General features: G+C 68.5%; 111 protein-coding genes, 4 tRNA genes and 1 pseudogene (2 of these 116 only partly in view). 30 read left to right on the plus strand and 86 right to left on the minus strand.

Annotated elements, in window-relative coordinates; all coding sequences use genetic code 11:
- On the plus strand, positions 1-138 hold the end of the coding sequence (trpE, locus tag J2X41_RS09130; RefSeq protein WP_310081312.1) for an anthranilate synthase component I. Its footprint begins 1,398 nt before the window's first position; only the last 138 of its 1,536 coding nucleotides appear in the window; the start codon falls outside the window, past its left edge; the stop codon is at positions 136-138.
- Between the two features lie 11 nt (positions 139-149).
- Here trpE and J2X41_RS09135 read toward each other — a convergent pair whose 3' ends face one another.
- The gene (locus tag J2X41_RS09135) at positions 150-365 is read right to left on the minus strand and encodes a hypothetical protein (RefSeq protein WP_310081314.1); all 216 of its coding nucleotides are present in this window, start codon (positions 363-365) and stop codon (positions 150-152) included.
- Positions 366-483: 118 nt separating this feature from the next.
- Here J2X41_RS09135 and J2X41_RS09140 point away from each other — a divergent pair, with 118 nt between their 5' ends.
- The 4 genes from J2X41_RS09140 (at position 484) to trpC (ending at position 4,692) form a co-directional block, all read left to right on the plus strand.
- Positions 484-2,175, plus strand: coding sequence for a tetratricopeptide repeat protein (locus J2X41_RS09140; protein WP_310081316.1), 1,692 nt, complete (start codon positions 484-486; stop codon positions 2,173-2,175).
- A gap of 106 nt (positions 2,176-2,281) precedes the next feature.
- Positions 2,282-2,878: an aminodeoxychorismate/anthranilate synthase component II gene (locus tag J2X41_RS09145; protein ID WP_310081318.1), complete on the plus strand. Its 597-nt coding sequence runs from the start codon at positions 2,282-2,284 to the stop codon at positions 2,876-2,878.
- 3 nt (positions 2,879-2,881) lie between these two features.
- A complete protein-coding gene (gene trpD / locus J2X41_RS09150; RefSeq protein WP_310081320.1) occupies positions 2,882-3,907 on the plus strand; it encodes an anthranilate phosphoribosyltransferase in 1,026 nt (341 codons plus the stop codon).
- Positions 3,904-4,692: an indole-3-glycerol phosphate synthase TrpC gene (gene trpC / locus J2X41_RS09155; protein WP_310081322.1), complete on the plus strand. Its 789-nt coding sequence runs from the start codon at positions 3,904-3,906 to the stop codon at positions 4,690-4,692. Before trpD ends, trpC begins: the two co-directional genes overlap by 4 nt.
- A gap of 53 nt (positions 4,693-4,745) precedes the next feature.
- On the opposite strand, the gene J2X41_RS09160 is transcribed toward trpC, so the two are convergent.
- Complete coding sequence (locus J2X41_RS09160) at positions 4,746-5,075, minus strand: hypothetical protein (protein WP_310081324.1); 330 nt, start codon at positions 5,073-5,075, stop codon at positions 4,746-4,748.
- Between the two features lie 282 nt (positions 5,076-5,357).
- Between J2X41_RS09160 and lexA the strand changes: the two genes are divergently transcribed.
- Complete coding sequence (lexA, locus tag J2X41_RS09165; protein WP_310081326.1) at positions 5,358-6,059, plus strand: transcriptional repressor LexA; 702 nt, start codon at positions 5,358-5,360, stop codon at positions 6,057-6,059.
- Between the two features lie 183 nt (positions 6,060-6,242).
- On the opposite strand, the gene J2X41_RS09170 is transcribed toward lexA, so the two are convergent.
- The 3 genes from J2X41_RS09170 to J2X41_RS09180 are packed head-to-tail and all read right to left on the minus strand — an operon-like array spanning position 6,243 to position 9,393.
- Positions 6,243-6,662 carry a GFA family protein gene (locus J2X41_RS09170; RefSeq protein WP_310081328.1) on the minus strand — a complete coding sequence of 140 codons (420 nt, stop codon included), beginning with the start codon at positions 6,660-6,662 and terminating at the stop codon, positions 6,243-6,245.
- Positions 6,663-6,700: 38 nt separating this feature from the next.
- On the minus strand, positions 6,701-7,348 hold the full coding sequence (locus tag J2X41_RS09175) for a glutathione S-transferase family protein (RefSeq protein ID WP_310081330.1): 648 nt from the start codon (positions 7,346-7,348) through the stop codon (positions 6,701-6,703).
- A 2-nt stretch (positions 7,349-7,350) separates the two neighbouring features.
- Positions 7,351-9,393, minus strand: a complete 2,043-nt coding sequence (locus J2X41_RS09180; RefSeq protein ID WP_310081331.1) for a ComEC/Rec2 family competence protein — start codon at positions 9,391-9,393, stop codon at positions 7,351-7,353.
- Positions 9,394-9,559: 166 nt separating this feature from the next.
- Between J2X41_RS09180 and gltX the strand changes: the two genes are divergently transcribed.
- Complete coding sequence (gltX, locus tag J2X41_RS09185) at positions 9,560-10,981, plus strand: glutamate--tRNA ligase (RefSeq protein ID WP_310081332.1); 1,422 nt, start codon at positions 9,560-9,562, stop codon at positions 10,979-10,981.
- A gap of 67 nt (positions 10,982-11,048) precedes the next feature.
- Positions 11,049-12,329, plus strand: coding sequence for a citrate synthase (gltA, locus tag J2X41_RS09190; protein WP_145684056.1), 1,281 nt, complete (start codon positions 11,049-11,051; stop codon positions 12,327-12,329).
- Positions 12,330-12,383: 54 nt separating this feature from the next.
- Here gltA and J2X41_RS09195 read toward each other — a convergent pair whose 3' ends face one another.
- From J2X41_RS09195 to J2X41_RS09280, 18 genes are all read right to left on the minus strand, one after another.
- A complete protein-coding gene (locus J2X41_RS09195; RefSeq protein WP_310081333.1) occupies positions 12,384-12,656 on the minus strand; it encodes an EscU/YscU/HrcU family type III secretion system export apparatus switch protein in 273 nt (90 codons plus the stop codon).
- Positions 12,653-14,311, minus strand: coding sequence for a flagellar hook-length control protein FliK (locus J2X41_RS09200; protein ID WP_310081335.1), 1,659 nt, complete (start codon positions 14,309-14,311; stop codon positions 12,653-12,655). The genes J2X41_RS09195 and J2X41_RS09200 overlap by 4 nt, the downstream gene beginning before the upstream one ends.
- Before the next feature lie 107 nt (positions 14,312-14,418).
- Positions 14,419-15,618 (minus strand): lipid-A-disaccharide synthase, encoded by a 1,200-nt coding sequence (gene lpxB, locus J2X41_RS09205; protein ID WP_310081336.1) that lies wholly within the window; start codon positions 15,616-15,618, stop codon positions 14,419-14,421.
- The gene (locus J2X41_RS09210) at positions 15,615-16,457 is read right to left on the minus strand and encodes a UDP-2,3-diacylglucosamine diphosphatase (protein WP_310081338.1); all 843 of its coding nucleotides are present in this window, start codon (positions 16,455-16,457) and stop codon (positions 15,615-15,617) included. Before J2X41_RS09210 ends, lpxB begins: the two co-directional genes overlap by 4 nt.
- Positions 16,458-16,459: 2 nt before the next feature.
- Entirely contained in the window at positions 16,460-17,254 is a 795-nt protein-coding gene (lpxA, locus tag J2X41_RS09215) for an acyl-ACP--UDP-N-acetylglucosamine O-acyltransferase (protein ID WP_310081340.1), read from the minus strand.
- The gene (gene fabZ / locus J2X41_RS09220) at positions 17,251-17,700 is read right to left on the minus strand and encodes a 3-hydroxyacyl-ACP dehydratase FabZ (protein WP_310081758.1); all 450 of its coding nucleotides are present in this window, start codon (positions 17,698-17,700) and stop codon (positions 17,251-17,253) included. Before fabZ ends, lpxA begins: the two co-directional genes overlap by 4 nt.
- Positions 17,701-17,738: 38 nt before the next feature.
- Positions 17,739-18,773: a UDP-3-O-(3-hydroxymyristoyl)glucosamine N-acyltransferase gene (gene lpxD, locus J2X41_RS09225; protein WP_310081342.1), complete on the minus strand. Its 1,035-nt coding sequence runs from the start codon at positions 18,771-18,773 to the stop codon at positions 17,739-17,741.
- Positions 18,774-18,819: 46 nt separating this feature from the next.
- Entirely contained in the window at positions 18,820-19,467 is a 648-nt protein-coding gene (locus J2X41_RS09230) for an OmpH family outer membrane protein (RefSeq protein ID WP_310081343.1), read from the minus strand.
- A gap of 5 nt (positions 19,468-19,472) precedes the next feature.
- Positions 19,473-21,833, minus strand: coding sequence for an outer membrane protein assembly factor BamA (gene bamA / locus J2X41_RS09235; RefSeq protein WP_310081344.1), 2,361 nt, complete (start codon positions 21,831-21,833; stop codon positions 19,473-19,475).
- Between the two features lie 28 nt (positions 21,834-21,861).
- The gene (locus tag J2X41_RS09240; RefSeq protein ID WP_310081345.1) at positions 21,862-23,046 is read right to left on the minus strand and encodes a M50 family metallopeptidase; all 1,185 of its coding nucleotides are present in this window, start codon (positions 23,044-23,046) and stop codon (positions 21,862-21,864) included.
- A 41-nt stretch (positions 23,047-23,087) separates the two neighbouring features.
- Complete coding sequence (locus J2X41_RS09245; RefSeq protein ID WP_310081347.1) at positions 23,088-24,287, minus strand: 1-deoxy-D-xylulose-5-phosphate reductoisomerase; 1,200 nt, start codon at positions 24,285-24,287, stop codon at positions 23,088-23,090.
- Entirely contained in the window at positions 24,284-25,132 is an 849-nt protein-coding gene (locus tag J2X41_RS09250) for a phosphatidate cytidylyltransferase (RefSeq protein ID WP_310081348.1), read from the minus strand. Before J2X41_RS09250 ends, J2X41_RS09245 begins: the two co-directional genes overlap by 4 nt.
- On the minus strand, positions 25,110-25,889 hold the full coding sequence (uppS, locus tag J2X41_RS09255; RefSeq protein WP_310081350.1) for a polyprenyl diphosphate synthase: 780 nt from the start codon (positions 25,887-25,889) through the stop codon (positions 25,110-25,112). The genes J2X41_RS09250 and uppS overlap by 23 nt, the downstream gene beginning before the upstream one ends.
- 44 nt (positions 25,890-25,933) lie before the next feature.
- Entirely contained in the window at positions 25,934-26,500 is a 567-nt protein-coding gene (frr, locus tag J2X41_RS09260) for a ribosome recycling factor (protein WP_310081352.1), read from the minus strand.
- Between the two features lie 25 nt (positions 26,501-26,525).
- Complete coding sequence (gene pyrH / locus J2X41_RS09265; RefSeq protein ID WP_310081354.1) at positions 26,526-27,263, minus strand: UMP kinase; 738 nt, start codon at positions 27,261-27,263, stop codon at positions 26,526-26,528.
- A gap of 209 nt (positions 27,264-27,472) precedes the next feature.
- Positions 27,473-28,411 (minus strand): translation elongation factor Ts, encoded by a 939-nt coding sequence (gene tsf / locus J2X41_RS09270; protein ID WP_310081356.1) that lies wholly within the window; start codon positions 28,409-28,411, stop codon positions 27,473-27,475.
- 162 nt (positions 28,412-28,573) lie between these two features.
- Positions 28,574-29,509, minus strand: a complete 936-nt coding sequence (gene rpsB / locus J2X41_RS09275; RefSeq protein WP_310081358.1) for a 30S ribosomal protein S2 — start codon at positions 29,507-29,509, stop codon at positions 28,574-28,576.
- Positions 29,510-29,714: 205 nt separating this feature from the next.
- Positions 29,715-30,236, minus strand: coding sequence for a GNAT family N-acetyltransferase (locus tag J2X41_RS09280; RefSeq protein WP_310081361.1), 522 nt, complete (start codon positions 30,234-30,236; stop codon positions 29,715-29,717).
- A 189-nt stretch (positions 30,237-30,425) separates the two neighbouring features.
- Between J2X41_RS09280 and J2X41_RS09285 the strand changes: the two genes are divergently transcribed.
- Positions 30,426-31,076: a haloacid dehalogenase-like hydrolase gene (locus J2X41_RS09285; protein WP_310081363.1), complete on the plus strand. Its 651-nt coding sequence runs from the start codon at positions 30,426-30,428 to the stop codon at positions 31,074-31,076.
- Positions 31,077-32,055: 979 nt separating this feature from the next.
- On the opposite strand, the pseudogene J2X41_RS09295 reads toward J2X41_RS09285, so the two are convergent.
- From J2X41_RS09295 to sidA, 5 genes and pseudogenes are all read right to left on the minus strand, one after another.
- Positions 32,056-32,562 (minus strand): annotated as a pseudogene (locus tag J2X41_RS09295) (transposase); the annotation flags it as partial.
- 220 nt (positions 32,563-32,782) lie between these two features.
- A complete protein-coding gene (locus J2X41_RS09300; RefSeq protein ID WP_310081365.1) occupies positions 32,783-33,133 on the minus strand; it encodes a GFA family protein in 351 nt (116 codons plus the stop codon).
- Positions 33,134-33,319: 186 nt separating this feature from the next.
- Complete coding sequence (locus tag J2X41_RS09305) at positions 33,320-33,634, minus strand: DUF5076 domain-containing protein (protein WP_310081367.1); 315 nt, start codon at positions 33,632-33,634, stop codon at positions 33,320-33,322.
- Positions 33,635-33,896: 262 nt separating this feature from the next.
- Entirely contained in the window at positions 33,897-37,331 is a 3,435-nt protein-coding gene (gene dnaE, locus J2X41_RS09310) for a DNA polymerase III subunit alpha (RefSeq protein ID WP_310081370.1), read from the minus strand.
- Between the two features lie 24 nt (positions 37,332-37,355).
- Positions 37,356-37,445, minus strand: coding sequence for a cell division inhibitor SidA (gene sidA / locus J2X41_RS09315; RefSeq protein ID WP_035018457.1), 90 nt, complete (start codon positions 37,443-37,445; stop codon positions 37,356-37,358).
- 167 nt (positions 37,446-37,612) lie between these two features.
- Here sidA and J2X41_RS09320 point away from each other — a divergent pair, with 167 nt between their 5' ends.
- Positions 37,613-38,572, plus strand: coding sequence for a nucleoside hydrolase (locus tag J2X41_RS09320; RefSeq protein WP_310081759.1), 960 nt, complete (start codon positions 37,613-37,615; stop codon positions 38,570-38,572).
- On the opposite strand, the gene J2X41_RS09325 is transcribed toward J2X41_RS09320, so the two are convergent.
- The 29 genes from J2X41_RS09325 to J2X41_RS09465 form a co-directional block, all read right to left on the minus strand.
- The gene (locus J2X41_RS09325) at positions 38,569-39,255 is read right to left on the minus strand and encodes an ABC transporter ATP-binding protein (RefSeq protein ID WP_310081372.1); all 687 of its coding nucleotides are present in this window, start codon (positions 39,253-39,255) and stop codon (positions 38,569-38,571) included. The two genes, J2X41_RS09320 and J2X41_RS09325, sit on opposite strands and share 4 nt — an antisense overlap.
- The gene (locus J2X41_RS09330; RefSeq protein WP_310081374.1) at positions 39,248-40,522 is read right to left on the minus strand and encodes a lipoprotein-releasing ABC transporter permease subunit; all 1,275 of its coding nucleotides are present in this window, start codon (positions 40,520-40,522) and stop codon (positions 39,248-39,250) included. The genes J2X41_RS09325 and J2X41_RS09330 overlap by 8 nt, the downstream gene beginning before the upstream one ends.
- Positions 40,522-41,847, minus strand: a complete 1,326-nt coding sequence (gene proS, locus J2X41_RS09335; RefSeq protein ID WP_310081376.1) for a proline--tRNA ligase — start codon at positions 41,845-41,847, stop codon at positions 40,522-40,524. The genes J2X41_RS09330 and proS overlap by 1 nt, the downstream gene beginning before the upstream one ends.
- A gap of 331 nt (positions 41,848-42,178) precedes the next feature.
- On the minus strand, positions 42,179-42,439 hold the full coding sequence (locus J2X41_RS09340) for a DUF1467 family protein (RefSeq protein WP_028037620.1): 261 nt from the start codon (positions 42,437-42,439) through the stop codon (positions 42,179-42,181).
- Positions 42,439-42,858 carry a methylmalonyl-CoA epimerase gene (mce, locus tag J2X41_RS09345; protein WP_310081378.1) on the minus strand — a complete coding sequence of 140 codons (420 nt, stop codon included), beginning with the start codon at positions 42,856-42,858 and terminating at the stop codon, positions 42,439-42,441. Before mce ends, J2X41_RS09340 begins: the two co-directional genes overlap by 1 nt.
- Positions 42,859-43,030: 172 nt before the next feature.
- Positions 43,031-43,732: a rhomboid family intramembrane serine protease gene (locus J2X41_RS09350; RefSeq protein ID WP_310081380.1), complete on the minus strand. Its 702-nt coding sequence runs from the start codon at positions 43,730-43,732 to the stop codon at positions 43,031-43,033.
- Between the two features lie 7 nt (positions 43,733-43,739).
- The gene (locus J2X41_RS09355) at positions 43,740-45,434 is read right to left on the minus strand and encodes a ribonuclease J (RefSeq protein ID WP_310081384.1); all 1,695 of its coding nucleotides are present in this window, start codon (positions 45,432-45,434) and stop codon (positions 43,740-43,742) included.
- Positions 45,434-46,219, minus strand: a complete 786-nt coding sequence (locus J2X41_RS09360) for a type III pantothenate kinase (RefSeq protein ID WP_310081760.1) — start codon at positions 46,217-46,219, stop codon at positions 45,434-45,436. Before J2X41_RS09360 ends, J2X41_RS09355 begins: the two co-directional genes overlap by 1 nt.
- Complete coding sequence (locus J2X41_RS09365; RefSeq protein ID WP_310081761.1) at positions 46,216-46,992, minus strand: biotin--[acetyl-CoA-carboxylase] ligase; 777 nt, start codon at positions 46,990-46,992, stop codon at positions 46,216-46,218. The genes J2X41_RS09360 and J2X41_RS09365 overlap by 4 nt, the downstream gene beginning before the upstream one ends.
- 1 nt (position 46,993) lies before the next feature.
- Positions 46,994-48,433, minus strand: coding sequence for an NADH-quinone oxidoreductase subunit NuoN (gene nuoN / locus J2X41_RS09370; RefSeq protein WP_310081386.1), 1,440 nt, complete (start codon positions 48,431-48,433; stop codon positions 46,994-46,996).
- 8 nt (positions 48,434-48,441) lie between these two features.
- Positions 48,442-49,926, minus strand: a complete 1,485-nt coding sequence (locus J2X41_RS09375) for an NADH-quinone oxidoreductase subunit M (protein WP_310081387.1) — start codon at positions 49,924-49,926, stop codon at positions 48,442-48,444.
- A 10-nt stretch (positions 49,927-49,936) separates the two neighbouring features.
- Entirely contained in the window at positions 49,937-52,015 is a 2,079-nt protein-coding gene (nuoL, locus tag J2X41_RS09380; protein WP_310081389.1) for an NADH-quinone oxidoreductase subunit L, read from the minus strand.
- Positions 52,016-52,020: 5 nt separating this feature from the next.
- The gene (gene nuoK / locus J2X41_RS09385; RefSeq protein WP_028037628.1) at positions 52,021-52,326 is read right to left on the minus strand and encodes an NADH-quinone oxidoreductase subunit NuoK; all 306 of its coding nucleotides are present in this window, start codon (positions 52,324-52,326) and stop codon (positions 52,021-52,023) included.
- The gene (locus J2X41_RS09390) at positions 52,323-52,940 is read right to left on the minus strand and encodes an NADH-quinone oxidoreductase subunit J (RefSeq protein WP_310081391.1); all 618 of its coding nucleotides are present in this window, start codon (positions 52,938-52,940) and stop codon (positions 52,323-52,325) included. Before J2X41_RS09390 ends, nuoK begins: the two co-directional genes overlap by 4 nt.
- 84 nt (positions 52,941-53,024) lie before the next feature.
- Entirely contained in the window at positions 53,025-53,516 is a 492-nt protein-coding gene (gene nuoI / locus J2X41_RS09395) for an NADH-quinone oxidoreductase subunit NuoI (protein WP_310081392.1), read from the minus strand.
- A gap of 10 nt (positions 53,517-53,526) precedes the next feature.
- Complete coding sequence (locus tag J2X41_RS09400) at positions 53,527-53,763, minus strand: hypothetical protein (protein ID WP_310081394.1); 237 nt, start codon at positions 53,761-53,763, stop codon at positions 53,527-53,529.
- Positions 53,760-54,014: a hypothetical protein gene (locus tag J2X41_RS09405; RefSeq protein ID WP_310081397.1), complete on the minus strand. Its 255-nt coding sequence runs from the start codon at positions 54,012-54,014 to the stop codon at positions 53,760-53,762. The genes J2X41_RS09400 and J2X41_RS09405 overlap by 4 nt, the downstream gene beginning before the upstream one ends.
- Complete coding sequence (gene nuoH, locus J2X41_RS09410) at positions 54,011-55,084, minus strand: NADH-quinone oxidoreductase subunit NuoH (protein WP_310081398.1); 1,074 nt, start codon at positions 55,082-55,084, stop codon at positions 54,011-54,013. The genes J2X41_RS09405 and nuoH overlap by 4 nt, the downstream gene beginning before the upstream one ends.
- Before the next feature lie 4 nt (positions 55,085-55,088).
- On the minus strand, positions 55,089-57,149 hold the full coding sequence (gene nuoG / locus J2X41_RS09415) for an NADH-quinone oxidoreductase subunit NuoG (protein ID WP_310081399.1): 2,061 nt from the start codon (positions 57,147-57,149) through the stop codon (positions 55,089-55,091).
- A 6-nt stretch (positions 57,150-57,155) separates the two neighbouring features.
- The gene (gene nuoF / locus J2X41_RS09420) at positions 57,156-58,475 is read right to left on the minus strand and encodes an NADH-quinone oxidoreductase subunit NuoF (RefSeq protein ID WP_310081400.1); all 1,320 of its coding nucleotides are present in this window, start codon (positions 58,473-58,475) and stop codon (positions 57,156-57,158) included.
- Between the two features lie 3 nt (positions 58,476-58,478).
- Positions 58,479-58,745, minus strand: coding sequence for a hypothetical protein (locus tag J2X41_RS09425; RefSeq protein WP_310081401.1), 267 nt, complete (start codon positions 58,743-58,745; stop codon positions 58,479-58,481).
- Positions 58,742-58,972, minus strand: coding sequence for a hypothetical protein (locus J2X41_RS09430; RefSeq protein ID WP_310081403.1), 231 nt, complete (start codon positions 58,970-58,972; stop codon positions 58,742-58,744). Before J2X41_RS09430 ends, J2X41_RS09425 begins: the two co-directional genes overlap by 4 nt.
- Positions 58,969-59,211 (minus strand): hypothetical protein, encoded by a 243-nt coding sequence (locus tag J2X41_RS09435; protein ID WP_310081404.1) that lies wholly within the window; start codon positions 59,209-59,211, stop codon positions 58,969-58,971. The genes J2X41_RS09430 and J2X41_RS09435 overlap by 4 nt, the downstream gene beginning before the upstream one ends.
- Positions 59,211-59,897: an NADH-quinone oxidoreductase subunit NuoE gene (gene nuoE, locus J2X41_RS09440; RefSeq protein WP_310081405.1), complete on the minus strand. Its 687-nt coding sequence runs from the start codon at positions 59,895-59,897 to the stop codon at positions 59,211-59,213. Before nuoE ends, J2X41_RS09435 begins: the two co-directional genes overlap by 1 nt.
- On the minus strand, positions 59,894-60,226 hold the full coding sequence (locus J2X41_RS09445; protein ID WP_310081763.1) for a nuclear transport factor 2 family protein: 333 nt from the start codon (positions 60,224-60,226) through the stop codon (positions 59,894-59,896). The genes nuoE and J2X41_RS09445 overlap by 4 nt, the downstream gene beginning before the upstream one ends.
- 11 nt (positions 60,227-60,237) lie before the next feature.
- Entirely contained in the window at positions 60,238-61,488 is a 1,251-nt protein-coding gene (locus tag J2X41_RS09450) for an NADH-quinone oxidoreductase subunit D (RefSeq protein WP_310081406.1), read from the minus strand.
- Positions 61,489-61,493: 5 nt separating this feature from the next.
- Positions 61,494-62,147: an NADH-quinone oxidoreductase subunit C gene (locus tag J2X41_RS09455; RefSeq protein ID WP_310081407.1), complete on the minus strand. Its 654-nt coding sequence runs from the start codon at positions 62,145-62,147 to the stop codon at positions 61,494-61,496.
- Positions 62,144-62,761: an NADH-quinone oxidoreductase subunit B family protein gene (locus J2X41_RS09460; protein ID WP_085953700.1), complete on the minus strand. Its 618-nt coding sequence runs from the start codon at positions 62,759-62,761 to the stop codon at positions 62,144-62,146. The genes J2X41_RS09455 and J2X41_RS09460 overlap by 4 nt, the downstream gene beginning before the upstream one ends.
- Complete coding sequence (locus tag J2X41_RS09465) at positions 62,731-63,108, minus strand: NADH-quinone oxidoreductase subunit A (protein WP_028037644.1); 378 nt, start codon at positions 63,106-63,108, stop codon at positions 62,731-62,733. The genes J2X41_RS09460 and J2X41_RS09465 overlap by 31 nt, the downstream gene beginning before the upstream one ends.
- A 198-nt stretch (positions 63,109-63,306) precedes the next feature.
- Between J2X41_RS09465 and J2X41_RS09470 the strand changes: the two genes are divergently transcribed.
- Together J2X41_RS09470 and J2X41_RS09475 are read left to right on the plus strand one after the other, a co-directional pair.
- Positions 63,307-63,383: transfer RNA gene (locus J2X41_RS09470), tRNA-Asp, on the plus strand.
- A gap of 78 nt (positions 63,384-63,461) precedes the next feature.
- A tRNA-Asp gene (locus J2X41_RS09475) sits at positions 63,462-63,538 on the plus strand.
- 54 nt (positions 63,539-63,592) lie between these two features.
- Here the strand turns inward: J2X41_RS09475 and J2X41_RS09480 are convergent.
- Positions 63,593-63,898, minus strand: a complete 306-nt coding sequence (locus J2X41_RS09480) for a UBP-type zinc finger domain-containing protein (RefSeq protein WP_310081408.1) — start codon at positions 63,896-63,898, stop codon at positions 63,593-63,595.
- Positions 63,899-64,026: 128 nt separating this feature from the next.
- On the opposite strand from J2X41_RS09480, the gene J2X41_RS09485 reads away from it, so the two are divergent.
- Positions 64,027-65,043: an LLM class flavin-dependent oxidoreductase gene (locus J2X41_RS09485; protein ID WP_310081409.1), complete on the plus strand. Its 1,017-nt coding sequence runs from the start codon at positions 64,027-64,029 to the stop codon at positions 65,041-65,043.
- Here the strand turns inward: J2X41_RS09485 and J2X41_RS09490 are convergent.
- From J2X41_RS09490 to J2X41_RS09500, 3 genes are read right to left on the minus strand one after another with little or no spacing between them, the layout of a single operon-like run.
- Complete coding sequence (locus J2X41_RS09490) at positions 65,040-66,272, minus strand: glycosyltransferase family 1 protein (RefSeq protein WP_310081410.1); 1,233 nt, start codon at positions 66,270-66,272, stop codon at positions 65,040-65,042. The two genes, J2X41_RS09485 and J2X41_RS09490, sit on opposite strands and share 4 nt — an antisense overlap.
- Positions 66,273-66,332: 60 nt before the next feature.
- Positions 66,333-66,500 carry a hypothetical protein gene (locus tag J2X41_RS09495; protein ID WP_310081411.1) on the minus strand — a complete coding sequence of 56 codons (168 nt, stop codon included), beginning with the start codon at positions 66,498-66,500 and terminating at the stop codon, positions 66,333-66,335.
- Between the two features lie 55 nt (positions 66,501-66,555).
- Positions 66,556-67,437 carry an SPFH domain-containing protein gene (locus J2X41_RS09500; protein ID WP_310081412.1) on the minus strand — a complete coding sequence of 294 codons (882 nt, stop codon included), beginning with the start codon at positions 67,435-67,437 and terminating at the stop codon, positions 66,556-66,558.
- A 105-nt stretch (positions 67,438-67,542) separates the two neighbouring features.
- Between J2X41_RS09500 and J2X41_RS09505 the strand changes: the two genes are divergently transcribed.
- Positions 67,543-68,796, plus strand: coding sequence for a nucleotide disphospho-sugar-binding domain-containing protein (locus J2X41_RS09505; protein ID WP_310081413.1), 1,254 nt, complete (start codon positions 67,543-67,545; stop codon positions 68,794-68,796).
- On the opposite strand, the gene J2X41_RS09510 is transcribed toward J2X41_RS09505, so the two are convergent.
- The 6 genes from J2X41_RS09510 to clpX all read right to left on the minus strand — a co-directional run bounded on the left by J2X41_RS09510 (position 68,793) and on the right by clpX (position 75,887).
- Positions 68,793-69,896 carry a winged helix DNA-binding domain-containing protein gene (locus J2X41_RS09510; RefSeq protein ID WP_310081414.1) on the minus strand — a complete coding sequence of 368 codons (1,104 nt, stop codon included), beginning with the start codon at positions 69,894-69,896 and terminating at the stop codon, positions 68,793-68,795. The two genes, J2X41_RS09505 and J2X41_RS09510, sit on opposite strands and share 4 nt — an antisense overlap.
- Entirely contained in the window at positions 69,893-71,092 is a 1,200-nt protein-coding gene (locus J2X41_RS09515) for an esterase-like activity of phytase family protein (RefSeq protein ID WP_310081416.1), read from the minus strand. Before J2X41_RS09515 ends, J2X41_RS09510 begins: the two co-directional genes overlap by 4 nt.
- Before the next feature lie 70 nt (positions 71,093-71,162).
- Positions 71,163-71,237, minus strand: a tRNA-Val gene (locus J2X41_RS09520).
- A gap of 160 nt (positions 71,238-71,397) precedes the next feature.
- Positions 71,398-71,676 carry an HU family DNA-binding protein gene (locus tag J2X41_RS09525; protein WP_028037652.1) on the minus strand — a complete coding sequence of 93 codons (279 nt, stop codon included), beginning with the start codon at positions 71,674-71,676 and terminating at the stop codon, positions 71,398-71,400.
- Between the two features lie 147 nt (positions 71,677-71,823).
- Positions 71,824-74,223 (minus strand): endopeptidase La, encoded by a 2,400-nt coding sequence (lon, locus tag J2X41_RS09530; RefSeq protein WP_310081417.1) that lies wholly within the window; start codon positions 74,221-74,223, stop codon positions 71,824-71,826.
- A gap of 401 nt (positions 74,224-74,624) precedes the next feature.
- Positions 74,625-75,887, minus strand: coding sequence for an ATP-dependent protease ATP-binding subunit ClpX (gene clpX / locus J2X41_RS09535; protein ID WP_028037654.1), 1,263 nt, complete (start codon positions 75,885-75,887; stop codon positions 74,625-74,627).
- A 375-nt stretch (positions 75,888-76,262) separates the two neighbouring features.
- Here clpX and J2X41_RS09540 point away from each other — a divergent pair, with 375 nt between their 5' ends.
- Positions 76,263-76,934 carry an HAD-IB family hydrolase gene (locus tag J2X41_RS09540; RefSeq protein WP_310081418.1) on the plus strand — a complete coding sequence of 224 codons (672 nt, stop codon included), beginning with the start codon at positions 76,263-76,265 and terminating at the stop codon, positions 76,932-76,934.
- A gap of 1 nt (position 76,935) precedes the next feature.
- Here the strand turns inward: J2X41_RS09540 and J2X41_RS09545 are convergent, their stop codons facing one another.
- From J2X41_RS09545 to J2X41_RS09560, 4 genes are all read right to left on the minus strand, one after another.
- Complete coding sequence (locus J2X41_RS09545) at positions 76,936-77,286, minus strand: hypothetical protein (RefSeq protein ID WP_310081419.1); 351 nt, start codon at positions 77,284-77,286, stop codon at positions 76,936-76,938.
- Between the two features lie 130 nt (positions 77,287-77,416).
- Positions 77,417-78,043: an ATP-dependent Clp protease proteolytic subunit gene (locus J2X41_RS09550; protein ID WP_028037656.1), complete on the minus strand. Its 627-nt coding sequence runs from the start codon at positions 78,041-78,043 to the stop codon at positions 77,417-77,419.
- Positions 78,044-78,222: 179 nt separating this feature from the next.
- Positions 78,223-79,581: a trigger factor gene (gene tig / locus J2X41_RS09555; RefSeq protein ID WP_310081765.1), complete on the minus strand. Its 1,359-nt coding sequence runs from the start codon at positions 79,579-79,581 to the stop codon at positions 78,223-78,225.
- Positions 79,582-79,818: 237 nt separating this feature from the next.
- A tRNA-Leu gene (locus tag J2X41_RS09560) sits at positions 79,819-79,903 on the minus strand.
- A gap of 306 nt (positions 79,904-80,209) precedes the next feature.
- On the opposite strand from J2X41_RS09560, the gene J2X41_RS09565 reads away from it, so the two are divergent.
- Complete coding sequence (locus J2X41_RS09565; RefSeq protein WP_310081420.1) at positions 80,210-80,386, plus strand: hypothetical protein; 177 nt, start codon at positions 80,210-80,212, stop codon at positions 80,384-80,386.
- Here the strand turns inward: J2X41_RS09565 and J2X41_RS09570 are convergent.
- On the minus strand, positions 80,383-81,837 hold the full coding sequence (locus J2X41_RS09570) for an NAD(P)H-hydrate dehydratase (protein WP_310081422.1): 1,455 nt from the start codon (positions 81,835-81,837) through the stop codon (positions 80,383-80,385). The two genes, J2X41_RS09565 and J2X41_RS09570, sit on opposite strands and share 4 nt — an antisense overlap.
- Positions 81,838-81,851: 14 nt before the next feature.
- On the minus strand, positions 81,852-82,421 hold the full coding sequence (locus tag J2X41_RS09575; protein ID WP_310081424.1) for a histidine phosphatase family protein: 570 nt from the start codon (positions 82,419-82,421) through the stop codon (positions 81,852-81,854).
- Between J2X41_RS09575 and J2X41_RS09580 the strand changes: the two genes are divergently transcribed.
- The 3 genes from J2X41_RS09580 to glnA all read left to right on the plus strand — a co-directional run bounded on the left by J2X41_RS09580 (position 82,411) and on the right by glnA (position 84,712).
- Positions 82,411-82,764 (plus strand): hypothetical protein, encoded by a 354-nt coding sequence (locus J2X41_RS09580; protein ID WP_310081426.1) that lies wholly within the window; start codon positions 82,411-82,413, stop codon positions 82,762-82,764. The genes J2X41_RS09575 and J2X41_RS09580 overlap by 11 nt on opposite strands.
- 160 nt (positions 82,765-82,924) lie before the next feature.
- The gene (locus J2X41_RS09585; protein ID WP_310081428.1) at positions 82,925-83,263 is read left to right on the plus strand and encodes a P-II family nitrogen regulator; all 339 of its coding nucleotides are present in this window, start codon (positions 82,925-82,927) and stop codon (positions 83,261-83,263) included.
- A gap of 39 nt (positions 83,264-83,302) precedes the next feature.
- Complete coding sequence (gene glnA, locus J2X41_RS09590) at positions 83,303-84,712, plus strand: type I glutamate--ammonia ligase (RefSeq protein WP_310081429.1); 1,410 nt, start codon at positions 83,303-83,305, stop codon at positions 84,710-84,712.
- 228 nt (positions 84,713-84,940) lie between these two features.
- Here glnA and J2X41_RS09595 read toward each other — a convergent pair whose 3' ends face one another.
- The 4 genes from J2X41_RS09595 to J2X41_RS09610 form a co-directional block, all read right to left on the minus strand.
- Positions 84,941-86,062, minus strand: a complete 1,122-nt coding sequence (locus tag J2X41_RS09595; protein WP_310081430.1) for a hypothetical protein — start codon at positions 86,060-86,062, stop codon at positions 84,941-84,943.
- 161 nt (positions 86,063-86,223) lie between these two features.
- A complete protein-coding gene (locus J2X41_RS09600; RefSeq protein WP_310081431.1) occupies positions 86,224-86,631 on the minus strand; it encodes a putative quinol monooxygenase in 408 nt (135 codons plus the stop codon).
- Between the two features lie 60 nt (positions 86,632-86,691).
- Positions 86,692-87,048: a Kazal-type serine protease inhibitor domain-containing protein gene (locus tag J2X41_RS09605; RefSeq protein ID WP_310081432.1), complete on the minus strand. Its 357-nt coding sequence runs from the start codon at positions 87,046-87,048 to the stop codon at positions 86,692-86,694.
- A gap of 100 nt (positions 87,049-87,148) precedes the next feature.
- Positions 87,149-87,787 (minus strand): DUF6624 domain-containing protein, encoded by a 639-nt coding sequence (locus J2X41_RS09610; protein WP_310081433.1) that lies wholly within the window; start codon positions 87,785-87,787, stop codon positions 87,149-87,151.
- A 139-nt stretch (positions 87,788-87,926) separates the two neighbouring features.
- Here J2X41_RS09610 and parE point away from each other — a divergent pair, with 139 nt between their 5' ends.
- The 3 genes from parE to J2X41_RS09625 all read left to right on the plus strand — a co-directional run bounded on the left by parE (position 87,927) and on the right by J2X41_RS09625 (position 93,283).
- Entirely contained in the window at positions 87,927-90,029 is a 2,103-nt protein-coding gene (gene parE / locus J2X41_RS09615; RefSeq protein ID WP_310081435.1) for a DNA topoisomerase IV subunit B, read from the plus strand.
- A 322-nt stretch (positions 90,030-90,351) separates the two neighbouring features.
- Complete coding sequence (locus J2X41_RS09620) at positions 90,352-90,678, plus strand: UrcA family protein (protein ID WP_310081438.1); 327 nt, start codon at positions 90,352-90,354, stop codon at positions 90,676-90,678.
- Positions 90,679-91,006: 328 nt separating this feature from the next.
- Positions 91,007-93,283, plus strand: coding sequence for a DEAD/DEAH box helicase (locus J2X41_RS09625; protein WP_310081441.1), 2,277 nt, complete (start codon positions 91,007-91,009; stop codon positions 93,281-93,283).
- A gap of 156 nt (positions 93,284-93,439) precedes the next feature.
- Here the strand turns inward: J2X41_RS09625 and J2X41_RS09630 are convergent, their stop codons facing one another.
- A complete protein-coding gene (locus J2X41_RS09630) occupies positions 93,440-94,618 on the minus strand; it encodes an NAD(P)/FAD-dependent oxidoreductase (RefSeq protein WP_310081767.1) in 1,179 nt (392 codons plus the stop codon).
- Between the two features lie 65 nt (positions 94,619-94,683).
- Here J2X41_RS09630 and J2X41_RS09635 point away from each other — a divergent pair, with 65 nt between their 5' ends.
- The 4 genes from J2X41_RS09635 to J2X41_RS09650 all read left to right on the plus strand — a co-directional run bounded on the left by J2X41_RS09635 (position 94,684) and on the right by J2X41_RS09650 (position 97,967).
- Positions 94,684-94,965 (plus strand): hypothetical protein, encoded by a 282-nt coding sequence (locus tag J2X41_RS09635; protein ID WP_310081443.1) that lies wholly within the window; start codon positions 94,684-94,686, stop codon positions 94,963-94,965.
- Complete coding sequence (locus J2X41_RS09640) at positions 94,962-95,129, plus strand: hypothetical protein (RefSeq protein WP_310081445.1); 168 nt, start codon at positions 94,962-94,964, stop codon at positions 95,127-95,129. Before J2X41_RS09635 ends, J2X41_RS09640 begins: the two co-directional genes overlap by 4 nt.
- A 109-nt stretch (positions 95,130-95,238) precedes the next feature.
- On the plus strand, positions 95,239-96,591 hold the full coding sequence (locus J2X41_RS09645) for an Hsp70 family protein (protein ID WP_310081447.1): 1,353 nt from the start codon (positions 95,239-95,241) through the stop codon (positions 96,589-96,591).
- A 155-nt stretch (positions 96,592-96,746) separates the two neighbouring features.
- Positions 96,747-97,967 carry a glycosyltransferase gene (locus J2X41_RS09650; RefSeq protein WP_310081449.1) on the plus strand — a complete coding sequence of 407 codons (1,221 nt, stop codon included), beginning with the start codon at positions 96,747-96,749 and terminating at the stop codon, positions 97,965-97,967.
- Here J2X41_RS09650 and J2X41_RS09655 read toward each other — a convergent pair.
- The 3 genes from J2X41_RS09655 to ppdK form a co-directional block, all read right to left on the minus strand.
- Entirely contained in the window at positions 97,870-98,766 is an 897-nt protein-coding gene (locus tag J2X41_RS09655; RefSeq protein WP_404979922.1) for a hypothetical protein, read from the minus strand. The genes J2X41_RS09650 and J2X41_RS09655 overlap by 98 nt on opposite strands.
- A gap of 12 nt (positions 98,767-98,778) precedes the next feature.
- Positions 98,779-99,255, minus strand: a complete 477-nt coding sequence (locus J2X41_RS09660; RefSeq protein ID WP_310081453.1) for a heme-binding protein — start codon at positions 99,253-99,255, stop codon at positions 98,779-98,781.
- A gap of 168 nt (positions 99,256-99,423) precedes the next feature.
- Positions 99,424-102,111, minus strand: a complete 2,688-nt coding sequence (gene ppdK, locus J2X41_RS09665; RefSeq protein WP_310081454.1) for a pyruvate, phosphate dikinase — start codon at positions 102,109-102,111, stop codon at positions 99,424-99,426.
- A 283-nt stretch (positions 102,112-102,394) separates the two neighbouring features.
- Here ppdK and J2X41_RS09670 point away from each other — a divergent pair, with 283 nt between their 5' ends.
- Together J2X41_RS09670 and J2X41_RS09675 are read left to right on the plus strand one after the other, a co-directional pair.
- On the plus strand, positions 102,395-102,604 hold the full coding sequence (locus tag J2X41_RS09670) for a hypothetical protein (protein ID WP_310081456.1): 210 nt from the start codon (positions 102,395-102,397) through the stop codon (positions 102,602-102,604).
- A 64-nt stretch (positions 102,605-102,668) separates the two neighbouring features.
- Entirely contained in the window at positions 102,669-104,336 is a 1,668-nt protein-coding gene (locus J2X41_RS09675) for an ATP-binding protein (RefSeq protein WP_310081457.1), read from the plus strand.
- 4 nt (positions 104,337-104,340) lie between these two features.
- On the opposite strand, the gene glyS is transcribed toward J2X41_RS09675, so the two are convergent.
- The 5 genes from glyS to J2X41_RS09700 form a co-directional block, all read right to left on the minus strand.
- Positions 104,341-106,518, minus strand: coding sequence for a glycine--tRNA ligase subunit beta (gene glyS / locus J2X41_RS09680; RefSeq protein ID WP_310081459.1), 2,178 nt, complete (start codon positions 106,516-106,518; stop codon positions 104,341-104,343).
- Positions 106,518-107,036 carry a DUF2314 domain-containing protein gene (locus J2X41_RS09685; protein ID WP_310081460.1) on the minus strand — a complete coding sequence of 173 codons (519 nt, stop codon included), beginning with the start codon at positions 107,034-107,036 and terminating at the stop codon, positions 106,518-106,520. The genes glyS and J2X41_RS09685 overlap by 1 nt, the downstream gene beginning before the upstream one ends.
- Positions 107,036-107,935: a glycine--tRNA ligase subunit alpha gene (locus tag J2X41_RS09690; RefSeq protein WP_310081769.1), complete on the minus strand. Its 900-nt coding sequence runs from the start codon at positions 107,933-107,935 to the stop codon at positions 107,036-107,038. The genes J2X41_RS09685 and J2X41_RS09690 overlap by 1 nt, the downstream gene beginning before the upstream one ends.
- 84 nt (positions 107,936-108,019) lie before the next feature.
- The gene (locus tag J2X41_RS09695; RefSeq protein ID WP_310081462.1) at positions 108,020-108,430 is read right to left on the minus strand and encodes a hypothetical protein; all 411 of its coding nucleotides are present in this window, start codon (positions 108,428-108,430) and stop codon (positions 108,020-108,022) included.
- A gap of 97 nt (positions 108,431-108,527) precedes the next feature.
- Positions 108,528-108,878, minus strand: coding sequence for a DMT family protein (locus J2X41_RS09700; protein WP_310081464.1), 351 nt, complete (start codon positions 108,876-108,878; stop codon positions 108,528-108,530).
- Between the two features lie 320 nt (positions 108,879-109,198).
- Here J2X41_RS09700 and J2X41_RS09705 point away from each other — a divergent pair, with 320 nt between their 5' ends.
- A complete protein-coding gene (locus J2X41_RS09705; protein WP_007665036.1) occupies positions 109,199-109,537 on the plus strand; it encodes a P-II family nitrogen regulator in 339 nt (112 codons plus the stop codon).
- Between the two features lie 27 nt (positions 109,538-109,564).
- On the plus strand, positions 109,565-110,277 hold the start of the coding sequence (locus J2X41_RS09710; RefSeq protein WP_310081466.1) for an ammonium transporter. It continues 811 nt past the right edge of the window; the window shows 713 of its 1,524 coding nt (coding positions 1-713); its start codon is at positions 109,565-109,567; its stop codon lies beyond the right edge, outside the window.

Here is a 110,277-nt window from a genome sequence, read left to right on the forward strand (position 1 = left end):
GTCAAGGACGGCGTGATGTACGTCCAGGCCGGCGGCGGCGTGGTGGCCGACAGCGACCCGGACGCCGAATACGACGAGACCCTGCACAAGTCGCGGGCCCTGAAGCGCGCGGCCGAAGAGGCCTGGCGCTTTTCCTAGCCAGTTGGGGTCTAGCGGGCCTCGTCGCCCAGGCGGTCGGACGGCAGGTGCTGGACGACCGCCGGCGGGGCCATGACCATCACGGCGGCGAAGGTCACGGCGCTGAGCGCCGCGAAGGCGGCCGCGGCCAGGACTGGGCCCATCTTCTGCCGCCGCATCGGCTTGCGCAGCAGGGCCCGGGCATAGGCCAGGGCGGCGGTGTCGAGCGCGGAATCAGCGGGATGCATGACGCCAGCATGACCGTCGCCAGCCACGCGGCAAGGCCACAAATTGCCGCAACCTCTGGATGCTTTGTCGCGACTCTGGATTAAGGTTCCCGAAGAACCCTCGCCATTCGGAGTCACCGTGCAGGATCTGATCAACGCCCGCTTCCAGGAGGGTCTCGCCCACCACCAGGCGGAGCGTTTCCTCGAGGCTCAGGACGCCTATGGCGAGGTGTTGACCGCCGATCCCGGCCACGTCGAGGCCTGGCGGCTGATGAGCCTGCTGGCCGACAAGTTCGATCGCCCCGACTTGGCCCGCGCCTGGGCCGACAAGGCGCGCGCGCTCGAGCCGAGCGAGATCCACCATCTGTTCGGCGAGGCCGTGGCCCTGCAGCAGATCGGCCGCCCGGCCGAGGCCGAGGTCCGCTATCGCCAGGTCCTCGCCCTGGCCCCCCAGGCGCTCGAAGCCAACAACAATCTGGGCCTCGTCCTCACCAGGCTGAACCGCAACGCCGAGGCCGTCGTCTTCTTTCGGCGGGCCGTGGAGCTGTCGCCGGGGGCGCCGACCTTTCACAACAATCTGGGCATCGCCTTGACCGACCTGGACCGGCACGCCGAGGCCGAGGCCTGCTTCCGCGCCGCGGCGAATCTGGATCCGCACCATGTCGGCGCGCGTCACAATCTGGGCAAGTCGCTGCACGCCCTGGGCCGGCTGGACGAGGCGGGCCAGGTCCTGCAGGAGGCCTTGCGGCTCAAGCCGGACGATCCCAGCATCCTGAACGACATGGGCGTTCTGCTGCACCGGCTTGGCCGGGTCGCCGACGCCGAGATGGTCTACCGCGCCGGCCTGGCCCTGGCGCCCGAGAACGCCAGCCTGCACTACAATCTGGGCTCGATCCTGTTGAAGACCGGCCAGCACCAGGAAGGCTGGGCGCAATATCACTGGCGCTGGAAGACCGACGACCGACCCGACAGCCGCGTCTTCACCCAGCCGGAATGGGACGGATCCCCCCTGGCCGGCGGCAGACTGCTGATCGTCGCCGAACAGGGCCTGGGCGACACCCTGCAGTTTTGCCGCCTGGCGCCTTTGGCGGTCGCCCGCCTGGCGCCCGATGCGCGGCTGACGATAGAGGTTCAGCGGCCGCTGGTCTCGCTGCTGCGCGACCAGTGGCCCGGGATCGAGGTCATCGCCCAGGGCGATCCCCTGCCCGCCTTCGACGCCTATCTGCCGCTGCTCAGCCTGGCCGGCGTGCTGGAGCAGGACCACCGGACCATCGACGGCGCGCCCTATCTGCGGCCCGATCCGGACCGCGTGGCCGCCTGGGTCCAGCGCCTGGCGCCTTTGAAGGGTCTGAAGGTCGGTCTGGTCTGGGCCGGCGGGCGACGTCCCGGGCAGCCTGACGTCGACGCCGTCGACAAGCGCCGCTCCGTTCGCCTGGCGCAGTTGGCGCTCCTGGCCTCCGTGCCGGACGTGGCCTTCGTGTCCCTGCAGAAGGACGAACCGAGCCAGGAAGCGCGTACTCCGCCGCCAGGGATGACGATCACCGACTTCACCAACGACCTGACCGACTTCGTCGAGACCGCCGCCGTCGTGGCCAATCTGGACCTCGTGATCAGCGTCGACACCGCCGTCGCCCACCTGGCCGGAGCCATCGGCGCGCCGGTGTGGCTGCTGAACCGCTTCGACACCTGCTGGCGATGGGAACTGGAGCGTGAGGACACCCCCTGGTACGACCAGCTTCGGCAATTTCGCCAGCCCACGGCCGGCGATTGGGACAGCGTCGTCGAGGCGCTGACGGCGGCGTTGGCTGAGCGGGTCCAGGCCGGAGCCTGACCCTGGGGCCTTGCAACCCGAGCTGAACTGAACGATGTACCCCTGCGTCCACGACCGCGCAGGGTCCGCAGCGTTCGGGCGGTCCATTCAAGAGCTTGGCGGCGTCATGATCCTGGTCATCGATAACTACGACAGCTTCACCTACAACCTCGTCCACTATTTGAACGAGCTGGGGGCCGACACCGTCGTGCATCGCAACGACGACCTGTCGGTGCAGGAGGCCCTGGGCCTTCACCCGCAGGCCGTGCTGCTGTCGCCGGGCCCCAAGGCCCCCGACCAGGCCGGCATCTGCCTGCCGCTGCTGCGCGGCGCGCCGGACGACCTGGCCATTCTCGGCGTCTGCCTGGGCCACCAGGCCATCGGCCAGGCCTATGGCGGCGACGTGATCCGCGCCAAGGAAGTGATGCACGGCAAGACCAGCAAGATCTTCCACAACGACCAGGGCGTGTTCAAGGGCCTGCCCAACCCGTTCATCGCCACCCGCTACCACAGCCTGGCGGTCGACAAGGCCACCCTGCCCGACGACCTGGAGATCACCGCCTGGACCGAGGACGGCGAGATCATGGGCGTGCAGCACAAGACCCGGCCGGTCTACGGCGTGCAGTTCCACCCCGAGTCGATCGCCACCGAGGGCGGCCACCAGCTGCTGGCCAACTTCCTGGACCTGGCCAAGGTCCAGCGCGACGCGGCGATCTGGGTCTAGGCGATGTCGGACGCCTTCAAGCCCCTGCTGGCCAAGCTGGCCGACGGCCAGACCCTGGACGAGGACGACGCCGAGACCTTCTTCGCCGCCTGCCTGCGCGGCGAGCCGACGCCCGCCCAGGTGGCCGCGGCGGTCACCGCCATGCGCCTGCGCGGCGAGACTGTGGGCGAGATCACCGCCTGCGCCCGCGCCATGCGCCGCGCCGCCATCCACCTGAACCATCCCTATGAGGTGATCGACGTCTGCGGCACCGGCGGCGACGGCCTGCACACCCTGAACATCTCGACCGCCGTGGGCTTCGTGGCGGCCGGCGGCGGGCTGAAGGTCGCCAAGCACGGCAACCGGGCGATCACCAGCAAGTCCGGCACCGCCGACGTCCTGGCGGCCCTGGGGGTCAATATCGACGCCTCGCTCGCCCAGCAGCGCCACGCCCTGGACACGGCGGGCATCTGCTTCCTGTTCGCCCAGTCGCACCACGGGGCGATGAAGCACGTCTCGCCGATCCGCCAGCAGCTGGGTTTCCGCACCATCTTCAACCTGCTGGGCCCGCTGACCAACCCCGCCGGGGCCAAGCGCCAGGTCGTGGGCGTTTCGGCCCACCGCTTCGTCGAGCCGGTGGCCAAGGCCCTGGGCGCGCTGGGCGCCGAGCGCGCCTGGTCGGTGCACGGGGCCGGCATGGACGAGCTGACCACCACCGGCGAGACCGAGGTCGCCGAATGGCGCGACGGGGCCCTGCGCCTGTTCACCATCACGCCCGAGGCCGTGGGCCTGCCGCGCGCCGCCCTGGCCGACATCACCGGCGGCGACCCGGCCTTCAACGCCGCCGCCCTGACCGCCCTGCTGGATGGCCAAAAGGGCGCCTATCGCGACATCGTCATGCTCAACGCCGCCGCCGCCTTCCTGGTGGCCGACAAGGTCGAGACCCTGCGCGAGGGCGTCGAACTGGCCGGCGCGGTGCTCGACGACGGCCGGGCCAAGGCGGCCCTGGCCGGCCTGGTCGCCGCCACCAATTCAGAAATCGCAGCATGACCGACATTCTCGCCAAGATCGCCGCCTACAAGCGCGAGGACGTCGCCGACCGCAAGCGCCGGCGCTCGTTCGCCCAGCTCGACGCCGCCGCCAAGGCCGCCAGCAGCCCGCGCGGCTTCAAGGCGGCGCTGGAGGCCGGCCACGCGCCGGGCAAGCTGTCGCTGATCGCCGAGATCAAGAAGGCCTCGCCGTCCAAGGGTCTTATCCGCGCCGACTTCGACCCGCCGGCCCTGGCCCGCGCCTATGCCGAGGGCGGGGCGTCCTGTCTTTCCGTGCTGACCGACGGCCCCAGCTTCCAGGGCGCCGACGGCTACCTGATCGACGCCCGCGCCGCCGTCGCCCTGCCCTGCATCCGCAAGGACTTCCTCGTCGATCCCTGGCAGGTGGCCGAAAGCCGCGCCCTGGGCGCCGACGCCATCCTGGTGATCCTGGCGATGATCGACGACGCCGTCGCCGCCGACCTGATGAGCGAGGCCGCGCGCCTTGGCATGGACGCCCTGGTCGAGGTGCATGACGAGGCCGAGATGGAGCGGGCCGGCAAGCTGGGCTCGACCCTGGTGGGGATCAACAACCGGGACCTGAAAAGCTTCGTGGTCGACCTGGCCGTCACCGAGCGGCTGGCCGCCCAGGCGCCCAAGGACGCCTTGCTGGTCACCGAAAGCGGCCTGTTCGTCACCGCCGACGCGGTGCGCATGGAAGCGGCGGGAGCCAAGGCCATGCTGGTCGGCGAAAGCCTGATGCGGCAGGCGAACGTGGCGGCGGCGACGCGAGCATTGCTGGGCTAGCCCTTTCGAAACCGGCGCCCGACATCGCTCGGCCACGGGGCCGGCGCGTGGTTTCAGGCGCCGGTGGCGTCCACGACGATGGCGACCGTCTTGCCTCGCGACAGCGGATCCCATCCCGCCGCGATGGCGGAGGCGATGGCGTTCTTCACCAGTTTCGGATCGATCTGCGAAGCCTTCAGCAGCGGCGCGCCGTATCGGGGTTGCGGGCCCGGCGGAAACTCCACCACCGCCTCGCGCTGCCCCTCCTGGTGGCGCACGGCGATCGCCATGCCGTGGCGCACCGGCGCGTCGCTGGACCACCCGGGCTGGCGATGAAGCCGCCAGACATAGGGCTCTCCATCGACTTCGATCTCTAGTTCAGCGCTCTGCTTGGTTCGTGCCATGCCAGGGTGTTAGCCCGGTCAGCGCGCCCAGGCCACCCCATCCCGGCGCCGTCCGCCCCCGCCGACGCGAATCCCTTCCTGCGCGTCGAACGCGCCCGGGGCGGCCGCCGATTCGAGGAAGTCGCGGAAACCGGCCGACGCGCCCCTGCTCCGACACTTGTATTTCCTCGGAAATTCGCCCGGCCCACCGGCGAACACCGTTAACTTGACATCAACAAAGAACACCTAGAGAACATTCACAGAGGTTTGCGGTTTGTTCCGCGACAACTGGCGAGGCCGGACATGCTCACGCGCAAGCAGCACGAGCTGCTGATGTTCATCCACGAGCGGATCAAGGAGAGCGGCGTCTCCCCCTCCTTCGACGAGATGAAGGAGGCGCTGGACCTGGCGTCCAAGTCGGGCATCCACCGGCTGATCACGGCGCTGGAGGAGCGCGGCTTCATTCGCCGCCTGGCTCACAGGGCTCGGGCGCTGGAGGTGGTCAAGCTGCCGCAGCAGGCCACCGCGGCCGCGCCGCCCAAGGGCCGCGGCGCGTTCAAGCCGCAGGTGCTGGAAGGCGGCGGCCAGGCTTCGGCGGCCCCCGCGCCGATCGCCGCCGACAACACCCGCGAGCTGCCGATCCTGGGCCGCATCGCCGCCGGTACGCCCATCGACGCCATCCAGCACGAGCGTGAGCGCCTGCCGGTGCCCGAGACCATGCTGGGGACCGGCGAGCACTATGTGCTCGAGGTCCAGGGCGACTCGATGATCGAGGCCGGCATCCTGGACGGCGACTATGTGATCATCCGCAAGGGCGACACGGCCAACAGCGGCGAGATCGTCGTGGCCCTGGTCGGCGAGGAAGCCACCCTCAAGCGCCTGCGCAAGAAGGGCGGCTCGATCGCCCTGGAAGCCGCCAACCCCAAGTACGAGACCCGCATTTTCGGTCCCGACCAGGTCGAGGTGCAGGGCAAGCTGGTGGGGCTGATCCGGCGGTATCACTAAACGCGTTGTCATCCCGGCCTCGGGTCGCGCAAGCGGCCCGCCTGACGGCGGGCGGGCGGAGCGCTTGTCCGGGACCCAGGTGAACCGCAACGCATCGGCCCAGTCCCCTGGATCCCGGACAGCCTCTGCGAGGCTTCCGGGATGACAACCACGGGGGTGTTATAGACGAACAGGCCACCACCCTCAGGTCGGCATCCCCGCCGGCCGGTTCTCTGCGTACTGCGGCACGTTCAGGGGCGGCAGCCAGGGCTCGCGACGCTTGACCCAGACCTCGTATTGCGGCGTGAACTGGCCGATCTCGTCCAGCCCGCCCAGGTGGATCTCGATCTCGCCGTCGCCCTCGCCTTCAGCCGTCCAGAACAGCGGCGAGCCGCAGGTCGGGCAGCCGTGGATCAGGCCGTGCTCGGCCCCGCTCCAGATCGCCGGCGAACCCTCGATCCGCATCTGGCCGGTCCGGAACGCCGCGAAGGCGTTGAACGGCGCGCCATGGCGCTTGCGGCAGGTCAGGCAGTGGCACAGCCCCACCCGCAGCGGTCCGCCGGTCGCCACATAGCGCACCGCCCCGCACGCGCACCCGCCTTCCCGCTCCATGATCGTCTCCATCGCTCGTCCCACCCTAAACGCCCGAGGCGCCGCTCGGCTCAAAAGGCCAGCCGCCCTTCCAGTTCGGCGAACGGGACCATGACGTGCTCGCGATAGGCCGGGCGGACCCTCAACCGGTCGTACCAGGCCGCCAGACGCGGCAAGGCCGGGCGATCGATCTCCAGTTCGAAGTAACGATAGAGATGCGCCCCGATGGCGATGTCGGCCAGGGACAGGTCTTCGCCGACGATGAACGGACGATCGACCAGCTGCGCATCGACCAAGGTCAGATAGCGGACGGTCTGGTCCAGGGCTCGCGCCACGGCGCCTTCGTCGCGCCGGGCCTTCGGCGTGCGGTAGCCGCCCCAGAACACCCCGCCCAGGAAGGCAGGCTGCAGCGCCGTCTGCGCCCAGTCCATCCAGCCGTCGACCGCCGCCCGGACCGCCGGGTCAGCGGGCCAGAAACGGTCCGCGCCATGAACCGCCGCCAGGTAGCGCAGGATGGCGTGCGATTCCCAGACAACGGTCGCCCCGTCCGCGATCACCGGGACCTTGCCGTGCGGGTTCATCGCCCGGAACGCCGGATCGTCCAGGCCGCCGACGTCGCCGCCGGCCGGAATGTGCTGGTGCGGCAGGCCCAGCTCGCCGACCAGCCACAACACCTTCTGGACATTGGCCGAGCTGCGCCGGCCCCACACCGTCAACATGACTACCGTCCCGGAACGCCGGTCCAGGGCCGGACGCCCCGCAGCGGCTGGGCCCAGACGATCCACCATTCACCGCCGCGCCGATAGAGCTCGGCCGCGCCGTTGGCCGCGAAGTCGTCGGCGTCGAGCACGATGCGGTCGCGGCAGGCCGGCGGGATGGCCGGCGCGGCGCCCCGCAGCACCACGATTTCGGCGTCGGCGCACATCGCCGCCAGCCCCTCGGCGTCCGGCGCGGCCTTGCTCCACGACAGGGCCAGGGCCACGGGCGCGCCGACGGCGGGGGCGCAGGATCGCCGGTCGCAGGCGTAGAGCGGGCTGGGCGCGATGCTGTCCGGCAGGGCCAGGCCGCGGCGGCGGCTCCACAGCTCGGCCCCGAACCGGCGGGCGTCGGGACGCAGCAGCACCGCCTCGCGGCCCTGGCGCACGGCCGCCGTGGTCCCGTCCGGGGCGATCCAGGCGTCGGGCGGCGTCGCGCGCGGCCACAGGGCCACGGCGAGGGCCAGGGGCGCGCCCAGCCAGCGCAGGCGGCCGCGCCACAGGCACAGCAGCATCAGCCCGACGAAGGCCAGGGCCAGGGTGAAGGGCGGACCGCTGGCGACCACCCGCTGGGCGCCGCCGGCGCTGGCGAAGCCGTCGGCGATCGCCATCATGGCCGCGATGCCCCAGCCGGCCACCGCCAGGAACGGTCCGCCTAGGCCGAAGGGCTCGAGCGTCGCGCCCAGGGCCAGGAACGGCATGATCACGAACGACGACAGCGGCGCCACCATGAGGTTGGCCGGCAGGCCCCAGACCGCGACGCGGTTGAAGTGCTGCATGGCGAACGGCCCGGTCGCCATGCCGGCCACGAAGCTGGCGCCGACGCTGACCGCCAGCCAGCTCAGCCCGCCCTGGACGCCGCGGATCCACCAGGGTGCGGAGATCTCGCGCACCGGACGCGGCCAGGCCTCGGCCAGGGCCACCAGGGCGGCGGTGGCGGCGAACGACATCTGGAAGCCCGGCGCGCCGGCCGATTCCGGCTGGACCAGCAGGATGATCAGGGCGGCCACCGCCAGCCCATGCAGGGTGATGGCCTGGCGGTCGAACAGGATGGCGGCGAAGGCCACGGTGGCGGTGATCGCCGCCCGCAGGGCCGGCGGCGGCGCGCCCGAAATGACCAGATAGGTGGCGACGGCCGCCAGGCCCGCCACAGCCGCGACCTTCTTGCCCGGAACCCGCAGCGCCGCCCACGGCCAGGCGGCGATCAGCAGCCGCACTAGGCCGAACGCGAAGCCGCCGACGATGGCCATGTGCAGGCCCGAGATCGACAGGATGTGCGCCAGGCCCGAGGCGCGCATGGCGTCGGTCTGGTCCTGGGTGATCCAGGCCTCGTGGCCGGTGACCATGGCCGCGGCGATGCCGCCGCGCGCCATGCCCATGTCGTCGACGATGCGGCTGGCCAGCCGCCAGCGGAAGGCGTTGACCGCCATCGCCGCCCGCAGCCGCCAGGGCGGCGGGTCGAGGGCGGCGGGCCGCGACGCGCCGATCGCGAAGCCCACCCCGCCCACGCCGTGGAACCAGGCGTCGCGGGCGAAGTCGTAGGCTCCCGGCGCGGCGGGCGGCGGCGGCGGTCCCAGCATGGCCCGCAGGCGGACCGCCTGGCCGGGCGCGGGGATGTCCTCGGCCTCGACGGTCACCCGCACCCGCTTGGGCGTGTCCTCCGGCGCCAGGCGGCTGATCGAGACCGGCGCGATCATCAGGCGCGGCCCGCCCGCGCCGGGGCTGACCACGTCGACCACGAAGCCGTCGATCGTCATCACCGCCCGCTCGCCCGCCAGGATCGGCGCGGCGACGGCGTGCGAGCGCACCTTGCCGGCCAGCGCCCCGGCCGCCAGGAAGGTGGCCAGCACCAGGAAGACCGACAATCCCGTCGCCGACCGCCGCCCGATCAGCGCCCCCAGGATCGCCAATCCCGCCGCCAGTCCGGCCAGCAAAACCCAGGACGGTTCGGCCCTCAGTTCCAGGTAGCCGGCCGCGCCGAGGCCGAACGCCACGGGCGACCACAGCATCCAACGCTCGCGATTGGCGTCGATCTCGCCGATCAGCGAAGCTGTTACCGCTCCCAGGCTAGGACGCGCGCGAAGACGCGTGCTAAGACGCGCCGCCCAGCCACCGGATATGTCCGGTGACGTCCTCGCCACGTCCGTGGCCTCCAGTTCGTCAGCCTTGATCCCGATGACCCATTCCCCCTCGCCCGCTTCGGGCGTCGTCACCCGCTTCGCCCCGTCGCCGACCGGCTTCCTGCACATTGGCGGCGCGCGCACGGCGCTGTTCAACTGGTTATATGCACGCCATACGGGTGGGAAGTTCCTTGTTCGCGTCGAGGACACCGATCGTGAGCGTTCGACCGAGGCGGCCGTCGCCGCGATCTTCGAAGGCCTGGACTGGCTGGGCCTGAAGTCCGACGACGAGGTGGTCTTCCAGTACAGCCGCGCCGACCGCCACCGCGCCGTGGTCGAGGAGATGCTGGCCGCCGGCCGCGCCTATCGCTGCTGGATGACCGTCGAGGAGCTGGCCGCGGCCCGCGAGGCCGCCCGGGCCGGCGGGCCGGCCCTGCGCTCGCCCTGGCGCGACGCCCCGCCGCCCAACGACCCCAGCCTGCCCCACGTCATCCGCTTCAAGGGCCCGACCGAGGGGACGACCCTGGTCGACGACCTGGTCAAGGGTCCGGTGACCTTCAACAACGCCGACCTGGACGACCTGGTCCTGCTGCGCGCCGATGGGGCCCCGACCTACAACCTGGCCGTGGTGGTCGACGACCACGACATGGGCGTCACCCACGTGATCCGCGGCGACGACCACCTGAACAACGCCGCCCGCCAGACCCTGATCTACCAGGCCAATGGCTGGACCCTGCCCGCCTTCGGCCACATCCCGCTGATCCACGGCCCCGACGGCGCCAAGCTCAGCAAGCGCCATGGCGCCCAGGCCGTCGGCGAGTTCGCCGACATGGGCTACATCCCCGAGGGCATGCGCAACTACCTGGCGCGCCTGGGCTGGGGCCATGGCGACGACGAGGTGTTCAGCGACGAGCAGGCGATCGCCTGGTTCGACGTCAAGGACGTGGTCAAGGCCCCCGCCCGCCTGGACTGGGCCAAGCTGAACTTCATCAACGGCCAGCACCTGCGCGTGGCCGAGGACGGCCGCCTGGCCGACCTGACCCTGAAGGCCCTGCAGGCCCAGGCCGCGCCCCTGCCCGCCGACGCCGCTCAGCGCCTGCTGGCGGTCGTGCCGCAGGTCAAGGAAGGCGCCAAGACCATCCTGGAGTTGGCCGAGCACTGCGCGTTCGCGCTGAAGGTGCGTCCGCTGGCCCTGGAAGAAAAGACCATCAAGCAACTGACCGACGAGACCGTCGAGCGGCTGGCCCGCCTGCGCGTCCAACTGGGGGCGGCGCCAGTCTGGGGCGTGTCGGAGCTGGAAACCCTGTTGAAATCCTTCGCGGAATCCGAGGGCGTGGGCTTTGGCAAGTTCGGCCCCTCGCTGCGCGGCGTCCTCACGGGCGGCGCCCAGGCGCCCGACCTGAACAAGATCATGGCCGCCCTGGGTCGCGAGGAGTCTCTAGGGCGCCTTGACGACGCCCTGGCGTCGCGCGCATGAGGCGCTATAACGCAACCGCGAAATCGAAAACTGGACTGATCGTTCCACCATTGAAGGGGTCTCTCGCATGACCGACAAAGCCACGCTGACGATCGGCGACAAGAACTACGACCTGCCGATCCTCAAGGGCAGCACGGGTCCGGACGTCCTCGACGTGCGCAAACTGTATGGCGACTCCGACCACTTCACCTTCGATCCGGGCTTCACCTCGACGGCGTCGTGCGAAAGCAAGATCACCTATATCGACGGCGACGCCGGCATTTTGCTGCACCGCGGCTATCCGATCGACCAGCTGGCCGAGAAGTCCTCGTTCCTGGAAGTCTGCCATCTGCTGCTGAACGGCGAGCTGCCGACGGCCGAGGAATTCACCAAGTTCGAACGCAACATCACCTACCACACGATGCTGCACGCCCAGTTCGACAGCTTCTTCCAGGGCTTCCGCCGCGACGCCCACCCGATGGCGGTGATGACCGGCGCGGTCGGCGCCCTGTCGGCCTTCTACGCCGACAGCCTGAACGTCGACGACCCCAAGCAGCGCGAGATCAGCGCCCACCGCCTGATCGCCAAGATGCCGACCATCGCCGCGCGCGCCTTCCAATACTCGCAGGGCCGTCCGTTCGTGACGCCGCGCAACGAGCTGAGCTACTCGGAAAACTTCCTGCGCATGTGCTTCTCGGTGCCGGCCGAGGACTGGGTTCCCAACCCCGTCCTGACCCGGGCCATGGACCGCATCTTCATCCTGCACGCCGACCACGAGCAGAACGCCTCGACCTCGACCGTCCGCCTGGCCGGTTCGTCGGGCGCCCACCCGTTCGCCTGCATCGCCGCCGGCATCGCCTGCCTCTGGGGTCCGTCGCACGGCGGCGCCAACCAGGAAGCGCTGGAGATGCTGGAAGAGATCGGCTCGGTCGAGAACATCCCCGCCTTCGTGCAGGGCGTGAAGGACAAGAAGTACAAGCTGATGGGCTTCGGCCACCGCGTGTACAAGAACTTCGACCCGCGCGCCAAGGTCATGCAGAAGACCTGCTACGAGGTCCTGGAGCAGCTGGGCATCAACGACCCGCTGCTGCACGTGGCCATGGAGCTGGAGAAGGTCGCCCTCAGCGACCAGTACTTCATCGACCGCAAGCTGTACCCGAACATCGACTTCTATTCGGGCATCACCCTGCGCGCCATGGGCTTCCCGACCAACATGTTCACCGTGCTGTTCGCCCTGGCCCGCACCGTCGGCTGGATCAGCCAGTGGAAGGAAATGTTCGAGGATCCCTCGCGCAAGATCGGCCGCCCGCGCCAGCTCTACACCGGCGCCACGCAACGCGACTACGTGCCGGTCGACAAGCGCGGCTAGGCGCTTCGACATTGCTGACCTGGAAAAGGCCTCGCGAAAGCGGGGCCTTTTTCTTTACCGCCCCTCGGCGCTGCGCAGGATGAAGCCCAGGATCTCGGCGACGGCGACGTAGAGCGCCTCGGGGATCTCCTCGTCGAGCTCGATGGTCGACAGGGCCTGGGCGAGAGCCGGGTTCTCCTCGATCGGCACGCCGTGCTCGCGGGCGGTCTCGATGATCTTGTCGCCGACCCAGCCGCGGCCGGAGGCGACCACGCGCGGGGCGTTGGGCTCTTCATAGTGCAAGGCCACGGCGATGCGTGGGCCGACGGAGCGGATGGCGCCGGTCACGTGGCTTGATCCAGGAACTGGCCCGGCGCGGCAGCGGGCGCGCGCGGCTGGCCAGCGTGGAAGGCGATCTCGGGCTCCAGGGCCGCCTCGCGCAGGGCGCTCCCCAGGCGCTCCTCGCCCGTGCGCAGGCGGGCCATGGCGGCTGGGCGCTCGGCCCACAGCGAAACGCGGGCCCGGTCGCCGGTCAGGGCGACCTGGGCGTGGACGGGGCCCATCGGCTCGACGTCCAGCGAGAAGCGGGCGCGCCAGGTGCGGCCCAGGACAGGGGCGCCCTCCCCGCCCGAGCCGCCGCCGTCGCGGCTGATCTCGAACTGGGCGGCCGCCGGACCCTGCGGGGTCATGAACGGCATGTCGAACACCCAGCGCTGCCCGTGCTCCTCGGCCGGGCGGCCGACGGCGGGGGGATCCGGCAGCGACGCGATCTGCAGCAGCTCGGTGCGCGCCAGGGCCGCCCCGGTCTCGGCCAGCAGGCGCTGGGCGACGGCGTGCGGTCCGGCGCCGGCGGGCAGGCCCGGTTGAGCGGCGGCCTGGGCGTGGGTCGGGGCGCCGGCATAGGGCGGCGGGGTCTGGGACGGCGGGCCGGACCCGACCTCGGGTCCGCCATAGGCCATCGCCGCCGCCGACGCGGCGCGGGCTAGCGGCGCGGCTGGCAGGTCGTCGGCCAGGATAGCCCCGAAAGCCGGCAAGGCCGGGGCCTGCGGGACGACCGGCCGGGCGACCTGCGACGGCGCGTTGACATTGGGCCAGCCACCGGGCGGTCGGGTGACCGCCGGCGGCGCGCCGTCGGCTCGGGGCAAGACCGGAGCTTCCGGGACGGGCGGCATCGACCTGGAAGCCGAACTCGCAGGCGAAGCCGTCGTCGCGGCCAGCGCCTGGGGCGTGCCGCGGTCGGCTTGCTGGGCCGAGGCGGCCGCAGCGAGGGCGGACGCGCCCGGCGTCGCAGCAGACGTCGCGCCGCCGGACGTCGGCGTCGCCGCCGCGCCAGCCTGTGCGGCCATCGGCGGCAGGGCGTCGGCCCAGGACCGGACCACTTCGCGGAACACCAGCAGCGCCGCCTTCATGTCGCTATTGGGCGTGGGGGTCGGCACCACTCTGGGCGGGTCGGTCAGGGTGCCGGTCCGCGGACGCGCCGACGGGCCGTCCGGGGCGGCGGTCGCCAGCCGCGCCTCCAGGAACAGGCCGGACCGCTGCAGGGCCTGGCGGATCTCCGGACCGCTGACCTGGCCGTCCAGGCGGGTGCTCAAGGCCATGACCTGGTCGATGGCCGCCTTGACCTGGCGGGGGGTGTCGGGCTCGGCGGCGGCCTGGGCCATGTCGGCCATCAGGGGCGCCAGGCCGGCCTGGCGGGCGGCGGCGCGGCCGGCGGCGGCGGCCACGGCCCGGGCGGGGGTCTCGACCAGGGCCTCCGGACCACCGGCGATGGCGCGGGCGTCGGCGGCCTTGGCGCGGCCAAGCTCGCCCTCGCCCACGGCGTCCTTGGCCAGATGGGCCAGGTCGCCCTGCGACTGGGACTGGGATTGGTCGATCATCGCGCCCAGGGTCTCGACCGTCTGGATCACAGCGATCCGGGCGAGCGCCTCGGCCGCCTGGTCGGCCCGGCTGACGGGGGCGGACGGCGTCAAGGACGACAAGGGGGTGACCGAAAAGATCGTCACGCCGGGGCTCCAGCCGGCGACGGGACGGTCGCCAGGCCCCCACCCTAGGCGAGAGCCGTGAAGCGGATCTTAAAGGCTTGCTTAACGTCTCGGCGCAGGCGCGGCGGCTAGACGATCCGCCCGCGCGCCCTCAGGAAGTCCAGCAGCGCCGAAGCGGCCGCTTCGGAGGGGTCGGGCATGCCGCGCCCCATCTTGTCCAGGGCGGCGTTCTGGGCGGCGACCTGGGCGGTGCGCAGGGCCGGGTCGTCCAGCCGCCGGGCGACCTCGGCGGCCAGGGACTGGCCGGTGCAGGCGTCCTGCAGCAGTTCGGGCGCGACCGTGTCGTCGGCGGCGATGTTGAACAGGGTCACCCAGCGCGGCTTGAACATCGATTTGAGCAGGGCGTAGGTGATCTTGCCGGTGACGTAGCCGACCACCATCGGGCAGCCGGCCAGGGCCAGCTCGGTGGTCACTGTGCCGCTGCAGGCCAGGGCGACCGTGCCGGCGACCATGGCGTCGTCCTTCAGCGCCTCGTCCTCGACGACATGGGCGCGGAACGGCCAGGCCGCGACCCGGGCCTTGACCGACTCCGCCACCGTCGAGGCGGCGGGCACGACGACGTGCAGGTCCGGCCGCTGGGCCTTGAGGCGGCGCACCGCGTCCTCGAACGGCGGCATGACCCGCTGGATCTCCGACGGCCGGCTGCCGGGCAGCACCAGCAGGATCGGCTCGCCGGGACGCGCGCCGATCGCGGCGCGCAGTCTGGCCGGGTCGGCGCGGCTGAAGTCGTGGGCCAGGGCCGAATTGCCGACGAAGACGTTGGCCAAGCCGGCGGCGTCGAAATACGGCTTGTCCATCGGCTGGATCGACAGCAACAGGTCCACCGCCCCGGCCAAATCCTTGGCGCGGCTTGCGTGATAGGCCCAGACCTGGGGGGCGACATACTTGACCAGCGGCAGGCCTGGGTCCTGTTTGCGCAGCGCCTTGGCCAGGCGGATGTTGAAGCCCCAGCTGTCGATCAGCACCGCCACGTCGGGCGTCTCGCGGGCCGCCAGGGCCAGGGTGTCCTTCAGCCGGGCCATGGCGCGCGGATAGGCCTTCAGGCTCTCGACGATGCCCAGGATCGACAGCTGGGCGATGTCGAATGGGCTCTGGATTCCCTCGGCCGCCATCTTGGCGCCGCCGACGCCGACGAAGCGCACCTTGTCGGCGCCGAGGCGCCGGCGCAGCACGCGGGCCAGCTTGGCGCCCAGGGCGTCGCCCGAGGCCTCGGCCGCCACCAGCATCACGGTCAGCGGCCCTGGTGTCGGCGGACCGCTGGGGCTCATGCGTCGGCCCGTGGTTCGACCCCGTACACGAACAGGCCCAGGTCGTCGGCGCAGGCGATCACCTGCTCGCGGTCGACGATCAGCAGGCGGCCGGCCTCGCCGACCACGCCGGCCAGACCGGCGCGGGCCGCGCGCTGGATGGTGGCCACGCCGATGGTGGGCAGGTCGACCCGGGTCTCCTGGATCGGCTTGGGGGCCTTGGCCAGCACGCCGCGCGGCGCCTCGGCGTTGCCGCGGATGGCGTGCGGCAGGTCGGCGACCCGGCGCAGCATGGCGTCAGTGCCCTCCTGGGCCTCGACCGCCAGGACCAGGCCGTTGCAGACCACCGCCCCCTGCCCCACGTCCAGCGCGCCGATGGCCCGCGCCACGTCCAGGGCCCGGTCCATGTCGGCGATATGGGCGTCCTTGGGGGCGTGCTTGCCCAGGGCGCCGCGCGGCAGGGTCATCTCGCCCCGCACCTCGTGGGCGCCCTCGATGGCGAAGCCTTCCTTCTCGAACTCGGCCAGCAGGCGGCGCAGCAGGGCGTCGTCGCCCTTGCGGGCGGCGCTGACCAGGGCCGGGATCACGGTCAGGCCGCGCAGGTCCGGCTTGATGGCCGAGAAATCCGGGCGCTCGACGACACCGGCGAAGCACACGGCCTCGCAGCCCTCGGCCCGCAGCGCCTTGAACACCTTGCCGAACTCGCCCAGCCCGACCTCGACGCCCGGATAGCGGGCCAGGACCGGCAGGGCGAACGACTTCAGCCGCATCACGGCGAACGGCCGGCCGGCCGCCTCGCAGTGCTGGGCCAGTTCCACCGGCAGGGAGCCGCCTCCCGCGATCAGACCAAGCTTGCGCATGGCTAGACCTCGCGCTCGGGCAGGCACAACGGCCTGTTGGCGTCGGCGCGGATGAAGTCGACGATCTCCATCACCTCGGGCGTCGCGGCGTGGGTCTCGGCCACGTCGTCCAGGCGCTCCTGGAAGGTGCCTTCGTCGGCGAACAGCAGGCGGTAGGCGGCGCGCAGGGCGTTGATGGCCTCGCGGCTGAAGCCCCGCCGCTTGAGGCCGACCAGGTTCAGGCCCTCCAGGTGGGCGTGGTTGCCCCACACCGAGCCGTACGGAATGATGTCCTTGGTCACCACCCCGCCGCCGCCGACGAACGAGTAGCGGCCGATGCGGGTGAACTGGTGGACGGCGCACAGGCCGCCCATGAACACGAAATCGCCGATCACCACGTGGCCGCCCAGGGTGGCGTTGTTGGCGAAGGTCACGCGGTCGCCGACCACGCAGTCGTGCGCCACGTGGGCGCCGACCATGTAGAGGCTGTCGGAGCCGACCGTGGTCACCCCGCCGCCGCCGACCGTGCCGGCGTGCATGGTGACATGCTCGCGGATGATGTTGCGCTCGCCGATCACCAGGCGGGTGTCCTCGCCCTTGTGGGCCAGGTGCTGCGGCGCGCCGCCCAGCACGGCGAAGGGATGGACGGCCGTGCCCGCGCCGACCTGGGTCGCGCCCTCGATCACCACGTGCGAGACCAGCCGCACGCCGTCGCCCAGCTGGACCTGGGGGCCCACGGTGCAGAAGGCGCCGATCTCGACGTCCTGGCCCAGCTTGGCGCCGGGCGAGACGATGGCGGTCGGGTGGATCTGGCTCATGCCTTGGGGGTCTCCACCACCATGGCCGCGAACTCGGCCTCGGCCGCAACCTTGTCGCCGACCTTGGCCACGCCCTTGAACTTGAAGATGCTGGAGCGAGCGCGGACCACCTCGACCTCCATGCGGATCACGTCGCCGGGCCGCACGGGATTGCGGAAGCGGGCGTTGTCGACCGACATGAAGAAGATGGTCTTGCCCTCGGTGTCGACCTCGAGCGACTTGCTCATCAGCACCGCGCCGGTCTGGGCCAGGGCCTCGATGATCAGCACGCCGGGCATCACCGGATTGCCCGGGAAGTGGCCCTGGAAGAACGGCTCGTTGATGGTCACGCACTTGATGCCGACGATCGACTGGTGCGGGCGATAGGCCTCGGCCCTGTCGACCAGCAGGAACGGGTAACGGTGCGGGATCCGCGCGAGGATCTCGGCGATGTCGATGGCGGCCATAGCCTCGCTGGCCTGGGGCTCTTCGGTCTTGGATTGGCTCATTCTAGCCCCTTGGTTCCCCGGCCGCCCGCCTTGCGCGACAGCCATGCGGTCTCGCGGAGCCACCGCTTCAGCGGTCGCGCCGGAAACCCAGTCCATGTTTCGCCGGCCGGCACGTCCTTGAAGACCGACGCCGAGGCGCCGATCTGGGCGCCCGCGCCGACCGTCAGGTGATCGGCCACGCCGGCCTTTCCGCCGAACGCGACCCCGTCGCCGACCACGGTGCTGCCGGAAATACCCGTGAAGGCGGCGGCGACGCAGTTACGACCCAGCCGGACGTTGTGGGCGACATGGACGAGATTGTCGATCTTGGTGTTCTCGCCGATGGTCGTATCGCCGAACGCGCCGCGGTCCACGCAGCTGTTGGCGCCGATCGTCACCCCGTCCTGCAGGATGACCCGGCCCAGCTGGGGCAGGTCGACGACGCCGCTGGGCCCGCCGGCCGCGCCGAATCCGGCTTCGCCGATCACCGCTCCGGCATGGATCGACACCCGGTCGCCGACCAGGGCGAAGCCGATCACGGCGTTGGCCCCGATCCGGCAGTCGCGGCCCACGGCCACGCCGGGTCCGATCGTCGCGCCCGGCGCCAGATAGGTCCCCCGGCCGATTCGCGCGCCCTGGCCGACGACCACGCCGGGAGACAGGGTCACGCCCTCCTCCAGGTGGCTGTCGGGATGGACGTGCTGCGCGCCGTCGTGGCGGCGGGGGGCGTGCAGCCGCCGCGCCGCCGCGGCCCAGGCGGCCTGCGGGTGGCTTGTCAGCAACAGGATGCGGGCGGCTTGCCCCTGCGCCTGGATTTGGGCGGCGTGTTCCGGACGCAGGAAGCAGGCCGCGCCCTCCAGGCCCGCCAGGTCGGCCAGGCGCCGAGGATCGGACAGAAAGGTGATGGCGCCCGCGCCGGCGCTCTCGAGCGGCGCGGCGTGCGAGATCAGGTGACGGCCGTCGGCCGGATCGGCCAGCCGAGCACCGCTCAGGCTGGCCAGTTCCGCGAGAGTCGCCGGACCCAGGTCTTCGAAAAAGCGCGGGTCCGGCATCGGTCCTCTCGGGAGCGGTCCGGGCACGACGCCCGAACCGACTCGACTACTTCTTGGGAGTCGTCGGCTGCAGAGCTTGAGCCCCCGGAGCCGCTTGGTCCAGACGTTCGCGATCGAAGGTCAGGGTCTTGATGCGGGCGTCGACGGCGGCGACGACCGCGTCGGTGATGTCCATGGCCGGGTTGCCCAGCAGCACCGACTCCCGCTCGATCAGGATCGAGCAGGTCTTGGCCTGGTAGGCCTGGCGGATGGCCGGGTCCAGTTCCTGATAGACGCGGGCCAGTTGCTTCTGCTCGGTGGCCTCGACTTCGCGCTGGCGCAGCTGGCCCTTACGCTGGAACGCGTTGCCGCGCACCTGCAGGGCGGCGCCCTGCTGTTCGAGCGCGCTTTGATCCAGGGTGGCTCGCTTGGCCTCGAACGCCTTGGCGTCGGTTTCCAGGCTGGTCCGCTCGGCGGTCAGTTCGGCGTTGACCTGCGAGATGATGGTCTTCAGGCGGGCGTCGACCGCCTTGCCCACCAGCGAGCGGGCGACGGCGCCCTGGCTCGAGAAGATGCAGACGCCGGCGATCGGCGCGCCGTGGGTGATCGGCGGCGCGGCCGGGGCCGTCGGAGGCGTGGCCTGGGCGAAGGCGCCCGACGCCGTGGCGAGAGCGGCCAGACCCGAAACGGTCGCGGCGAGGAACTTGGAGGTCATGCTTATTAAAACCTTGTGGAGGTGGAGAACCGGAAGGTCTCGGTCCTGTCGTAGTCATCTTTAGCGAGAATATGGCTGAAATCGAACGTGATGGGCCCCATGGGGGATTTCCAGTCGATGCTCAACCCCGCCGAAGCCCGCAGGCCCAGGTCGTCCTTGATGTTCTTGTTGATCTCGCCGCCCGCCGTCAGGCGGTCGACGTCGTCCAGCTGGCCGGCGGTACCGAAGTCGCTGAACAGGCGGGCCTTGATCCCGTACTGCTCGGGCAGGAAGGTCGGGACCGTCAGCTCGAACGTGCCGATGGCATATAGCTTGGCGCCCAGGGCGCTGCTCTGCGTCGTCGTGTCGCGCGGGCCGATACCCGCGATCTCGAAGCCGCGGAACGAGCTGCCGCCCTTGTAGAAGCGGTCGTTGATGCGGATGTTGTCGCCGCCCCAGCCTTCGATATAGCCCGCCGAACCGGTGGCGCTGAAGATGAAGTCCTTGTTGAAGCCCCAGTACCAGCCGGCGTCGGTCTCGGTCTTCAGATACTTGGTGTCGCCGCCGAAGCCGGCCAGATCCTGGCTCAGGTCGGCGAACCAGCCGCGCGTCGGCTGGATCGGGTCGTTGCGCTTGTCGAGCCGCAGGTTGTAGCCGAACAGCGAGGTTATGTACGAACCGCGCTGCAGGCAGAGGATGTCGGACACCGACCCGCTGGCGCAGAGATTGTCCGCGACGCTCACCTTGTCCTGGCGGAGCTGGTAGCGCAGGCCCATCGAGGCGTTCTGCGTCAGCGGGAAGCCCAGGCGCAGCGTGCCGCCGGTCGATTCCGTGTCGTAGGCGGCGTAGTCGCTGAGGTCGTAGCGATAGGAGTACAGGTCCAGGCCCGCGCGCAGGTCGCGGCCCAGGAAGCGCGGCTCGGTGAAGCCGAAGTCGATCTGCTGGCGCAGCGAGCCGACCGAGACGCGGGCCCGCAGATTCTGGCCGCGGCCGCGGAAGTTGCGCTCGGTGATGCCGACGTCCAGCACCAGCTTGTCGACCGAGCTGTAGCCGGCGCTGAACGACAGTTCGCCGGTCGGCTGCTCCTCGGTCTTGACCCGCAGGGTGGTGCGGTCCGGCTGGGCGCTCGGCACTTCCTCGATATCGACGTCCTTGAAGAAGCCCAGGGCCCGGACGCGGTTCTTCGAGCGGTCGACCAGCACGCGGTTGTAGGCGTCGCCCTCGGCCACTTCCAGTTCGCGGCGCACCACATAGTCCAGCGTGCGGGTGTTGCCGACGATGTCGATCCTGTCGACATAGACGCGCGGGCCTTCCCGCACCGAGAACACCACGTCCACGGTATTGGTCTCGTGGTTGGGCACGTAGCGCGGACGCACGTCCACGAAGGCGAAGCCGGCCGCGCCCGCCGCGAAGGTCAGGGCGTCGGTGGCCTGCTCGATCTTCTCGTCTTCGTACAGCTGACCGGCGCGGATCGGCAGGATCTGGGCCAGCAGGTTGCCGTCCAGCTTCTTCAGCTCGGTCTCGACGGTGACCTTGCCGAACTTGTACTTGGGGCCTTCATCGATCGTGTAGGTGACCGCGAAGCCGTTCTTGTCGGTGGCCAGTTCGGCGACCGAGGCCACGACGCGGAAGTCGAAATAGCCGCGGTTGCGGTAGAACTTGCGCAGCTGCTCGCGGTCGTACTCGATCCGGTCGGGATCGTAGTTGTCGTTACTGGTCAGGAACTTGTACCAGTGCGACTCCTTGGTGACGATGACGTCCTTCAGGTCGTTGTCCGAGTATTCGACGTTGCCCAGGAAGTTGACGCCCAGCACGCCACTCTTGGGACCTTCGTTGATCTCGAACACCAGGTCGACGCGCTTCTGCGGCAACTCGACCACCTTGGGCGTCACGGTCGCGGAGATGCGGCCCGAGCGGCGATAGAGCTCGATGATGCGCTGGACGTCGGCCTGGACCTTGGCGCGGGTGAAGATGCCGCGCGGACGGATCTGGACCTCGTCCTTCAGCTTGTCTTCCTTGAGCGCCGAGTTCCCCTCGAAGACCACCTGGTTGATGATCGGGTTCTCGACGACCTTGACGATCAGGTCGCCGCCCTGCAGCTCGATCTTCACGTCGGCGAACAGGTCGGTGCGGGCCAGGGTCTTCAGCGCCAGGTCGAGACGCTGGGGGTCGACCGTCTCGCCCGGCTGAATCGGCAGGTAGGACAGCACGGTCCCTTGCTCGATCCGCTCGTTGCCCTGCACCACGATGCGCTGCACCACGCCCGTGGCCTGGGCCTGGGCGAGGGCCGCCTGCGGCGCGGTCAGCGCCGTGGAACCGAGAAGAAGCGCAACGCCGGTGGCGAACGCGGCGCTATGGGCGCGAATTTTGTTCATGGGACCAATCATGGACGGACGGCCAGCTCACGAGAACAGGTCACGAGAACAGGCCGCCAATGAATTTGAACACGTCGTAGCGATGGAGATCGTTCCAGGCCGCGAACAGCATGAAACCAAGGATCAAGGCAAGCCCCGCTCTGAAGCCGGCCGCCTGGAACTCGGCCTTCAGCGGTCGCTTGGCGATCGCCTCGTAGGCGTACATCAGCAAATGGCCGCCATCGAGCACCGGTATGGGCAGCAGGTTCATGAAGCCGATGCTGACCGACAGGGTGGCGACCATGATCATCTGGCCGACGAAGAAGCGCAGCAGCAGCGTCTGGATGTCGGGCGCGTCGACCGTCGTGGCCGAGGCCATCGCGCCGACCGCGTGGCCGATGCCGATCACGCCGCTGATCTGGTCGGCCGAGATCTGGCCCGTGACCAGACGGCCAAGATAGAAGCCGATGGTGCTGATCTGGTCCCAGACCTGCACGGTGGCGTCGGGAATGGCGCGCCAGATCGTCGAACGGTAATGGTAGGGCTTGCTGACATTGCCCACGCCCAGCCGGCCGATCTTCATGCGGCCGTTGATCTTGTCCACCACCTCGACCTGGACCGGCGTGGCCACCAGATGCACGGTCTGGCCTCCACGCTCGACCGTGAAGTCGATGGGCAGGCGCGCCCGCAGGATGACGTAGCCGCTGAGCTCCTCGAAGGTCTTGATCCGGCGACCGTCGACCTTGGTGACCAGATCGCCCGGCTTGAACCCGGCCGCCGCCGCCGGGCCGTCGGCCGGAACGGTGTCGATTCTCGCCGGATGGCGATATTCGCCCAACGTCACAGCGAAGACGGCGAACACGGCGATCGCCAGCAGGAAATTGGCCACGGGACCGGCGACGGCGATGATCGCGCGCTGCCAGACGGGCTTGAAATGATAGTAGCGCGAAACGGCCGCCTCGCCTTCCCGGCTGGCGATCTCGCGCTTGAGGACGGCCAGGTCGCTGCCGTCGGGCACGCTTGCGGCGTTGTCGTCGCCTGAGAATCGCACATAGCCGCCCAGCGGGATCGCGGCGATCCGCCACTCGACGCCGGTCTTGTCGCGCCAGGCCACGATCTTGGGGCCAAAGCCGATCGAGAAGCAGTCGATCGCCACGCCACAGGCTCGCGCGGCCCAGAAATGGCCGAGTTCGTGCACTGTCACGACGACGGACAGCACGAACACGAACGCAAGAAGGCCCGTCAAAAACCCAATCATAAGGTGGCGCCCAACTCCCCGGTCAGTCTCTAGATACGGTTTTGGCCGACAACCTCGGCCGCAATGCGGCGAGCCGAAGCGTCGGTCATCATCGCGCTGTCGAGGGCGTCGCCGTGGCTGTCGGCGAGCTCGCCCAGGCCGTTCATGCGCTCAAGTGTCCCCGCCACCGCGCGGGCAATATCCAGAAAGCCGATCTGCCGGTCAAGGAAGGCCGCGACGGCCACCTCGTTGGCGGCGTTCATCGCGGCCGGCGCGCCCCCGCCCAGGCGCAGGGCCTCGCGGGCGATGGCGATCGACGGGAAGCGGTCCAGGTCCGGCGCCTCGAAGGTCAGCTGGCCGTAGGCGGCCAGGTCCAGGGGCTTGGCGGGCCAGGACAGGCGCTGGGGCCAGGAGAAGGCGCAGGAGATCGGGCTGCGCATGTCCGGCGGACCCAGCTGGGCCAGCGTCGAGCCGTCGGCGTATTCGACGAGGCTGTGGATCACGGACTGCGGGTGGATCACCACGTCGATGCGCTCTTGCGGGGTCTCGAACAGGTAGGACGCCTCGATCATCTCGAGACCCTTGTTCATCATCGTCGCGGAATCGACCGAAATCTTGGCGCCCATCGACCAGTTGGGATGGGCCACCGCCTGCTCCGGCGTGGCCTTGGCCATGGCGGCCTTGTCCCAAGTGCGGAAGGGGCCGCCCGAGGCCGTCAGGATCAGGCGCGATACCTGGTCGATACAGTCGCGCTGCAGCACCTGGAAGATCGCCGAATGCTCGGAATCGACGGGAATCACCGAGCCGCCGGCCTCGCGGGCGATGGCCAGCAAGGCCGGTCCGGCGCAGACCAGGCTTTCCTTGTTGGCCAGGGCGATGACCGCGCCCGTGCGGGCCGCGGCCAGGGTCGGGGCCAGCCCCGCCGCCCCGACGATGGCCGACATCACCCAGTCCGCGCCCATGGCGGCGGCCTCGGAGACCGCGGCGGCGCCGGCGGCGGCCCGCACGCCGGACCCGGCCAAGCGCTCGCGCAGCTGGGGCAGGCAGGTCTCGTCGTCGATGACCGCCACCTGGGGCCGCCAGCGCAGGGCCTGCTGCGCCAGCTTCTCGATGTTGCGGCCGGCGGTCAGGGCCAGGATCTCGACGTGGACGTCGGCCTGTTCGAACAGGTCCAGCGTCGAAACGCCGATGGACCCCGTCGACCCCAGCACCACGACCTTGCGGGCCTCGCCCGGGCGGGTGTGGGTCAAGGCAGCCACCCCCACTGGTCGAGCAGGCGCGCGCCGGCGACCACGATCGCCGCGAACATCAGGCCGTCGACGCGGTCCAGCATGCCGCCGTGGCCAGGGATCAGGTCGCCCGAATCCTTCACGCCGAACCGGCGCTTGAGGATGGATTCCCAGAGATCGCCGGTCATGGTGGCCAGGCCGCCCAGCAAGCCGATCGCCGCCGCCACGGGCCAGGCCAGGTGCAGGTCCGGCAAGGCGGGCAGCGCCCGGGACAGGGCGACGATGCCGACCGCGCCCAGCGAGGCGGCGACCAGTCCGCCGAAGAAGCCCGACCAGGTCTTGTTGGGCGAAAAGCGCGGCCACAGCTTGGGGCCCTTCAGCAGGCTGCCCGTCACGAAGGCGAAGATGTCGGCGAACCAGGTGACGGTGAACATCAGCAGGGTCCAGGACAGGCCCGCCTCCATCCGGCGCAGCCAGATCATCGCGATCACCGCCGGCGCGATATAGATCACGCCATAGGCCGCGTCGGCCCGCCGCTCGACCGCCCCCCGCGCCATCGACGCCGCGGCCAGGGCGCCAACCACGACGACCGGCCAGGTGATGTAGTAATGGCCGCGGAAAGCGACGATCACCGAGATCGCCACGGCCGCGCCGATCGCCAGGGCCACGCCCAGCACGGCCCGCCGGGCGCTCATCTCGGCCCACTCGCGGGCGAGCAGCGCGACGCCCACCAGGATCAGGCCCAGGTACCAGACATCGCCGAACCAGACGGCGGCCACGACCGTAGGCACCAGCACCGTGGCCGAGGCGACACGGATCCGCAGGTTGCTCCAGTTGAAACGCTTAGCCGGCGACGGCGACGTCATCGACGGCGATACCTCCATAGCGACGGTCGCGGCTGCGGTATTCCGTCAACGCGGCGGCCAGGTGTTCGGGCCCATAGTCCGGCCAAAGAACGTCCTGATACACGAGTTCGGCGTAGGCGCATTCCCAAAGCAGGAAATTGGAGATCCGCTGTTCGCCGCTGGTGCGCACGATGACGTCCGGCGCCGGCGCCCCAGCCGTCGACAGGCGCTGCTCGAACAGCGCCTCGTCCAGATCGGCCGCCCGGGCCTCGCCCCGTTCCACGGCCTCGGCGAAGGCGCGCGCGGCGTCGGCGATGTCGGCCCGGCCGCCATAGTTGAACGCCACCTGCAGCAGGAAGGCGTCGTTGTGGGCGGTGCGGCGCTCGGCGCGCTCGATGACATCCAGCACGTCGGGGGCCAGGCCCGTCCGGCGGCCGATGATCCGCACCTTCACGCCCTCGCGGGCCAGGCGCTCGAGGTCGGACTCCAGATAGGCCTTCAGCAGGCCCATCAGTTCCGACACCTCCTGCGGCGGACGGCTCCAGTTCTCGGTGGAAAAGCCGAACACCGTCATCACGCCCACGCCCAGGGGCGCGGCGCCCTCGACGGTCCGCTTCAGGGCGTTGACGCCAGCCCGATGGCCCAGGACGCGCGGCAGGTTGCGCCGCTTCGCCCAACGGCCGTTGCCGTCCATGATGATGGCCACATGCAGGGATTGGCCCGACTTGGCGCCCCCGGCGCGCGTCGAGACATCCTGCAGGCCGGTCGTCGGCGCCATGCGCTTCAGCCTTCCCTCATCTCCCCCCACAACGCAGGTCGATGCTAAACCTGCATGATCTCTTGTTCTTTGGTTTTCAAGGCCTCGTCGACCCGCTTGATGGCCTCGTCGGTCATCTTTTGGACCTCGGTTTCCATCTTTTTCAGCTCGTCTTCGCTGATGACGGAAGCCTTCTCGGCCTTCTTGAGGTCGTCGTTGGCGTCGCGACGGATGTTGCGGACCGCGACCTTTTGCTGCTCGGCGTACTTGCCGGCGATCTTCACCAGGTCCTTGCGGCGCTCCTCGGTCAGCGGCGGGATCGGGATGCGCAGGTTCTGGCCTTCCACGACCGGGTTCAGGCCCAGGCCCGAATTGCGGATCGCCTTCTCGACCGAGACGACGACGCCCTTGTCCCAGACGTTGACGTTGATCTGGCGCGGCTCGGGCACGCTGATCGAGGCCACCGCGTTCAGCGGGGTCGGCGAGCCGTAGGCCTCGACCATCACCTGGTCCAGCAGGCTGGCGGAGGCGCGGCCCGTGCGCAGGGAGGCGAACTCCTCCTTCAGGGCGACGACGGACTTGTCCATGCGGTCCTTGTAGCGGGACAGGACGGGTTTTTCGGCGGTGGCCATGGCTTGGGCTCTCTTCGCTGGGAAATTAAGCGGCGCGGTCGCCGGAAACGACGGTGTACGTTCCCTGGCCCTTCAGGACGTTCAGCAGGTTGCCGCGTCCCTTGATGGAGAAGACCACGATCGGGATGTTGTTGTCGCGCATCAGCGCCACGGCCGAGGCGTCCATGACCCGCAGGTCCTTGGCCAGCACGTCCATGTAGGTGAGCGTGTCGTAGCGCTTGGCGGCCAGATCCTTCTTGGGATCGGCGCTATAGATGCCGTCGACGCTGGTGCCCTTGAACAGGGCGTCGCACTGCATTTCGGCGGCGCGCAGGGCCGCGGCGGTGTCGGTGGTGAAGAACGGGTTGCCGGTGCCGGCGGCGAAGATCACCACCCTGCCCTTCTCCAGGTGCCGCTGGGCGCGGCGGCGGATATAGGGCTCGCAGACCGTGGCCATCGGGATGGCCGACTGCACGCGGGTGGACACGCCGATACGCTCCAGGGCGTCCTGCATGGCCAGGGCGTTCATGACCGTGGCCAGCATGCCCATGTAGTCGGCGCTGGAGCGTTCCATGCCCTTGGCCGCGCCGGCCATGCCGCGGAAGATGTTGCCGCCGCCGATCACCAGGCACAGCTCGACGCCGGACTGGACGATCTCGCGGATGTCCTCGGCCACCGATTCGACGGTCTTGGTGTCGATGCCGTAGGGCGTGTCGCCCATCAACACCTCGCCCGAAACCTTCAGAAGCACGCGGCGATAGGGTCTGTGCTGCGGTTCGGACATGCGGAGGCTCTTCCTGAGTCGTCGGGACGCAACATAGTGCGCGTTCCGGAAAAGTGGGATCGGTTTTCCGGGCTCAAACCGGCCAGATCGCGTGCAGGTGCGCGACCGGGGCGCAAAAAAGGCGCGGCGCGCGCTCGATGCGCGCCGCGCCTTTCATAGGCGGTCCCGTTCGCCGCCCCGCCAGAAGAGCGATGGGCGGCGAAAGAGGCTTAGGCTTGGCCGGCCATGGCGGCGACTTCGGCGGCGAAATCGCCTTCCGGAGCCTTTTCCACGCCTTCACCCAGGGCCAGGCGAACGAAGCCCTTCACGGTGAGCGGCGAGCCCAGTTCCTTGCCGGCTTCGGCGACCAGCTGCTCGACGGTCTGGTCCGGGTTCATGACGAAGGCCTGCTTCAGCAGCACGACTTCTTCCAGGAACTTGCGGATGCGGCCTTCGACCATCTTCTCGACCACGGCCGGGGGCTTGCCCGACTCCAGCGCCTGCGCGGTGAAGATCTGGCGCTCCTTCTCGATGGCGGCCTGGTCCAGGTCGTCCGGCGACAGCGACAGCGGGGCGGTGGCGGCCACGTGCATGGCGATCTTGCGGCCCAGCTCCAGGATCTTGGCCTGGTCGCCGGCGCCTTCGATGGCCACCAGCACGCCGATGCGGCCCAGGTCCGGGGCGGTCGCGTTGTGGATGTAGGACGACACCGCGCCTTGGGCGACGGTGAACTTGGCCGCGCGGCGCAGGACCATGTTCTCGCCGATGGTGGCGATCAGGTTGGTCAGCGTATCGGCCACGACGTCGCCGTCGGCGGTCTTGGCCGCGTTGATGGCGTCCACGCCGTCGTTGTCCAGGCCGACGGCCGCGATCTTGCGGACGGCGTTCTGGAACAGGTCGTTACGGCCCAGGAAGTCGGTCTCGGCGTTCACTTCCACAGCGGCGGCGGTCATGCCGGCGCCGTCGTTGCGGACGGCGATGCCGACCAGGCCTTCAGCGGCGACGCGGTCGGCCTTCTTGGCGGCCTTGGACAGGCCCTTCTCGCGCAGCCAGTCGATGGACGCGTCGATGTCGCCGTTGTTCTCGACCAGGGCCTTCTTGCAGTCCATCATGCCGACGCCGGACTTTTCGCGCAGCTCTTTCACCAGCGCAGCGGTCACTTCAGCCATGAGTTCCTCCATTAAACGTCAGAGCGCTTCCAACCGCGACCAAGACCGGTTCGGCGGGAGAAACGCGTGAAACAAAATTACGACCGGGCTTGATAGCCCGGTCGCATGTCAGGTTCACGAAGACCGGATCGAGACCGAAATCCCGATCCGGCGATCGGAAAATCAGCTCGCGGCCGGCTCTTCGGCGACGGCTTCGATCGCTTCGGCGGTCGCTTCTTGAGCGGCTTCCGGAGCGGCTTCGACGGCGGCCGGAGCAGCGGCGGCTTCGAACGCCGCTTCCTGCTCGGCCACTTCGGCGGCGGCGACTTCCGGAGCGGCGGCTTCAGCCACCGGTTCCGGGGTCAGTTCGCGCGCCAGGGTCGGCTCGATCGGGGCCACCGAAGCGCCCAGGTCGACGCCCGAGGCGGCTTGGCCGGCGGCCAGGCCGTCCAGCACCGCGTCGGCGATCAGGTCGCAGTACAGCTGCAGGGCGCGGGCGGCGTCGTCATTGCCCGGGATCGGATAGGTGATGCCGTCCGGATCGCAGTTGGTGTCGAGGATGGCGACGACCGGGATGTTCAGCTTGCGGGCTTCCAGGATCGCGATCGCTTCCTTGTTGGTGTCGATCACGAACATGATGTCGGGGATGCCGCCCATGTCCTTGATGCCGCCCAGCGACAGTTCCAGCTTGTCGCGCTCGCGGGTCAGCTGCAGCAGTTCCTTCTTGGAACGGCCCGAGCCGTCGCCGCCCAGCACGCCTTCGAGTTCGCGCAGGCGCGCGATCGAGCCCGAGACGGTGCGCCAGTTGGTCAGGGTGCCGCCCAGCCAGCGGTGGTTGACATAGTACTGGGCGCAGCGCTTGGCGGCCGTGGCGACCGGGTCGCTGGCCTGACGCTTGGTGCCGACGAACAGCACGCGGCCGCCGGCGGCGGCGACTTCACGCACCTTCACCAGGGCCTGGTGCAGGAGCGGGATCGACTGCGACAGGTCGATGATGTGGATGTTCGAACGCGAACCAAAGATGTAGCGGTCCATCTTCGGGTTCCAGCGGTGCGTCTGGTGGCCGAAGTGGGCGCCAGCTTCCAAGAGCTGACGCATGGAGAATTCGGGAAGCGCCATGATAGGTCTCCTTCTTCCGGTTGAACCTCCGTGGACACCCCCGCTCCGACGATTCGGACCGGGACCGGAACGGTAACGACGGGATGTCTCCCCGGCGTCGCCGCACGTCCACGTGTGGAATGGCGCGGCAGATAGGCGCGAACGGACCAAAAAGCAAGCCCTTAGACGCCTGAACCTTGCCCGTCGGGCCGCCGGTCCGGCAAGCTCATGCCGCCGTCGCGTCTCCCATCGGCCGGTTCAGGCGGTAGAGCGCGCAAGGTTCTCCCGCATGGACCACCTCGCGCTCGAACGCGAACCTCGCCCGCTCCAGCACCCGGCGCGAGGCGCCATGGTCGATCATGACCACTCCGACCAGGGACGGCAGGGCCAGTCGTTCCAGGGCGTGCTCGACCAGCCTCTCCGTGATCTCGCCGGCATATCCCTGACCCCAGGCGCCGCGCGCCAGGGCGTAGGCGATCTCGATCTCCGGAACGCGTTCCACCGTCAACGGCCGGATCCCGGCGCGGCCCACGAAGGCGCCGTCGGGCTTGCGCCAGATCCACGGTCCGAAGCCATGGCGATCCCAATGGGCCAGATTGGCCGCCAGATAGGCGCCTGTCGCCTCCGCGGACCGGATGCCGCCCAGATAGCGCGAGACGTCCGGATCCAGATGCAGGGCGACCAGGTCGGGCAGATCCCGCTGGTCCAGGCGCTCGGCGATCAAGCGGGCGGTCACGAGACGGTCCATCGGGCGGCATCTTCTTCGCATGGCGCCTTTGATCGGCGCAGGGATCGGCGCAGGCCCACAAATGAACCCGATCCGTCCACAGGCGAACCGCAATCGTCATGCGTTTCTGACACAGAGATCGTGTCTGATGGGCGGGTCCGTCGGCTGGGTGGGAGCCGCTTGGCCGGCCGTGACGGGTAGAGGTGGCTCATGCTCGCGGTGTTCGATCTGGACGGCACGCTGCTGGACGGCGATTCCACGGCGCTGTGGCTGTGGGACCGGGCTTGCCGCTCGGTTCCCCGCCTGCTGGCCACGCTGCTGGTCGCGCCGGTCGCCGTCCCGATGGTGATCGCGCCGCGCACCCGGCAGGCCGGAGCCTCGATCCTGCTGTGGATCGCCACGGTCGGACTGGACGAGCGGGCGCTGCGGGACTCGTGCGCCGATTTCGCCGCCCGTTTCCACACCAACGCCCTGCCCCTTCGCTGGCGCGGCCAGGGGGTCGAGACCCTCGACGCCCACCTCGCCGGCGGCGACGAGGTCGTCGTCGTCACCGCCGCCCCGACTCTCCTGGCCCAGGCCCTGATCGCCCCCCTGGGCCGGCCGATCATCGTGCTGGGCACCTCGCTCAAGCGCCGGGCCGGCGGCTGGGTCGCCGACGTCCATTGCCGCCATCAGCGCAAGTGCCAGGCCCTGGCCGAGGCGGGCCATGGTCCGCGCTGGGCCTATGCCTATACCGACAGCCTCGACGATTTGCCGCTGCTGCGCGGGGCCGACGCGCCGATGATCGTCGGCCGCGGCAAGGCCGCCAAGCGCCGCCTCGGCCGCGCCGGCCTGGCCAACGGCCGCGCCAGCGCCTGGTAGGAGGCTCCCTGCCCGCGCCTGGCGCCTGGTTCCGATCACATCCGAGAAGCCCCATCCGAGTGGTCTACAGCGCCGACCTGGCGGCTCCCGAAGCCCCTGCTCCGCCGACAAGGCGTTTCGGATCGCCAACGTCTCGGCTGGGTTTGCGAGCCTGGTGGTTCGGCGCGGGCGCGAGAGTGCAAGCCAGGCGGCGGCGGCGATCGGCGACCAAGACGCGCGTCGGGCGCGCGGCTTGGCCGAAACCGGTTTCGAGGCCGGGTGGCCGACCCCACGGATCGCAGCTCTGCGCACGGCCCGAAGGCCTGCGGTCATGATCGACAGCTGGACACAGGGTTGGTCGCACGCGGCACGCTTTGTTCCCAGCGCCAAGGCCTTCGAGATCCGCGCCCTATCCATCCGCGGTCAGCCAGAGCAAGTCGCGCGATACAGGACCGCGCGACTTGCTCTAGACTTTTGTTTTCGCATCGCTTTTGCGGAAAACCGGCGCCCACTTTTCCGCGCGGTGCTTTAGTGGAGACGCAGCCAGCGAGAAGACCCGTCTCAAGCAGGCTCTGGACGAGGCCGTCGCCGACAGCCGCCGACGGGACCGCGTTGTCGTCCAGGACGGCCCCGGATCGAGGTCGGGCTCCAGGCGAAGCCGCGGGGTCCACGGACCCGCGCGGCCCTGCTGCAGACCATCCCCGACGTGGGTTCTGGTGTCGTGCGCCTCTGCTGACCGATCCGCCGCCCGGGGCGCCTGGATCGCAACGCCTTCGCCTACCTGAGGCCTGGGCTCCACCTGGACCAGAGCGGGGTGCGGGCTGGGCACGCAGCGATCGGCGGCGGCCAGCTCCGGGTCGCGCCGCCCCTCCATGGATCGCGCGGGCCTGGTCAGCCGATCCGCTCCATCCTGACCGCCGGACATCGCGGCGACGCGCTCAAAGTCGGCGTCTTGATCGAGGGACTGTCCACCCGGCTCGTCATGGCCGACACCGCCTATGACGGCGTCCTTGTCGGCGACGGTTTGGCGCAAAGGTTCGGTGTCGTGCGCGGTGTCGGCCATGACGCGGGCGGCTCGCGATCAAGGCGGCCGCCCGTGGCGCGTCGCCCTTCGATCCTGGGCCGGAATGAAGCGCACCGATTTGGCCCAGGCCGCGTACGGCCACGTGGACCTTGGTGCTCGGCCCCCGCAAGAGCCTCCAGGCCTGGTCTTCAGCTCCCCTTTTGGGCTCCGCTGGCGCGCAGTGGGCGCGGACGATGGTGGAGTCGACGATTGGGGACTCGAAGTCCGGATCATCGGACATCGCCTCGGAAATCCGCCGCCATACGCCCTTCTGGCTCCCTGCGGCTGAACCAGTGGAAGGCGCCGTTCCAGTCGCCGAACGCCTCGGAAGGTCGCGCCAGGGCGAGCCGGTGCGCACGATCCTAGGGCGTCCTCCACGAACGTCCCGTTGTCACGACCCGTCGAGCCTTTCCGATCAAGGCGACCAATGATCAGCCCCGCCATCCGTCACCAACGGGCGTGGCCCAACTCCAAACGATCCATCACGCTCAAGACCGCCTCCTCAAAGGCGGTCCTGAATCTTGATCCACGCTCGGCGGAACTCCTTGGGAGTCCACGGCGCCTAGAGCATCGCGCGGAAAAGTGGACGCCGGTTTTCCGCCGAAGCGATGTGAAAACAAAAGTCTAGAGCAAGCGGCGCGATCCCTATATCGCGCCACTTGCTCTAGCGCGATTTGCCGTCGAACCGGTGCGGTTCCAGGGCGAAGACGTCCACCTCGTCCAGGCAGCGGACGTTGATCGCCGCCATCTCGGTCCCGTCCGGCCCGACGCCGCGGCCGAAGGACTGGACGCCGCAGGTCCGGCAGAACAGGTGCGCGATCTTGTGGGTGTTGAAGCGGTACTCGGTCAGGGCGTCCTGGCCCTGCTTCAGCTCGAACGCCGAGGCCGGCGCGAAGGCCAGCACCGATCCCAGCTTGCCGCATCGCGAGCAGTTGCAGGTGATCAGGTTGTCCAGTGCGACCTCGACCGCGTAGCGCACCGCGCCGCACTGGCAGCCGCCTTCATGTCTGGCCATGGGTTTTCTCCTTCTCTCAGATTCAATCGACCGGCGCGCCGTTGGCGGCCGACCGCCGACACGACCGTCGACGCGGCGGCTTGCGAGACGCCAGCGCCGGCGACCAAGGTCACCGGAAGTCGCCCCGCGGGCCCGAAGCATCGGCTCGCCACCGGCCATCGGGCTGAGGAACCGCGTTGCGCGACATCAAACCGCCTCGCGCCCACGCCCGCCTGTCCGTTCGGACGAGGGTTCGGCCGCTTCATCGTTGAAGCGCTCGACCAGCGCGTCCAGCAGGTCCGCGCGGGATCCCAGGCCTTCGGCGCTCAGCGCATCGGCGACGTGTCCGGCCAGGTCGGCCAGAATGATCCCCCAGGCGGCCGTTTCCCGGTCGATCCCGTCCGCCGCATAGAGACCCACTCTCAGAGAGCAATGCAGCCCTTGTTCGGCGATCCACACGCGGGCCAGTTCCAGCGCGTTCGCATCGCGAACCGCCGCCGGCGGAATTCCAAGCGCGTCCATCCTGCCTCCAAGCCCAAGCGGCCCAAGATCAAGTCACCGGACGGTCGTGAGGGTCGATGCCGACGCGCCCTCACGCTCCAAAATCTACACGCCGGTCGCCGACGACGGACGGCGCGCCCTCGCCGAAGCACTTCCGAGCCGAGCGGCCCTCGTTCGCGCGAAGAACGTCCAGTGACAAAAACCCGGAGGTCCGCCCTGACGCCGTCAGGATGGAAAAATGCTCCGGCCTTGTCCGCGCGCCTGCCGGCGCGCGCCTTCCCCGTCATACATCCTCCAGCAGCGCCACGCCGGGCGCGGTCTTCAGGGCTCCGCGCAGGGCGGCGTCCAAGGTATAGCGGCCCGGCAGCTTCATCTCGATCTCGCGGCCGCCGCCCAGGGCGGCGATCAGGCTGATCTCGCCGCCGCGCGGCGAGGCGGCCGGCTCGAGCCGCTTCCTCAAGGCCTCGATTTCGGTGGCCGAGGGCGACAGGTGCAGGCGCAGGCCCGCCACCATGTTCTCGATGGCCTTCTCGATCGGCTCGGCGTCGTCCCCGAAGAACCGCACCTCGCCGTCGCGGGCCTTGGCGCGGACCTTGATCGACACCGCCTTGCCCGGCTCCAGCACCTCGCGGCACTTGCGCAGGGCCTCGGGCGGGAACAACACCTCGTATTCGCCGCTGGGATCCGACAGCGAGACGAAGGCGAAGCGCTCGCCGCTCTGCGAGGCGCGCTCCTGGCGGCGGCGGACCACGCCGCACATGCGAAAGGCCTCCATGCCGGCTTCGGCGCGCGGGATGACCTCGGTCAGCATGGCCGTGCGGCGGCGGCGCAGCACCCCGACCATGTCGTCCAGCGGGTGGCCGGTCAGGTAGAAGCCGACGGCGGCCAGCTCCTCGTCCAGCAGGTCGACCTGGCTCCAGGGTTCGGTCTTCTTCAGGCGCGGCCGGCCGGCCGCCGGGTCGCCGCCGAACAGGGCGTGCTGGCCGCCCTGGCGATCGGCGGCGATGCTCTGGCCGTGGGCGATCAGCACGTCGGCCGAGGCGAAGATCTGGGCGCGGTTCTTGTGGATGGAGTCGAAGGCCCCGGCCCGGGCCAGGTTCTCGATCGCCCGCTTGTTGACCAGCTTGGGATCGACCCGCTCGACGAAGTCGAAGATGTCGCGGAACGGCCCGCCCTCCTCGCGGATGGCCACCAGGTGCTTCATGGCCTCCAGCCCGACGTTGCGCACCGCGCCCAGGGCGTACAGCACCTCGCCGTTCTCGACCTCGAAGTCGGCGCCCGAGCGGTTGACGTCCGGCGGCCGCACGGTGATGTCGAAGCGCCGGGCGTCCTGGTGGAAGACCGCCAGCTTGTCGGTGTTCGAAAGATCCAGGCTCATCGACGCGGCCAGGAACTCGACCGGCGTATTGGCCTTCAGCCAGGCCGTCTGGTAGGCGATCAGGGCGTAGGCGGCGGCGTGCGACTTGTTGAAGCCGTAGCCGGCGAACTTGGCCACCAGTTCGAAGATCGAGCCGGACTGCTCCTCGGGGACGTTCTTTTCCTTGGCCCCGGCGACGAAACGGATCTTCTGGAGATCCATTTCCTCCTTCTTCTTCTTGCCCATGGCCCGGCGCAGGAGGTCGGCTTCGCCCAGGCTGTAGCCGGCCAGGATCTGGGCGATCTGCATCACCTGTTCCTGGTAGACGATGACGCCGTAGGTCTCCTTCAGCACCACCTCCAGCGAGGGATGCAGGTTGTCGACGGGCTTTCGGCCGAACTTGCAGTCGACGAAGGTGTCGATGTTGTCCATCGGCCCTGGGCGGTACAGCGAGATCAGCGCGGTGATCTCCTCGATCGAGCCGCAGCGCATCTTGCGCAGGGTGTCGCGCATGCCCTGGCTTTCCAGCTGGAACACGCCGACCGTCTGGCCGGAGGCGAGCAGCTCGTAGGTCTTGGTGTCGTCGAAGGGCAGCTTGCCCAGATCGATGATCTCGCCGCGCTTCTTCAGGTGCTTGACCGCCCGGTCCAGGACCGTGAGGGTCTTCAGGCCCAGAAAGTCGAACTTCACCAGGCCGGCGCTTTCGACCCACTTCATGTTGAATTGGGTGGCCGGCAGGTCCGAGCGCGGGTCCTTGTAGAGCGGCGTCAGCTGGGTCAGGGGCCGGTCGCCGATCACCACGCCTGCGGCGTGGGTCGAGGCGTTGCGGAACAGGCCCTCCAGCTGCAGGGCCACGTCCAGGCAGGCCTTGACGTTGCCGTCCTCGTCGCGGGCCTGCTTGAGGCGCGGCTCGATGTCGATGGCCTGGGCCAGGGTCACCGGCGCGGCCGGGTTGTTGGGCACCATCTTGCAGAGCCGGTCGACCAGGCCCAGCGGCAGCTGCATCACCCGGCCGACGTCGCGCAGCACGGCGCGGGCCTGCAGCGAGCCGAAGGTGATGATCTGGGCCACGCGGTCGCGGCCGTACTTCTCCTGCACGTAGGAGATCACCTCTTCGCGGCGCTCCTGACAGAAGTCGATGTCGAAGTCGGGCATCGACACCCGCTCCGGATTGAGGAAGCGCTCGAACAGCAGGCCGAAGCGCAGCGGGTCCAGGTCGGTGATGGTCAGCACCCAGGCGACCAGCGACCCGGCGCCCGAACCCCGGCCCGGGCCGACGGGAATGCCGTGCTCCTTGGCCCACTTGATGAAGTCCGACACGATCAGGAAGTAGCCGGGGAAGCCCATCTTGATGATGATCGACAGCTCGAAATCCAGCCGGTCCCAGTAGACCTGCTCGTCGACGGCCAGCTTGTCCAAGGCGGCCAGGCGCATCTTCAGGCCTTCCTTGGCCTGGTGGGTCAGTTCCTCGGGTTCGCTGCGGCCGTCGCCGGTGGGGAAGCTGGGCAGGATCGGGTCGCGCTTGTGGACCATGAAGGCGCAGCGGCGGGCGATGTCGAGGGTGTTGTCGCAGGCTTCCGGCAGGTCGGCGAACAGCTTGCGCATGTCCTCGGCCGGCTTGAACCAGTGCTCGGGCGTCACGCGCCGCCGCTCGTCCTGGCCGACGAAGGCGCCGTCGGAAATGCACAGCAGGGCGTCGTGGGCGTCGTACAGGCTGGGCTTGGCGTAGTAGACGTCGTTGGTGGCGACCAGCGGCGCGTCGTGCTCATAGGCCCAATGGACCAGGCCCGGCTCGGCGGCGGCCTGGCGCGGCAGGCCGTGGCGCTGCAGCTCGACATAGAAGCGGTCGGCGAACACCCGCTGCATTTCCGCCAGGGCGGCCTCGCCCTCGGCGGTCTTGCCGGCGGCCAGCAGGGCGTCGACCGGACCGTCCGTGCCGCCCGACAGCAGGATCAGCCCCTCGGCGTGCTGGACCACCTTGGCCCAGGGCACGACTGGCTCGGCCATCTCGCCGCTTTCCAGATAGGCCAGGGACGACAGTTCCGAGAGGTTCAGATAACCCCGCTCGTTCTGGACCAGCAAGGTGATGGTCGGGGTGCGGGCCCAGCGCTCGGTCGGCCCCGCCCCGATCCCGGACACCGCCAGGGCGCAGCCGATGATCGGCTGGACCCCGTAGTCCTTGGAATAGACGGAATATTCCAGCGCCCCGAACAGGTTGTTGCGGTCCACCAGCCCCGCCGCCGGCATGCCGGCGGCGGCGGCCATGCCGGGGATCTTGTCGGCCTTGATGGCGCCTTCCAGCAGCGAATAGGCCGAGCGCACGCGAAGGTGGACGAAACCCTGACCTTCATTGCCCGACATCACCGCACCTCATGCTTCCGCGACTCAGGCCACCAATTGGGCGACCTGGCACATCATCCAGACGAAGCTCGCGACAGATACAAGCGCCAAAGACTCACGCGCGATACGGACCATGGGAACCCTCCTGCGGTCGTTGCTTGTTTGTTCTATATTCCACTTTTGTTCTCGCCCGCAAGAGACCCTTGTTCGATTGCGCGCTTTTTTGTCGCGCGGCCCGCGCGGATGGGTCGCGGCGGCGGTTTCCGATGGATTTGCGGCGCGGATCGGCGCAGATCGCCGCCATGCGCCTGATCATCGACACCGACACCGCCGGGGACGACGTGTTCTCCCTGATGCTGGCCCTGCGCCGTCCGGACGTGAGCGTCGAGGCCATCACCATCGCCCATGGCAATGTCGGCTTCGAGCAACACGCCGAGAACGCCCTGGCCACGCTGGAGATCTGCGGCCGGGCCAGCGAAGTCCCGGTCTATCTGGGCGCCCAGCGGCCGTTCACCCGCGCGCCGTTGGACGCGGCCTATGTGTTCGGGGCCGACGGCATGAGCGACAGCGGCTTTGCGAAGGCCGTCCAGCGCCCCTCCCCCGGCCATGCCGCCGACGAGATCGTGCGGCGGGTGATGGACGCGCCCGGCGAGATCACCCTGATCGCCCAGGCCGCCCTGACCAACATCGCCCTGGCCTATCTGCGCGAGCCGCGCATCGCCCAAGCCGTCAAGCATCTGTGGATCATGGGCGGGACCGACAACGGGGTCGGCAACGTCACCCCGGCGGCCGAATACAACCTCTATGTCGATCCGGAAGCGGCCAAGATCGTGATCAACGCCGGCTTTCCGACGAGCATCGTCACCTGGACGCAGACGCTACGGGACGGCCTGCTGACCGTGGAGCAGCTGGCGGCGCTGGACGCCCTGGGCACACCGCGCGCGGCGTTCTTCACCAAGGTCAACCGCACCTCCCTGGCCTTCGCCCAGCAGACGCAAGGCCTGGACGGCAGCCTGCACCCCGACGCCCTGACCTGCGCCGTGGCCCTCGACGAGACCCTGATCCTGGAGTCCGACATGGCCGTGGTCGATGTCGAGACGATCGGCGAGCTGACGCGCGGCTATCTGAGCGTCTCCCACCCGATCCTGCCGGACATCGAACTGGCCGACCCAGCCCTGAAGCGCCGGCCGCCCAACGCCCGGATAATCCGGAAGATCGACACGGCGGGGTTCTACGCCGCCATGCGGGCCGCGCTGCTTTAGAAGCTCTGCGCCACCAGGTGCCCATCCTTGAGAGCAAAGACTCGGTCCATGTAACGGGCCAGTTCCATGTTGTGGGTGGCGATCAGGGCCGCCACGCCCCGCTGCCGGGCCTGCTCGTAGAGCGCCTGGAACACCCCCGCCGAATTGGCCGGGTCGAGGTTGCCGGTCGGCTCGTCGGCCAACAGCAGCTTGGGCTTGTTGGCCAGGGCCCGGGCGATGGCCACCCGCTGCTGCTCGCCGCCCGACATCTGGCCCGGCTGGTGGTCGAGGCGCGCGGCCAGCCCCAGCTGGTTCAGCATCTCGGTCGCCGAGGCCCGCGCCTCGGCCTTGCTGCGGCCGGCGATCATCGACGGCATGGCGACATTGTCCAGCGCGCTGAATTCGGGCAGCAGGTGGTGGAACTGGTAGATGAAGCCGACGGTCGACAGCCGCACCTTGGTGCGCTGGCGCTCGGACAGCTTGGAGCAATCGCGGCCGTCCAGGGCGATCAGGCCGGCGTTCGGCTTTTCCAGCAGGCCGGCCGCGTGCAGCAGCGACGACTTGCCCGAACCGGACGGACCGATCAGCCCGACCACCTCGCCCGGATAGACGTCCAGGTCGACGCCGCGCAGCACGTTCAGGGCGCCGGCCTCGGTGACATAGGTGCGCTCGACGCCGCGCAGAGCCAGGACGGGGCTACTCATAGCGAAGGGCCTCGACCGGATCGAGCCGCGAGGCGCGGATGGCGGGCGGCAGGGTGGCCAGGATGCTCATGGCCGTCGAAATGCCGACGATGCCGGCCACCTCGGCCCAGTCGATCTTGGCCGGGATGTGGGCCAGGAAGTAGATGTCGGCGCTGAACACCGCCGTGCCCGTCACCCACTCCACGAAGTTCTGGATGGCGGTGATGTTGGCGCAGAACAGCACGCCCAGCAGCAGGCCCGCCAGGGTGCCCGATAGGCCGATCGACGCGCCGGCCATCACGAAGATTCGCAGGATCGCGCTCTGGCTGGCGCCCATGGTCCGCAGGATGGCGATGTCGCGGCCCTTGTTCTTCACCAGCATGACCAGGGCCGAAATGATGTTCAGGGTGGCGATGGCGACGATGAAGAACAGGATCAGCCGCATCACCTTGCGTTCGACCTGCAGGGCGTTGAAGTAGCTGGCGTTCTTGTCCATCCAGTCCTGGACGAAGGCGCCGGGGCCGCTGGCCTGCTGGATGATCGGCTTGATCGCCTTGGCCTTGTCCGGATCGGCGATCTTGATCTCGACATAGTCGATCGCGGTGTCGCGGCTGAAGAACAGCTGGGCCTGGGGCAGCGCCATGTAGACGAAGCTCTCGTCGAACTGGCTCATGCCGACGCTGAAGATGCCGCCGACCGTGTAGTCCTTCTCGCTGGTCGAGGTCCCAAAGGCCGTGGCTGGACCGGAAGGCGAGATCAGGGTGATGGCGTCGCCCACCGACAGGCCGAGGTTGCGGGCCATGCGGTCGCCGATCAGCACGATGTCGCCGCCGTCCTCGCCCTCGCCGAAGCCGGCCAGCGAGCCGCGCTTGATGTTGGACGAGATCATCTTCATGCCGCGCAGGTCGGCCGGCGTGACGCCGCGCACGATGGCGCCGGACACCTGGCTGGGGCCGATGACCATGGCCTGGGCCTCGACCATCGGCGCGGCCTGGGTGACGCCGCGCACGGCCTTGATGCGGGTGATGACGCCGTCCCTGTCGGGTCCGTTCAGCAGCGGGCCCTGGGCGTAGACGTGGCCGTTGAAGCCCAGCAGCCGGCCCAGCAGCTCGGCGCGGAAGCCGTTCATCACGCTCATCACGGTGATCAGGGCGAACACCGCCAGCATCACCGCGGCGAAAGAGATGATGGCGATCAGCGCCACGCCGCCGTTCTTGCGCTTGTTGCGCAGATAGCGCCAGGCGACGGTGCGCTCCCAGGTTCCGAACGGACCCGCGCCCAGGGCCATCAGGCGGCCTTGGCGCTGAGTTGGGCCAGGACCGAGTCCAGCGAGGCGCTGTGGCGCTCGCCGGTCCTGCGGTTCTTCAGCTCGACCACGCCCTCGGCGATCCCCTTGGGGCCGACGATCAGCTGCCAGGGCACGCCGATCAGGTCCATGGTGGCGAACTTGGCGCCGCCGCGGGCGTCGGTGTCGTCATAGAGCGGGTCGCGGCCGGCGGCCTTCAGCGCCTGGTAGGCGGTTTCGCAGGCCTCGTCGCAGGCGGCGTCGCCCTGGCGCATGTTGATGATCCCGACGCCGAACGGGGCGACCGATTCCGGCCAGATGATGCCGCCATCGTCATGGCTGGCCTCGATGATCGCGCCCAGCAGCCGCGAGACGCCGACGCCGTAGCTGCCCATCTGCACCGGCACGTCCTTGCCGTCCGGCCCGGTGACCAGGGCCTTCATCGGCTCGGAATACTTGGTCCCGAACGAGAAGATGTGGCCCACCTCGATGCCGCGGGCCGACAGGCGGTCGCCTTCGGGGATGGCGTCGAAGGCCGCCTCGTCGTGCATTTCCTCGGTGGCGGCGTAGAGCGCCGTACGCTGGTTCACCAGCGGCTGCAGGTCGCCGTACCAGTCGACATCCGGGCCAGGCGCGGCCATCTCGACCAGGTCCTTGTGGCAGAAGACGGCGCTTTCGCCGGTGTCGGCCAGGACGATGAATTCGTGGGAAAGGTCGCCGCCGATCGGGCCGGTGTCGGCGCGCATCGGCACGGCCTTCAGGCCCATGCGCGAGAACAGGTTCAGATAGGCGACGAACATGCGGTTATAGGCCTTGCGCGCGCCCTCGGCGTCGAGGTCGAAGCTGTAGGCGTCCTTCATCAGGAACTCGCGGCCGCGCATCACGCCGAAGCGCGGGCGTCGCTCGTCGCGGAACTTCCATTGCACGTGGTAGAGGTTCTTGGGCAGGTCCTTGTAGCTCTTCACCGAGCCGCGGAAGATCTCGGTGATCATTTCCTCGTTGGTGGGCCCGTACAGCAGCTCGCGCTCGTGGCGGTCGACGATGCGCAGCATTTCGGGGCCGTAGGCGTCGTAGCGACCGGACTCGCGCCACAGGTCGGCCAACTGCAGGGTCGGCATCAACAGCTCGATGGCCCCGGCCCTGTCCATCTCCTCGCGGACGATCTGCTCGACCTTGTTGAGCACCTTCAAGCCCAGCGGCAGCCAGGCGTAGATGCCCGCCGCCTCCTGGCGGATCATGCCTGCGCGCAGCATCAGCTGGTGCGAGACGATCTGGGCGTCGGAGGGAGCTTCTTTCAGAACGGGCAGGAAATAGCGCGACAGGCGCATGGACGAGACGTCTCCGGGGAATTCGAGGCGTTGAGATAGCCGCTTGGGCCTCAGCTTGGCAACGCGCGCGGCGAAAAGATGACGCCGGGGGCTCCGGAAACGAAAAGAAGGCCGCGCGGTTCACGCGCGGCCTATCAAGTCATCGTCGGGGAAGACGCCACAGAGCAAGGTCGGAAAAGCCGGCCTCGTGAGTCTGAGACTAACCTCCGAACAGTTGTTCGGGGCGCCCGATTGCGTCTGGCCTGACCACTTGGCGAACTTCGCCCATGAAATGGGCGAACGCCGGCAAAACCATCGTCGCCCGCCCAAGGCTTGGGCGCCATTCCTGGGATTAATAGGTGGCGGGCAGGGCCGGCAGGTCGATCAGGTGGAAATGGATGGTCAGCAGCAGTCCGGCCATCACCAGGGCTGAGACCCAGGTGGTGGTGAAGAACTTGCGCTTGAGGTTCGGATTGACCGGCGCGCCCGGGTCCGCGCCAGGCGGCGGCTCAATCCCCATCTCCTTGAAGGTGCGGTTGCCCAGGGGCAGCACGGCGAACAGCGTGGTCCACCAGATGGTCAGATAGACGGCGATGCAGGTGACGGGACCCATCAGTGATGCGCCTCCTTGGGCGTTTCCATGAGTTCGACCAGCATGCCGCCCATGTCCTTGGGGTGAACGAAGATGATCAGCGTGCCGTGGGCGCCGATGCGCGGCTCGCCCAGCACGGTGGCGCCCTTGGCGACCAGGCTGTCGCGGGCATCAAAGATGTTCTCGACCTCGAAGCAGATGTGGTGCTGGCCGCCCTTTGGGTTCTTGGCCAGGAAGCCGTGAATCGGCGAAGCCTCGCCATAGGGCTCGATCAGCTCGATCTGGCTGTTGGGCAGGTTGACAAAACAGACCCAGACGCCCTGTTCCGGCATGGCCCACTTGTCGGTGTGCGAGGTCGCGCCCAGCAGGTCTCGGTACATCTTCACCGACTCGTCGATGGAGGGCGTGGCCACGCCGACGTGGTTGAGCTTGCCGATCATCCGTTCAGGTCCTGCGGGGCCGGAGGCGCGAGCGCGCGCCTCTCGTCGTTTTTCGAGGATATAGACGACTTCCTGGACCCGCGGCGAGGCGTTTCAGCGGCGGGGCGCCTCGCCCCGCGATCAATCCGCTCGGGCGGGCCGGGCAAGCCACCAATATCGCGCGGGGAACATCTCATCGCGCGGGGAACATCTCGACCAGGAACAGCCCGGCGACGAAGCCGCCGACGTGGCACTCCCAGGCGATCATCAGTCCGCCCTGCCCCGACGCCATGCCAAGGCCGAAGCCGATGGCGACCAGCACCAGGTTCATGATGACGAAGGACCAGGTCTGCTTGCCCACCTGGCTGGAGAGGATCGGCGTCAGGCCGCCGTCCGGCGTCAGCCGCGCCACCGCGCCCCACAGGCCGCAGATGGCGCCCGAGGCCCCGACAGCCGAGATCTCGCCGTTCCAGTGCAGGACGAGGAACAGCAGTCCCCCCGCCAGGCCGCAGATCAGGAAGAAGGCCCAGAACAGCAGGCCGCCCTTCAGGTCCCGGCCCAGGCGCACGGCGATGGCCGGGCCCAGGCTGACCAGGGCGCTGGTGTTCATCACGATGTGCAGCAGCCCCGCATGCAGGAAGATGTGGGTCAGCGGGGTCCACCAGAAGCCCTGCCGGAAGTACGGCGGGTAGAGGCTGCCCAGGGCGAGCATGGTCTCGTCCCAGCCCTGCATCTTGCCCAGCAGCTGAACGCCGGAGACGATCCACAGGACCGCGGTGAGCGCGCCCAGCGCCCAGGCCTCGCCGGCCATCAGACGCAGGGTCTGGCGCCAGCGGGGCTCGGGCTCGGGAGCGATCGGCCGCGTCGCCTCGGCGGGCGGGCTGGTCTCGTCCATCGTGCGGTCAGATCCGCAGGACCGTGGTCTCGACCACGGGCTTGCGCTCCCAGATGCGGAAGGCCGCCTTCTTCACCGCCTTGGACAGGGCGCTTTCGATGGCCTCGTCGATCTCGCACTGGTCGCCGCTCAGGCGCTTGAAGGCGGTCTCGGCCTCCTCCGCCAGGTCGTCCAAGGCGTCGTCGAGCGGATATTCGGCGTCGCCCGCCAGGCCCAGGCCGCGGACCTGCGGACCCGAGACGATCTTGTTGCGGCCGTCCAGCACGACGGAAACAGCCAGCATGCCGTTGAACGCCGCGTGGCGCCGCTCGCGCAGGGCCTCGCCGTTCTCGGGCGTCACCACCCCGCCGTCGACATAGAGACGCCCCGACGGGACCTCGTCGATGATCTGCGGATGGCCGGGGGCCAGCAGCACCATGTCGCCGTTGCGCGGGCTGACCGCGTGCGGCACCTGCAGGTCCTTGGCGAAGGCGGCGTGCTCGATCAGGTGGCGACGCTCGCCATGGGTCGGCACGGCGATGGTCGGCCGGGCCCATTGGTACATCTGCTTGAGCTCGTCGCGGCAGGGGTGGCCGCTGACGTGGATGCCGGGGGTGTCGCGCTCGGTGTGCAGCCGCACGCCGCGGTCGGCCAGCTTGTTCTGCAGGTTGCGGATCGGGATCTCGTTGCCCGGGATCACGCGCGAGCTAAAGATCACGTGGTCGCCCTGCGAGAGCTTGACGTGCGGATGGGTGCCTTCGGCGATCCGGGCCAGAGCGGCGCGCGCCTCGCCCTGACTGCCGGTGCACAGGAACAGCACCTCGTTCTCGGGCAGGTACTTGGCCTGGTCGTCGGTGATGAAGGGCTCCAGGCCCTCCAGCAGGCCGACGTGGCGGGCGGCGGCGCTCATCCGGTGCATCGAGCGCCCGGCCAGGCAGACCTTGCGGCCGGCGGCCTGGGCGGCGCGGATCACCGTGTCCATCCGGGCCACGTTCGAGGCGAAGCAGGCCACGGCGATCTTGCCGGTCAGGCCCTTGATCAGCCGGTTCATCGCCACGCGGACGTCGGCTTCGGAACCGGCCTCGCCGTCGACGAAGACGTTGGTGCTGTCGCAGACCATGGCCAGCACGCCCTCGTCGCCGAGGCGCTTGATGGCCTCGATGTCGGTGGGGCCGCCCAGCTGGGGATCGGGATCGATCTTCCAGTCGCCGGTGTGCAGGATCGTGCCCAGCGGCGTCTTGATCGCCAGGCCGTTCGGCTCCGGGATCGAGTGGGTCAGGGTGATCATTTCCAGGTGGAAGGGACCCAGGTCGAAGCTGCCGCTGAGCGGGATCTCGGTGATCGGCACCTCGTCCAGCAGCCGGGCGTCGCGCAGCTTCTCGCGCAGCAGGAAGGCGGTGAAGGGCGTGGCGTAGACCGGCGCCTTGAGGCGCGGCCACAGCCAGTGCACGGCGCCCAGGTGGTCTTCGTGGGCGTGGGTCAGGACGATGCCGATGATGTCGTCGGCATAGGCCTCGATGAATTCGGGGTCGGGCAGGATGATCTCGACGCCGGGCGTGGTCTGGTCGCCGAAGGTCACGCCCAGGTCGACGACGATCCACTTGCGGTCGTTAGCCGGGCCGTAGCCGTACAGGTTGAAGTTCATGCCGATCTCGTTCGACCCGCCGAGCGGCAGGAAGACGAGTTCGTCCTTGGGGGAAGGCTTGTCGGTATATTTGGTCATTACGTCTCTAGATGGGTGTTGCGGCGATGAATTTCGAGGAGACCGCGGATGGTCAGATCTGAATCGAAGTGGTCGATGCTGTCGGTGGCGCCCTCGAACAGCGAGGCGACGCCGCCGGTGGCGACCACGGTCATGGGTTCGGCCCGTTCGGCCTTGATGCGGGCCACCAGGCCCTCGATCAGGGAAATATAGCCCCAGAACACGCCCGACTGCATGGCGCTGACCGTGTCGGTCCCGACCACGCGGTTGCCGGCCGGCCGCTGGATGGCGATGCGCGGCAGCTTGGCCGCGGCCTCGTGCAGGGCCTGCATGGACAGATTAATGCCGGGGGCGATGATGCCGCCCTCGAACGCCCCGTCGGCCCCGACGATGTCGAAGGTGGTGGCCGTGCCGCTGTCGATGACGATCAGCGGACCCGGATAGACCATGTGCGCGCCCACGGCGTTGACCAGGCGGTCGGCCCCGGCCTCGGACGGCTTGTCGATCCGCACGTCGACGCCCAGCCTGGCGTTCTCGCCGATCACCAGCGGCTCGACGTTGAAATAGCGGCGCGACAGGTTGCGCAGGTTGAAGATCGATTGCGGCACGACGCTGGAGATGATCACCGAGTCGATGGCCCGGAAGCCCAGGCCCTGCATCGACAGCAGTTGCGACAGCCAGACCACGTATTCGTCGGCCGTGCGCGTGCTCTCGGTGGCCGCGCGCCACTGGGCGATCCAGGTCGCACCGTCGTGGATGGCGAACATGGTGTTGGTGTTGCCCTGTTCGATGGCCAGCAGCATCAGAAGGCCCCTCCGAAAAAGACGTCGCCGGCGGTGACCCGCCGCAACTGACCGTCGGCCAGACGAAGACGCAGCGCGCCATCGCCGTCCAGTCCTTCGGCGATCCCCTCCAGGGTTTCGGTCCCGAGCCGGGCGACGCAGGGCTCGCCCAGGCCGTGGGCGCGGGCGGTCCAGGCGTCGGCGATGGCCGGGAAGCCCAGGCGCAGCCAGACGTCCTGCCAGCGCGTGAAGGCGGCGGCCAGGACCTCGATGGCCTCGACCGGCGACGGCGGCGGGGCGTCCCGGTAGGTCGTCAGGGCGGTGGCCGGGCGTTCGCTGTCGATCGGCTTGCGGGCCAGGTTCACCCCCACCCCGACGGCGATCCACAGGCCGCCGGTCGGCCGGGTTCCGGACTCGACGAGGATGCCGCTGACCTTCAGCCCGCCCAGCAGCGGGTCATTGGGCCATTTGAGGCTGACCAGGCTGGCGGGCGCGTAGGCGCCCAGCAGGTCGGCCACGGCCAGAGCGGCGACGAACGACACCTGGGCCGCCTCGGCCGGCGGCTTGTCGGTGGAGAACAGCAGGGTGGCGGCCAGGTTGCCGGCCCCGGTCTCCCAGGCCCGGCCGCGCCGGCCGCGGCCGGCGGTCTGGCGCAGGCCGACGATCCACATCGGCCCCGCCTCCCCCGCTTCCGCGCGGCGACGGGCCTCTGCGTTGGTCGAGTCGATCTCGTCCAGGACGACGACGGGCGTCCCCTTGGCGGTCGAGCCTCTAGGCGTCGGGCCGGGGCCCGTCACCTCACGCGTGGCCAAAGGCCGCCGCGGCGGCCCTGGCGGCCGGGTCGAGCCAGATCAGCGCGACCAGCACGACCGGGAACGAGAAGGCGGCGGCCACGAAGCCGACGGCGCGGGCGATCGGCTGCGGCCTGTCCACCGCGCCGGCCGGGGCGTCGAACCACATCGTCTTGATCAGGCGCAGGTAATAGAAGGCCGCGACCACGCTGCCGACCAGGCCCAGCACCGCCGCCCATTGCAGCAGCACGTCGCCCGAGCCCATGGCCGCGCCGAAGACGTAGAACTTGGCCCAGAAGCCCGAGAACGGCGGCATGCCCAGGGCCGACAGGGAGAACGCGGTCATGGCCACGGCGACTCCCGGACGGTGCTTCACCAGCCCCGCCATGTCCTCGATGGTCTCCATGGGCTTGCCGTCGCGCGACAACGCTTGAAGACAAGCAAAGAAGCCGGTGACGTCGACCATGTACAGGGTCATGAACAGCAGCATCGAATGCAGGCCGGTCTCGCCGCCGGTCGCCACGCCCAGCAGGGCGTAGCCGACATTGGCGATCGAGCTGTAGGCCCACAGGCGCTTGAGGTTGCTCTGAGCCAGGCCCGCGAAGGCGCCGACGAAGACCGAGGCCAAGGCGGTGATGATCAGGATCTGGCGCCACTGGGCCACCGAATCCGGGAAGGCGTCGCCCAGCACGCGGGCGAACATCATCATGGCGGCCAGCTTGGGCGCGGCGGCGAAGAAGCCGACCACCGGGGTCGGGGCGCCTTCGTAGACGTCGGGCGTCCACATGTGGAACGGCGCGGCCGAGACCTTGAACGCCAGGCCGCACAGCAGGAACACCAGGCCGAACAGCAGGCCCGTGCCGTGCGTTCCGTGGGCCGCGGCGGCGATGTCCTCAAAGCGGGTCGAACCGGCGAAGCCGTAGATCAGCGAAGCGCCGTACAGCAGCAGGCCCGACGACAGCGCGCCCAGCACGAAGTACTTCAGGCCGGCTTCCGACGACTTGGCGTCGTCGCGGCGGAAGGCGGCCAGCACGTACAGGGCCAGCGACTGCAGCTCGACGCCGACATAGAGGCTGATCAGGTCGCCGGCCGAGGCGGTGACGCCCATGCCCAGCGCCGACAGGATCACCAGCACGGCGTATTCGAACTTCTGGTCGCCGCGGACGGCCAGCCAGCGGTCGCCCAGCACGATGGCCACGGCGCTGAAGCCGTAGATCGCGACCTTGGCGTAGGTCGCGGCGGCGTCGGCGGCGTAGACGCCGTTGAAGGCGTGTCCGTGCGGCCCGACCACGGCGGCCACGGCCGCGCCCAGCAGGGCCAGGACGGCCGCGCCGGTGAACAGCGGGGTGACCTTGCCGTGGAACGCGCCCCAGACCAGCAGAACCAGGGCCGAGGCCCCGAGGATCACTTCGGGGAGAACGAGGGAGAAGTTGGCGGCGAACGTCATGGGGTCCCTCACCCGCCCACGGCGGCGCGCCAGGCGCCGACGAGCCCGTCGACGGACGACGCGGTCAGGTTGAAGATGAGATTGGGATAAACGCCGAGCACCAGGGTGCCGATGATCAGCGGGGCGAAGATCAGGATTTCGCGGGCGTCCAGGTCGGTGATGGTCTTGAGCTCGGGATTGACGATCTCGCCGAACATCACGCGGCGGTACAGGTTCAGCGCATAGACCGCCGACAGGATCACGCCCGTGGTCGCCACCAGCGCCGTCCAGGTCGAGGCCTTGTAGACCCCGGTCATGGTCAGGATCTCGCCGACGAAGCCCGAGGTGCCCGGCAGGCCGACATTGCCCATGGTGAACAGCATGAACACCGCCGCGTACCAGGGCATGCGGTTGGTGAGGCCGCCGTAGAAGGCGATCTCGCGGGTGTGCATGCGGTCATAGACCACGCCGACGCAGAGGAAGAGCGCGCCCGAGATCAGGCCGTGGCTCAGCATCTGGAAGATCGCGCCCTGCTCGCCCTGCACGTTGCCCGAGAAGATGCCCATGGTCACGAAGCCCATGTGGGCCACCGAAGAATAGGCGATCAGCTTCTTGATGTCGGTCTGACGGAAGGCGACCAGCGAGGTGTAGACGATGGCGATGGCCGACATCGCGAACACCAGGGGCTGGAACAGCTCCGAGGCGTTGGGGAACATCGGCAGGGAAAAGCGCAGGAAGCCGTAGCCGCCCATCTTCAGCAGGATGCCCGCCAGGATCACCGAACCGGCGGTCGGGGCCTCGACGTGGGCGTCGGGCAGCCAGGTATGGACCGGCCACATCGGCATCTTGACCGCGAAGCTGGCGAAGAAGGCCAGCCACAGCCAGGTCTGCAGCCACGGGGCGAACTTGAAGGTCATCAGCACCGGGATCGACGAGGTGTGGGCGATGGCGATCATCGACAGGATGGCCGCCAGCATCAGCACCGAGCCAAGCAGGGTGTAGAGGAAGAACTTGTAGGCCGCATAGACCCGGCGCTTGCCGCCCCAGATGCCGATGATCAGGAACATCGGGACCAGGCCGCCCTCGAAGAAGAGGTAGAACAGGATCAGGTCCAGGGCGCAGAACACCCCGACCACCAGGGTCTCCAGGACCAGGAAGCAGATCAGGTACTCGACCACGCGTTTGTCGACCGACTTCCAGCCGGCGATGATGCAGATCGGCAGCAGGAAGGTGGTCAGCAGGACGAACAGGATCGAGATCCCGTCCACGCCCATCCGATAGTGCAGGCCCGCGAACCAGTTGAGGTCTTCCACGAACTGGAAGCCCGGGTTCTTGGCGTCGAACTGGGCGACCAGCACGACCGACAGGGCAAAGGTGACCAGGGTGGTCGCCAGGGCGATCCACTTGGCCAGGGTGTCCGTCTTGGCGTTGTCGCCGTGCAAGGCGCGCGCGCCCAGCAGCAGGACCACGCCGACAAGCGGAGCGAAGGTGGTGAGGCTAAGCAGGCCGGTCATCGATCCGTCCTCAACGGAATGCGTAAAGGGCGAACGTCAGCAGGCCGGCGACGCCGAGCAGCATGACGAAGGCATAGTGGTACAGATAGCCGGACTGCAGCTTGCCGGTCCGGCGGCCGACTTCGTAGCTGACGGCGCTGACGCCGTCCGGGCCGAGGCCGTCGATCAGCTTCTGGTCGCCGCCCTTCCAGAACAGGTCACCGAGGAACTTGGCCGCGCGCACGAAGGTCGCCTGGTACAGCTCGTCGAAGAACCACTTGTTGTAGAAGAACACGTACAGCGGGCCGTTGCGGGCCGCCAGGGCGGCGCCCAGCCGCTCGTTGCCCTTGATCAGATAGACCCAGACGGCGATCGCCAGGCCCAGGATCGAGGCGACCAGCGGGCTCCACTTCACCCACTCGGGGACCTCATGGGCCTCGTGCAGCACGTGGTTGGTCGGGGCGTTGTAGATCGCGCCGCGCCAGAACTCGGCCTGGTCGTGGCCGACAAAGTAGTCGGTGAACACGAAGCCGGCGAAGATCGCGCCGATCGACAGCACGATCAGCGGGAACAGCATCACCCAGGGGCTCTCGTGCGGCTTGTGGTCGTGACCGTGATCGTCATGGCCGTGGCCGTCGTCAGGCAACGGCTCGTCATGGGTCTCGATCTGGGCCGACGAGGCGTGATCGTCATGCCCGTGGTCGGCGGCGTGGTGATCGTCATGACCCCAGCGGGCCTGGCCGTTGAAGGTGAAGAAGGCCACGCGCCAGGAGTAGAACGAGGTCAGGCCCGCCACCAGCACGCCAATCGCCCAGGCGAACGTCGCCACGCCGTTGTGACCACCAGCGGCGAAGGCCGCCTCGATGATGGTGTCCTTCGAGTAGAAGCCGGCGAAGCCCAGATGCAGCGGCGGGAAGCCGAGGCCCGTGATGGCGATGGTGCCGACGGTCATGGCGCCGAAGGTCACCGGCAGAAGCTTCCACAGGGCCCCGTACTTCCGCATGTCCTGCTCGTGGTGCATGCCGTTGATCACCGAGCCCGCGCCCAGGAACAGCAGCGCCTTGAAGAAGGCGTGGGTGAACAGGTGGAACATCGCCGCCTGGTAGGCGCCGACGCCGGCCGCGAAGAACATGTAGCCCAGCTGCGAACAGGTCGAATAGGCGATGACCCGCTTGATGTCGTTCTGGGTCAGACCGACCGTGGCCGCGAACAGGGCCGTGATCGCGCCGATCACCGTGACGATGTTCTTGGCGACGGGCGCGTACTCGAACATCGGCGACAGCAGGCACAGCATGTAGACGCCGGCGGTGACCATGGTCGCCGCGTGGATCAGGGCCGAGACCGGGGTCGGGCCTTCCATGGCGTCCGGCAGCCAGGTGTGCAGGAAGAACTGCGCCGACTTGCCCATCGCGCCGATGAACAGCAGGAAGCAGGCGATATCGACCAGCGGGAAGGTGTGGCCGGCAAATTGCCAAGTGCGCGCGGCGCCCGAGGCGATCTGCGGGAAGATCTCGTGGAACTGGACCGAGCCGAACGCCCAGAACGTGGTCATGATGCCCAGGGCGAAACCGAAGTCCCCCACCCGGTTGACGACGAAGGCCTTGATGGCGGCGGCGCTGGCGGTCGGCTTCTTGAACCAGAAGCCGATCAGCAGGTACGAGGCCAGGCCCACCCCTTCCCAGCCGAAGAACAGCTGCATGAAGTCGGCGGCGGTGACCAGGGCCAGCATGGCGAAGGTGAACAGCGACAGATAGGCGAAGAACCGCGGCTTGTCCGGGTCGTGCGCCATGTAGCCCCAGCTATAGACGTGCACGAGGGCTGAGACCGTGGTGACCACGATCAGCATCACCGCCGACAGGGCGTCGATGCGGATCGACCAGTTGGAAACGAAGTTCCCGACGTGGATGAAGGGCAGCAGGTCGACCGTGAAGGCCTCCATATGCCCCCAGGTCCACTGGCTGAACGTGTACCAGCCCAGGGCGCAGCTGAGGATCAGCGCGCCCGTGGTGACGGCCTGCGAGGCGACATCGCCGATGCGGCGGCCGAACAGGCCGGCGATGATCGCGGCGAGCAGCGGCGCGAGGACGAGGATGGTGACGAGAGTCTGCACTGCGATCAGCCCTTCATCACGCTGGCGTCGTCGACGGCGATGTCGCCGCGGTTACGGAAGAACGTCACCAGGATGGCCAGGCCCACGGCGGCTTCGGCCGCGGCGACGGTCAGCACGAACATGGCGAAGATCTGCCCCGTCACGTCGTGCAGATAGACCGAGAAGGCCACCAGGTTGATGTTCACCGCCAGCAGGATCAGCTCGATCGACATCAGGATGACGATGATGTTCTTGCGATTCACGAAGATGCCGAAGACGCCGATCGTGAACAGGATGGCGGCGACGACGAGATAGTGAGACAGGCCGATCATTCGCTGATCCCCTCGCCCGGCTTGATCTGCACGATTTCCATTCCGGTCTTTGGCGTGCGGGCGATCTGCCTACCGATGTCCTGGCGCTTGACGCCCGGCTTGTGGCGCAGGGTCAGGACGATGGCGCCGATCATGGCCACCAGCAGCACCAGGCCCGCCAGTTGGAAGAAGAAGATGTAGTCGGTGTAGAGCACCCGGCCGATCGCCTCGGTGTTGGGCACGCCGCCCGGCGAGGCGTTGGGCAAGGCGTTCAGGCCCGCCTTGCCGTTGGTGGCCACCGTCGCGGCGACGAAGATCATCTCCAGCGTCAGGATGCCGCCGACCAGCCCGCCGATCGGCAGGTACTGGGCGAAGCCCTGCCGCAGCTCGGCGAAATCGACGTCCAGCATCATCACGACGAACAGGAACAGCACCGCGACCGCGCCGACATAGACGACGATCAGCAGCATCGCCAGGAACTCCGCGCCCATCAGGACGAAGAGGCCGGCGGCCGAGAAGAAGGCGGTGATCAGGAAGAGCACCGAGTGCACGGGGTTCTTGGCCGAGACGACGAGAAGACCCGCCACCACGGTCGCTACCGCGAGCAAATAGAAAGCTATCGCCGGCAAGGCCATCGGCCCAGGTGCTCCCTCAAAAACCACAAAACAACGACGGGTCGAAGGACCGGTCGCCTAACCCTCGGAATCGCGCCCCGTCCTTTAGCGGTAGGGCGCGTCCAACTCCAGATTCTTCGCGATCAGCCGCTCCCAACGGTCGCCGTTGTCGAGCAGCTTTTCCTTGTCGTAATAGAGCTCTTCGCGCGTCTCGACGGCGAACTCGATGTTCGGCCCCTCGACGATGGCGTCCACCGGGCAGGCCTCCTGGCACAGGCCGCAATAGATGCACTTGACCATGTCGATGTCGTAGCGGGTCGTGCGGCGGCTGCCGTCGTCGCGCGGCTCGGCCTCGATGGTGATGGCCTGGGCCGGGCAGATGGCCTCGCACAGCTTGCAGGCGATGCAGCGCTCCTCGCCCGACGGATAGCGGCGCAAGGCGTGCTCGCCCCGGAAGCGCGGCGACTGCGGATTGCGCTCGTTCGGATAGATCACGGTCTTCTTCGGCGCGAGCATGTACTTCATGCCCAGGCCGAAGGCGCCCGCGAAGTCGAGCAACGCCACGCCCTTGATCGCCTGTGTGATGCGCTGGAACACCAGAGCTCTCCTAACACTTCTCTTTTGGGAAAGGACGCACGTCCCTGCCCGCTTCGATCTGTTCCCGGCGGATGGACTGCCGGATGATGCATTCCTTGGCCTTGGCGTCCGCCTGTTGGCGCGCTTCGACCTGTTCGTCCAGGGAACGCGCCCGCGGCGGCGGAAGGCCGCGCGGATGTTCCCATGCGGCGCATCCGGAAAGGGCGATCGTCGCGATCAATCCGGTCCAGCGCGCCGTCCGTGTCATTTTCCGCCCCTTGGAATGACGCAGGTGTAGTTCGAAAGCTGGGTGGGGTCGCCCCCGTCCTGCTTGGCTTCGATCTTGCCGCCGTCGGCGGCGCATCTCTCGCTGTCGCGGCGCAGCTGGTCGTAGCCGGCCGTGCCGCGCCCCAGCGAATAGGACGCCTTGGCCGGGGCGGCGCCGTCGGTCGCGCAGCCGGCCAGGACCAGCGCGAAGCCGACGCCCGTCAGGGCCAGATATGTCCGTCCGCCGATCACGCCTGCAGCCCGAAGACGCGCCAGGCCGAGACCAGCATCACCAGCACCAGCGACATCGGCAGGAACACCTTCCAGCCCAGGCGCATCAGTTGGTCGTAGCGGTAGCGGGGCACGATGGCCTTGGCCATGGCGATCATGAAGAACCAGAAGACGATCTTGGCGAAGAACACCAGGGCCAGCAGCAGGTTGGCCCAGAAGGTCGGCCAGGCGCTCAGGAAGCCCGTCGGGAAGCCCGGGTTCCAGCCGCCGAAGAACAGGACGCTGATCATCGCGCACATCAGCACGATGTTGGAATATTCGGCGACCATGAACAGCAGGTACGGGGTCGAGCTGTATTCGACCTGGTAGCCGGCCACGAGTTCGGATTCGGCTTCGGGCAGGTCGAAGGGCGGGCGGTTGGTCTCGGCCAGGGCCGAGATGAAGAACATGCCCATGGCGATGATCATCACCGGCGCCAGGATGATGTTCTTCAGGCCGTGGCCGCCGAACACGTTCCAGTTCCAGATCCAGCCCTTCTGCTGCTCGACGATCGAGCTGAGGTTCATGGTGCCGGCCAGCAGGATCACCGTGATGATGATCAGGCCGATCGACACTTCGTACGACACCATCTGCGCCGCCGAACGAAGGGCTCCAAGGAACGGGTACTTCGAGTTGGAAGCCCAGCCGCCCATGATGATGCCGTAGACGCCCAGCGAACTCATCGCCAGCAGATACAGGATGCCGACATTGAGGTTGGAAACCACCCAGCCCGGCGCGAACGGCACCACGGCCCAACCGACGAAGGCCAGGACCAGGCTCAGCAGCGGGGCCAGCAGGAAGATCACCTTGTCGGCGCCGGCCGGGATGATGATCTCCTTCAGCACGAACTTGAAGAAGTCGGCGAAGGACTGCAGCAAGCCGAACGGGCCCACCACGTTGGGACCCTTGCGCATCTGCACGCCGGCCCAGATCTTGCGGTCGGCCAGCAGCAGGAAGGCCAGGCTCAGCAGCACCCAGATCACGACCAGCAGAATCCCGCCGGTGGTCAGCAGGGTCCAGGTGACGGCCGGGTTGGAGAAGAATTCGCTCACCGGCCTACTCCGCCGCGATCTTGGCGGCGCCGGAAGCCGTGGCCGCGCATTCGGCCATGGTCACGCTGGCGCGCGCGATGGGGTTGGTCAGGTGGAAGGCCTTGACGGGGCTCTCGAACGGCGCGTCCGAAAGCTCGCCGGCGCCGCCCAGGCCCGACAGGTCGAACGACGTGGCCACCGAGCCGGGAGCGTAGTCGATCTGGCCGAAGGTCGGATGCTCGGCGAACAGCTTGGCGCGCAACTGGTCCAGGCTGTCATAGGGCAGCTTGGCGCCCAGGTGCTCGGACAGGGCCCGCAGGATCGACCAGTCTTCCTTGGCCTCGCCCTTGGGGAACACCGCGCGTTCGCCCATCTGGACGCGGCCTTCGGTGTTCACATAGAGGCCGTTCTTTTCGGTATAGGCCGCGCCGGGCAGGATGACGTCGGCCTTGTGGGCGCCGGCGTCGCCGTGGGTGCCCAGATAGACCTTGAAGGCGTCCGAGGCGGCGGTCTCGCACTCGTCGGCGCCCAGCAGGAACAGCACGTCCAGCGCGCCCGGCTTCAGCATCTCCGCCGTCGACAGGCCGCCCTCGCCCGGGACGAAGCCCAGGTCCAGGCCGGCCACGCGGGCGGCGGCGGTGTGCAGCACGTTCCAGCCGTTCCAGCCGTCACGCACCACGCCGAAGGTCTTGGCGACGGCGGCGGCGGCCTTCAGCACGGCGGCGCCGTCGGCGCGGCTGAGCGCGCCCTGGCCGACAATGATCGCCGGACGCTGGGCGTTCTTCAGGGCGGCGACGAAGTCGTTCTTGGCCTTGGCCAGGCCCGACAGGGTCTTGGTCCCCGCGCCCAGATAGTCGTAGTCGAAGGTCAGGTCGGCCTGCTGGCCGATCACGCCGAAGCGGGTCTTGCCGGCGATCCACTGCTTGCGGAACCGGGTGTTCAGGACCGGGGCCTCAAGGCGCGGATTGGCGCCGACGAACAGCACCACGTCGGCGTTCTCGACGCCGGCGATCGTCGAGTTGAACAGCCAGCTTTCGCGCGGTCCGTGGCCCAGGGCCGAGCCGTCCTGGCGGGCGTCGAGGTTCTTGACGCCCAGGGCGGTGAACAGGTCCTTGGTGGCCTTCAGGCTCTCGGCGTCCTGCAGGTCGCCGGCGATCACGCCGATACGGTCCGGCGCGGCGGCCTTGATCTTGGCGGCGACGGCGGCGAAGGCCTGGGCCCACGAGGCCGCCTGCAGCTTGCCACCGACGCGGACGTACGGACGGTCCAGACGCTGGCGCTGCAGGCCGTCGACGGCGTAGCGGGTCTTGTCGGAGATCCACTCTTCGTTGACGTCCTCGTTGACGCGCGGCAGCACGCGCAGCACCGCATTGCCACGGGCGTCGACGCGGATGGCCGAGCCCAGAGCGTCCATGACGTCGACGCTCTCGGTCTTCTTCAGCTCCCAGGGCCGCGCCTCGAAGGCGTAGGGCTTGGAGGTCAGGGCGCCGACCGGGCACAGGTCGATGACGTTGGCGCTGAGCTCCGACGTCACCGCCGCACCCAGATAGGTCGTGATTTCAACGTCTTCGCCGCGCGAGATCAGGCCGATCTCGGGCGAACCGGCGACTTCGGTGATGAAACGGACACAGCGCGTGCACTGGATGCAGCGCGTCATCACGGTCTTGATGAGCGGGCCCATGGCCTTTTCTTCGACCGCGCGCTTGTTCTCTTCGTAGCGGCTGTCGTCGCGGCCATAGCCCATGGCCTGGTCCTGCAGGTCGCACTCGCCGCCCTGGTCGCAGATCGGGCAATCCAGCGGGTGGTTGATGAGCAGGAACTCCATCACCCCTTCGCGGGCCTTCTTGACCATCGGGGTCTTGGTGAAGATCTCCTGGCCCTCGGCGGCCGGCAGGGCGCACGACGCCTGCGGCTTGGGCGGGCCGGGCTTCACCTCGACCAGGCACATGCGGCAGTTGCCGGCGATGCTCAGCCGCTCGTGATAGCAGAAGCGCGGGATCTCTTCCCCGGCCAGTTCCGCCACCTGCAGAACCGTCATGCCGGGCTCGAACTCGACCTCGACGCCATTGACCTTGGCGATTGCCATAATCGTCTACTCCGCCGCGATCAGCTTGGCGCCCTGCACGTGCAGGCGACCGCTACGATAGGATGCGATCCGCTCCTCCACCTCGTGGCGGAAATGGCGGAACAGGCCCTGGATCGGCCAGGCGGCCGCGTCGCCCAGGGCGCAGATGGTGTGACCCTCGACCTGGGTCGTGACGTCCAGCAGGGTGTCGATCTCCTTCGGATCGGCCTCGCCGGTGGCCATGCGCTCCATGACCCGCCACATCCAGCCGGTGCCTTCGCGGCACGGCGTGCACTGGCCGCAGCTCTCGTGCTTGTAGAAGTAGCTCAGGCGGGCGATGGCACGGACCAGGTCGGTGGACTTGTCCATGACGATCACGGCCGCGGTGCCCAGGCCCGACTTCAGGTTCCGAAGGGCGTCGAAGTCCATCGGCAGGTCTTCGCACTGCTCGGCCGGGATCATCGGCACGGACGAGCCGCCCGGGATCACGGCCTTCAGGTTGCCCCAGCCGCCGCGGATGCCGCCGCAGTGGTCCTCCATCAGCTGACGGAAGGGGATGCTCATGGCTTCTTCGACGTTGCAGGGCAGATTCACGTGGCCGCTGACGCAGAACAGCTTGGTGCCGGCGTTGTTGGGGCGGCCGAAGCCCGCGAACCAGGCCGCGCCGCGGCGCAGGATCGTGCCGGCGACGGCGATGCTCTCGACGTTGTTGACCGTGGTCGGCATGCCGTAGAGGCCCGCGCCGGCCGGGAACGGCGGCTTCAGGCGCGGCTGGCCCTTCTTGCCTTCCAGGCTTTCCAGCAGGGCCGTCTCTTCGCCGCAGATATAGGCGCCGGCCCCGTGGTGGACGTAGATGTCGAAGTCCCAGCCGTGGACGTTGTCCTTGCCGATCAGCTTGGCCTCGTAGGCCTGCTTGATGGCGGCTTCCAGCACTTCGCGCTCGCGGACGTATTCGCCGCGGATATAGATGTAGCAGGCGTTGGCCAGCATGGCGCGCGAGGCGATCAGGCAGCCTTCGATCAGGAGGTGCGGGTCATGCCGCATGATCTCCCGGTCCTTGCAGGTGCCCGGCTCGGACTCGTCGGCGTTGACGACCAGGTAGTGCGGACGGCCGTCCTTCACTTCCTTGGGCATGAACGACCACTTCAGGCCGGTGCCGAAGCCCGCCCCGCCCCGACCGCGCAGGCCGGAGTTCTTCATGTTGTCGATGATCCAGTCGCGCCCGGCGTCCAGGATGTCCTTGGTGCCATTCCAGCAGCCGCGCTTCTTCGCACCCTCGAGGCCCCAATCGTGGAGACCGTAGAGGTTCGTGAAGATGCGGTCCTTGTCTTCGAGGATACCGACCATGACTCAGCTTTGCGGATCGAATGGATGGGCGCGCACATAGCGCGTCCGACGAATGATGACATAGGCGAAAAGCGACCAGGCGGCGCCTATCACCAGGAAAGCGACCGGAACGGCCCAGGCGGGCGCCCCCTGGCCCATCCGGCCCCAGATCAGAAGCAGGGCCCCGATCAGCGAGCCGACCAGGCCGGCGATGCGCTCGTTGCGGTAAAGACCCCGGACGGTCTTCACATAGGCCACGCGCTTGGCCAGGCGTTGGGGATCGTCGGTCACGACGCCTTGCCCTCCCCGTCCTGCTTGGCGGCCTTCATCCAGCCCAGGATGAACCAGATCTGCGCGCCCAGGCCGACCGCGATCGCACCGATGAACACCGGCGCCAGCCAGCCGATGTCGGCCACGACGTAGCCGATGACCGCCGCGCCGGCCAGCACGAAGCAGACCACGTCGATGGCGAACATCGTGGTCAGGCGCTTCTTCTGGATGGCGTCGGCGTGGTTCATTCGACGATCTTCGGGTTGGACTTGGCGGCGGCGTTGGCGGCCTTGATCCGTGCGGTGTAACGCAGGATCACAAACAGCATGGGCAAGCCGCCCGACAGGATGAGCAGGATGAACGGCAGTTCCTGATTGAACGTCAGGTACGTCCATACAGCCGCGCCCACGCACGCCCAGTTGAAGACGAGCGCGAGCTGGAAGGCTCTCGTCTTCACAAGGTTCGGCTGGGGCGAAAGCTGGTTCATCAGGCCGCCGGCTCCGTCTTCGGGGCCTTCTTCGGCTTTTCGGGCAGGTTCGGGATCTTGATCTTCTTGGCCAGAGAGCCGTCGTACAGCTTCGGGTCCGTCAGGGTTTGGATCGCCCCCTTCGGCTCCGACGCGCCACGGCCGTCGTAGCTGCCCGGTTGGGGCGACTTGCCGGCGGCGAAGTCGTCGAGGATCTTGGCCAGGCTCTCCGGCGTCAGGTCCTCGTAATAGTAGTCGTTGATGGCGGCCATCGGCGCGTTGCAGCAGGCGCCCAGGCACTCGACCTCTTCCCAGCTGAACTTGCCGTCGGCCGAGACCGCGTTGGCCTCGCCGATCTTGGCCTTCAGCACCGCCTTCAGGTCCAGCGCGCCGCGCAGCTGGCACGGCGTGGTGCCGCACAGCTGGACGAAGGCGACCTTGCCGACCGGCTGCAGCTGGAACATCACGTAGAAGGTGGCGACCTCCAGCACGCGGATGACCGGCATCTGCAGTTGGCGGGCGATCTCCTGGATGGCGGGCTCGGAAACCCAGCCCTCCTGCTTCTGGGCCAGCCACAGCATCGGGATCACCGCCGACTGCTTGCGCTCGGCGGGGTACTTGGCGATCCACCAGTCGGCCTTGGCCTGGCTGTCCTTGGAGAAGGCGAAGCTGGCGGGCTGTTCCTTGGCGAGGCGACGAACACTCATCGTGCGAAATCCACGCGGGCGATCTTGTCGCCCCTGAAGGTGTAGATGGCGGCGACCTGGAAGGGCGCGTCGCCGTTGCCGCGGTCGACGTGCTCGTGATCGATCACGTTCGCGCCCACCACGATGCGGTTGAGAAGCTTGGCCTTGTTGTTCGGGAACTGCGCGAAGGCGGCCGCGTACCAGGCGCGATAGGCTTCGATTCCCGTACGCGCCACGTCGCCGTTCAGGCCGGCGACCACGACGTCGTCGGTGAAGTGGGCGCAGTGGGCGTCCAGGTCCTGGGCGTTGTAGGCGTCCAGCTGGGCCTGGGCCACTTTTTCGAGGGCGATGACTTCGAGACTCACCGGTCGACCTCGCCGAACACGATGTCGAGCGAACCCAGGATGGCCGAAACGTCGGCCAGCATGTGGCCGCGGTTCATCCAGTCCATGGCCGCCAGGTGCGAGAAACCGGGCGCCTTGATCTTGCAGCGGTACGGCTTGTTGGTGCCGTCGCTGACCACATAGACGCCGAACTCGCCCTTCGGCGCCTCGACGGCGGCGTAGACCTCGCCTTCCGGCGTACGGAAGCCTTCGGTGTAGAGCTTGAAGTGGTGGATCAGGGCTTCCATCGACCGCTTCATCTCGGCGCGGCGCGGCGGGCTGACCTTGTTGTCCTCGGTCAGCACCGGGCCGGGCGTGGCGCGCAGCTTTTCGATGGCCTGCAGGATGATCCTGGTCGACTCGCGCATCTCCTGCATGCGGCATAAATAGCGATCATAGCAGTCGCCGTTCTTGCCCAGCGGGATGTCGAACTCGAACTCGTTGTAGCACTCGTAGGGCTGGTTGCGGCGCAGATCCCAGGCGATGCCCGAACCGCGCACCATCACGCCCGAGAAGCCCCAGGCCAGGGCGTCTTCCTTGCTGACCACGCCGATGTCGACGTTGCGCTGCTTGAAGATGCGGTTGTCGGTGATCAGGCCCTCGATATCGTCGCAGATCTTCGGGAAGCCTTTGGCCCACTTTTCGATGTCGTCGATCAGCGACGGGGTCAGGTCCTGGTGGACGCCGCCCGGGCGGAAATAGTTGGCGTGCAGGCGAGCGCCCGAAGCGCGCTCGTAGAACACCATCAGCTTCTCGCGCTCCTCGAAGCCCCAGAGCGGCGGCGTCAGGGCGCCGACGTCCATGGCCTGGGTCGTCACGTTCAGCAGGTGGTTCAGCACCCGGCCGATCTCGCAGAACAGCACGCGGATCAGGCTGCCGCGTCTGGGCACGTCCACGCCCAGCAGCTTCTCGATGGCCAGGCAGAACGCGTGTTCCTGGTTCATCGGCGCCACGTAGTCGAGGCGGTCGAAATACGGGATGTTCTGGAGGTAGGTGCGGGCCTCCATCAGCTTCTCGGTGCCGCGATGCAGCAGGCCGATGTGCGGATCGACGCGCTCGACGATCTCGCCGTCCAGCTCCAGCACCAGGCGCAGCACGCCGTGCGCGGCCGGGTGTTGCGGGCCGAAGTTGATGTTGAACTTGCGCACCGGGGTTTCCGGCACGGCCGGCAGCGACGGCGCGTCGTGGAAGAAGTCGGTCGAGGCGGCGGGGGAATTGGAACCAGTCATGACTCTTACGCGTCCCCTGCCCGCTTCTCGGCCTTCTCGTCGCCCGGCAGGGCGTACTTGGCGCCCTCCCAAGGGGACAGGAAGTCGAAGGCGCGGAACTCGGTGATCTTCACGGGCTCGTAGACCACGCGCTTCAGCTCGTCGTCGTAGCGGACCTCGACATAGCCCGTCATCGGGAAGTCCTTCCGCAGCGGGTGGCCGTGGAAGCCGTAGTCGGTCAGGATTCGCCGCAGGTCGGGGTGGCCGTCGAAGAAGATGCCATACATGTCGAAGGCTTCGCGCTCGAACCAGTCGGCCACCGGGAACACCGGCGTGGCGCTGGGAACGGCGGTGTCCTCGTCGGTCTGGACCTTGAAGCGCACGCGATGGTTCTTCACCAGCGACAGCAGGTGATAGACCACGTCGAACCGGCGCTCGCGCTCCGGATAGTCGACCCCCGTCAGGTCCACCAGTTGATGGAAGCGATAGTCGGGATGGTCGCGCAGATAGGTCAGGGCCTGGACCACCCGGTTGGACGGGCCCAGCAGGTTCAGTTCGCCGAACGCCACGTGGAACGCGGTGATCGCGCCGGCCGAGTTGGCGACGATCGCCTGGCCCAGGGTCTCCAGCGGCGACAGGACCGGCTCGGCGGCCGCTTCGGTGGTGACAACGTCGGTCATCGCTCGATCGTCCCCGTGCGACGGATCTTCTTCTGCAGCTGCAGCACGCCGTAGACCAGGGCCTCGGCGGTGGGCGGACAGCCCGGCACGTAGATGTCGATCGGCACGATCCGGTCGCAGCCGCGCACGACGCTGTAGCTGTAATAGTAGTAGCCGCCGCCGTTGGCGCAGCTGCCCATCGAGATGACGTAGCGCGGCTCGGGCATCTGGTCGTAGACCTTACGCAGAGCCGGAGCCATCTTGTTGGTCAGGGTGCCGGCGACGATCATCACGTCCGATTGGCGCGGGCTGGCGCGCGGCGCGAAGCCGTAGCGCTCCAGGTCGTAACGCGGCATGGCCGAGTGCATCATCTCGACGGCGCAGCAAGCCAGGCCGAAGGTCATCCACATCAGGCTGCCGGTGCGGGCCCAGGTGATCAGGTCGTCGGCGGCGGCCGTGACGAAGCCCTTGTCGGCCAGCTGGCCCGACAGGCCGTCGAAATACGGGTCGTGCAGCTTGGGGTCATAGCCCTGCACCGTCGACCGCGCGGCCGAGCCGGCGGGAACGAGCGAAGAGCTGGGCGCCGCGCTGTTGGGGGGAACGATCACTCCCATTCGAGGGCGCCCTTCTTCCATTCGTAGATGAAGCCGACGGTCAGAACGCCCAGGAAGACCAGCATCGACCAGAAGGCGAAGGCGGCCACGTCGTGCGGCAGCTTCATCAGCGAAACGGCCCACGGAAACAGGAAGGCCACTTCCAGGTCGAAGATGATGAACAGGATCGAGACCAGGTAGAACCGGACGTCGAACTTCATGCGCGCGTCGTCGAAGGCGTTGAAGCCGCATTCGTAGGCGGACAGCTTTTCCGGGTCCGGCGCCTTGGGGGCGAGCACCGCGGCGGCAAGGATGAAGGCGATGCCGATGACCGCCGCGATCCCTAGGAAGATCACGATCGGCAGATACTGGAGAAGGAAGGCGTTCATGACAGCCCTTGGCTTGAATCGAGCGGGTTGTAGCTCAGTGTCGCCAGCGCTTCAAACGCCTCGGACACATTGAGAAACGGTCGCAACTGGCATTCGCTCACAGCTTCCGCGACATGGCCGTTGACACGCCCATCGGCCCGACATATCAGACGCCCCTCGCCGCACGGCGGGTCGCACTTCGCTTCGGCGGAGCCTGATGCGGATGTAGCTCAGTTGGTTAGAGCGCCGGCCTGTCACGCCGGAGGTCGCGGGTTCAAGTCCCGTCATTCGCGCCACCTTCCCTGAAGTTGGCTGCTTCCCACCGCCAGGCCAGTCTATGGAACGACCGCGCCGGACATTGGTTCGCGCCCGACGCGGATGTAGCTCAGTTGGTTAGAGCGCCGGCCTGTCACGCCGGAGGTCGCGGGTTCAAGTCCCGTCATTCGCGCCACTTCCGTCTTCTTGCACCGCAAAGATCCAGTCCCGACCAGGGTCTCTCCGAGTCTCAATAGAATCGCGGAATCGGTCCGGGATGGGGAGTCGGCGCGTCGAATTCGAAGAACTCCTCGTCGACATAGCACCAGCCCCAGCCCTCCGGCGGGTCGTAGCCCTCGATGATCGGGTGAGCCGTGACCTTGAAATGTTTGGTCGCGTGCTTGTTTTTCGACTGGTCGCAGCAGCCGACATGCCCGCAGGTCCGGCACAGCCGCAGGTGCAGCCAGGAATCGCCCGTCTTCAGGCACTCCTCGCAGCCGGCCGTTCCGGGCGTCACGTCCTGGATCTGGTCCAGATGGGTGCATTTCAACGCCATGACGGTCTCCGTTCCTGGTCGCCTTGCAGGCGAAACGATCCACGGCGAGTCCTGCACCGATCCCGGCGGCGCGGCTAGAACGAACCGATCGTCTTGAGGTTCGCCTCCCGCGTTCCGATCTAGCGTGCATGTCGCACGCCCATCCCCTGCCCTTTTCCGTCCTCGACCTGGCCCCCGTCCCGCAAGGAACCAGCGTCGGCCAAGCCCTGCACAACAGCCTGGACCTGGCCCGCCATGCCGAACGGCTGGGCTACCACCGCTACTGGCTGGCCGAGCACCACAACATGCCGGGGATCGCCAGCGCCGCGACCGCCGTGGTCATCGGCCACGTGGCGGCCGGCACCTCGACCATCCGGGTCGGCTCGGGCGGGGTCATGCTGCCCAACCACGCGCCGCTGATGGTGGCCGAGGCGTTCGGCACCCTGGCGGCCCTCCACCCCGGCCGCATCGACCTGGGCCTGGGCCGCGCGCCGGGCACAGACCAGGCCACCATGCGAGCCCTGCGCCGCTACATGGGCGCGGTGGACAGCTTCGCCCAGGACGTCGTGGAGCTGCAAGGCTGGTTCCAGCCGGCCCAGCCGGGCCAGTCGGTGCGCGCCGTGCCGGGCGAGGGCCAGGACGTGCCGTTGTGGCTGCTGGGCTCCAGCACCTACAGCGCCCAGCTGGCCGCGGCCCTGGGCCTGCCCTTCGCCTTCGCCGCCCACTTCGCGCCCGACCAACTGATGGAGGCGATCGCCGTCTATCGCCGCACCTTCAAGCCGTCCGAAACCCTGGTCCAGCCCTATGTCCTGGTCTGCATCGGGGTCTGCGCGGCCGACAGCGACGACGAGGCCCGCCGCCTGTTCACCTCCAGCCAGCAACAGTTCGTGGCTCTGCGGCGCGGCAATCCGGGCCTGCTGCCGCCGCCGGTCGACGACATCCGCGCGGTGGCCTCGGAGTCCGAGATCGCGGGCCTCGACCACACCTTCCGCTATTCGGCCATAGGCGCGCCCGAGACGGTCCGCGCCAAGATCCAGAAGGTGCTGGACGCCACCGGCGCCGACGAACTGATGGCCGCCTCGCAGATCCACGACCACGCCGCCCGCCGCCGCTCCTACGAGATCCTGGCCAACGTGCGCGGCGAGCTGGTCGAAGCCGCCGCCTAGTTCCAGCCGACCAGTTCGGGAGCCGGTTGCGCTTCGGCCTCGAAGGCCGCGCAGCCAGTGAGCCGACCATAGATCGCCGACAGCTTGCGGAACACCGGGTCCCAGCCGTGCCGCTGCTCGGCCCGTCGCCGGGCCGCCAGGCCCAGGGCCGACAGGTCGCGCGCGAACACCGACTCGATCGCCTCGGCGAAGGCGCGGGCCTCGGAGGCGGCGGCCAGGGCGCCGACCGTCTCGTCCACCGATTCGGCCACGCCGCCCGCCGCCACGCCGATCACCGGCAGGCCGCAGGCCATGGCTTCCAGCACGATCAGGCCGAACGGCTCGTTGTCGTTGGCGTGGACGAAGGCGTCGCAGCCGGCCAGCACCGCCGCCAGACTCTGCGGGTCGCGCTGGTAGTCCATGCAGATCACCCGGTCGCTGGACGGCGCCCCGGCGCCCGCCCCGACGAACAGCAGCACATAGGGATCGCCCAGGCGCTCGACCGCCTCGACCAGAACGTCCAGCCTCTTCTCCCGGGCCGGACGGCCGGCGAACACCAGAATTCGATGGCGGCTGGTCAGTCCCAGACGGCGGCGCAGGGCCTCGCGGTCGCCGCGGCCGGGATTGAAGATGTCGGTGTCGACGCCCAGCGGCAGGCCGATGGCGTTCTTGACGCCCGCCTCGATCAGTCGCCCGGCGATGAACTGGCTGGGGGCCACGGCCTGGTCGAACTGGCGATAGATCGCCGCCCAGCGCTTCTGCACCGGCTTTTCGGCCCATTCGCCGATGTGCAGCGCCGCCAGGGCGCCCAGGTCGGTATGGCAGAACCCGACCACCGGCACGCCCAGGGCGTCGCCGGCTTTCAGGGCCGCCAGGCCCGGCGTGTACGGATCGCCGGCCTCGATGATGTCCGGGCGCTGACGAATCAGTCGCTCCATCCAGGCGTTCTTGACCACCGGCCAGCGGTAGCCGTCGCCGAACGGCAGCGGCGCCGCATAGATCGAAACCCGTCCGTGGCCGTCGTGGGCGTCGCGCGGGCCGGGCACGACCAGGGTGTGGCGGACCAACGGCCGATTCGCCGCGATCCACGTCTTCTTGGAGTTCAGATAGCGCCGAACCCCGCCGCTGCGGGGCGCGTAGAGCATGGTCGTGTCGACCAGTCTGACCGGCCTTCCGCCGGGCCGGACCGCCTTGAACAGGGGTTCTTCTGCCTCGTTGAACGCCGAGAGCGGATCAAACCTCAAATCCATCACGCCGGAACCTCGCTTGTCAGCCGCTCCCGCCGACACGGTCGCAGAGCCTTAAGACACTCACGGGGGCGGAGGTTCCTCCGAAGCTGGAGCGGTGTCCAGCGCCCGCAACGCGCCGCGCCGCGATAGCGCCTCGCGCAGGAGCATTTCGACCTGGGCGTTGACGCTGCGCAGTTCGGCCGCCGCCAGGGTTTCGACAGCGGTCAGCACCTCCGGGCGCACGCGCATCAGGAACGCGCGGCGCCCGCCTTTCGACGCATCGGGTGGAGACGCGGCCAACGGATCAGCCGTACAGCGTGCCGGTGTTGACCACGGGCTGCGCCTCGCGGTCGGCGCACAGCACCACCAGCAGGTTGGAGACCATCGCCGCCTTGCGTTCGTCGTCCAGGACGACGACTTCTCGTTCGCTGAGCTGCTGCAGGGCGTTCTCGACCATGCCGACCGCGCCGGCGACGATCGTGCGGCGGGCGGCCAGCACGGCCTCGGCCTGCTGGCGCTTGAGCATCGAGCCGGCGATCTCCGGCGCATAGGCCAGATGCATCAGGTGGGTCTCGTCGATCGACACGCCGGCCACGGCGGTGCGGCCCCGCAGGTCGGTCCGCAGGCGCTCGCTCACATGGTCGGCGTCGGACCGCAGGGTCGGTTCGCCGCTGTCGTCGTGGTCATAGGCGTAGTGCGAGGCGGTCTCGCGCAGCGCCGTCTCGATCTGGATGTGCACGAAGGCCACATAGTCGTCGACGTCGAACAGGGCCTGGGCGGTGTCCGACACCCGCCAGACGATGTTGGCGGCGATCTCCACCGGATTGCCGCGCTTGTCGTTGACCTTCAGCGTCTCGCTGGTGACGTTGCGCACCCGCAGGCTGATCTTCTTGCGGCCGTACCAGGGCAGCACCCAGCGCAGGCCCGTCCGGCGGTCGGTGCCGACATAGGTTCCGAACAGGGTGACGACGTAGGCCTCGTTGGGCTGCAGCGAATAGAAGCCGCAGCTGGTCAGCAGGAAGAGCACGATCAGGACCGCGCCGCCAACGGGCCCGGCGACGCCGCCCGTCGAAAAGGCCCAGACGGCGGCGGCCAGCATCACCGGAAGCGAGATCAGCGGCAGCCCGCCGCCGATCCCGCCATAGGCGCGTTCGGTCGAGCGATTGATGTTCGGCGCGTCGGACATGGCGTCCTCCAGAGTTGATTGCAAAGTGATATCATTTTGATCGCTTATGGCAAGGCTCGTTCGGACCGCGTAGGCAGGCGACCCGAAGACGGTCGAGGATCTCTGATGGCGCGCTACCTGTTCACCACCTGGGAAGGCGGCGGTCACGTGCAGCCCATGCTGCTGGTCGCCCGTGACCTGGCGGCCCGCGGCCACGCCGTGCTGGCGCTGAGCGACCCGTGCAACGCGCCCGACGCCGCCGCCCTGGGCGTGCCGTTCGGCGCCTGGACGACCGCACCCCTCCAGACCGGCAAGACCCGCGACGACGACCGACTGAAGGACCACGAGGCCGACAACCCGCTGGCGGTGATCCAGCGCCTGCTCGAGCGGGTGATGGCCGGCCCCGCCCTCGCCTACGCCAACGATACGCTGGCGGCGGTCGACACCTTCGCGCCGGACGTGGTGGTGTCGCAGGAGCTGCTGCTGGGCCCGATGGCGGCGGCGGAGGTCCGGGGTCTCCCCCTGGCCTTGCTGACCGCCAACATCTGGTCGCTGCCGACGATGCCCGGCGCGCCGCCGTTCGGGGCCGGCATGCCGCCAGCGACCAGCGACGAGGAGCGGGCCATGCACGCCATGGTCGGCCAGATGGGCCGCGGCTTCTTCCAGGCCGGCCTGCCCGACCTGAACGCCGCCCGGGCCGCTCTGGGCCTGCCGCCGCTGGACGATCTGTTCGCGCAGCTGGACGTGGCCGGGGCCATCCTGCTGGCGACCAGCAAGGCCTTCGACTTCGCGCCCGAACCCTTGCCCGCCCCCTTCGCCCATGTCGGCCCCTATCTGGCCGATCCGGCCTGGGTCGAGCCGTTCCCGCCGCCGCCCGGCGACGCGCCGCTGGTCGTGGTGTCGTTCTCCAGCCTCTACCAGGCGCAGGAGCCGGTGCTGCGCGCGGTCCTCGCCGCCCTGGGCCAGTTGCCGGTGCGCGGCGTGGTCACCACCGGCCCGACCATCGACCCGGCCGAGTTCGCGGCCTCGGACAATGTCGCCGTCGTCCGCAGCGCTCCGCACGGCGAGTTGCTGAAGGAGGCGGCTCTGTTCGTCACCCATGCCGGCCATGGTTCGACCCTGCGCCCGCTGATGGCCGGCGTGCCGCTGCTGTGCCTGCCGATGGGCCGCGACCAGCACGACAACGCCGCCCGCGTCGCCCATCGCGGGGCCGGCCTGACCCTCCCGGCCGACGCCGGTCCCGACCAGATCGCCGCCGCCATGCGCCGCCTGCTGGACGAGCCGGCCTTCAGGGCCGCCGCCGAGACCTTGGGCGCGGCGATCCGCGCCGACGAGGCCGCCCGCGACGCGGCGGCGGCGCTCGAGACGCTGGCGCCTTAGGCGTCGACGACCTGGATCCGGACCTCGCCGCCGGCGTGCTTGGCGGCGAAGGCCACCAGGCGTTCGCCCTCGTCCGCCACGGCGCTGGCGACGGCCTTGGCCGGCCGATCGAACAGCTCCACGCACAGGGTCGACGTGGTCTTGCCGTCCTCGATGCGCCAGCGCCCCGCCGTGAAGCCGTCGACCAGCACGGCGGCCCGCAGGATGCCGTTGGGCGTGTAGAGCCGGCGCTTGTGATCCGCCGACATGATCCGCGTCCGGTCCTCGTGGGCCAGCAACACGTTGTCGAACTCGCCGAGGAACCGCACGGGCGCCTCGGCGTCGCCTGGCGGTCGATCCGCCTCGGGAAGGTCGAACAACGCCACGCCATCTTCACCTTGGAAGACGGCCAGGGCCGGCCGGAGCGCCTCGAACGCGGACGCCAGGCGACTGAGGCCCAGCCAGGCCTGGGCGTCGGCGATGCTGGCCGGGCCGAACGCCGCCAGGTAGCGGCGCACGAGATCGGTCAGGGCGAGGCCGGGCTTGGGCGCGGCGAGGCGATCGTCCATCGCCGCCAGCGTCGGCTGGCCGCTCCGCCCCCACAGCCCGCGCGGCGGCAGTTGCAGCATCGGCAGGTGAATGCGGGCCGCCATGGCCAGGGCCTGCGGATCACGCCCGGGCCAGCGCGCCGCCAAGGCGTCGCGAAGCGCGGCGGTGGTCAGCGGCCCGCGCCGCAGCAACTCGCGCGCCGCCGCCATGATCTCGGCCTGGTCCAGCCCGGCCAAGGCGCGACCGTACACGCCGCCTTCGGTCAGGAACCGGTCCAGGCCCCGCTGGATCAGCGGCCGGATCGCCGTAAAGTCCGCGGCGGCGGCGATGTGCAGGGTGCCGCGCATCAGCGTGCCACGCGCCAGGGTGAAGTCTTCCAGCAAGTCGGACAGGTCTTGCGGTGTGAAAGCCTTCAGTCGGGTCCAGAGCGCGAAATACGGCGCCGGGGCGGACTGGGCCTGCAGGGCGATCAGCCGCTCCAGCGCCTCCGCTACGGAAAGGTCGGCGCGCAGCGAGAGGTGCTGCCGCGCCAGCAACGCCCGGTTCAGCGCCCGGCGATCCAGGGTCTTCACCGTGGCCCTCCCTCGCCTACCACCGGTCCGCCGTCGGCGAGCGGGGCGGCGAAGCTGATCCTGAAGAACGCCGTCTCCCGCCCCTCGACCCCGAAGTCATTGTCGGTGCTGAGCAGCAGGTCGCGGTCCGACAGCAGGGCCAGGCATTCCAGGTCGGCGTCGATCTGCGGCCAGTCGTCGGTCGACAGCACCAGGGTCTTGGTCAGGACCGGCGCGTCCAGCGTCACGCGATAGAGCTTCGAGGTCCGGGATATCCGCTCGAGCACCAACAGTTCGTCGCCGCCCAGCGACACAGCCTCGGAGATCTTCAGGTCCTCCGGCCCCACCGGCCCGGCCGCGGCGTCGCGCTGGAAGGTCTCCGGCCCATCGAACGGGTAGAAATGCTCGGCGAGCGGGGCGCCGGTCTGGGCGTCCAGTGTCCACAGGCGGGCGCGACCACGCCCCTCGGCGGCGACCTCGTCGCGGGGAGCCAGCGGGCTTTGCAGGATCACGTGCAGCCGCGTCTCGTCCGGCGACAGGGCAATGGCTTCGAAGCCTCGGTTCAGGCGCCGACGGGCGGACAGGGCCGGCAGCACGTCGTCCACGCGATAGGCCGCGCCGGCCAGGGCCACGCCCTCGCCTTTCGGGACCCAGCGCGCCACGACCACGCCATCGGCGCCCACCACCAGGATCGAAGGGCCGTACTCGTCGGCCACCCGGAACGTCCCGTCGGCCAAGGCCGCGATCCCCTCGGTGTCGCCGCCGGACAAGCTGGGCGCCAGCATGGCCCCCGACAAGTCGAAGGCGGGCTCCATCGCCGCCAGATCACCGCCGGGGCCCGGCAGGCCGTCGAAGGCCGCGCCGGTCGCGTCGCGCAGCGGCAGCACCTGGAGACAAACCACCCTGCCGGCGTCGACGCGGAGTTGGGCCAGCGTCGGCCCGATCGCCGGACGCGGCATGATCTTGGCTCCTTCGAGCTCGGCCAGGTCGGAAAGCTGCGTCAGGCCGTGATCCTCGACCGCCGCCGCGACCTTGATATTAGGACCACGATCCCCGATCGCCCAGACGACGCCCGGCGGGTCGCCCGCCCGCCGCGCCAGGCCCGAGCCCAGGCCCAGGGTGATGCTCAGGCGCCCCTTGGGCGTCTCCACTGTGTCGAGGAGGCTGTCGGCCCAAGCCAAGCGAGTGACGGTGATGTCGGCGGGTTCGGCGGCCATGCCCGATCCGTGCGGGGGCGACGGCGACACTCCATCGCCGGTCGAACCCTGGTGCTGATAGTGCTGATGATGGTGGGCGGTGAGGGGATCGAACCCCCGACCCTCTCGGTGTAAACGAGACGCTCTACCGCTGAGCTAACCGCCCTCGGGACCTTTCAGGCCCGTCTGTTCGAGGCGGACGAAGCCAAGACGGACGAGCCCAAGCGGACGAGGATGTGGGAGATACCCCGTCCGCCCGGAAAAGTCCTGCATAGAAAAGGCGGGACGCCGTCGTGGCGCCCCGCCCTTGAAATCTGGGTACTGGATCAGCCGTTCAGCGTGGTCTTCAGACCTTCGCCGACCTGGAACCGGGCGGTCTTGGACGCCGGACGGTTCACGGTCTCGCCGGTGCGCGGATTGCGCGCGGTGCCCGCGGCCCGAGCGACCGCCTTGAACGTGCCGAAGCCGACCAGGCGCACGTCTTCGCCTGACTTCAGCGAACTGGTGACGGCGTCGATGAAAGCCTCGAGAGCGTCCTTAGCCTGGTTCTTGTTGATGCCCGCCTTTTCGGCGATCGCCGTGACGAGTTCGGCCTTTGTGGTCATGGTCTTCTCCCAGCATGAAAGCGGCGGCGCTGGCTAGAGCTCACGCCGCTTCGCTCGACCGGGAGTATGCGGGGTTCAGACGGCCCGTCAAACGAAGGCGGCGCGGAAAACCTCCGCGCCGCCCAAGTTATCAACGATAAGTTACTATTAGTGGGTCAGAACAGCATCGCTGTCGCCGTCTTCCACCTTCGCAGTCGCAGCAATCGGCTCGTCCTCCTCACGCCATTCGATGGGCGTGAGCGGGCCGATCAAGGCGTGTTTCAGCACTTCGTCGAAGGTCGACACCGGAATGATCTCCAGGCCGTCCTTCACGCTCTGCGGGACATCCGCCAGATCCTTCTCGTTCTCCTGAGGGATCAGCACCGTCTTCACGCCCGAGCGCAGGGCCGCCAGAAGCTTTTCCTTCAGGCCGCCGATCGCCGTGACCCGGCCGCGCAGGGTGATCTCGCCGGTCATGGCGATGTCCTTGCGGATCGGGACGCCGGTCAGCACCGAGACGATGGCCAGGGCCATGGCGCTGCCGGCCGACGGGCCGTCCTTGGGCGTGGCGCCGTCCGGAACGTGCACGTGAACGTCGGTCTTCTCGAACGCCGGCGGCTTGATGCCGAACTGCACGGCCCGCGAGCGGACGTAGCTGTTGGCCGCCGAGATCGACTCCTTCATCACGTCCTTGAGGTTGCCGGTGACCGTCATGCGGCCCTTGCCCGGCATCTTCACGGCTTCGATGGTCAGGATGTCGCCGCCGAATTCCGTCCAGGCCAGACCGGTGACGATGCCGACCTGGTCGATCTCGTCGGTCTCGCCGTAGCGGTACTTCTTGACGCCCGCGTACTTGGCCAGGCGCTCGTCGTCGATCGTGATCGAGGTCAGCTTCTCGCGCGCCAGGTCCCGCACGGTCTTGCGCGCCAGGGCGCCCAATTCCCGCTCCAGCGACCGCACGCCGGCTTCCCGGGTGTAGTAGCGGATCAAGTCGCGGATGGCCTTTTCGGGCACCACGAACTCGGACGACTTCAGGCCATGGTCCTTCATCTGCTTGGGCAGGACGTGGCGCTTGGCGATCTCGACCTTCTCATCCTCGGTGTAGCCGGGGATGCGGATGATCTCCATGCGGTCCAGCAGCGGCTGAGGCATGTTGAGGCTGTTGGCCGTGGTGACGAACATCACCTGGGACAGGTCGTAGTCGACCTCCAGATAGTGGTCGCCGAAGGTCGAGTTCTGGGCCGGATCCAGCACCTCGAGCAAAGCCGAGGACGGGTCGCCGCGATAGTCGCTGCCCATCTTGTCGATCTCGTCCAGCAGGACGAAGGCGTTGGTGGTCTTGGCCTTCTTCATGGTCTGGATGATCTTGCCGGGCATCGAGCCGATATAGGTGCGGCGGTGACCGCGGATCTCGGCCTCGTCGCGCACGCCGCCCAGCGAGATGCGGGCGAACTCGCGACCCGTCGCCTTGGCCAGCGAACGGCCCAGCGAGGTCTTGCCGACGCCCGGAGGACCGACCAGGCACAGGATCGGGCCCTTCAGCGAGTTGGTGCGCGCCTGGACGGCCAGGTACTCAAGGATGCGTTCCTTGACCTTCTCCAGGCCGTAGTGGTCCTCCTCGAGCACCGCCTCGGCCTCGACCAGGTCGATCTTCTTGGTCTTGGCCTTGCCCCACGGGATCGACAGCATCCAGTCCAGGTAGTTGCGGACCACGGTGCTTTCGGCCGACATCGGGCTCATGTTGCGCAGCTTCTTCAGCTCGCCCTCGGCCTTGGTGCGGGCTTCCTTGGACAGCTTGGTCTTCTTGATGCGCTTTTCGAGCTCGATCAGTTCGTCGCGCTGATCATCAGGGTCGCCCAGCTCGCGCTGGATCGCCTTCATCTGCTCGTTCAGGTAATATTCGCGCTGGGTCTTCTCCATCTGGCGCTTCACGCGCGAGCGGATCTTCTTCTCGACCTGCAGCACCGAGATCTCGCCCTCCATCAGGGCGAAGACCTTTTCCAGGCGCTTCACGACGTCGAAGATTTCCAGCAGGTGCTGCTTGTCGCCGATCTTGACCGACAGATGGGCCGAGATGCTGTCGGCCAGCTTGCCGGGCTCGGCGATCTGCGGGATCGAGGCCAGGGCCTCGGGCGGCACCTTCTTGTTCAGTTTGACGTAGTTCTCGAACTGCTCGACCACGGCGCGCGACAGCGCCTCGGCCTCGGGGCCCACGCCGTGGTCCTCGTTCACCTCGCCGACCTGAGCCTCGTAATAGGCCTCCTGGTCGGTGAAGCGCACGACGGCCGCGCGGCCCTTGCCCTCGACCAGCACCTTGACGGTGCCGTCGGGCAGTTTCAGCAGTTGCAGGACGGTGGCCAGCACGCCGACATCGTAGATGTCGGTCGGCGCCGGATCGTCGTCGGCCGAGTTCTTCTGGGTGACCAGAAGGATCTCCTTGCCGCCGCGCATCACCTCTTCGAGGGCGCGAACGGACTTGTCACGCCCGACGAACAACGGGACCACCATGTGCGGGAACACAACGATATCCCGCAGGGGCAGCACAGGAAGCGTACGAATCTCAGACATGATGCTTTCTACTCCTGGCCGGCGCGTGCACTCGCGCTCGGCCATGCGGGCCGCCGTCACCCAGACGATGCGCCTGAGTCGTACGGCCCGTCCGCCCGGGACTGAGCGGATGGTCGTTATTTATGTGGACCTTTTGCAACACGGTTCAAGCGTGCTCGCCTCCTAGCGGCGACGCGTCGCGGTCGAGCGGCCAAGATGCAACGGACATGCCCCCTGCTCGGCTCCACCATGCACGATCCGTGCTGGCGAGACGCCGGTGGCGTCCAAATCCTGCCGCGACCGCTGACTTGGCGCCCGCGCTGGCCGCCGAGCGCCACCACGCAATAAGGTCTGGTGTGACGAAAAGGGCGCGCCCGGCCAAGCCGGACGCGCCCGATTTTCAAGCGGCGCCGGAGGCTGGGCTAGGCCGAAGCCGCCCCGCCCTTCTTCTCGGCATAGATCAGCAGCGGCTGGGCCCGGCCTTCGACGACCTCGGCATTGACCACCACTTCCTCGACGCCCTCGTAGTTGGGCAGTTCGAACATGGTCTCCAGCAGGATGCCTTCCATGATCGAACGCAGGCCGCGGGCGCCGGTCTTGCGGGCGATGGCCTTCTTGGCCACGCCGTGCAGGGCGTCCTCGGTGAAGGTCAGGCCGATGTTCTCCATCTCGAACAGGCGCTGGTACTGCTTGACGAAGGCGTTCTTCGGCTCGGTCAGGATCTTCACCAGGGCGGCCTCGTCGAGGTCCTCCAGGGTGGCGATCACCGGCAGGCGGCCGATGAATTCCGGGATCAGGCCGAAGCGCTGTAGGTCGTCGGGCTCGACGCCCCGCAGGATCTCGCCCGTGCGGCGCTCTTCCGGATCCGCCACCTTGGCCCCGAAGCCGATCGACTTGCCCTGGCCGCGCGCCGAGATGATGCGCTCCAGGCCCGCGAAGGCCCCGCCGCAGATGAACAGGATGTTCGTCGTGTCGACCTGCAGGAACTCCTGCTGCGGATGCTTGCGCCCGCCCTGCGGCGGCACGGAGGCGACGGTGCCTTCCATGATCTTCAGCAGGGCCTGCTGCACGCCTTCGCCCGACACGTCGCGGGTGATCGACGGGTTGTCGGACTTGCGGCTGATCTTGTCGATTTCGTCGATGTAGACGATGCCCCGCTGGGCGCGCTCGACATTGTAGTCGGCGGCTTGCAGCAGCTTGAGCACGATGTTCTCGACGTCTTCGCCCACATAACCGGCTTCGGTCAGGGTGGTGGCGTCGGCCATCGTGAACGGCACGTCGATGATTCGGGCCAGGGTCTGGGCCAGAAGCGTCTTGCCGGTGCCTGTCGGACCGACCAGCAGGATGTTCGACTTGGCCAGCTCGACGTCGTTGTTCTTCGAGGCGTGGTTCAGGCGCTTGTAGTGATTGTGCACCGCGACCGCGAGCACCTTCTTGGCGTGGTTTTGCCCGATGACGTAATCGTCCAGCACCTCGCAGATCTCGCGGGGCGTCGGCACGCCGTCCTTCGACTTCACGAAGGCGATCTTGTGCTCTTCACGGATGATATCCATGCAGAGTTCGACGCATTCATCGCAGATGAACACCGTCGGGCCGGCGATGAGCTTGCGCACCTCATGCTGGCTCTTTCCGCAGAAAGAACAGTAGAGGGTGCTCTTGGTGTCGCCGCTCGCGGCTTTCGTCATGGTCGCTTCTCACGCTAGGGCGGTCCGGGCCGAAGCCGAAACCACCGACTCCTTAGCGCCAATCCCGCCACCGAGGCAGCAGGATATTCGCTCGGAGTTGTCTAATCCTTGACATTCCCCGATCCGGACGCACGGCACAAGCCTTGGAGCCGTTTTACAGCCCCCAAGTTCGTGGATGGTGTGTGCGGTTTCATGGAATTCTTCCCTAAGATGGCGTTCCAGGACGTCAACGCAAGCGGGGACCTGTTCGCTCCCCATGCGCATCGGTGAGCGCCTGATGAAGAGTGCGTCGCAAATGGTGATCATCTTAGGCGGCGCTGGCGGAATCGTGGTGCAAGGCCGTCAGGTTTACAGGGCGCGCGTGCGCGGAGACGAATGGCGAGACGTTCACTGATGGCCCAGGGGCTGACGGCCTCCACGGGCATGACCGGCGACCTGCATGAGGGCCCGCCGCTGGTGGCCTTCGATTTCGACGGCACCCTGACGGTTCGCGACAGCTTCACGGCCTTCCTGAAGTGGCGGGTCAGCCCCGCCCGGCATTTGATCGGCATGGCGCGGCTTTTCCCTGCCGCCATTGGGTATCTGTTCGATCGCAACCGCGGCAAGATCAAGGCCGCCGCCGTGCGCGAGTTCCTGCGCGGCGTGCCCCTGGAACAGCTGGAGCGCGAGGCCCGCGCCTTCGCCCAGTCCGAAGCCCCCAAGCTGTTCCGCCCCGACGCCCTGGCCGTCTGGCGGCGCTGGCGGGCCAAGGGCGCCAGGCTGGTGATCGTCACCGCCTCGCCCGACGTCGTGGTCGCGCCGTTCGCCCGCGGGCTGGGCGCGGACCTGCTGATCGGCTCGCGCCTGGCCCTGGATCCCAACGACAAGGTCCTGGGACCGCTGGACGGTCCCAACTGCCGGGGCTCGGAAAAGGTGGTTCGCCTGAAGGCGGTCTTCGGCGACGATTTGTCGCTGGCCGCCGCCTATGGCGACACCTCCGGCGACCGCGAGATGCTGGCGATCGCCCACGAGAAGGGTTACCGGATCTTCCGAGGCAAGCCGGGCTGATCTAGCGCGGCTTCTGACCGCTCTCGGCCTCGATCCGCGCCACGGTCCGGGCGTGCGACTTGCACATGTAGAACCCCGGCTTGATCTTGCCGTAGCCCTTGGTCTTCGCGCCATAGACTTGGCCGCCGGACGTCCGCCAGACGATCGGTTCCGACCGGCAATAGGCCCTGGCGGTCTTCAGGGTCGAAAAGGTCCGGGGCGCGAGCGTGGCCGGCAGATCCCTGTAGGCTTTGGGATTGGTGCACTGGGACGGGTCACATTGCGCGTGAGCGGTGACGCCGATCGGCGCGCCGAGCGCCAGGATCAGGCCTGAAACGGTGATGACGGTGCGACGGCTGGACCTGAAGGCCATGGCTTGAATTCCCCCTGGGCGGGCAGTTCGCACGCCATCAAGCCGGAACACAAACCAAAGTTCTCTCAAACGAAAAAGCCGCCGACCTCGCGGCCGACGGCTTTTCCAGGTCTCGAGAATGAGGAGGCGCCTACGCCTTGTCGTCGGCGTCGCCGCGGCTTTCGTTGATGTGGTCGATCAGGCCCCAGGCCTTGGATTCCTCGGCGCTCATGAAGTGGTCGCGGTCGAGGGTCTTTTCGACTTCCTCATAGGTGCGGCCGGTGTGCTTGACGTAGATCTCGTTCAGGCGGCGCTTGGTCTTGATGATGTCTTCGGCGTGACGCTCGATGTCCGAGGCCTGGCCGCGGAAGCCGCCTGACGGCTGGTGGACCATGATCCGGGCGTTCGGCAAGGCGATGCGCTGGCCAGCGGCGCCGGCGGTCAGCAGCAGGCTGCCCATCGAGGCGGCCATGCCCATGCACACCGTCGAGACCGGGCTTTTGATGTATTGCATGGTGTCGTAGATCGCCAGGCCGGCCGTCACCACGCCGCCCGGCGAGTTGATGTACATGGCGATTTCCTTCTTGGGGTTCTCGGACTCCAGGAAGAGCAACTGGGCGCAGATCAGGCTGGCCATCCCGTCTTCGACGGGACCGGTCAGGAAGATGATCCGCTCTTTCAACAGACGGGAGAAGATGTCGAACGCCCGCTCGCCGCGGCTGGTCTGTTCGACCACCATCGGCACGAGGTTCATCGCCGTCGCCATCGGATCATACATAGGGATCGCCCTTTTCATTGTGTCTGGGCGGCGCGAACGCGAATCAGCCCCCGCGCGCCGTCGCCAACGCATATCGCGTGGCGCTTAACAGGTTGCAAGGAGCCGGGGTCCGGCTCGGCGCATGAAAAAGGGCGCGACCCTCGCGGATCGCGCCCTGTTCAGCTCGGAGGACGGGAGCCTTAGCCGCCGTAGCCTTCCGGCAGGTCGTCTTCTTCCAGGAGCTCTTCCTTGGAGACTTCCTTTTCCTCGATCTTGGCCTTGCCGAAGATCAGGTCGACGACCTTGTCCTCGTAGATCGGGGCGCGCAGGGCGGCCTGCAGGTCGGCGCGCTGGCGGTACATGTCGAACACCTGCTGGGCTTGCGCGCCATATTGGCGGGCTTCGCGCATCATGGCGTCGGCCAGTTCCTGCTCGGTGACGGCCACGTCGTTCTTGCGGCCGATCTCGGCGAGCACCAGACCCAGGCGCACGCGGCGCTCGGCGATCTTCTTGTACTCGTCCTTCAGCTGGTCCTCGGTCTTGCCTTCGTCCTCGGGCGGCAGGCCGCCCTGGGTCTTGTCGGCCTGGACCTGTTGCCAGATGCCGGCGAACTCGGCGTCGACCATGCGCGGCGGCAGGGCGAAGTCGTGCTTGGTGTCGAGCACGTCGAGCAGGGCGCGCTTGAGCTTGAAGCGCGAGCTGTTGGCGTAGCGGCCTTCCAAGTTCGACTTCAGCAGGTCCTTCAGGGCGGCCAGGTCGGCCAGGCCCAGGCGCTTGGCCAGTTCGTCGTCCGGCTCGGCGTCGACCGGGGCGCGCACTTCCTTGACGGTGGTGGCGAACTCGGCGGCCTTGCCGGCCAGGTTGGCGGCTTGATAGTCGTCCGGGAAGTTGACCTTCACCACGACTTCGTCGCCCGGCTTGGCGCCGACCAGCTGTTCCTCGAAGCCCGGGATGAACTGGCCCGAACCCAGGGTCAGCTCGGCGTCGGCGGCCGTGCCGCCGTCGAAGGCCACGCCGTCGATCGTGCCGACGAAGTCGATCAGCAGTTGGTCGCCGTCCTTGGCCTTCAGGCTCTTGCCCTTGCGCGGCTCATAGGTGCGGGCCTGCTTGGCCAGGTCGGCCAGGGCCTCGTCGACCTCGGCGTCCGAGATCTTGTAGACCGGCTTGGTCAGCTCGATCGACGCGGGGTCGATCGGCTCGAAGTCCGGCATCACTTCCACGGCCAGTTCGAAGGCCAGGTCCTCGCCGCCCGCCAGCACCTTGTCCATGTCGGACGAGGGCTTCAGGTCGGGCTGGCCGGCGGGGCGCAGCTTGTTGTCGTCCAGCACCTTCTGGGCGCCTTCGTTCAGCGTCGCCTCGATGACTTCGCCCATCAGGGCCTTGCCGTAGAGGCGGCGAACGTGCGCGGCCGGCACCTTGCCCGGGCGGAAGCCCTTGACGTTCATCTGGGGCGCGACCTCGGCGATCCGGGCCGTAAGACGCGTGGCGAGTTCACTCGCGGGCACCGTCACGCCATAAACGCGGCTGAGGCCTTCGCCCGACTTTTCAACGATCTGCATCGACATTCTTAGCTTCTCGGCTCTCTGGGCGCCCGCGCCCGTCGTCCGCCCCAGGGGTCAAAACATCAAAGCCGCCCACGTCACCGGGGCGGCGAAAGAGCGCCCTTATGTCACGCGTTTGGCGACCATCCAAGGGCATTGGCGCCCTCAGGGGACGAAAGTCCCGCTGAAAGCGCGCGCCGCCGGGCGAAAGCCCGCCGGGGTGGTGCGCTTCGCCGGACCAGAGGCCCGGCGAAGTGGTGCGGATGAGAGGACTCGAACCTCCACGCCTCTCGGCGCCAGAACCTAAATCTGGTGCGTCTACCAGTTTCGCCACATCCGCACGATGCGCCGGAGCGGGTTAGACATGCCCGGGCGGCTTGGCAAGTCGCCAGGCGATTTGCGCCGGAGTCCGGCCTGTCGCGGACATGCTCGAAAGTTCGAATATTTCTCGCCACGCCCGGAACAACTTCCCGGCCCGCCGGTTATGATGATGTCCGCGGCTGTTCAGAACGCCCTGGATCTACACCGGCCCGGGCCATGCCCCCCCGACTGACGCCCGGGCCGGTGTTTCACCTTCCAAATGTTAGCGCGGAACGATCTGGCCTTGGACGGGTTTGGGTCCGAGTTCGTCCACTGAGCGCGTCGCATGGAAACCATTGAAATCGTCGAAGGCGAAAAAAGCTGGACCGTGCGGCACGGGACGCGGGTGCTTTTCATCGACACGGTCGAGGAACGGACGCTGCGGACGGCGCTGGCCATCAGCCGCACCCTGTTCGACGACGGCGTACGAGCCCAGGTCGTCCTGATCCGCCGGGACCACTAGCGGCCTCGCGCCTCCCAAAGCTTTTTCAGCACCGAGGGCGCGAGATCCGGCAGGTCCTCGGCGATCAGGCCCGGTCCATGGGTCGCGCCGGCCTCGGCGTGGATCCAGGCGGCGGCGCAGGCGGCCTCGAAACTCTCCATGCCCTGGGCGATCAGGCCGGCGATGAAGCCAGCCAGCACGTCCCCCGCCCCGGCCGTGGCCAGCCATGGCGCGCCGTTCAGCCCGACCGCCGCCCGGCCGTCGGGCGCGGCGACCACCGTGTCGGAGCCCTTCAGCAGCACCACCGCCCCGGCCCGTCGCGCGGCCTCCCGCGTCGCCGTGATCCGTTCGGGCGACGCCGTCAGCAGGCCGGGGAAGATCCGTTCGAACTCGCCGGGATGCGGCGTCAGCACATCGTCCCGGTCCAGCGCCGAGAACAGGGCGGCCGAATCGTCGGCGAAGCTGGTCAGGGCGTCGGCGTCGACCACCAGGGCCGCGCCGTTGCGGGCCAGGGCGAAGACGTGGCGCATCGTCGCCTCCCCTACCCCCGCCGCCGGTCCGATCACCACCGCGTCGGCCTTTTCGGCCCGGGTTTGCAGATCGAACTCGCTTTCGAACGGCGCCAGCATCACCGCTTCCAGGTGGGCGGCGTTGACTGCCAAGGCGTTGGGCGGCGACAGCACGGTCACCACCCCCGCGCCGATCCGCAAGGCCCCGCGCGCCGCCAGCCGCGCCGCGCCGGTGTTCCAGGCTTCGCCGCTGACGGCCATCATCCGCCCGCGGGCGTGCTTGTGGGCGTCGGCCGCCGGCCAGGGGAAGCGCTCGGCCCATAGGCCAGGATCGTTCTCGAACAATCGCCCCTGCCCGGTCTCTTCCAGGCCGATGTCGGCCACCACCACTTCGCCGCAGGCGGCTCGCCCCACGGCCAGCACATGCGCCGGCTTGCGGCGATGGAAGGTGACGGTGAGCGCCGCCTTCAGGCTCCGCTCGCCGAGGGCAAGGCCGGTGTCGCCGACCAGGCCGCTGGGCACGTCGACGGCGACGATCCGCGCGGCGCCGGGCATGACCCGCGCCAGACGGTCGGCCTCGCCGTCGAGCGGCCGCGACAGGCCGGCCCCGAACAGGCAGTCGACATAGAGCGCCGCCGAGCCCGGCTCCGAAACCAGCGGTCCGGTCTCGCCCTTCCAGCGCGCGGCGGCCCACTGCGCCGCCGGGCTGGCGGGCGGCCCCAGCGCCTCGACCCGCACCGGCCAGCCGCGTCGGCGCAGGTGGCGAGCGATCACATAGCCGTCGCCGCCGTTGTCGCCCGGACCGCACCAGACCACCGTCGGGCAGCGGGCGTGGCGCTCGCGGATCACCTCGGCCACCGCCCGGCCGGCCCGCTCCATCAAGACGACCGTCGGGGTCCCGGCCTCGACAGCGGCCCGATCCGCGGCGGTCATCTCGGCGACGGTCATGATCTGGCGCGGCACGGCGGCTCCTCTTCCTACAGGACCTGGGTGGAGGCCTCCCGACCCTTGTCGACCAGGATCAACGCGCCGTCGACCAGATCGAACGTCGTCACCGACACGTGGTCGGGCCGGAACGCCGCCACCGCCTCGCCGCCGGTCGCCGCCGACACCGCCGCGTTCAGGGCCACGAAGTGGCTGAACACCGCCGCGCCGGGGTGCGAGGCCACGCCTTGCGCGACCTCGCGCGTCCAGGCCGCATAGTCGAGATCGCCCGGGATATCGCTCCACCGCCCCAGGAAGGCCTGGCGCAGCCAGCCGGAGCGGTCCTGCGCGTCGAGGGCGGCCGGAGTCGGGATTTCGCCAACCCGGGGATCAATCTCGACCGTCGCGCCCAGGGCGTCGGCCAGGGGCTGGGCGGTCTCGCGACAGCGGCGAAGCGGCGAGCTGACCACGCGGGACGGGCGCTCTCCGACCGGCAGGGCCAGCAACGTCTGCGCCACCGCCCTGGCCTGCTCCGCCCCGACGGCGTCCAGGCCTGGATCAGGATCGGCGTCGCCCCAGGTCGAGGCGGGGCGGCCGTGGCGGATCATGTGAATGCGGCTCATCGGCTTCCTCGCCCGTTCGAAATATCTTCCCGACCGTCCGCTCGCGTCGGGTCTTCTTGTAACGCTTGCCGGGCCCGCCGAGGCGCCGTCCGCCGTCGCGGCGCGCAAACGCGCAAGAACCGACCCTGGTGGCCGCCCGCCCCGCTTCCGCATCGCCGCAATCTTCAGCAGTTTTCGAGTCGACCGCCTTTTTTCCGCCATTCCCACCCAAGCCCCGCGACGCCGTTCGGCCACGGACAGCGGGGCTTCCGCCCGGTTCTTCGCCGCCGAAACGGCCGTTTCGACGATCCTAGGCCGCCAATCGGCGCTCGCAAGCCGGTTTGGCCACCCAAACCTGCACTGATCAGGTTTCAGGCTTCAGATGCTCAAATATGCAGCAATGAGCCGAACTCGACAGGACTCGCACGATAAAGCGCTTCAGCCCGCTTGTGAGCCGAGGGGCCGGCGTGCTCCGTGCCGCTCAGTCAGCGGCGCCCGCGCCGTTTGGGCGTGAAAGAAGTCTGATGAAAAAGATCGAAGCCATCATCAAGCCGTTCAAGCTGGATGAGGTCAAAGAGGCGCTTCAGGAGATGGGCGTACAGGGCATGACCGTGCTGGAAGCCAAGGGCTACGGCCGCCAGAAGGGTCACACCGAGCTCTATCGCGGCGCCGAGTACGTCGTCGACTTCCTCCCCAAGATCAAAGTCGAAGTCGTGGTCGAAGACAGCCAGTTGGAGCCCGCGCTCGAAGCCATCACCAACGCCGCCCGCACGGGCCGCATCGGCGACGGCAAGATTTTCGTGTCCGAAATCACGGAAGTCGTCCGCATCCGCACCGGAGAAACCGGCCCGTCCGCCGTCTAGGCCCGGCCGAAAACCGCTTAACGCTCAAAGGGGATAACTATGAGCACCGCCAAGCAGATCCTGGACCTGATCAAGGAAAAGGACGTCAAGTACGTCGACGTCCGTTTCACCGACGTGCGCGGCAAGCTGCAGCACGTGACCTTCGACATCGACCTGGTCGATGACGACTTCCTCAACGACGGCACCATGTTCGACGGCTCGTCGATCGCCGGCTGGAAGGCCATCAACGAGTCGGACATGAAGCTGCGTCCTGACCTGACCAGCGCCATCATCGACCCGTTCTACCAGCAGACCACCCTGGCGCTGTTCTGCGACGTGGTGAACCCCGACACGGGCACCCCCTACAACCGCGACCCGCGCTCGATCGCCAAGAACGCCCTGGCCTACGTCAAGTCGTCGGGCATCGGCGACACCGTGTTCTTCGGCCCTGAAGCCGAGTTCTTCATCTTCGACGACGTGCGCTGGAGCACTGCTTCGAACAACACCGGCTACTCGTTCGACTCCGTCGAACTGCCGGGCAATTCGGCCAAGGAATATCCCGAAGGCAACATGGGCCACCGCCCGGGCCCCAAGGGCGGCTACTTCCCGGTCAACCCGATCGACTCGGCCCAGGACCTGCGCGGCGAAATGCTGGCCGTCATGGGCGAGCTGGGCATGAAGCCGGAAAAGCACCACCACGAAGTGGCGCCGGCCCAGCATGAACTCGGCCTGAAGTTCGACACCATGGTCGTGATGGCCGATCGCATGCAGCTCTACAAGTACGTGATCCACAACGTGGCCCACGCCTACGGCAAGTCGGCCACCTTCATGGCCAAGCCGATGTTCGGCGACAACGGCTCGGGCATGCACGTGCACCAGTCGATCTGGCAGGACGGCAAGCCGCTGTTCGCCGGCGACAAGTACGCCGGCCTGTCGGACATGTGCCTGTGGTACATCGGCGGCATCATCAAGCACGCCAAGGCGATCAACGCGTTCTCGAACTCGACGACGAACTCGTACAAGCGCCTGGTGCCGGGCTACGAAGCCCCGGTGAAGCTGGCCTACAGCTCGCGCAACCGCTCGGCCTCGATCCGCATCCCGCACGTCGACTCGCCGAAGGCCAAGCGCATCGAGGCGCGCTTCCCCGACCCGATGGGCAACCCGTACCTGACGTTCGTCGCCCTGCTGATGGCCGGCCTCGACGGCATCAACAACAAGATCGATCCGGGCGCGGCCGCCGACAAGAACCTCTACGACCTGCCGCCCCGCGAGCAGAAGAAGATCCCGGAAGTCTGCGGCAGCTTGCGCGAAGCCCTGGAAAACCTGGACAAGGACCGCGCCTTCCTGAAGGCCGGCGGCGTCATGGATGACGACTTCATCGACAGCTACATCGAGCTGAAGATGGAAGAGGTGATGCGCCTGACGCTGCACCCGCACCCGGTCGAATTCGACATGTACTACAAGTGCTAAGCCTTACGGCTTAGGACCAAGGACGAGGCCCGCGGAGCGATCCGCGGGCCTTTTTCTTTGGTGTCAGATGGGGTTGGCGGGCGTCTGGGCTCAGCGGGAGACCGAATGGCCGCGCTCCATGGGCGGGATTTTTCCGCCTCAGCTCGGACGTTCCAAGCAACGCTTCAGCGGATTGTCAGAACTGCGATACTTCGGACCGCCGACAGTTAGGGCAACTCGCGGCCTCGTTCAGCAGTCTGGACGCGCGCCCTGCTTTTCCGCCGCGTAGGTGCGGAGACGCTCGCATCCCACCTTTCGGGCCCATGCGGGATCAAGTTTGGTCAGAACGTAAGGGTAAGCTTCGGCGTCGTATGTGGGCTCTTGCAGGGCGCGCTCGATACGGGCCTTGGCGGCCTCGACCTCAGGCGCGACCCGTGCTCGCACCTCGGTCCAGCTTGGATCACTCGCCGGAGGGGCCGCCCCGCGCGGGGACAGACGCCACGCGGTAACGAGTAGGTGAGCAGGCGCGGCGTCGGGGACGTCCATATCCCCGGCGCGAGGACCAATAGTCTGGACCGGGCCGAGCCAAGCTCCAGAGCAACCGCCGGATGCGCCACACCCAAAGACGGGTAGCGGAATTGGACCCGGCAGGCGAACCACGGCCGTCGTTAGGGTGCGGGTGATCTGGCCTGGACGCGCCACCAATAGCGACACCACCCGAGCCCGGCTTATGCCTCGCTCTTCGAGACCCATCTCGGCGCGCAATCGAACGGCGGCGGGCGGGGGTGACCCAGGGAAGTAGACCATACAGCTGTCTTTGCCGTACGCTGGTATATCGACGCGGTTGGGAATGGGGATGTCGCAAAAATCCTTAGGCCCCAATAGCGCTTGCGCATCCCGCCCGTCGAACCGATCCCACTTCGCGAAGGCAGTGCGGATTCGATAGTGCTCAAGAAGCCAGGCTCCCGCCCCCGTGTCTGCGTCCACGTCGTAGAGAGCGTCCCGCGCCGGATCGAAAGGAACGTCAAAGGTTGCGTTGCGCCGTCCTATGGCGTCTTGCCAGCGATAGAAATCGAGCCAGGCTAATCCGGCGACAATGAAATAGCTGCCGTAAAGCAAGGCTGGCAGCGCCAGAACCGCCTTGGGAAGATGACCGCGCACGGCGTCCCAGGCGACACCCAGCAGCGCAACGTTGAGGAGTATCGCTAAGGGCAGGCTGAGTCCGAAGAACGCGAACAGGAAGCCGAAAGTCGGGACCAGAGCTGACAGCGCTAAGGCCAGACCAGAGAGCCCAAAGATGACGAGCCACAAGGAGAATCGACGGCCGTCTTTCTCGTGCTGCTTCTTCGGCCGACCTTCTTCAGTGATCATTTGCGTTCCATCATCCCCATGGCAGATCGCCAGCGGCGGACAACAGCACGCCAAGGCCGAGCTTTGCAATCAGAACGCGGCGCTTATCACCTTGACTGTGTCAGCCCTCACCGCGAGGGTCGCCCCCCCCCTCTCGGACTATCAAACCGCCCACGCCCCCCTCAGCCCAGCCCCACTCCGCCCACCGGCACGGTCTCGAACCGGTGCCCGAACCCCGCGATGATCGGGCGGGCCTTGGCGATGGCGGCCTGGACGGACGGCAGTTGCAGCGAGGCGGCGTGGCTGGCCTTGTCGGTCCAGACCTCGGTGATCCACAGGGCGTCGGCGTCGACCGTGTCCTCGGCGATGATATAGCTGAGGCAGCCGGGCATGCCGCCGGTGCTTTCCGAGAGGATGGCGACAAGCTCGCCCCGCTTGCCGGGCGCGGCCTTCATCTGGCCGATCAGTCCGTACATCGTCTTCTCCTCCTTGGCCTGGACGCTGGGCGCGCCGGTCAAGAGGCCGACGGCGAGGCCGCCTGTCAGCACCTCCCGCCGCGGCGTTCCCTTCGTCGATCGTCGTTGGGTCATGCGGCCTCCAGCGGCCATCGTCGGCGACGCCTGCCCTCGGGATGTCAGCAGCAAACCGTTCTACCCCTTGCACTCGCCCTGTGTCGCGACGCTGGCGCCCTGGGCGGCGGCGTTGCAGGCGCTGGGATAGGTCTTGCCGTCGCAGCCGCAGACCGGGGCGTAGATCATCGTGCAGGCCTGGGGCGGCTTGCGGCAGGTCCCCGCGCCGTCGGCGACGTGGCATTGGCCGGCCGGCATCTGGCAGACCAGGCCCGAGGCGCACTGGAAGCCGGCGAAGCCGCCGCACATGCCGCCCTCGGCCACCGGCGTCCGGGCGTGGGACACTGGCGGGTTCGGCGCCGGCTGACCGCCGCCCGGACTGGAGCAGCCCAGCAGCACCAGCGCGGCGAGCGCGGAAAACAGGCTGCGCGAGGTCATGGGGCGGCTCCTTTTCGTTAGCGCCCCAAGACTGCCACGCCCGCGTCGCGTCGGGCAAACGCCAAGCTCAAGGCCTATCATCAGGCGGGACGCAGGTTCCCTACATCTGGTCGAGCGCGGCCAGATATTCCGCCATCGGCTGCAGGCCGACCGCCGCCCGCCGCGCCTCCAGGCCTTCGGGGGCCTCCAGATCCGTTGGGACCGCGTACTTGCCGTCCTTGCAGGTCGTGCCTTGGGTGCCGTAGCGCTGAGGCCGCTTGTCCACCGTCGCCAGGCGATCATAGAGGGTCGCGTAGTCGTCAGGCAGAGCCTCGTGCGTCGCCACAAGGGGTTCGATCAAGGCCAGCACCTGACGCTGAAAAGCCAGGTCGCTGGAGTGGTTGGCCAGGGTCACCGCCGCCGCCGAAGTCCGTCTGGACGTCTCCGAGATCTTCGGCCAGCCGTGGGCGGCGATGATCGCCTTGAGTCGCTGGGTGTGGAGCTTGTCCTGAGCCTCGATCAGGGCCCCGGCGGGTTTCATGACCGCATCGCGCTGCTCCGGCGGCAGCTTGCTGGTCGCCTCCAGCATCGTCGTCCGCAGGGCCTGGTCGACGCCCGCCATGCCGACGATGTCCTCGATGATTTCGGCGCGTCCGGCGATGGCCCGCACCCGTTCCACCGTCGGATCAGGCCGGGCGAAGGCTGTCACAGCCGGCACGCTCGACAGGGCCACCAGGATCGTCACGCAGATCGACTTCACTTCGCCCCTCCCAACCTCAAGCTGTTGCAGCCTCCCGGGACAATCGGGCGGTTTCGCGGCGCGTCCACGCAGCCCCTTTTCAGGGGACGACGCAGAGCCCATACGAGGCGCTCCCGCCGAATCGACGCATGTTCCCCTAATGTCCTCCAAAGACGATCCCAACTTCTCGCTGTTCGGCGACGACGCCCTCGCCCCGGTTCCCGCCTCGCCGTTCCCGGCTCGCGAGCCGCACCCCGAGCCCGCGCCGCGCGCGGCCGCGCCGCCGCCGCCGCCGGTCAAGCCCAGCGCGCCCGCCGCGCTCTCGTCGTCCGGCGGCTACGACGCCAGCTCGATCGAGGTCCTGGAGGGTCTCGAGCCTGTCCGCATGCGCCCGGGCATGTACATCGGCGGCACCGACGAGCGGGCCCTGCACCACCTGTTCGCCGAGGTGCTGGACAACTCGATGGACGAGGCCGTGGCCGGCTTCGCCAAGACCATCGAGGTCAAGCTCGACGCCGACGGCTACCTGTCGGTGCGCGACGACGGGCGCGGCATGCCCGTCGACGAGCACCCCAAGCATCCGGGCAAGTCGGCCCTGGAAGTGATCATGACCGTCCTGCACGCGGGCGGTAAGTTCAGCGGCAAGGCCTACGAGACCTCCGGCGGCCTGCACGGGGTGGGCGCCAGCGTCGTCAACGCCCTGTCGGAACTGGTCGAGGTCACCGTCTGGCGCGAAGGTTTCGAGCACCGCCAGAGCTTCGCGCGCGGCAAGCCGCTGGGTCCCGTCGAGAAGATCCAGCCCAGCAAGAAGCGCGGCACCCAGGTGCGCTTCAAGCCCGACGACCAGATCTTCGGCGAGGGCTGTGGCTTCAAGCCGGCGCGCCTGTACCGCATGGCCCGCTCCAAGGCCTATCTGTTCCGCGGGGTGCAGATCAAATGGTCCTGCGATCCCTCGCGCATCCAGGACCAGACGCCGGCCGAGGCCACCTTCCACTTCCCCAACGGCCTGGCCGACTTCCTGGCCGAGCGCACCAAGGGGCTGGAGGTGGTCACCCCCGACAGCTTCGCCGGCCGCATCGAGCGCCAGGGCGAGGCGGGCGCGGTCGAGTGGGCCATTGCCTGGACGCCGCGCGGCTTCGGCGAGCACGACGGCTTCATGCAGTCGTACTGCAACACAGTGCCCACGCCGGAAGGCGGCACTCATGAGAGCGGCCTGCGCGCCGCCCTGACCCGGGGTCTGAAGGCCTATGCCGAGCTGAAGGGCGAGAAGCGGGCGACGATCATCACCGCCGACGACGTGATCGCCCAGGCCGGCGCCCTGATCTCGGTGTTCATCAAGAACCCGGAATTCCAGGGCCAGACCAAGGAAAAGCTCTCTTCGAGCGAAGCGCAACGCTTCGTCGAGAATGCGCTTCGCGACCCGTTCGACCACTGGCTGACCGGCAGCCCCAAGGCCGCCCAGGCCCTGCTGGAGTTCGTGATCGAGCGGGCCGAGGAGCGCCTCAAGCGCCGCAAGGACAAGGAAGTCCAGCGCGCCTCGGCGACCCGCAAGCTGCGCCTGCCCGGCAAGCTGGCCGACTGCGCGGCCGGGGCCGTCGACGGCGCCGAGCTGTTCATCGTCGAGGGCGACTCGGCCGGCGGCTCGGCCAAGCAGGCCCGCAACCGCAAGAACCAGGCGATCCTGCCCCTGCGCGGCAAGATCCTCAACGTGGCCTCGGCCAGCGGCGAGAAGTTCACGGCCAACAAGGAGCTCAGCGACCTGATGCTGGCCCTGGGGGCCCAGGGCGGCAACCGGTACAAGGAAGAGGATCTGCGCTACGAGCGGATCATCATCATGACCGACGCCGACGTCGACGGCGCCCATATCGCCAGCCTGCTGATCACCTTCTTCTACCGGACCATGCCGGACCTGATCCGCCAGGGGCACCTGTTCCTGGCCCTGCCGCCGCTGTACCGCATCAGCCATGGCGGCAAGAGCGCCTACGCCCGCGACGACGCCCACAAGGACGAGTTGCTGGCCACGACCTTCAAGGGCAAGAAACCCGAGATCGGCCGCTTCAAGGGCCTGGGCGAGATGATGGCCTCCCAGCTGAAGGAGACCACCATGGACCCGTCGGTGCGGACCCTGGCCAAGATCACCCTGCCCCGCTCCGAGGAGGCGGTCGAGGCCCTGGTCGAGACGCTGATGGGCCGCAAGCCCGAGCTGCGCTTCCGCTTCATCCAGGAAAACGCCGAGTTCGCGGCCGACGACCTGGACCTGTAGGCCGGGGCGGCTTTCCCGTCCTTCGTGGCGGGAAGGCCGATTCCACGGCCCTTCGAGCATGACCTATCAAAGAATCTGACATTTCACATTCGCGCCGCTCAAGCGTAGCTAACCCCTCAAACGAATTCGACTTTTCGCGACCAAAAAGCTTTGTTCGCTTGATTTTTGACCGATTTGTCGACCTTTTTCGCTTTTCCTGGACGCTCTTTGGGCAGATGCAGGATGACGAAGCTCGATTTCGAGCCGGTCCGCCCGCGGATTCGGCCCGCGATCGCGCCGAGCGGCGCCCCAAGACGCCGCGAAAGTCTAGGGAAGTCGATCCATGAAGACCCTGCTCGCCTCCACCGTCGCCGTCCTGGCCCTGGCCGCCGCGCCGTTCGCGGTCGCCGCGCCCGTCGGCGTCGAAACCGTCAGCATCCCGGTGTCCAAGTCCAAGCTGGACCTCAACAACCCCCGCGACGCCCAGGTGCTGATGCGCCGCATCAACACCGCCGCCCTGGAAGCCTGCGGCGCCGACGCCCACAGCTTCCCGGAGTTCAAGCGCGTCGTGGCCGCCTCGTCCTGCCACCGCGACGCCGTCGCCGGGGCGGTCGGCCAACTGAACAGCAACCAGGCCGCCCTGACCGTCACGGGCGTCCGCAACCGCTAGGTTTCTTCCCCGCCCGCGGGGAAGGTCGGCGAAGCGCCCGGGGCCGAGCCCCGGGCGTTTTGCGTTGCGGGCCCGCCCCGCGTCGCGCGGCCATTTCGCCGCACCGCAGCATTATTTCCCCTCGACCCTTGCTTTCCGGACGGTTTTGGCCTCCTTAGGCCGCCCATCGGACCGTATTTCGGCGCGCCTCATCGGCATCCCGGCGAAAAAGGTCTATTCTCTGAAGATATTGACCAAGAACACGGTCCATTTGGGGGTCGTATTTGGTCGTGGTGCGGGCCGCGCGCGTTTGTGTGTGCGCCGTCCGCTTGAAACGAACTGGACCCGCATGCCCTTCCCCGCTTCCCACCCCGCTCTTGAGCGGGCTCTTGCCGCTCAAGGTTATCTCGAGCCCACTCCCGTCCAGGCCGCCGTGCTGGAAGCCGACGCCGAGGGCCGCGACCTGCTGGTCAGCGCCCAGACCGGCTCGGGCAAGACCGTCGCCTTCGGTCTCGCCGCCGCCACCACCCTGCTCGGCGACGCCGAGAAGTTCTCCAAGGCCGGCGCCCCGATGTGCCTGGTCATCGCCCCGACCCGCGAGCTGGCCATCCAGGTCAATCGCGAGCTGACCTGGCTCTATGCCGACGCCGGCGCCGTGGTCGTCAACTGCGTGGGCGGCATGGACGCTCGCCGCGAGCAGCGGGCCCTGAACTTCGGCGCCCACATCGTGGTCGGCACCCCCGGACGTCTGCGCGACCACATCGAGCGCGGCCATCTGGACCTGTCGGAGCTGAAGGTCGCCGTTCTCGACGAGGCCGACGAGATGCTCGACATGGGCTTCCGCGAGGACCTTGAGTTCATCCTCGACGCCGCCCCCAAGGAGCGCAGGACCCTGCTGTTCTCGGCCACCCTGGCGCGCGAGATCGTGCAACTGGCCAAGAGCTACCAGAACGACGCCCTGCGCATCGACACCCTGGGCCGCAACGAGCCGCACCGCGACATCGAATATCGCGCCGTCCGCGTCGCGCCCAACGAGACCGAGCACGCGATCGTCAACCTGCTGCGCTATTTCGAAAGCCCCGGCGCCCTGGTGTTCTGCAACACCCGCGAAAGCGTCCGCGCGCTGCACAGCAAGCTGCGCGAGCGCGGCTTCGCCGTGGTCGGCCTGTCGGGCGAGCTGTCGCAGCGCGAGCGCGCCGACGCCCTGCAGGCCCTGCGCGACGGCCATGCCCGCGTCTGCGTCGCCACCGACGTTGCGGCTAGAGGTCTAGACCTGCCCGATCTGGGCCTGGTCATCCACGCCGAGCTGCCGGTCAACAAGGCCACCCTGCTGCACCGGTCGGGCCGCACCGGCCGGGCCGGCAAGAAGGGCGTCAGCGCCCTGGTCGTGCCCTACACCCGCCGCCGCAAGGCCGAACAGCTGCTGATGGCGGCCGGCGTCGAAGGCCAGTGGGGCGGCGCCCCGACCGCCGACGAGATCCGCGTCAAGGACCAGGAGCGCCTGCTCGACGACCCGATCTTCGCCGAGCCCTCGAACGAGGACGACGCCGGCCTGGTCGCGGCCATGCTGGAAAAGCGCACGCCCGAGGAACTGGCCGCCGCCCTGATCCGCGCCCGCCGCGCCAAGCTGCCGGCCCCGGAAGAGATCTACGACGATCCGCGCCACGGCGCCGACCCGGGTCCGCGCGTTCGCGGCGAACGTTCCAACGACAGCGGCGACCGCTTCGCCGATCGGGGTCCGCGCGACTTCGGCGGCCGTGATGACCGTCCGGAACGCGAACCGCGCGCCGACATGAGCAATTCGGCCTGGTTCCGCCTCAACACCGGCCGGCGCAACAACGCCGACCCCAAGTGGCTGATCCCGCTGATCTGCCGCCTGGGCCACATCACTAAGAAGGACATCGGCTCGATCCGGATCTTCGACTACGACACCAAGTTCGAGATCTCGGCCGAGGCGGAAGTGAAGTTCGGCGCGGCCGTCCAGGCCACCGTGCGCGACGACGTGACCATCACCCCGACCACGGCTCCGGCCGCCCGGGACGCCGGCCCGCGCAAGGAGTACGCGCCGCGTCCCCCTCGCGACGACAACGACGCGCCGCGCCGCGAATACGCCCCGCGCCCGCCCCGGGACAACGACCGCGCCCCGCGCGCCAACGCCCCGGGCTCGCGCGATCACACGCCGCGTCCATCCGCGTTCGGCGCCGACGGCGTCAGCAACGCCAAGCCGTATGCGCGCAACGAAGAGCCCAAGCGCGACTACAAGCCGCGCGACCGCGACGAGGCGCCGAAGCGGGATTTCAAGCCCCGCGCGGAGGGTCCCCGTTCGGACGCTCCCAAGCGCGAGTTCAAGCCGCGTGACGAAGCCCCGCGCGCCTATGCCGAGGCCGCCCCGCGCCGCGCACCGCGCACCGACCGCGAGAGCGTTCCCTACGATCCCGCCGCTGCGGCTTCGGAAAAGCCGTTCCGGAAGCCCCGCGCTGAAGCCGGCGCCGGTCCGGCCAAGCCGTTCAAGGGTCCCAAGCCCTTCAAGGCCAAGGGCGACTTCGGCGGCAAGCCGGCGTTCGGCAGCCCCAAGCCCGCCTTCGGCAAGAAGCCGGGCGGCAAGACGCCGTTCAAGAAGAAGTAGTTTGAACCAAGCCCTCCCCCTGTGGGGGAGGTGTCGTCCCGACTTCGGGACGACGGAGGGGGGAGTACCACGGCCTCGACCGCAAGCCGGATCGACCAGCCTAAACTCCCCCCACCGATCGCTTCGCGATCGCCTCCCCCATGGGGGGAGGAACTTCTAAACCGCCTGCCCCGCGCACCATCCCGACGCCCAGGCCCACTGGAAGTTATAGCCGCCCAGCCAGCCGGTGACGTCCACCACCTCGCCGATGAAGTACAGGCCCGGAGCAGCCTTGGCCTCCAGGGTCCGTGAGTCCAGGCCGTCGGTGTCGACGCCGCCCAGGGTCACTTCCGCCGTCCGATAGCCTTCTGAGCCCACCGGCTTGAACGTCCAGGCGTTGACGGTCGCGGCCACGCCGCGCAGCAGCACGTCCGAGCAGTCGGCCAGATTGCCGTAGGCGCCGGCGTCCTCGGCGATCAGCTGGGCCAGGCGCTTGGGCAGGAGCTCGCCCAGCACCGTCGACAGGGCCCGCTTGGGCGTGGCCGTCCGGGCGGTGCGCAGGGCCTGGAACACGTCGACGCCCGGCGCCATGTTCACGCTGATCTCGCCGCCCTCGCGCCAGTAGGACGAGATCTGCAGGATCGCCGGGCCCGAAAGGCCGCGGTGGGTGAACAGCATGGCCTCGGCGAACTTGGTCTTGCCGCTGGAGACCACCGCGTCCAGGGCCACGCCCGACAGCGGCGCCAGGCGCTCCAGGGTCTTGACCTCGAAGGTCAGGGGCACCAGAGCCGGACGGGTCTCGACGATGTTCAGGCCGAACTGCTGGGCGATCTCGTAGCCCAGCCCGGTTGCGCCCATCTTCGGGATCGACTTGCCGCCGGTGGCGACCACGACCGAGCGGCAGGCGACCGGCCCGTTGGAGAAGCTGACGCGCCAGCCCTCCCCGTCCTTGGCCACACCCTTGACCTCGGTCTCCAGGCGCAGCGTCACGCCCGCCTGGTCCATCTCGGTCAGCAGCATCTCGATGACCTGCTTGGCCGAGCCGTCGCAGAACAGCTGGCCCAGGGTCTTCTCGTGGAAGGCGATGCCGTAGCGCTGGACCAGGGCGATGAAGTCGCTCGGACGATAGCGCCGCAGGGCCGAGACGCAGAACTTCGGGTTGGCCGACAGGAAGTTGGCCGGCGCGGTGTTGACGTTGGTGAAGTTGCAGCGCCCGCCGCCGCTGATGCGGATCTTCTCGCCGGGGGCCTTGGCGTGGTCGACGACCAGCACCTTGCGGCCGCGCTTGCCCGCCTCGATGGCGCACATCATGCCGGCCGCGCCGGCGCCCAGCACCACGACGTCGAAGTCTTCCAAGGCCAAGCCCTTCCTGTTGAGGGGCGTATCGACAGGAGGCGGGCGGGGAAGTCAATGCGGCGACATTGACGTCACGGCCGACCGGCGCGATCCTCCTCGCATGGCCGACGGCGCTGACGTTCATCTGGACCCCGAACGCGCGGCCAAGCTCAAGGCGGCGGCCGACTGCGGGCGTATCGCTCGAAACCTACGCTCTGCAGGCGCTCGACCAAGCCTTGGACGATGACTGGTCGGAAGCCCTGGCGGCGCTGGATGAGCACGACCGCACCGGCGTGTCATACGCCGCCGAAGACGCCATCGCCGAGTTTCGCGCGAACGTCGAGGCTGGACTCGCGAAACGCAAATGAGCCGTGAGGGCCGGCTGACCGCTCGGGCCAAGCACGACCTCTCTCGTCTTGAAGCTTTCCTGATCGCGAAGAACCCGGACGCGGCGCGGCGGGCCGTCGAATATCGCGTATCGGTTCGCACCGTCATCATCGCCCGGATCAAGCACGCCTTGGAACGTCCGTAGGTCATGCCGGCGCCAATTTCGCCCGGCATTGGGCTTTGAAAGCCCGCACCCTTGACGCCAGCGCCTGGAGGGTTAGGAACCCTGCCCTCCTCCCGCCCAGGCTTCTCCCATGACGTCCGCCGCCCCAGCGACGATCGGCCCGACGATCGGCCCGACCATCGGCATAGATTTCGGCACGACCAACACCGTGGTCTCGATGACCCATGGCGACGGTCCGGCCACGCTGGTCCGGTTCCCGACCGCCGGCGGCGACATCTTCGCCTTCCGCTCGGCCTTGAGTTTCCACGCGGTCATGGGCGCCAACGGCCGGCCCAACGAGCTGGTGACCGAGGCCGGCCCCTGGGCGATCGAGGCCTATGTCGAGGACCCGCTGGAGACCCGCTTCATCCAGTCGTTCAAGACCTTCGCCGCCAGCGCCGCCTTCACCGAGACCAAGATCCTCAACAAGCGCTATCTGTTCGAGGACCTGCTGGCCGATTTCCTGCTGAAGCTGAAGGCGCACGGCGGGGCGGCGATGGAGACCCTGCCGCCGCGGGTGATCGTCGGCCGGCCCGTCACCTTCGCCGGCGGCAATCCCGACGAGGCCCTGGCCCTGGCCCGCTACGAGGCCGGCTTCCGGCGGCTGGGCTTCACCGACATCCGCTACGCCTACGAGCCGGTGGGGGCGGCGTTCTTCTTCGCCCGCCAGCTGAAGCAGGACGCCACGGTGCTGGTCGCGGACTTCGGCGGCGGCACCAGCGACTTCTCGATCGTGCGGTTCGAGCGGGACGCCGGGAAGCTGCGCTCCACCGCCCTGGCGCGGTCGGGCGTCGGCCTGGCCGGCGACGCCTTCGACTACCGGATCATCGACCAGCTGGTGTCGCCGGAGCTGGGCAAGGGCAGCCTCTACAGGGCGTTCGACAATCGCCTGCCGATCCCTCAGCGCTACTATACCGCCTTCGCGCGCTGGGACCAGCTGGCCCTGCTGAGGGCCTCCAAGGACATGCGCGACATCCGCGCCCTGCAACGCACCGCGATGGAGCCCGAGAAGATCGCCCGGCTGATCGAGGTGCTGGACGACAACCACGGCTACGCCCTCTACCGCGCCGTCTCGTCGCTGAAGGAGGCGCTGTCGAGCCAGGAAGACGCCGTCTTCCGCTTCGAGGCCGGCTCGGTGCTGATCGAGAAGACCGTCCAGCGCGCCGATTTCGAGCGCTGGATCGCCCCGGAGCTGAAGGCCATCGAGACCGCGGTCGACCAGGCGTTGGAGCGCTCGGGCCTGGGTCCCGACGGGGTGGACCGGGTGTTCCTGACCGGCGGCAGTTCGTTCGTGCCGGCGGTCCGCGAGATCTTCGTGCGTCGCTTCGGGGCGGCGAAGATCGAGGGCGGCGGCGAGTTCGAATCCATCGCCTCGGGCCTGGCCCTGATCGGCCGCGAAGCCGACTTGGACCTGTGGAGCGAGAAGGCCAGGCTCCCCGCCTGAAGGCCGTGAAAGCGGCGCTGCGATTTCTCTCGCCGCCGCGACAAATCCGTTCCGGTCCCTCCGCGTCCGCGACGTCTGCTCTTTAGTGGAGCTTGGAGATCCGCGGTTCGTCCCGCGCCCGACGCGCCATCACGTCGAGGTCGGGGGACCGTAGGATGGGCGACAAGGCGCGCACGATCGCGATCGTGTTGCATGACCTGCCGTTGGGCGGGTCGGAACGGATCGCGGTGCGGCTGGCCAACCGCTGGGCGGCGCTCGGCCGCGAAGTGACCCTGTTCTGCGGATCGCGCCAAGGTCCATTGGCGCAGATGATCGACGCCGGGGTCCAGGTGGTCGAGGCCGATCCGCCCATTCCGCGCGGCCCGGGCTCGCGCAAGGCCCTGGGGAATGCGGCGGCCGCCTATGTGGCCCAACACCGGCCCGACATCCTGTTCGTGCCGGGCAACTATCACTGGCCGATCCTGCCGGCCATCGACGCCCTGCCCGCCGACCAGCGGCCGGGCGTCGTCGCCCAGATCGGCACCCCGCTCTATCGCCACGGACGCGGCGTCCTGGCCCAGATCCCCTACAACCTGAAGACCCGCCGCCAGCTGCGCGGCGTCGACCAGGCGATCTCGCTGTCGGACGACATGACCGAGGACGCCAACCGCGTCCTGGGGCGGCGCATTACCCAGCGCATCGCTCTTCCCGCCTTGGACGACGACGACCACGCCTTCACCCCGCCCCCGGAGGGCAAGACCATCCTCGCGGCCGGCCGGCTGGTGAAGGAGAAGGGCTTCGACATCGCCCTGCGCGCCTTCGCCCTGCTGGGCGATCCCGACGCCGAGCTGGTGATCGTTGGCGAAGGCGAGCGTCGGGCCGAGCTGGAGGCCCTGGCGGCCGAGTTGGGCGTGGCCGACCGCGTGCGCCTGCCTGGCTATGTTCCCGACATCCGCCCCTGGCTGGAGGCGGCCCGCGCCTTCCTGCTGACCTCCTGGTACGAGGGCTATGCGGCGGTCATCGTCGAGGCCCTAGGCGCGGGCCGGCCGGTGGTCAGCACCGACTGCACGCCCGCGGCCCGCGACCTGCTGAGCGACGGCCTCCACGGTCGCGTGGCTCGGATCGGCGACGCCGAGGGTTTGGCCGAGGGTCTGCGCCAGGTGCTGAACGCCCCCGCGCCGGACCCGGCCGCCCTGGCCCGTTCGGTCGCCAGCTATCGCATCGGCCCGATCGCCGAGGCCTATCTGCAGGTGTTCGACGCCGTCGTCGCCAAGCGGACCAGCCCGGCGACAAGGCGCTTCATGCCCTTCCCGGCACGCGCTTTTTCCATTCCCGCCGGACGTCCAGCGCCAGCGAGCGCGGCGAGACTTCGAAGCGTTTGGCGTCGATCAGCGTGACCGGCCCGGCGGCCGACAAGGTGTGGAACCCGTCGGTCAGCCGCCCGAAGCTGGACGGCGGCAGGATCGGTTCGTCGGCCTCGGCCTCGAAACGGTCGGGCGTCAGGGTGGTGACCCGCAGCGCCCGGATGGCGCCGCCATAGGTTCGCCGGCAATCCTGCATCGGCAGCACGATCGCGCCGTCGACCACGATCGGCGTGCCGCCCGGCCGTGAACTGGAGGAATCAAAGCGGACGGGATTGCCGGCGTGCGGGGTCCAGGGACCAGTGAGCGTCTCGGCCCAGGCCAAGTGCAGGGCGCTGACCTTCTCGGCCTTGGTCGTGGCCGGGGTGTAGAACAGCCACCACAGGCCGTCGTGGAACACGGGGGTGGCGTCGATGGCCACATGGTCCAGTTCGATCGCCTGGACCGGCGCCCATTTCGTCGGGAAGTCCACGGCGCGATACAGGGTCAGCCGCCCGGACTTGTGCGCCTCGGGCAGCATGTAGGTCTCGCCGTCCGCCTCGAGGATGAACGGGTACGACAGGTGCCAGGGTTCCTTGAGCGCGGGCCGGCGCTCCAGCAGGTTCAGGTCCACGTCGAAGGTCAGCACCTCGATGGCGCCGACGCGGTCGCGATAGTCGTAGATCTCGACGAAGACGTGGAGCCGGCCATCGCGCCAGACGCCCATCGGGTCGGCCAGGAAGCACAGCGGGCCCGGATCGGGGATCCAGGACACCGGATGCTCGGCCAGCGCCCCTGGTTTCAGCAGCTCCGCCATCGGCGCGCGGACTAGGCCGACGCGCCACATGTCCTTCACCAGGCCCAAGGCTCAGTTCACCTGGCCGGCGAACCTGGCCAGGGCCTCGCGGGCGCAGGCGTCGGCGGTCTCGTGCGAGGTGTCGGCCACGGCCAGGCCGCCGACCAGCTTGCCGCCCATGTGCAGGGGCAGCGATCCGCCGTGCGGATTCAGCCGCTCGGGCTCGGCCTTGATCAGGGCGGCGAAGGCGGGATCGGCCTTCTCACGGGGCTCCATCACGCTGCCGGGCGCGTCGAACTGGACGGCGGTGGCCGCCTTGCGCGGGGCGGCGACCGGCGGTTTGGGGCTGGCGGGGGCGCGCAGCACGACCAGCGGATTGCCCTTGTCGTCGACCACGCTGGCGCTGACCGCCGCGCCCTTGGCCGCGCAGGCGTCGACCGCGGCGCGGGCCAGGTCGATGGACAGCGGCAGGTCGAGCGCGGGGGCGGTGGTCTGACCGAAAGCCGGCGTCGCGGCCAGCAGCGCGCTCACGATCATGATCCGCTTCATTCTATCCTCCGCTCATCCCGGCGAACGCCGGGACCCAAGCCGAGTCTGGAGTAGCGTGCGGCGCTCAAACGGCCAAGGCCGCTTGGGTCCCGGCGTTCGCCGGGATGAGTGGGAAAGAGAGGTTGGCGGACCGAAAAAGGGGCTCGCGAACGAGCCCCTTCTGCAAGATCAGCCCTTGTTGGCCAGCGCCGCCTGGGCGGCGGCCAACCGCGCGATCGGCACGCGATAGGGCGAGCAGGACACGTAGTCCAGCCCGACGCTCTCGCAGAACGTGATCGAGGCGGGATCGCCGCCGTGTTCGCCGCAGATGCCCAGCTTGACGCCCGGACGGGCCGCGCGGCCGCGCTCGGCGGCGATGCGGATCAGGTCGCCGACGCCGTCCTGGTCGAGGCTGACGAAGGGGTCCTTGTCGAAGATGCCCTTGTCGATATAGGCGCCCAGGAACTTGCCGGCGTCGTCGCGGCTAATGCCGAAGGTGGTTTGGGTCAGGTCGTTGGTGCCGAAGCTGAAGAACTCGGCGTTGGCGGCCAGGTCGCCCGCCCGCAGGGCGGCGCGCGGCAGCTCGACCATGGTGCCGACCGTGTACTGCAGATCCACGCCCTGCTCTTCCAGCACCGCCTTGGCGGTGCGGTCGGTCAAGTCGCGCAGGTACTTCATCTCCTCGCCCTTGGCGACCAGCGGGTGCATGATCTCGGGGATCGGCGCGACCTTGCCGGACTTGGCGATGTCGCAGGCGGCCTCGATAATCGCCCGGACCTGCATCTCGTAGATCTCGGGATAGGACACGCCCAGGCGGCAGCCGCGGTGGCCCAGCATCGGGTTGGTCTCGTGCAGCTCCTTGGCCCGTTGCATCAGCTTCTGGGCGTCCAGGCCGGTAGCCTGCGCCACCGCCACGACATCTTCCTCCGTGTGCGGCAGGAACTCGTGCAGCGGCGGGTCGAGCAGGCGGATGGTGACCGGCAGGCCTTCCATGATCGTGAACAGCTCGACGAAGTCGGCCTTCTGGAAGGGGGCGATCTTGGCCAGGGCGGCGCGGCGGCCGGCCTCGTCGTCGGCCAGGATCATCTCGCGCACCGCGGCGATCCGGGTGTCGTCGAAGAACATGTGCTCGGTGCGGCACAGGCCGATGCCCTCGGCGCCGAACTGGCGGGCGGTCTTGGCGTCCAGCGGGGTCTCGGCGTTGGCGCGGACCTTCATGCGGCGGGCCGCGTCGGCCCACTCCATCAGGGTGGCGAAGTCGCCCGTCAGCTCCGGCTCGATCATCTTGGGCGAACCGACCAGGATCTCGCCGGTCGAGCCGTCGATGGTGATGGTCTCGCCGGCCTTGAACTCGCGGCCGCGCACCCGGAACAGGCCTTCCTTGGGGAAGATCGACACGTCGCCCGCCCCGCTGACGCAGGCCCGGCCCATGCCGCGCGCCACAACGGCGGCGTGGCTGGTCATGCCGCCCCGGGCCGTGATGATGCCCCGCGCCGCGTGCATGCCGTGGATGTCCTCCGGCGAGGTCTCCTCGCGCACCAGGATCACGGCTTCGCCGGCGGCGGCGGCCTTCTCGGCGGCGTCGCTGTCGAAGACGATCTTGCCGGTGGCCGCGCCGGGCGAGGCCGGCAGGCCCTTGGCGATCAGCTCGCGATGGGCGGTCGGGTCGATGGTCGGGTGCAGCAGCTGGTCCAGCGAGGCCGGCTCGACGCGGCCGATGGCCTCCTCGCGGCTGATCACGCCTTCGGCGGCCATGTCGACGGCGATCTTAAGGGCGGCCTTGGCGGTGCGCTTACCGCTGCGGGTCTGCAGCATGTAGAGCTTGCCCTGCTCGACCGTGAACTCGATGTCCTGCATGTCGCGGTAGTGGCGCTCCAGCGTCTCGACCACGGTCTTGAACTGCTGGAACACCTCGGGCATGGCCTCTTCCATCGAGGGAGCGGTGTCGCCCATCTCCTCGCGGGACGCCTTGGTCAGGGACTGCGGCGTGCGGATGCCGGCCACCACGTCCTCCCCCTGGGCGTTGATCAGGAACTCGCCATAGAGGCGGCCGTCGCCGTTCGACGGGTTGCGGGTGAAGGCCACGCCGGTGGCCGAGGTCTCGCCCATGTTGCCGAACACCATCGACTGGATGTTGACGGCGGTGCCCCAGGCCTCGGGGATGTCGTGCATGCGGCGATAGAACTTGGCCCGGTCGTTCATCCAGCTGGCGAACACCGCGCCGACCGCGCCCCACAGCTGCTCCTGGGCGTCCTGCGGGAAGGGCTTGCCCAGCGCTTCGCGCACCGCGGCCTTGTAGTCCTTGATCACCGCGGCCCAGTCGTCGGCGGTCAGGGCCGTGTCGACGGTGACGTCCAGCCGGTCCTTGTGGTCGTCGAGGATCTCCTCGAACATGTGGTGCTCCAGGTCGAGCACGACGTTGGAGTACATCTGGATGAAGCGGCGATAGCTGTCATAGGCGAAGCGCCGGTCGCCCGACAGCTGGGCCAGGCCTTCGACGGTCTCGTCGTTGAGACCCAGGTTCAGGACGGTGTCCATCATGCCCGGCATCGAGGCCCGGGCGCCCGAGCGCACCGAAACCAGCAGCGGGTTCTTCACGTCGCCGAACGCCTTGCCGGTCAGTTTCTCGACCGTCGCCAGGCCGGCGTTCAGCTGGTCCTTCAGCTCGGCGGGGTACTGCTTGCCGTTGGCGTAGTAGTGGACGCAGGCCTCGGTGGTCACCGTGAAGCCCGGCGGCACCGGCAGGCCCAGGGACGACATCTCGGCGAGATTGGCGCCCTTGCCGCCCAACAGATTCTTCATCTTGGCGTCGCCGTCGGCGCCGCCTCCCCCGAACGAATAGACCCATTGCGTCTTGGTCAGCGTATCAACCGGCATATCTTGTTCACCCTGCGATAGTGAAAAACCGGCGGTTCTCTGGTTGGAACCGTCCTGGCCTGGGACAATGAGCTTAACGCCCATCCCGCACTGCAATATCCGGGCGTTCAGTAGCACCTTGTCAAAGAAGCCGTCCACCGACGGATTGCGGTTCGCAGTCTAAACTGAAAATTCGGCAAAATCTTCCAATGACAACGTTGTCCTGATCGAGATTTGCGCGAACGCTTGATGGAATGAACACCGCCGCGAGTCTTGGGACCGGTGGCATGGGCCCCGTCTCGCCATGGTGAAGCTAGGGTTCGCGCCGTTTCTGGAACAGGTCGATGGTCATCCGCAGGGCCATGACGCCGACGGCCCGGGCGTCCTGATCGCCGCCGGCGCGGTGGATTCGTTGCAGGTCGGGCTGCAGGGCGAAACGGCCCAGTTGGTCTCCCTGGTCGGCCGTTTCAGGATCGGCGGCGGCGAACGCCAGGACCTGCGCCGGGCCGGCTGAAGCGCCGCCGCGGCCAAGCGCCGCGCCCGGCTTCACCGGCCCGCGAATGCGCTAGGATCGCGGCATGACGTGGCTCAACCCTCCCTCCGTGACGCGCGGCGTGCGATCCCTGCACTGGATCGTCGGCGCGGCCGTCGTCTTGGTGGCCGTCTCGGTGCTGGGCGGCCTGGCCCTGATGCTGTTCGCCGCCCAGTCGCTGGACCGCCTGGAGAGCCAGGACGAGCGTGAGCTGGTCCAGCGCACGATCCAGCGCGACCTGCAGCGCATGGCCCGCGAACTGACCTCGGCCACGGTCTGGGACGACGCCGCCAAGGCCATGGGCCCGCCGGTCGACATGGCCTGGGCCGACGTCAATTTCGGCGAGTACTATCACCAGTATTTCCAGCATGACCTGACCTTCGTGGTCCGCGACGGCCAGGTGACCTACGGCTCCCTGGCCGGGGCCCGGGTGTCGGCCAGCGCCCTGGGCGCGCTGCCGGACGACGCCAAGCCGCTGATCGCCCGCGTCCTCGCCAAGGCGACCGCCGCGCACAGGGCCAAGCGCTTCAGCCTCGAAGGCTCGACCACCGACTCCGGCCTGGTGCGTTCGGGCGACGAGATCTACCTGGTGGTCGCCGCCGACGTGATCGCCGAGACCGCCCCGCTGGCGGCGCGACAGCAGGCGGCCTCGCCCGCGATCGCGGTCACCGCCCGCCGGGTCAGCACGGCCTATACCCGCGGCCTGCAGAAGGACCTGGGCATCGAGGGGCTGGTCCTGGTGGCCGAAAGCAAGGCCAGCGACCACAGCGTGCCGCTGCACGACATCAATGGACAGCCGATTGGCGGCTTCGCCTGGCCGGCCCGCGATCCTGGCATGTCGCTGCTGAAGGCTGGCGCGCCCTGGATCGTCCTAGTCTTCGCCGCCCTGGTGGTGGCCGCCCTGATCCTGTTCCTGCGCGTCACCGACACGCTGAACAAGCTGTCCGCCAGCCGCAGCGCGCTGATCGCGGCCAAGGAGGAGGCCGAGGCCGCCAACGCCGCCAAGACCCAGTTCCTGGCCAATATGAGCCACGAGATCCGCACGCCGCTGAACGGCGTGCTGGGCATGACCCAGGTCATGCAGGCCGACCAACTGCCGGACCGCCAGCGCGACCGCCTGGACGTGATCCACCATTCCGGCCAGGCGCTGCTGGCCCTGCTGAACGACATCCTCGACATGGCCCGGCTGGAGAGCGGCGGCGTGCGCCTGCGCGCCGAGCCGTTCGACCTGGAGATCCTGGTGGAGGCGACCTGCGCCCTGTTCTCGGGCGCGGCGGCCAACAAGGGCATCGCCCTGACGTTTGCGGTGGCGCCCGGCTGCGAAGGCGCCTGGATCGGCGACCCGATCCGCCTGCGCCAAGTACTGGGCAACCTGGTCGCCAACGCCGTCAAGTTCACCCACCACGGCTCGGTGCGGATCGAGGTCCTGGCCTCCGACACCGGCCTGCGGTTCGAGGTGCGCGACACCGGCGTCGGCATCGCGCCGGAGCACCGCCCGCGCCTGTTCAAGATCTTCTCGCAGATCGACGGCTCCTCGACCCGCGCCCACGAGGGTTCGGGCCTGGGCCTGGCGATCAGCCACGACGTGGTCGCCCTGATGGGCGGCGTGATCGGCGTCGACAGCACGCCCGGCGCCGGCTCGACCTTCCACTTCGACGTGCCCCTGCGCCGCGCGCGCAGCGAGCGGCCGACCCTGAGGGTGGTGGGCGGTTAGGCCCCTATCCGCCCACCAGCGAGAAGTCGGCGACCTGGCCCATGGCGTCGCGGACGGCGGCCAGGGTCTTCAGGCGGTTGTCGCGTTCGGCCGGAACCTCGGAATTGACGAACACCCCGTCCAGGAAGGCGTCGACCGGGCCGCGCAGGCCGGCCAGCTCGCGCATGGCGGCGGTGAAGTCCTCGGCCGCCAGGGCGTCGGCCAGCGGCTTTTCGATCATCCGCAGGGCGTCGTGCAGCTGCACTTCCGGGGCCGAGGCGTCGGGCAGGATCTCGCGGCCGCCTTCAGCCTTCCAGCCCTTCTTCTCCTCGGACTTGAGGATGTTGGAGGCGCGCTTGTAGCCGGCCAGCAGGTTCTTGCCGTCGTCGGTGGTCAGGAATCGGTCGAGGGCCTCGACCCGGGCGACGATGCGCACCAGATCGTCGTCGCCGAGCGCGAACACTGCGTCGACGAGGTCGTGGCGCTTGCCTTGGTCCTTGAGGGTGACCTTCAGGCGGTCGGCGAAGAAGGCGAGCAGCTCACGGATGCCCTTCTCCGCCTCTGGATCACGGGATCCAGCGGCCTCGACAGCCTCATCGGCGCCGGAGAAGGTAATGCCGACGGAACGCTTGGTAATAATGCCATCGACCTGCGGGAGCTTCGCCATGGCAGCGCGCTCACGAGCCTCTGAAGCGAAGATCCAGGCGACAACCAACTCGCGTGTCAAAGGCAGCCTGACTCCGGCCAGGATGATCCGGATCACGCCCAGCGCCGCCCGCCGCAGCGCATACGGGTCCTTCGACCCCGTCGGCTTCTCATCGATCGCGAAGAACCCGACCAGCGTGTCCAATTTGTCCGCCAGCGCCACGGCCACGCTCAGCGGCGCGGTCGGGACCGCGTCGGAGGGGCCTTGCGGCTTGTAGTGGTCGCGGATGGCGTCGGCGATCTCGGGGTCCAGGCCGGCGGCGCGGGCGTAGTAGCCGCCCATCAGGCCCTGCAGTTCCGGGAACTCCCCGACCATCTGCGAGGCCAGGTCCGCCTTGGCCAGCCGCGCGGCCTCCTTGGCCTTGGCCACATCAGCGCCGACCAGGGGCGCGATCTCGCCGGCCAGGGCGACGATGCGCTCCACCCGCTCGGCCATCGTCCCGAGCTTGGCGTGGAAGGTCACGCCGTTCAGCTTCTCCAGCCACGGCTCGAACCCGACCTTGACGTCCTCGTCCCAGAAGAACCGGGCGTCGGACAGGCGCGAGCTCAGCACCTTGGCGTTGCCCTGGGCGATCACGGCGCCGCCGTCGGCCGACTGGACGTTGGCGATGGTGATGAAGTGCGGGGCCAAGCCGCCCGTCGCCGGGTCGCGGACCGCGAAATACTTCTGGTGGGTGCGCATCGAGGTGCGGATCACCTCGCCCGGCAAGTCCAGGAACGCCGGGTCCATGTCGCCCAGCACCGGGGTCGGCCATTCGGCCAGGCCGGCGACTTCGTCCAGCAGGCCCTGGTCTTCGACCAGTTCGAGATTGCGCGCGAAGCACAGGGTCTTGCAGCCTTCCAGGATGCGCGCCTTGCGCTCCTCGACGTCCAGCACCACGAAGTGCTCGGCCAGGCCCTTGGCGTATTCGTCGAAGTCGCGAACCTTGAACGGCTGGCCGCCCCAGCCGTAGCCGACGCGCATGAAACGGTGGCCCTCGGTGACGTCGCCGGCCTCGATCCCCTCGATGGCGAACGGCACGACCTCGCGGTCGAACACGCAGAGGATCCGCTTCAGCGGCCGCACCCAGCGCAGCTTGCTCGTTCCCCAGGTCATCGACTTGGGCCACGGGAAGCCGCGGATGATCGCCTCGACCATCTCTGCGACGATCTCTGTGGTCGGGCGGCCCTTCTTGTCGAGGAAGGCCATCCACACGCCGTCGCGCTCGACCAGCTGGTCCTGGGTCAGGCCCGCCTTGCGCAGGAAGCCTTCCAGGGCTTGCGGCGGGGCGCCGACGCGGGGGCCCTTCAGCTCTTCCTTGCGGTCGGCCTGGGCGACCGGCAGCCCCTCGACCACCAGGGTCAGGCGGCGCGGGCCGGCGAAGGTCTTCAGCGCCTCGGGCAGGAAGCCGGCGGCGGCCAGGTGCTCGCGCGCCATGCGCTCCAGGTCGCGCGCGGCGCCGGCCTGCATGCGGGCGGGGATCTCTTCGGAGAACAGTTCGAGAAGCAGTTGGGGCATCAGGATGCGTCGGACTCGACAGGATTTTCGGAAAGCATCGCGCGCACCTGGGCCGCTTCGGCGGGGTCGATGTGCTTGACGACGACGCGGGTGGTGTAGTGGCCGTAGAGCTTGCCGTTCTTGGCGTAGGCCCAATCGGAGATTTGGGACTCGGTGAAGCTGACCGGCGAGCCCAGCTTCAGGCCCGGCAGGTTGTCGGGATCGTTGGCCAGGCGGCCCGTGATCTTGTCGCCCTTGGCCTCAATGTCGGACACCCAGATGTGCTCGTGGCCGTTCGAGGTGGCCAGGCCGACCTTGAGCGACGACGCCTCGTCGGGCTTGGCCTGGAGATGCTTCCAGAACACCGGCAGGGTCTTGCGGGCCGCGGCGATGGCGGCGTTCATCTCGGCGTCGTCCTCGCCGAAATTGACGACCTTGTCCTCGGCGGCGGCGTCCTGCCCCTGCGAAGGCGCGGTCTGGGCCGGTTCGCAGGCGCCCAGCGCCAGGGCGGCCAGCCCCACGCAGATCAGGGCGCGCATCACGCGGCTTCCTGCTGTTCGACCCAGGCGCTGGCGCACAGCTTGCAGAGGTCGCGGATGCGGCCGATGTAGCTGGCGCGCTCGGCCACGGCGATCGCGCCGCGGGCGTTCATCAGGTTGAACAGGTGGCTGGCCTTGAGGACCATGTCGTAGGCGGGCAGCACCAGGGCCTTGCCCTGGTAGGACCGGGCCAGCATCAGCGGCACCTGCTGCTCCATGTCCTCGAACTGGCGCTTGAGCACGGCCACGTCATAGCCGTGGAAATTGGCTTCCGACTGCTGGCGCTCGTTCTCCAGGAATACGTCGCCATAGGTCAGGTGGCCCAGCGGCGCGTCGGGATCGTTGAACGGCAGGTCGTAGACGTTGTCGACGCCGAACACGTACATGGCCAGACGTTCCAGGCCATAGGTCAGCTCGCCGGCCACCGGCGAGACGTCCAGCCCGCCCACCTGCTGGAAGTAGGTGTACTGGCTGACTTCCATGCCGTCGCACCAGACCTCCCAGCCCAGGCCCCAGGCCCCGACGGTGGGGTTCTCCCAGTCGTCCTCGACGAAGCGAATGTCGTGGGTGCGCAGGTCCAGGCCGATGGCTTCCAGCGACCCCAGGTACAGATCCTGCATGTTCGGCGGGTTCGGCTTCAGGATCACCTGGTACTGGTAATAGTGCTGCAGGCGATTGGGGTTTTCGCCATAGCGGCCGTCGCCCGGGCGGCGCGAGGGCTGGACGTAGGCCGCGTTCCAGGGCTTGGGCCCCAGGGCGCGCAGCACCGTGGCCGGGTGCAGCGTCCCCGCGCCGACCTCGACGTCGTGCGGCTGCAGGATCACGCAGCCCTGGGCGCTCCAATAGTCGTGGAGCGTCAGGATCAGGTCTTGGAAGGACTTGGGTTTGGAAGACATCAGGGTCCGAACAGGGCCAGAAAAAAGTCGGCGGACCATAGGGCCCGCCGACTGGCGCTTCAAGCAATGTTGGACCGCTGGAACGGCTTAGTTGCCCTTGGCGGCGCTGCGCTTGCCGGCGTGCGACAGCGGCGCGCCGTAGAGCTTGCGGTTTTCCGGCGTGTCGGCGATCGGCGGGTTGGAGGTCACGTTGGGGTCGCCGGCCTTGAGGCCCGCCTGCTGCTCGGCCGGCATCGACGAGACGCGGCCGGCGGTGTCGGTGGCCGTGCCGGTCGGCGCCGCCATCGAGGTGGTGGGGTCGGTCGGCGTCGTGGTCGCGGCGCTGGGGTCGGCGGGCAGGGTCTGGTCGGCCGGCGCGGCGGCGGTCGGATCCGGGTTCACCGGGGCGCCGGTCTCGGGCGTGGCCTGGGGCGTTGTCGACGGAGCCGTGGATTGGGCCATGGCCGCGCCGGACATCAGCGCCAGGGCGGCGGCTGCGGTAGCGATACGCACAAACATCGGGCTGATCCTTTTCGAAGGAAATCCAACCACATCAGCGTTTCGGCCCCAGACTCCGTTGCGACTCCGTTGCGCGGATCACGGGGTCGTGAACGCACTACTTGAAGAACATCACGATCGCCACGCCCGCGAAGATGAAGCCGAACCCGACCAGCGTCTTCCAGCTGATCGCCTCGCCCAGATAGAAGACCGAGAACAGCGTGAAGACCACCAGGGTGATCGCCTCCTGGCCGGTCTTCAGCTGGGCGGTGGTGTAGACGTTATGGCCCAGGCGGTTGGCGGGCACGGCCAGCAGGTATTCCGGCAAGGCGATCAGCCAGCTGGTGAAGATGGCGACCAGCATCGTCGTCGCGCGGTTCTTCAGGTGGCCGTACCAGGCGAAGGTCATGAAGACGTTCGAGGCGATCAGCAGGCACCAGGGCGCGATCTTCAACCAGACGGAAGGCATGGGCGGCGGAGGCTCCGGAGCGCGGCAAGGCCGGCTATTGTATACGCTTGGCGACAAGCTGGACCACCCCGCCCCTTCGAGGGGCGAAACGCCCACTTTCCAGGCAATCAAGACCCTCGATGCACAAACCTTGGGCGCCTCGTCCCTTTCGTTTCCAATTCCCTACCACGCGACAGCCATGTCGGAAGCGCGACCGATAGCGTGAAGGCGCCGGGGAAACGATGCGGACTCAAGGGCCTGTGTCGCGGTGCGAGTGAGCAACGCGCTCTAAAACCAATTCTAAGGGGAGCCCGCTCAGTCGGCGGGTCGGAGCAAGGCGGATGAAACTGATCATAGCGATCGTCAAACCCTTCAAGCTCGACGAGGTCCGCGAGGCGCTCGTCGCTGCGGGCGTCGAAGGCCTGACGGTGTCCGAGGTCAAGGGTTACGGCCGTCAGAAGGGCCAGACCGAGATCTATCGCGGCGCCGAATACCAAGTGAACTTCGTGCCGAAGGTGAAGCTGGAAGCCGTCGTCGACGACGCGTCGGCGGCCAAGGCGGTCGAGGCGGTCAAGGCCGCGGCGGCCACGGGCAAGATCGGCGACGGCAAGATCTTCGTCCTCAATGTCGAGGAAGCCGTTCGCATCCGGACCGGCGAAACCGGCCCGGCCGCTTTGTAATTCGTCGGGGAAAAGGGGATACCAACGATGAGACTGCACTTTAAGCCGCTGGCCGGGCTGATGCTCGCCGCGACCTTGGCGGGGGCCCCGCTGGGCGCCGTCGCCTTCGCCCAGGACACGGCCGCGCCAGCCGCTGCGGCCGCGCCCGCCGCCGCCGCGCCCGCTCCGGCGGCCACGCCCGCCGCGGCTCCGGCCGCCGCGCCGACCATCGTCGACAAGATGGACAAGGGCGACAACGCCTGGATGCTCGTCTCGTCCCTGCTGGTCCTGCTGATGATCATCCCGGGCCTGGCCCTGTTCTACGGCGGCCTGGTCCGCTCCAAGAACATGCTGTCGACCATGATGCAGGTTTCCACGGTCGGCATCATCGGCATCGTCGCCTGGGTGCTGTGGGGCTACAGCCTCGCCTTCACCGACGGCGGCGGACTGGACACCTTCGTCGGCGGCTTCAGTCGGCTGTTCCTCAACGGCGTGACCCCCGCCAGCAACGTCGCCACGTTCTCGACCGGCGTCGTCATCCCCGAACTGACCTTCATCGTCTTCCAGTCGACCTTCGCCGCGATCACCGCCGCCCTGGTCGTCGGGTCGCTGGTGGAACGCTTCAAGTTCTCGGCCATGGTGGTGTTCGCCATCCTGTGGCCCCTGCTCTCCTACTACCCGATCGCCCACATGGTCTGGTGGTGGCCCGGCCCCGACGCCATCGCCCTGCACCCGACCGACCCGATCAAGGCCGGCCTGAG

This window comes from Caulobacter sp. BE254, from assembly GCF_031457295.1.
Taxonomy (GTDB): domain Bacteria; phylum Pseudomonadota; class Alphaproteobacteria; order Caulobacterales; family Caulobacteraceae; genus Caulobacter.

What these genes read in the sequence shown, in the direction of transcription:
- J2X41_RS09545 (WP_310081419.1), bottom strand. Translation starts at nt 77,286, where the DNA reads ATGGCCTTCAGGTCCAGCCGTCGCACCGTCATCACCGTTTCAGGCCTG.
- J2X41_RS09550 (WP_028037656.1), bottom strand. Translation starts at nt 78,043, where the DNA reads ATGTATGATCCGATGGCGACGGCGATGAACCTCGTGCCGATGGTGGTC.
- gltX (WP_310081332.1), top strand. Translation starts at nt 9,560, where the DNA reads ATGACCCATTCCCCCTCGCCCGCTTCGGGCGTCGTCACCCGCTTCGCC.
- J2X41_RS09585 (WP_310081428.1), top strand. Translation starts at nt 82,925, where the DNA reads ATGAAAAAGATCGAAGCCATCATCAAGCCGTTCAAGCTGGATGAGGTC.
- J2X41_RS09625 (WP_310081441.1), top strand. Translation starts at nt 91,007, where the DNA reads ATGCCCTTCCCCGCTTCCCACCCCGCTCTTGAGCGGGCTCTTGCCGCT.
- nuoF (WP_310081400.1), bottom strand. Translation starts at nt 58,475, where the DNA reads ATGGTCGGTATCCTCGAAGACAAGGACCGCATCTTCACGAACCTCTAC.
- J2X41_RS09230 (WP_310081343.1), bottom strand. Translation starts at nt 19,467, where the DNA reads ATGACCTCCAAGTTCCTCGCCGCGACCGTTTCGGGTCTGGCCGCTCTC.
- J2X41_RS09280 (WP_310081361.1), bottom strand. Translation starts at nt 30,236, where the DNA reads ATGGACCGTCTCGTGACCGCCCGCTTGATCGCCGAGCGCCTGGACCAG.
- J2X41_RS09375 (WP_310081387.1), bottom strand. Translation starts at nt 49,926, where the DNA reads ATGACCGGCCTGCTTAGCCTCACCACCTTCGCTCCGCTTGTCGGCGTG.
- nuoK (WP_028037628.1), bottom strand. Translation starts at nt 52,326, where the DNA reads ATGATCGGCCTGTCTCACTATCTCGTCGTCGCCGCCATCCTGTTCACG.
- J2X41_RS09505 (WP_310081413.1), top strand. Translation starts at nt 67,543, where the DNA reads ATGGCGCGCTACCTGTTCACCACCTGGGAAGGCGGCGGTCACGTGCAG.
- ppdK (WP_310081454.1), bottom strand. Translation starts at nt 102,111, where the DNA reads ATGCCGGTTGATACGCTGACCAAGACGCAATGGGTCTATTCGTTCGGG.
- nuoG (WP_310081399.1), bottom strand. Translation starts at nt 57,149, where the DNA reads ATGGCAATCGCCAAGGTCAATGGCGTCGAGGTCGAGTTCGAGCCCGGC.
- nuoN (WP_310081386.1), bottom strand. Translation starts at nt 48,433, where the DNA reads ATGACGTTCGCCGCCAACTTCTCCCTCGTTCTCCCCGAAGTGATCCTC.
- J2X41_RS09695 (WP_310081462.1), bottom strand. Translation starts at nt 108,430, where the DNA reads ATGTTTGTGCGTATCGCTACCGCAGCCGCCGCCCTGGCGCTGATGTCC.
- J2X41_RS09350 (WP_310081380.1), bottom strand. Translation starts at nt 43,732, where the DNA reads ATGGACGAGACCAGCCCGCCCGCCGAGGCGACGCGGCCGATCGCTCCC.
- J2X41_RS09595 (WP_310081430.1), bottom strand. Translation starts at nt 86,062, where the DNA reads ATGATCACTGAAGAAGGTCGGCCGAAGAAGCAGCACGAGAAAGACGGC.
- J2X41_RS09580 (WP_310081426.1), top strand. Translation starts at nt 82,411, where the DNA reads ATGCGGCTCATCGGCTTCCTCGCCCGTTCGAAATATCTTCCCGACCGT.
- J2X41_RS09515 (WP_310081416.1), bottom strand. Translation starts at nt 71,092, where the DNA reads ATGGCCGCCGAACCCGCCGACATCACCGTCACTCGCTTGGCTTGGGCC.
- J2X41_RS09160 (WP_310081324.1), bottom strand. Translation starts at nt 5,075, where the DNA reads ATGGCACGAACCAAGCAGAGCGCTGAACTAGAGATCGAAGTCGATGGA.
- J2X41_RS09670 (WP_310081456.1), top strand. Translation starts at nt 102,395, where the DNA reads ATGGTGAAGCTAGGGTTCGCGCCGTTTCTGGAACAGGTCGATGGTCAT.
- J2X41_RS09575 (WP_310081424.1), bottom strand. Translation starts at nt 82,421, where the DNA reads ATGAGCCGCATTCACATGATCCGCCACGGCCGCCCCGCCTCGACCTGG.
- J2X41_RS09700 (WP_310081464.1), bottom strand. Translation starts at nt 108,878, where the DNA reads ATGCCTTCCGTCTGGTTGAAGATCGCGCCCTGGTGCCTGCTGATCGCC.
- rpsB (WP_310081358.1), bottom strand. Translation starts at nt 29,509, where the DNA reads ATGGCGCTTCCCGAATTCTCCATGCGTCAGCTCTTGGAAGCTGGCGCC.
- J2X41_RS09300 (WP_310081365.1), bottom strand. Translation starts at nt 33,133, where the DNA reads ATGGCCAGACATGAAGGCGGCTGCCAGTGCGGCGCGGTGCGCTACGCG.
- J2X41_RS09340 (WP_028037620.1), bottom strand. Translation starts at nt 42,439, where the DNA reads ATGGGTCCCGTCACCTGCATCGCCGTCTATCTGACCATCTGGTGGACC.
- J2X41_RS09455 (WP_310081407.1), bottom strand. Translation starts at nt 62,147, where the DNA reads ATGACCGACGTTGTCACCACCGAAGCGGCCGCCGAGCCGGTCCTGTCG.
- J2X41_RS09175 (WP_310081330.1), bottom strand. Translation starts at nt 7,348, where the DNA reads ATGTTGACGGTGTGGGGCCGGCGCAGCTCGGCCAATGTCCAGAAGGTG.
- uppS (WP_310081350.1), bottom strand. Translation starts at nt 25,889, where the DNA reads ATGGCGCCGACGACCGGCCTGCAGGATGTCTCGACGCGCGCCGGGGGC.
- lpxD (WP_310081342.1), bottom strand. Translation starts at nt 18,773, where the DNA reads ATGCCGGACCCGCGCTTTTTCGAAGACCTGGGTCCGGCGACTCTCGCG.
- J2X41_RS09465 (WP_028037644.1), bottom strand. Translation starts at nt 63,108, where the DNA reads ATGAACGCCTTCCTTCTCCAGTATCTGCCGATCGTGATCTTCCTAGGG.
- J2X41_RS09135 (WP_310081314.1), bottom strand. Translation starts at nt 365, where the DNA reads ATGCATCCCGCTGATTCCGCGCTCGACACCGCCGCCCTGGCCTATGCC.
- J2X41_RS09685 (WP_310081460.1), bottom strand. Translation starts at nt 107,036, where the DNA reads ATGCGCGCCCTGATCTGCGTGGGGCTGGCCGCCCTGGCGCTGGGCGCC.
- J2X41_RS09640 (WP_310081445.1), top strand. Translation starts at nt 94,962, where the DNA reads ATGAGCCGTGAGGGCCGGCTGACCGCTCGGGCCAAGCACGACCTCTCT.
- clpX (WP_028037654.1), bottom strand. Translation starts at nt 75,887, where the DNA reads ATGACGAAAGCCGCGAGCGGCGACACCAAGAGCACCCTCTACTGTTCT.
- J2X41_RS09170 (WP_310081328.1), bottom strand. Translation starts at nt 6,662, where the DNA reads ATGGAGACGATCATGGAGCGGGAAGGCGGGTGCGCGTGCGGGGCGGTG.
- J2X41_RS09480 (WP_310081408.1), bottom strand. Translation starts at nt 63,898, where the DNA reads ATGGCGTTGAAATGCACCCATCTGGACCAGATCCAGGACGTGACGCCC.
- sidA (WP_035018457.1), bottom strand. Translation starts at nt 37,445, where the DNA reads ATGGTCCGTATCGCGCGTGAGTCTTTGGCGCTTGTATCTGTCGCGAGC.
- J2X41_RS09600 (WP_310081431.1), bottom strand. Translation starts at nt 86,631, where the DNA reads ATGACCCAACGACGATCGACGAAGGGAACGCCGCGGCGGGAGGTGCTG.
- J2X41_RS09325 (WP_310081372.1), bottom strand. Translation starts at nt 39,255, where the DNA reads ATGAGTAGCCCCGTCCTGGCTCTGCGCGGCGTCGAGCGCACCTATGTC.
- J2X41_RS09320 (WP_310081759.1), top strand. Translation starts at nt 37,613, where the DNA reads ATGCGCCTGATCATCGACACCGACACCGCCGGGGACGACGTGTTCTCC.
- nuoE (WP_310081405.1), bottom strand. Translation starts at nt 59,897, where the DNA reads ATGAGTGTTCGTCGCCTCGCCAAGGAACAGCCCGCCAGCTTCGCCTTC.
- pyrH (WP_310081354.1), bottom strand. Translation starts at nt 27,263, where the DNA reads ATGTCCGAACCGCAGCACAGACCCTATCGCCGCGTGCTTCTGAAGGTT.
- J2X41_RS09355 (WP_310081384.1), bottom strand. Translation starts at nt 45,434, where the DNA reads ATGACCAAATATACCGACAAGCCTTCCCCCAAGGACGAACTCGTCTTC.
- J2X41_RS09500 (WP_310081412.1), bottom strand. Translation starts at nt 67,437, where the DNA reads ATGTCCGACGCGCCGAACATCAATCGCTCGACCGAACGCGCCTATGGC.
- J2X41_RS09435 (WP_310081404.1), bottom strand. Translation starts at nt 59,211, where the DNA reads ATGAACCAGCTTTCGCCCCAGCCGAACCTTGTGAAGACGAGAGCCTTC.
- J2X41_RS09330 (WP_310081374.1), bottom strand. Translation starts at nt 40,522, where the DNA reads ATGGCCCTGGGCGCGGGTCCGTTCGGAACCTGGGAGCGCACCGTCGCC.
- lpxA (WP_310081340.1), bottom strand. Translation starts at nt 17,254, where the DNA reads ATGAGCCAGATCCACCCGACCGCCATCGTCTCGCCCGGCGCCAAGCTG.
- glnA (WP_310081429.1), top strand. Translation starts at nt 83,303, where the DNA reads ATGAGCACCGCCAAGCAGATCCTGGACCTGATCAAGGAAAAGGACGTC.
- J2X41_RS09495 (WP_310081411.1), bottom strand. Translation starts at nt 66,500, where the DNA reads ATGCGCGTGCGCCCGGAGGTGCTGACCGCTGTCGAAACCCTGGCGGCG.
- J2X41_RS09565 (WP_310081420.1), top strand. Translation starts at nt 80,210, where the DNA reads ATGGAAACCATTGAAATCGTCGAAGGCGAAAAAAGCTGGACCGTGCGG.
- dnaE (WP_310081370.1), bottom strand. Translation starts at nt 37,331, where the DNA reads ATGTCGGGCAATGAAGGTCAGGGTTTCGTCCACCTTCGCGTGCGCTCG.
- J2X41_RS09650 (WP_310081449.1), top strand. Translation starts at nt 96,747, where the DNA reads ATGGGCGACAAGGCGCGCACGATCGCGATCGTGTTGCATGACCTGCCG.
- glyS (WP_310081459.1), bottom strand. Translation starts at nt 106,518, where the DNA reads ATGCCCCAACTGCTTCTCGAACTGTTCTCCGAAGAGATCCCCGCCCGC.
- J2X41_RS09285 (WP_310081363.1), top strand. Translation starts at nt 30,426, where the DNA reads ATGCTCGCGGTGTTCGATCTGGACGGCACGCTGCTGGACGGCGATTCC.
- bamA (WP_310081344.1), bottom strand. Translation starts at nt 21,833, where the DNA reads ATGATTGGTCCCATGAACAAAATTCGCGCCCATAGCGCCGCGTTCGCC.
- J2X41_RS09485 (WP_310081409.1), top strand. Translation starts at nt 64,027, where the DNA reads ATGTCGCACGCCCATCCCCTGCCCTTTTCCGTCCTCGACCTGGCCCCC.
- J2X41_RS09675 (WP_310081457.1), top strand. Translation starts at nt 102,669, where the DNA reads ATGACGTGGCTCAACCCTCCCTCCGTGACGCGCGGCGTGCGATCCCTG.
- J2X41_RS09605 (WP_310081432.1), bottom strand. Translation starts at nt 87,048, where the DNA reads ATGACCTCGCGCAGCCTGTTTTCCGCGCTCGCCGCGCTGGTGCTGCTG.
- J2X41_RS09540 (WP_310081418.1), top strand. Translation starts at nt 76,263, where the DNA reads ATGGCGAGACGTTCACTGATGGCCCAGGGGCTGACGGCCTCCACGGGC.
- lon (WP_310081417.1), bottom strand. Translation starts at nt 74,223, where the DNA reads ATGTCTGAGATTCGTACGCTTCCTGTGCTGCCCCTGCGGGATATCGTT.
- J2X41_RS09305 (WP_310081367.1), bottom strand. Translation starts at nt 33,634, where the DNA reads ATGGACGCGCTTGGAATTCCGCCGGCGGCGGTTCGCGATGCGAACGCG.
- J2X41_RS09490 (WP_310081410.1), bottom strand. Translation starts at nt 66,272, where the DNA reads ATGGATTTGAGGTTTGATCCGCTCTCGGCGTTCAACGAGGCAGAAGAA.
- fabZ (WP_310081758.1), bottom strand. Translation starts at nt 17,700, where the DNA reads ATGGCCGCCATCGACATCGCCGAGATCCTCGCGCGGATCCCGCACCGT.
- J2X41_RS09430 (WP_310081403.1), bottom strand. Translation starts at nt 58,972, where the DNA reads ATGAACCACGCCGACGCCATCCAGAAGAAGCGCCTGACCACGATGTTC.
- J2X41_RS09210 (WP_310081338.1), bottom strand. Translation starts at nt 16,457, where the DNA reads ATGCGCAAGCTTGGTCTGATCGCGGGAGGCGGCTCCCTGCCGGTGGAA.
- trpD (WP_310081320.1), top strand. Translation starts at nt 2,882, where the DNA reads ATGTCGGACGCCTTCAAGCCCCTGCTGGCCAAGCTGGCCGACGGCCAG.
- gltA (WP_145684056.1), top strand. Translation starts at nt 11,049, where the DNA reads ATGACCGACAAAGCCACGCTGACGATCGGCGACAAGAACTACGACCTG.
- J2X41_RS09460 (WP_085953700.1), bottom strand. Translation starts at nt 62,761, where the DNA reads ATGGAAGAAGGGCGCCCTCGAATGGGAGTGATCGTTCCCCCCAACAGC.
- J2X41_RS09180 (WP_310081331.1), bottom strand. Translation starts at nt 9,393, where the DNA reads ATGCTGTGGTCGCCCGTGGCGTTCGGCCTCGGCGCGGCCGGCTACCTG.
- J2X41_RS09145 (WP_310081318.1), top strand. Translation starts at nt 2,282, where the DNA reads ATGATCCTGGTCATCGATAACTACGACAGCTTCACCTACAACCTCGTC.
- lexA (WP_310081326.1), top strand. Translation starts at nt 5,358, where the DNA reads ATGCTCACGCGCAAGCAGCACGAGCTGCTGATGTTCATCCACGAGCGG.
- J2X41_RS09250 (WP_310081348.1), bottom strand. Translation starts at nt 25,132, where the DNA reads ATGACGTCGCCGTCGCCGGCTAAGCGTTTCAACTGGAGCAACCTGCGG.
- parE (WP_310081435.1), top strand. Translation starts at nt 87,927, where the DNA reads ATGTCCTCCAAAGACGATCCCAACTTCTCGCTGTTCGGCGACGACGCC.
- J2X41_RS09660 (WP_310081453.1), bottom strand. Translation starts at nt 99,255, where the DNA reads ATGAAGCGGATCATGATCGTGAGCGCGCTGCTGGCCGCGACGCCGGCT.
- tsf (WP_310081356.1), bottom strand. Translation starts at nt 28,411, where the DNA reads ATGGCTGAAGTGACCGCTGCGCTGGTGAAAGAGCTGCGCGAAAAGTCC.
- tig (WP_310081765.1), bottom strand. Translation starts at nt 79,581, where the DNA reads ATGCAGATCGTTGAAAAGTCGGGCGAAGGCCTCAGCCGCGTTTATGGC.
- J2X41_RS09645 (WP_310081447.1), top strand. Translation starts at nt 95,239, where the DNA reads ATGACGTCCGCCGCCCCAGCGACGATCGGCCCGACGATCGGCCCGACC.
- J2X41_RS09450 (WP_310081406.1), bottom strand. Translation starts at nt 61,488, where the DNA reads ATGACTGGTTCCAATTCCCCCGCCGCCTCGACCGACTTCTTCCACGAC.
- lpxB (WP_310081336.1), bottom strand. Translation starts at nt 15,618, where the DNA reads ATGAGCCCCAGCGGTCCGCCGACACCAGGGCCGCTGACCGTGATGCTG.
- proS (WP_310081376.1), bottom strand. Translation starts at nt 41,847, where the DNA reads ATGCGCCTGTCGCGCTATTTCCTGCCCGTTCTGAAAGAAGCTCCCTCC.
- J2X41_RS09620 (WP_310081438.1), top strand. Translation starts at nt 90,352, where the DNA reads ATGAAGACCCTGCTCGCCTCCACCGTCGCCGTCCTGGCCCTGGCCGCC.
- J2X41_RS09400 (WP_310081394.1), bottom strand. Translation starts at nt 53,763, where the DNA reads ATGACACGGACGGCGCGCTGGACCGGATTGATCGCGACGATCGCCCTT.
- mce (WP_310081378.1), bottom strand. Translation starts at nt 42,858, where the DNA reads ATGATCGGCAAGCTCAACCACGTCGGCGTGGCCACGCCCTCCATCGAC.
- J2X41_RS09525 (WP_028037652.1), bottom strand. Translation starts at nt 71,676, where the DNA reads ATGACCACAAAGGCCGAACTCGTCACGGCGATCGCCGAAAAGGCGGGC.
- J2X41_RS09705 (WP_007665036.1), top strand. Translation starts at nt 109,199, where the DNA reads ATGAAACTGATCATAGCGATCGTCAAACCCTTCAAGCTCGACGAGGTC.
- J2X41_RS09390 (WP_310081391.1), bottom strand. Translation starts at nt 52,940, where the DNA reads ATGGCCTTGCCGGCGATAGCTTTCTATTTGCTCGCGGTAGCGACCGTG.
- frr (WP_310081352.1), bottom strand. Translation starts at nt 26,500, where the DNA reads ATGGCCACCGCCGAAAAACCCGTCCTGTCCCGCTACAAGGACCGCATG.
- trpC (WP_310081322.1), top strand. Translation starts at nt 3,904, where the DNA reads ATGACCGACATTCTCGCCAAGATCGCCGCCTACAAGCGCGAGGACGTC.